Annotated in this window: 109 protein-coding genes, 2 tRNA genes and 1 other RNA gene (2 of these 112 only partly in view); 45 read left to right on the plus strand and 67 right to left on the minus strand. The window is 62.2% G+C overall.

The annotated features are described in order from the left end of the window. Positions 1 to 1,100, minus strand: partial view of a glutathione-disulfide reductase gene (gene gor, locus I6A82_RS10100; protein WP_198094766.1) — the 5' portion only. 250 nt of this gene lie to the left of the window's left edge; the window shows 1,100 of its 1,350 coding nt (coding positions 1–1,100); it begins with the start codon at positions 1,098 to 1,100; the stop codon falls past the left edge of the window. A 62-nt stretch (positions 1,101 to 1,162) separates the two neighbouring features. Then, the gene (pgi, locus tag I6A82_RS10105; protein ID WP_198094767.1) at positions 1,163 to 2,668 is read right to left on the minus strand and encodes a glucose-6-phosphate isomerase; all 1,506 of its coding nucleotides are present in this window, start codon (positions 2,666 to 2,668) and stop codon (positions 1,163 to 1,165) included. Positions 2,669 to 2,765: 97 nt separating this feature from the next. Here pgi and lepB point away from each other — a divergent pair, with 97 nt between their 5' ends. The 3 genes from lepB to era are packed head-to-tail and all read left to right on the plus strand — an operon-like array spanning position 2,766 to position 5,259. Then, entirely contained in the window at positions 2,766 to 3,677 is a 912-nt protein-coding gene (gene lepB, locus I6A82_RS10110; protein ID WP_198094768.1) for a signal peptidase I, read from the plus strand. Then, positions 3,674 to 4,336 (plus strand): ribonuclease III, encoded by a 663-nt coding sequence (gene rnc, locus I6A82_RS10115; protein ID WP_232343398.1) that lies wholly within the window; start codon positions 3,674 to 3,676, stop codon positions 4,334 to 4,336. The genes lepB and rnc overlap by 4 nt, the downstream gene beginning before the upstream one ends. Further along, the gene (gene era / locus I6A82_RS10120; protein ID WP_198094770.1) at positions 4,333 to 5,259 is read left to right on the plus strand and encodes a GTPase Era; all 927 of its coding nucleotides are present in this window, start codon (positions 4,333 to 4,335) and stop codon (positions 5,257 to 5,259) included. Before rnc ends, era begins: the two co-directional genes overlap by 4 nt. Before the next feature lie 342 nt (positions 5,260 to 5,601). Here the strand turns inward: era and I6A82_RS10125 are convergent, their stop codons facing one another. The 5 genes from I6A82_RS10125 to plsY all read right to left on the minus strand — a co-directional run bounded on the left by I6A82_RS10125 (position 5,602) and on the right by plsY (position 12,176). Continuing rightward, positions 5,602 to 7,041, minus strand: a complete 1,440-nt coding sequence (locus I6A82_RS10125; RefSeq protein WP_198094771.1) for an MFS transporter — start codon at positions 7,039 to 7,041, stop codon at positions 5,602 to 5,604. A gap of 168 nt (positions 7,042 to 7,209) precedes the next feature. Continuing rightward, on the minus strand, positions 7,210 to 9,804 hold the full coding sequence (gene topA / locus I6A82_RS10130) for a type I DNA topoisomerase (protein WP_198094772.1): 2,595 nt from the start codon (positions 9,802 to 9,804) through the stop codon (positions 7,210 to 7,212). 140 nt (positions 9,805 to 9,944) lie between these two features. Continuing rightward, entirely contained in the window at positions 9,945 to 10,487 is a 543-nt protein-coding gene (locus I6A82_RS10135; RefSeq protein WP_198094773.1) for a hypothetical protein, read from the minus strand. Next, positions 10,484 to 11,557, minus strand: coding sequence for a DNA-processing protein DprA (gene dprA, locus I6A82_RS10140; protein WP_198094774.1), 1,074 nt, complete (start codon positions 11,555 to 11,557; stop codon positions 10,484 to 10,486). The genes I6A82_RS10135 and dprA overlap by 4 nt, the downstream gene beginning before the upstream one ends. A gap of 28 nt (positions 11,558 to 11,585) precedes the next feature. Then, positions 11,586 to 12,176, minus strand: coding sequence for a glycerol-3-phosphate 1-O-acyltransferase PlsY (plsY, locus tag I6A82_RS10145; protein ID WP_198094775.1), 591 nt, complete (start codon positions 12,174 to 12,176; stop codon positions 11,586 to 11,588). Positions 12,177 to 12,301: 125 nt separating this feature from the next. On the opposite strand from plsY, the gene I6A82_RS10150 reads away from it, so the two are divergent. The 3 genes from I6A82_RS10150 to hemA all read left to right on the plus strand — a co-directional run bounded on the left by I6A82_RS10150 (position 12,302) and on the right by hemA (position 15,188). Beyond that, entirely contained in the window at positions 12,302 to 13,027 is a 726-nt protein-coding gene (locus I6A82_RS10150) for a LuxR C-terminal-related transcriptional regulator (RefSeq protein WP_198095582.1), read from the plus strand. Between the two features lie 50 nt (positions 13,028 to 13,077). Beyond that, a complete protein-coding gene (gene murI, locus I6A82_RS10155; RefSeq protein ID WP_198094776.1) occupies positions 13,078 to 13,872 on the plus strand; it encodes a glutamate racemase in 795 nt (264 codons plus the stop codon). A gap of 89 nt (positions 13,873 to 13,961) precedes the next feature. Next, positions 13,962 to 15,188, plus strand: a complete 1,227-nt coding sequence (hemA, locus tag I6A82_RS10160) for a 5-aminolevulinate synthase (RefSeq protein WP_198094777.1) — start codon at positions 13,962 to 13,964, stop codon at positions 15,186 to 15,188. An 82-nt stretch (positions 15,189 to 15,270) separates the two neighbouring features. Here hemA and I6A82_RS10165 read toward each other — a convergent pair whose 3' ends face one another. Continuing rightward, entirely contained in the window at positions 15,271 to 15,555 is a 285-nt protein-coding gene (locus tag I6A82_RS10165) for a hypothetical protein (RefSeq protein ID WP_198094778.1), read from the minus strand. Between the two features lie 214 nt (positions 15,556 to 15,769). On the opposite strand from I6A82_RS10165, the gene I6A82_RS10170 reads away from it, so the two are divergent. Further along, on the plus strand, positions 15,770 to 16,153 hold the full coding sequence (locus tag I6A82_RS10170; protein WP_198094779.1) for a hypothetical protein: 384 nt from the start codon (positions 15,770 to 15,772) through the stop codon (positions 16,151 to 16,153). Positions 16,154 to 16,231: 78 nt separating this feature from the next. Here I6A82_RS10170 and I6A82_RS10175 read toward each other — a convergent pair whose 3' ends face one another. Beyond that, positions 16,232 to 17,200: a PAS domain-containing protein gene (locus tag I6A82_RS10175; protein ID WP_198094780.1), complete on the minus strand. Its 969-nt coding sequence runs from the start codon at positions 17,198 to 17,200 to the stop codon at positions 16,232 to 16,234. Positions 17,201 to 17,748: 548 nt separating this feature from the next. Here I6A82_RS10175 and I6A82_RS10180 point away from each other — a divergent pair. From I6A82_RS10180 to I6A82_RS10190, 3 genes are all read left to right on the plus strand, one after another. Continuing rightward, complete coding sequence (locus I6A82_RS10180) at positions 17,749 to 18,750, plus strand: ligase-associated DNA damage response exonuclease (protein ID WP_198094781.1); 1,002 nt, start codon at positions 17,749 to 17,751, stop codon at positions 18,748 to 18,750. 68 nt (positions 18,751 to 18,818) lie between these two features. Further along, entirely contained in the window at positions 18,819 to 19,838 is a 1,020-nt protein-coding gene (locus tag I6A82_RS10185) for a sensor histidine kinase (protein ID WP_198094782.1), read from the plus strand. Between the two features lie 34 nt (positions 19,839 to 19,872). Then, complete coding sequence (locus I6A82_RS10190; protein ID WP_198094783.1) at positions 19,873 to 21,450, plus strand: cisplatin damage response ATP-dependent DNA ligase; 1,578 nt, start codon at positions 19,873 to 19,875, stop codon at positions 21,448 to 21,450. Here the strand turns inward: I6A82_RS10190 and I6A82_RS10195 are convergent. From I6A82_RS10195 to I6A82_RS10205, 3 genes are all read right to left on the minus strand, one after another. Then, complete coding sequence (locus tag I6A82_RS10195) at positions 21,447 to 22,088, minus strand: class I SAM-dependent methyltransferase (RefSeq protein WP_198094784.1); 642 nt, start codon at positions 22,086 to 22,088, stop codon at positions 21,447 to 21,449. The genes I6A82_RS10190 and I6A82_RS10195 overlap by 4 nt on opposite strands. Positions 22,089 to 22,139: 51 nt before the next feature. Then, entirely contained in the window at positions 22,140 to 23,345 is a 1,206-nt protein-coding gene (locus tag I6A82_RS10200; protein ID WP_198094785.1) for a DUF3419 family protein, read from the minus strand. A gap of 117 nt (positions 23,346 to 23,462) precedes the next feature. Continuing rightward, on the minus strand, positions 23,463 to 24,446 hold the full coding sequence (locus tag I6A82_RS10205) for a threonine ammonia-lyase (protein WP_198094786.1): 984 nt from the start codon (positions 24,444 to 24,446) through the stop codon (positions 23,463 to 23,465). A 61-nt stretch (positions 24,447 to 24,507) separates the two neighbouring features. On the opposite strand from I6A82_RS10205, the gene I6A82_RS10210 reads away from it, so the two are divergent. Beyond that, entirely contained in the window at positions 24,508 to 25,716 is a 1,209-nt protein-coding gene (locus I6A82_RS10210; RefSeq protein WP_198094787.1) for a saccharopine dehydrogenase family protein, read from the plus strand. A gap of 110 nt (positions 25,717 to 25,826) precedes the next feature. Here I6A82_RS10210 and I6A82_RS10215 read toward each other — a convergent pair whose 3' ends face one another. Continuing rightward, a complete protein-coding gene (locus I6A82_RS10215; RefSeq protein WP_232343402.1) occupies positions 25,827 to 27,017 on the minus strand; it encodes an MFS transporter in 1,191 nt (396 codons plus the stop codon). Positions 27,018 to 27,082: 65 nt separating this feature from the next. On the opposite strand from I6A82_RS10215, the gene I6A82_RS10220 reads away from it, so the two are divergent. The 3 genes from I6A82_RS10220 to I6A82_RS10230 all read left to right on the plus strand — a co-directional run bounded on the left by I6A82_RS10220 (position 27,083) and on the right by I6A82_RS10230 (position 30,218). After that, the gene (locus I6A82_RS10220) at positions 27,083 to 28,255 is read left to right on the plus strand and encodes a carboxynorspermidine decarboxylase (RefSeq protein WP_198095584.1); all 1,173 of its coding nucleotides are present in this window, start codon (positions 27,083 to 27,085) and stop codon (positions 28,253 to 28,255) included. Between the two features lie 214 nt (positions 28,256 to 28,469). Further along, entirely contained in the window at positions 28,470 to 29,666 is a 1,197-nt protein-coding gene (locus tag I6A82_RS10225; protein ID WP_198094788.1) for a type III PLP-dependent enzyme, read from the plus strand. A gap of 123 nt (positions 29,667 to 29,789) precedes the next feature. After that, positions 29,790 to 30,218 carry an MAPEG family protein gene (locus I6A82_RS10230; RefSeq protein ID WP_198094789.1) on the plus strand — a complete coding sequence of 143 codons (429 nt, stop codon included), beginning with the start codon at positions 29,790 to 29,792 and terminating at the stop codon, positions 30,216 to 30,218. Here I6A82_RS10230 and I6A82_RS10235 read toward each other — a convergent pair. From I6A82_RS10235 to I6A82_RS10250, 4 genes are read right to left on the minus strand one after another with little or no spacing between them, the layout of a single operon-like run. Next, positions 30,215 to 31,417, minus strand: a complete 1,203-nt coding sequence (locus I6A82_RS10235) for a class I SAM-dependent RNA methyltransferase (RefSeq protein ID WP_198094790.1) — start codon at positions 31,415 to 31,417, stop codon at positions 30,215 to 30,217. The two genes, I6A82_RS10230 and I6A82_RS10235, sit on opposite strands and share 4 nt — an antisense overlap. Next, positions 31,414 to 31,818 (minus strand): hypothetical protein, encoded by a 405-nt coding sequence (locus I6A82_RS10240; RefSeq protein WP_198094791.1) that lies wholly within the window; start codon positions 31,816 to 31,818, stop codon positions 31,414 to 31,416. The genes I6A82_RS10235 and I6A82_RS10240 overlap by 4 nt, the downstream gene beginning before the upstream one ends. Beyond that, positions 31,815 to 32,714: a 4-(cytidine 5'-diphospho)-2-C-methyl-D-erythritol kinase gene (locus I6A82_RS10245; protein WP_332310960.1), complete on the minus strand. Its 900-nt coding sequence runs from the start codon at positions 32,712 to 32,714 to the stop codon at positions 31,815 to 31,817. Before I6A82_RS10245 ends, I6A82_RS10240 begins: the two co-directional genes overlap by 4 nt. 15 nt (positions 32,715 to 32,729) lie before the next feature. Beyond that, on the minus strand, positions 32,730 to 34,379 hold the full coding sequence (locus I6A82_RS10250) for an electron transfer flavoprotein-ubiquinone oxidoreductase (RefSeq protein WP_198094792.1): 1,650 nt from the start codon (positions 34,377 to 34,379) through the stop codon (positions 32,730 to 32,732). A gap of 142 nt (positions 34,380 to 34,521) precedes the next feature. Here I6A82_RS10250 and I6A82_RS10255 point away from each other — a divergent pair, with 142 nt between their 5' ends. The 4 genes from I6A82_RS10255 (at position 34,522) to I6A82_RS10270 (ending at position 38,794) form a co-directional block, all read left to right on the plus strand. Further along, positions 34,522 to 35,319 (plus strand): uracil-DNA glycosylase family protein, encoded by a 798-nt coding sequence (locus tag I6A82_RS10255; RefSeq protein WP_198094793.1) that lies wholly within the window; start codon positions 34,522 to 34,524, stop codon positions 35,317 to 35,319. Then, positions 35,316 to 37,100 (plus strand): lytic transglycosylase domain-containing protein, encoded by a 1,785-nt coding sequence (locus I6A82_RS14695; RefSeq protein WP_332310961.1) that lies wholly within the window; start codon positions 35,316 to 35,318, stop codon positions 37,098 to 37,100. The genes I6A82_RS10255 and I6A82_RS14695 overlap by 4 nt, the downstream gene beginning before the upstream one ends. Beyond that, complete coding sequence (gene moaB, locus I6A82_RS10265; protein WP_187336217.1) at positions 37,100 to 37,609, plus strand: molybdenum cofactor biosynthesis protein B; 510 nt, start codon at positions 37,100 to 37,102, stop codon at positions 37,607 to 37,609. Before I6A82_RS14695 ends, moaB begins: the two co-directional genes overlap by 1 nt. Before the next feature lie 96 nt (positions 37,610 to 37,705). Beyond that, positions 37,706 to 38,794: a PA0069 family radical SAM protein gene (locus I6A82_RS10270; protein WP_198094794.1), complete on the plus strand. Its 1,089-nt coding sequence runs from the start codon at positions 37,706 to 37,708 to the stop codon at positions 38,792 to 38,794. A 34-nt stretch (positions 38,795 to 38,828) separates the two neighbouring features. Here I6A82_RS10270 and I6A82_RS10275 read toward each other — a convergent pair whose 3' ends face one another. From I6A82_RS10275 to dnaE, 3 genes are read right to left on the minus strand one after another with little or no spacing between them, the layout of a single operon-like run. Further along, complete coding sequence (locus I6A82_RS10275; protein ID WP_198094795.1) at positions 38,829 to 39,263, minus strand: DUF1330 domain-containing protein; 435 nt, start codon at positions 39,261 to 39,263, stop codon at positions 38,829 to 38,831. After that, complete coding sequence (locus I6A82_RS10280; protein WP_198094796.1) at positions 39,256 to 40,866, minus strand: long-chain fatty acid--CoA ligase; 1,611 nt, start codon at positions 40,864 to 40,866, stop codon at positions 39,256 to 39,258. The genes I6A82_RS10275 and I6A82_RS10280 overlap by 8 nt, the downstream gene beginning before the upstream one ends. Before the next feature lie 38 nt (positions 40,867 to 40,904). Next, the gene (gene dnaE, locus I6A82_RS10285) at positions 40,905 to 44,396 is read right to left on the minus strand and encodes a DNA polymerase III subunit alpha (RefSeq protein WP_198094797.1); all 3,492 of its coding nucleotides are present in this window, start codon (positions 44,394 to 44,396) and stop codon (positions 40,905 to 40,907) included. A 90-nt stretch (positions 44,397 to 44,486) separates the two neighbouring features. On the opposite strand from dnaE, the gene I6A82_RS10290 reads away from it, so the two are divergent. Beyond that, the gene (locus I6A82_RS10290; RefSeq protein WP_198094798.1) at positions 44,487 to 44,813 is read left to right on the plus strand and encodes a hypothetical protein; all 327 of its coding nucleotides are present in this window, start codon (positions 44,487 to 44,489) and stop codon (positions 44,811 to 44,813) included. Between the two features lie 5 nt (positions 44,814 to 44,818). Here I6A82_RS10290 and I6A82_RS10295 read toward each other — a convergent pair whose 3' ends face one another. After that, positions 44,819 to 45,490, minus strand: coding sequence for an ABC transporter ATP-binding protein (locus I6A82_RS10295; protein ID WP_198094799.1), 672 nt, complete (start codon positions 45,488 to 45,490; stop codon positions 44,819 to 44,821). Next, complete coding sequence (locus tag I6A82_RS10300; protein ID WP_187336226.1) at positions 45,483 to 46,733, minus strand: lipoprotein-releasing ABC transporter permease subunit; 1,251 nt, start codon at positions 46,731 to 46,733, stop codon at positions 45,483 to 45,485. The genes I6A82_RS10295 and I6A82_RS10300 overlap by 8 nt, the downstream gene beginning before the upstream one ends. A gap of 510 nt (positions 46,734 to 47,243) precedes the next feature. On the opposite strand from I6A82_RS10300, the gene I6A82_RS10305 reads away from it, so the two are divergent. Beyond that, positions 47,244 to 47,735 carry an Hsp20 family protein gene (locus I6A82_RS10305; protein ID WP_198094800.1) on the plus strand — a complete coding sequence of 164 codons (492 nt, stop codon included), beginning with the start codon at positions 47,244 to 47,246 and terminating at the stop codon, positions 47,733 to 47,735. A gap of 64 nt (positions 47,736 to 47,799) precedes the next feature. Here I6A82_RS10305 and I6A82_RS10310 read toward each other — a convergent pair whose 3' ends face one another. The 3 genes from I6A82_RS10310 to tpiA all read right to left on the minus strand — a co-directional run bounded on the left by I6A82_RS10310 (position 47,800) and on the right by tpiA (position 50,780). Beyond that, entirely contained in the window at positions 47,800 to 49,434 is a 1,635-nt protein-coding gene (locus tag I6A82_RS10310) for a CTP synthase (RefSeq protein ID WP_198094801.1), read from the minus strand. A 72-nt stretch (positions 49,435 to 49,506) separates the two neighbouring features. Then, complete coding sequence (secG, locus tag I6A82_RS10315) at positions 49,507 to 49,917, minus strand: preprotein translocase subunit SecG (protein ID WP_198094802.1); 411 nt, start codon at positions 49,915 to 49,917, stop codon at positions 49,507 to 49,509. Between the two features lie 110 nt (positions 49,918 to 50,027). Further along, on the minus strand, positions 50,028 to 50,780 hold the full coding sequence (gene tpiA, locus I6A82_RS10320; RefSeq protein WP_198094803.1) for a triose-phosphate isomerase: 753 nt from the start codon (positions 50,778 to 50,780) through the stop codon (positions 50,028 to 50,030). A gap of 148 nt (positions 50,781 to 50,928) precedes the next feature. Between tpiA and I6A82_RS10325 the strand changes: the two genes are divergently transcribed. The 3 genes from I6A82_RS10325 to I6A82_RS10335 are packed head-to-tail and all read left to right on the plus strand — an operon-like array spanning position 50,929 to position 55,197. Further along, complete coding sequence (locus I6A82_RS10325) at positions 50,929 to 52,866, plus strand: SurA N-terminal domain-containing protein (RefSeq protein ID WP_198094804.1); 1,938 nt, start codon at positions 50,929 to 50,931, stop codon at positions 52,864 to 52,866. A gap of 4 nt (positions 52,867 to 52,870) precedes the next feature. Further along, positions 52,871 to 54,418, plus strand: a complete 1,548-nt coding sequence (trpE, locus tag I6A82_RS10330; protein ID WP_198094805.1) for an anthranilate synthase component I — start codon at positions 52,871 to 52,873, stop codon at positions 54,416 to 54,418. Beyond that, entirely contained in the window at positions 54,415 to 55,197 is a 783-nt protein-coding gene (locus I6A82_RS10335; RefSeq protein ID WP_198094806.1) for a phosphodiester glycosidase family protein, read from the plus strand. Before trpE ends, I6A82_RS10335 begins: the two co-directional genes overlap by 4 nt. A 5-nt stretch (positions 55,198 to 55,202) precedes the next feature. Here the strand turns inward: I6A82_RS10335 and I6A82_RS10340 are convergent, their stop codons facing one another. Beyond that, positions 55,203 to 55,514 (minus strand): polyhydroxyalkanoic acid system family protein, encoded by a 312-nt coding sequence (locus I6A82_RS10340; RefSeq protein WP_232343404.1) that lies wholly within the window; start codon positions 55,512 to 55,514, stop codon positions 55,203 to 55,205. A gap of 68 nt (positions 55,515 to 55,582) precedes the next feature. On the opposite strand from I6A82_RS10340, the gene I6A82_RS10345 reads away from it, so the two are divergent. From I6A82_RS10345 to lexA, 6 genes are all read left to right on the plus strand, one after another. Next, positions 55,583 to 56,176, plus strand: coding sequence for an anthranilate synthase component II (locus I6A82_RS10345; RefSeq protein WP_198094807.1), 594 nt, complete (start codon positions 55,583 to 55,585; stop codon positions 56,174 to 56,176). Between the two features lie 43 nt (positions 56,177 to 56,219). After that, entirely contained in the window at positions 56,220 to 57,209 is a 990-nt protein-coding gene (gene trpD, locus I6A82_RS10350; protein ID WP_198094808.1) for an anthranilate phosphoribosyltransferase, read from the plus strand. A gap of 8 nt (positions 57,210 to 57,217) precedes the next feature. Next, positions 57,218 to 58,006, plus strand: a complete 789-nt coding sequence (gene trpC, locus I6A82_RS10355) for an indole-3-glycerol phosphate synthase TrpC (RefSeq protein WP_198094809.1) — start codon at positions 57,218 to 57,220, stop codon at positions 58,004 to 58,006. Beyond that, positions 57,999 to 58,469, plus strand: a complete 471-nt coding sequence (gene moaC, locus I6A82_RS10360; protein ID WP_198094810.1) for a cyclic pyranopterin monophosphate synthase MoaC — start codon at positions 57,999 to 58,001, stop codon at positions 58,467 to 58,469. Before trpC ends, moaC begins: the two co-directional genes overlap by 8 nt. Further along, positions 58,469 to 59,647 (plus strand): molybdopterin molybdotransferase MoeA, encoded by a 1,179-nt coding sequence (locus tag I6A82_RS10365; RefSeq protein ID WP_198094811.1) that lies wholly within the window; start codon positions 58,469 to 58,471, stop codon positions 59,645 to 59,647. The genes moaC and I6A82_RS10365 overlap by 1 nt, the downstream gene beginning before the upstream one ends. Positions 59,648 to 59,717: 70 nt before the next feature. Next, the gene (lexA, locus tag I6A82_RS10370; RefSeq protein ID WP_187336240.1) at positions 59,718 to 60,404 is read left to right on the plus strand and encodes a transcriptional repressor LexA; all 687 of its coding nucleotides are present in this window, start codon (positions 59,718 to 59,720) and stop codon (positions 60,402 to 60,404) included. A 22-nt stretch (positions 60,405 to 60,426) separates the two neighbouring features. On the opposite strand, the gene I6A82_RS10375 is transcribed toward lexA, so the two are convergent. Further along, entirely contained in the window at positions 60,427 to 62,541 is a 2,115-nt protein-coding gene (locus tag I6A82_RS10375) for a ComEC/Rec2 family competence protein (RefSeq protein WP_232343405.1), read from the minus strand. 299 nt (positions 62,542 to 62,840) lie between these two features. Here I6A82_RS10375 and I6A82_RS10380 point away from each other — a divergent pair, with 299 nt between their 5' ends. After that, entirely contained in the window at positions 62,841 to 64,127 is a 1,287-nt protein-coding gene (locus I6A82_RS10380; RefSeq protein ID WP_198094813.1) for a citrate synthase, read from the plus strand. A gap of 23 nt (positions 64,128 to 64,150) precedes the next feature. Here the strand turns inward: I6A82_RS10380 and I6A82_RS10385 are convergent, their stop codons facing one another. From I6A82_RS10385 to I6A82_RS10400, 4 genes are all read right to left on the minus strand, one after another. Then, positions 64,151 to 65,488, minus strand: a complete 1,338-nt coding sequence (locus tag I6A82_RS10385) for a sensor histidine kinase (RefSeq protein ID WP_198094814.1) — start codon at positions 65,486 to 65,488, stop codon at positions 64,151 to 64,153. Next, a complete protein-coding gene (locus I6A82_RS10390; protein ID WP_198094815.1) occupies positions 65,481 to 66,404 on the minus strand; it encodes a hypothetical protein in 924 nt (307 codons plus the stop codon). Before I6A82_RS10390 ends, I6A82_RS10385 begins: the two co-directional genes overlap by 8 nt. A gap of 47 nt (positions 66,405 to 66,451) precedes the next feature. Further along, positions 66,452 to 67,597, minus strand: coding sequence for a hypothetical protein (locus I6A82_RS10395; protein ID WP_198094816.1), 1,146 nt, complete (start codon positions 67,595 to 67,597; stop codon positions 66,452 to 66,454). Positions 67,598 to 67,673: 76 nt separating this feature from the next. Next, a complete protein-coding gene (locus I6A82_RS10400) occupies positions 67,674 to 67,964 on the minus strand; it encodes an Hpt domain-containing protein (RefSeq protein ID WP_187336246.1) in 291 nt (96 codons plus the stop codon). 54 nt (positions 67,965 to 68,018) lie between these two features. Between I6A82_RS10400 and I6A82_RS10405 the strand changes: the two genes are divergently transcribed. After that, positions 68,019 to 70,295 (plus strand): hypothetical protein, encoded by a 2,277-nt coding sequence (locus I6A82_RS10405; RefSeq protein ID WP_198094817.1) that lies wholly within the window; start codon positions 68,019 to 68,021, stop codon positions 70,293 to 70,295. Positions 70,296 to 70,302: 7 nt separating this feature from the next. Here I6A82_RS10405 and I6A82_RS10410 read toward each other — a convergent pair whose 3' ends face one another. The 30 genes from I6A82_RS10410 to tkt form a co-directional block, all read right to left on the minus strand. Further along, the gene (locus I6A82_RS10410) at positions 70,303 to 70,578 is read right to left on the minus strand and encodes a DUF1467 family protein (RefSeq protein ID WP_187336248.1); all 276 of its coding nucleotides are present in this window, start codon (positions 70,576 to 70,578) and stop codon (positions 70,303 to 70,305) included. Positions 70,579 to 70,585: 7 nt separating this feature from the next. Continuing rightward, complete coding sequence (locus tag I6A82_RS10415) at positions 70,586 to 72,223, minus strand: ribonuclease J (RefSeq protein ID WP_198094818.1); 1,638 nt, start codon at positions 72,221 to 72,223, stop codon at positions 70,586 to 70,588. Next, positions 72,220 to 73,002, minus strand: coding sequence for a type III pantothenate kinase (locus I6A82_RS10420; RefSeq protein ID WP_187336250.1), 783 nt, complete (start codon positions 73,000 to 73,002; stop codon positions 72,220 to 72,222). Before I6A82_RS10420 ends, I6A82_RS10415 begins: the two co-directional genes overlap by 4 nt. A gap of 5 nt (positions 73,003 to 73,007) precedes the next feature. Then, the gene (locus I6A82_RS10425; protein WP_332310962.1) at positions 73,008 to 73,772 is read right to left on the minus strand and encodes a biotin--[acetyl-CoA-carboxylase] ligase; all 765 of its coding nucleotides are present in this window, start codon (positions 73,770 to 73,772) and stop codon (positions 73,008 to 73,010) included. Continuing rightward, positions 73,727 to 75,157, minus strand: coding sequence for an NADH-quinone oxidoreductase subunit NuoN (gene nuoN, locus I6A82_RS10430; protein WP_198094820.1), 1,431 nt, complete (start codon positions 75,155 to 75,157; stop codon positions 73,727 to 73,729). Before nuoN ends, I6A82_RS10425 begins: the two co-directional genes overlap by 46 nt. After that, on the minus strand, positions 75,157 to 76,725 hold the full coding sequence (locus I6A82_RS10435; RefSeq protein WP_198094821.1) for an NADH-quinone oxidoreductase subunit M: 1,569 nt from the start codon (positions 76,723 to 76,725) through the stop codon (positions 75,157 to 75,159). Before I6A82_RS10435 ends, nuoN begins: the two co-directional genes overlap by 1 nt. Position 76,726: 1 nt before the next feature. Continuing rightward, the gene (gene nuoL, locus I6A82_RS10440; protein WP_198094822.1) at positions 76,727 to 78,823 is read right to left on the minus strand and encodes an NADH-quinone oxidoreductase subunit L; all 2,097 of its coding nucleotides are present in this window, start codon (positions 78,821 to 78,823) and stop codon (positions 76,727 to 76,729) included. Between the two features lie 8 nt (positions 78,824 to 78,831). Next, entirely contained in the window at positions 78,832 to 79,137 is a 306-nt protein-coding gene (gene nuoK / locus I6A82_RS10445) for an NADH-quinone oxidoreductase subunit NuoK (protein WP_022672406.1), read from the minus strand. Then, positions 79,134 to 79,748 (minus strand): NADH-quinone oxidoreductase subunit J, encoded by a 615-nt coding sequence (locus I6A82_RS10450; RefSeq protein ID WP_198094823.1) that lies wholly within the window; start codon positions 79,746 to 79,748, stop codon positions 79,134 to 79,136. Before I6A82_RS10450 ends, nuoK begins: the two co-directional genes overlap by 4 nt. 133 nt (positions 79,749 to 79,881) lie before the next feature. Beyond that, entirely contained in the window at positions 79,882 to 80,367 is a 486-nt protein-coding gene (gene nuoI / locus I6A82_RS10455) for an NADH-quinone oxidoreductase subunit NuoI (protein WP_187336256.1), read from the minus strand. Beyond that, positions 80,364 to 81,416 (minus strand): NADH-quinone oxidoreductase subunit NuoH, encoded by a 1,053-nt coding sequence (gene nuoH / locus I6A82_RS10460; protein ID WP_198094824.1) that lies wholly within the window; start codon positions 81,414 to 81,416, stop codon positions 80,364 to 80,366. Before nuoH ends, nuoI begins: the two co-directional genes overlap by 4 nt. Before the next feature lie 226 nt (positions 81,417 to 81,642). Beyond that, positions 81,643 to 83,649 carry an NADH-quinone oxidoreductase subunit NuoG gene (gene nuoG, locus I6A82_RS10465; RefSeq protein WP_198094825.1) on the minus strand — a complete coding sequence of 669 codons (2,007 nt, stop codon included), beginning with the start codon at positions 83,647 to 83,649 and terminating at the stop codon, positions 81,643 to 81,645. After that, positions 83,649 to 84,959, minus strand: coding sequence for an NADH-quinone oxidoreductase subunit NuoF (gene nuoF, locus I6A82_RS10470; protein ID WP_198094826.1), 1,311 nt, complete (start codon positions 84,957 to 84,959; stop codon positions 83,649 to 83,651). The genes nuoG and nuoF overlap by 1 nt, the downstream gene beginning before the upstream one ends. After that, positions 84,956 to 85,102, minus strand: a complete 147-nt coding sequence (locus tag I6A82_RS10475) for a hypothetical protein (RefSeq protein ID WP_187336260.1) — start codon at positions 85,100 to 85,102, stop codon at positions 84,956 to 84,958. The genes nuoF and I6A82_RS10475 overlap by 4 nt, the downstream gene beginning before the upstream one ends. Then, a complete protein-coding gene (locus tag I6A82_RS10480; RefSeq protein ID WP_332310985.1) occupies positions 85,102 to 85,755 on the minus strand; it encodes a complex I 24 kDa subunit family protein in 654 nt (217 codons plus the stop codon). Before I6A82_RS10480 ends, I6A82_RS10475 begins: the two co-directional genes overlap by 1 nt. Before the next feature lie 29 nt (positions 85,756 to 85,784). Next, entirely contained in the window at positions 85,785 to 87,020 is a 1,236-nt protein-coding gene (locus I6A82_RS10485; RefSeq protein WP_187336261.1) for an NADH-quinone oxidoreductase subunit D, read from the minus strand. Then, a complete protein-coding gene (locus I6A82_RS10490; protein WP_198094827.1) occupies positions 87,020 to 87,871 on the minus strand; it encodes an NADH-quinone oxidoreductase subunit C in 852 nt (283 codons plus the stop codon). The genes I6A82_RS10485 and I6A82_RS10490 overlap by 1 nt, the downstream gene beginning before the upstream one ends. 1 nt (position 87,872) lies before the next feature. Then, on the minus strand, positions 87,873 to 88,442 hold the full coding sequence (locus I6A82_RS10495; RefSeq protein WP_232343409.1) for a NuoB/complex I 20 kDa subunit family protein: 570 nt from the start codon (positions 88,440 to 88,442) through the stop codon (positions 87,873 to 87,875). Then, positions 88,439 to 88,813 (minus strand): NADH-quinone oxidoreductase subunit A, encoded by a 375-nt coding sequence (ndhC, locus tag I6A82_RS10500; protein ID WP_187336966.1) that lies wholly within the window; start codon positions 88,811 to 88,813, stop codon positions 88,439 to 88,441. Before ndhC ends, I6A82_RS10495 begins: the two co-directional genes overlap by 4 nt. A gap of 121 nt (positions 88,814 to 88,934) precedes the next feature. Next, entirely contained in the window at positions 88,935 to 89,768 is an 834-nt protein-coding gene (locus I6A82_RS10505; RefSeq protein WP_198094828.1) for an inositol monophosphatase family protein, read from the minus strand. After that, positions 89,768 to 90,154 carry a hypothetical protein gene (locus tag I6A82_RS10510; RefSeq protein ID WP_198094829.1) on the minus strand — a complete coding sequence of 129 codons (387 nt, stop codon included), beginning with the start codon at positions 90,152 to 90,154 and terminating at the stop codon, positions 89,768 to 89,770. The genes I6A82_RS10505 and I6A82_RS10510 overlap by 1 nt, the downstream gene beginning before the upstream one ends. 2 nt (positions 90,155 to 90,156) lie before the next feature. Then, a complete protein-coding gene (efp, locus tag I6A82_RS10515; protein ID WP_187336266.1) occupies positions 90,157 to 90,720 on the minus strand; it encodes an elongation factor P in 564 nt (187 codons plus the stop codon). A 157-nt stretch (positions 90,721 to 90,877) separates the two neighbouring features. Next, complete coding sequence (locus tag I6A82_RS10520) at positions 90,878 to 91,561, minus strand: M23 family metallopeptidase (protein WP_232343413.1); 684 nt, start codon at positions 91,559 to 91,561, stop codon at positions 90,878 to 90,880. 15 nt (positions 91,562 to 91,576) lie between these two features. Further along, positions 91,577 to 92,845, minus strand: coding sequence for a L,D-transpeptidase family protein (locus I6A82_RS10525; protein WP_232343414.1), 1,269 nt, complete (start codon positions 92,843 to 92,845; stop codon positions 91,577 to 91,579). Positions 92,846 to 92,901: 56 nt separating this feature from the next. Then, positions 92,902 to 93,525: a thiamine phosphate synthase gene (thiE, locus tag I6A82_RS10530; protein WP_198094830.1), complete on the minus strand. Its 624-nt coding sequence runs from the start codon at positions 93,523 to 93,525 to the stop codon at positions 92,902 to 92,904. 11 nt (positions 93,526 to 93,536) lie between these two features. Continuing rightward, a complete protein-coding gene (locus I6A82_RS10535) occupies positions 93,537 to 94,454 on the minus strand; it encodes a class I fructose-bisphosphate aldolase (RefSeq protein WP_187336269.1) in 918 nt (305 codons plus the stop codon). A 75-nt stretch (positions 94,455 to 94,529) separates the two neighbouring features. Next, positions 94,530 to 95,054, minus strand: coding sequence for a GNAT family N-acetyltransferase (locus I6A82_RS10540; RefSeq protein WP_198094831.1), 525 nt, complete (start codon positions 95,052 to 95,054; stop codon positions 94,530 to 94,532). Further along, on the minus strand, positions 95,047 to 96,246 hold the full coding sequence (locus I6A82_RS10545) for a phosphoglycerate kinase (protein WP_198094832.1): 1,200 nt from the start codon (positions 96,244 to 96,246) through the stop codon (positions 95,047 to 95,049). The genes I6A82_RS10540 and I6A82_RS10545 overlap by 8 nt, the downstream gene beginning before the upstream one ends. Positions 96,247 to 96,361: 115 nt before the next feature. Further along, complete coding sequence (gene gap / locus I6A82_RS10550) at positions 96,362 to 97,369, minus strand: type I glyceraldehyde-3-phosphate dehydrogenase (protein WP_198094833.1); 1,008 nt, start codon at positions 97,367 to 97,369, stop codon at positions 96,362 to 96,364. A gap of 76 nt (positions 97,370 to 97,445) precedes the next feature. After that, positions 97,446 to 99,425, minus strand: coding sequence for a transketolase (gene tkt, locus I6A82_RS10555; RefSeq protein ID WP_198094834.1), 1,980 nt, complete (start codon positions 99,423 to 99,425; stop codon positions 97,446 to 97,448). A gap of 206 nt (positions 99,426 to 99,631) precedes the next feature. Between tkt and I6A82_RS10560 the strand changes: the two genes are divergently transcribed. The 5 genes from I6A82_RS10560 to I6A82_RS10580 all read left to right on the plus strand — a co-directional run bounded on the left by I6A82_RS10560 (position 99,632) and on the right by I6A82_RS10580 (position 101,163). Beyond that, positions 99,632 to 99,832, plus strand: coding sequence for a hypothetical protein (locus tag I6A82_RS10560; RefSeq protein WP_198094835.1), 201 nt, complete (start codon positions 99,632 to 99,634; stop codon positions 99,830 to 99,832). After that, on the plus strand, positions 99,832 to 100,155 hold the full coding sequence (gene zapA / locus I6A82_RS10565; RefSeq protein WP_198094836.1) for a cell division protein ZapA: 324 nt from the start codon (positions 99,832 to 99,834) through the stop codon (positions 100,153 to 100,155). Before I6A82_RS10560 ends, zapA begins: the two co-directional genes overlap by 1 nt. Before the next feature lie 11 nt (positions 100,156 to 100,166). Then, a non-coding RNA gene (gene ssrS / locus I6A82_RS10570) (6S RNA) lies at positions 100,167 to 100,324 on the plus strand. 31 nt (positions 100,325 to 100,355) lie between these two features. After that, on the plus strand, positions 100,356 to 100,916 hold the full coding sequence (locus I6A82_RS10575) for a 5-formyltetrahydrofolate cyclo-ligase (RefSeq protein ID WP_198094837.1): 561 nt from the start codon (positions 100,356 to 100,358) through the stop codon (positions 100,914 to 100,916). 1 nt (position 100,917) lies between these two features. Beyond that, the gene (locus tag I6A82_RS10580; RefSeq protein ID WP_198094838.1) at positions 100,918 to 101,163 is read left to right on the plus strand and encodes a DUF2842 domain-containing protein; all 246 of its coding nucleotides are present in this window, start codon (positions 100,918 to 100,920) and stop codon (positions 101,161 to 101,163) included. Between the two features lie 69 nt (positions 101,164 to 101,232). Here I6A82_RS10580 and I6A82_RS10585 read toward each other — a convergent pair. Next, positions 101,233 to 101,309, minus strand: a tRNA-Asp gene (locus I6A82_RS10585). Between the two features lie 218 nt (positions 101,310 to 101,527). On the opposite strand from I6A82_RS10585, the gene I6A82_RS10590 reads away from it, so the two are divergent. Next, positions 101,528 to 102,016 carry a hypothetical protein gene (locus I6A82_RS10590; RefSeq protein WP_198094839.1) on the plus strand — a complete coding sequence of 163 codons (489 nt, stop codon included), beginning with the start codon at positions 101,528 to 101,530 and terminating at the stop codon, positions 102,014 to 102,016. A 4-nt stretch (positions 102,017 to 102,020) separates the two neighbouring features. Here the strand turns inward: I6A82_RS10590 and I6A82_RS10595 are convergent, their stop codons facing one another. The 5 genes from I6A82_RS10595 to I6A82_RS10615 form a co-directional block, all read right to left on the minus strand. Further along, a complete protein-coding gene (locus I6A82_RS10595) occupies positions 102,021 to 102,389 on the minus strand; it encodes a hypothetical protein (protein ID WP_198094840.1) in 369 nt (122 codons plus the stop codon). A gap of 49 nt (positions 102,390 to 102,438) precedes the next feature. Continuing rightward, positions 102,439 to 103,830, minus strand: a complete 1,392-nt coding sequence (locus I6A82_RS10600; RefSeq protein ID WP_198094841.1) for a dihydrolipoamide acetyltransferase family protein — start codon at positions 103,828 to 103,830, stop codon at positions 102,439 to 102,441. Between the two features lie 4 nt (positions 103,831 to 103,834). Continuing rightward, positions 103,835 to 104,839, minus strand: coding sequence for an alpha-ketoacid dehydrogenase subunit beta (locus I6A82_RS10605; RefSeq protein ID WP_198095592.1), 1,005 nt, complete (start codon positions 104,837 to 104,839; stop codon positions 103,835 to 103,837). Between the two features lie 8 nt (positions 104,840 to 104,847). Next, positions 104,848 to 106,140, minus strand: coding sequence for a 3-methyl-2-oxobutanoate dehydrogenase (2-methylpropanoyl-transferring) subunit alpha (locus I6A82_RS10610; RefSeq protein ID WP_187336280.1), 1,293 nt, complete (start codon positions 106,138 to 106,140; stop codon positions 104,848 to 104,850). Positions 106,141 to 106,261: 121 nt separating this feature from the next. Further along, positions 106,262 to 107,188 carry a thymidylate synthase gene (locus I6A82_RS10615; RefSeq protein ID WP_198094842.1) on the minus strand — a complete coding sequence of 309 codons (927 nt, stop codon included), beginning with the start codon at positions 107,186 to 107,188 and terminating at the stop codon, positions 106,262 to 106,264. A gap of 132 nt (positions 107,189 to 107,320) precedes the next feature. Between I6A82_RS10615 and I6A82_RS10620 the strand changes: the two genes are divergently transcribed. The 8 genes from I6A82_RS10620 to I6A82_RS10655 all read left to right on the plus strand — a co-directional run. Then, a tRNA-Pro gene (locus tag I6A82_RS10620) sits at positions 107,321 to 107,397 on the plus strand. A gap of 109 nt (positions 107,398 to 107,506) precedes the next feature. Beyond that, positions 107,507 to 109,570 carry a hypothetical protein gene (locus I6A82_RS10625; RefSeq protein WP_198094843.1) on the plus strand — a complete coding sequence of 688 codons (2,064 nt, stop codon included), beginning with the start codon at positions 107,507 to 107,509 and terminating at the stop codon, positions 109,568 to 109,570. A 97-nt stretch (positions 109,571 to 109,667) separates the two neighbouring features. Beyond that, entirely contained in the window at positions 109,668 to 110,015 is a 348-nt protein-coding gene (locus tag I6A82_RS10630; protein WP_198094844.1) for a hypothetical protein, read from the plus strand. A 32-nt stretch (positions 110,016 to 110,047) separates the two neighbouring features. After that, on the plus strand, positions 110,048 to 110,356 hold the full coding sequence (locus I6A82_RS10635; RefSeq protein ID WP_198094845.1) for a hypothetical protein: 309 nt from the start codon (positions 110,048 to 110,050) through the stop codon (positions 110,354 to 110,356). Positions 110,357 to 110,860: 504 nt separating this feature from the next. Beyond that, entirely contained in the window at positions 110,861 to 111,139 is a 279-nt protein-coding gene (locus tag I6A82_RS10640; protein WP_198094846.1) for a hypothetical protein, read from the plus strand. A gap of 244 nt (positions 111,140 to 111,383) precedes the next feature. Further along, positions 111,384 to 112,163, plus strand: coding sequence for a Crp/Fnr family transcriptional regulator (locus I6A82_RS10645; protein ID WP_198094847.1), 780 nt, complete (start codon positions 111,384 to 111,386; stop codon positions 112,161 to 112,163). 180 nt (positions 112,164 to 112,343) lie between these two features. Further along, positions 112,344 to 112,865 (plus strand): hypothetical protein, encoded by a 522-nt coding sequence (locus I6A82_RS10650; RefSeq protein ID WP_198094848.1) that lies wholly within the window; start codon positions 112,344 to 112,346, stop codon positions 112,863 to 112,865. Between the two features lie 42 nt (positions 112,866 to 112,907). Next, a protein-coding gene (locus I6A82_RS10655) for a YsnF/AvaK domain-containing protein (RefSeq protein WP_198094849.1) crosses the window boundary here: on the plus strand, positions 112,908 to 113,306 show its 5' portion. 294 nt of this gene lie beyond the right edge of the window; 399 of the gene's 693 nt are visible here — the first part of the coding sequence; it begins with the start codon at positions 112,908 to 112,910; its stop codon lies off the right edge, out of view.

Here is a 113,306-nt window from a genome sequence, read left to right on the forward strand (position 1 = left end):
ACCGATCCCAGCGTTTCCTTGGCTTCGCTCTCGGTCATGCCGACACCCGCCATGGGCGGGTGGCTGAACACCGCGGAGGGGACGTTTTCATAATCCACCTGGTGTGGATTGTCCCCGAACAGCGTGTCGGCAAAGGCCTGCCCCTCGCGGATCGCGACGGGCGTCAGCTGCATGCGGTTGGTCACGTCGCCCACGGCATAGATGCTGGGCACATTGGTCTTGGACCATTCATCGACGCGAACCGCGCCCTTTTCGTCATAGTCCACGCCCGCCGCTTCCAGCCCCAGACCGCCCGTATTGGGCACGCGCCCGGTGGCGAACAGCACGCAATCCACCTCGATATCCTCATGATTGGTCATCGAGACGTTGAGGCAGCCATTCTCGGTCTTCTCGATCCCGCGGAACTCCGCATGAAAGCGGAAATCGATGCCCTTCATCATGGATATCTGCAGCAGTCGGTCGCGGATCTGATGATCATATTGCCGCAGGATCACGTCGGTGCGGTTGATCAGCGTCACCTTGGCGCCGAATTCATGGAAGATGCCCGCAAACTCGTTGGCGATATAGCCCGCACCCGCAATCAGGATGCGCTTCGGCACGGCGTCCAGATGGAAGGCTTCGTTCGACGTGATACCGAGTTCATGGCCCGGGCAGTCGGGCACATGCGGCGTCGCGCCGGTGGCGATCAGGATGTGCTTGGCGCTCACCGTCCTGCCGCTTGCCAGCTTCACCTCGTTCGGGCCGACCAGTTCGGCGCGTTCGTCGATGATCTCGGCGCCGTGATTGGTCAGCGTCTCGCGATAGACCGAATTGATCCGGTCCACTTCCTTCATCACATTGTCGCGCAGCCGCTGCCAATCGAAATTGCACTCGTCCGGCACATCCCAGCCGAAGCACCGCGCATCCTTCAGATCCTCGGCGAAATGCGCGCCGTAGACGAGCAGCTTCTTGGGCACGCAGCCGCGGATGACGCAGGTGCCGCCGACGCGGTGTTCTTCGGCAATCGCCACCTTTGCGCCGTGGCTCGCGGCCACGCGGCTCGCGCGCACCCCGCCCGATCCCGCGCCGATGGTGAAGAGGTCGTAATCATATTGGGCCATGGGATGCTTTCATCGGAGAAAAAGGAGGATCGGCTTTCAATCTAGGGCGGTGCGGCCCGGCCTCAAGCCGGATCGCCCAGCGCGGCTTCCATCAGCGCCTTGGTGCTCGCATCGAAATCGTCCATGCCGCCTTCCTCGATGGCGCGGGCCATGTCCTTGCCCAGCTCGACGCCGAACTGGTCGAACGGATTGATGCCGAGCAGTACCGCATTCACGAAGGTGCGGTGCTCGTAGAAGGCGATGAGTGCGCCCAGAATCGCGGGCGTGACATCCTCGATCAGCAAGGTTGTGGACGGCCGGTCTCCCGGATAGCTGCGCGCCAGATCGTCCGCCTGCTTGCCCGCCATCAGCGCGGCGCCTTGCGCGAAGCAGTTGGCGAGCAGCGCCTCATGATGCGCATCGTCGAAATCATGGCCCGGCTCTTTCGACGCAATGAACTCCACCGGCACCAGTACCGTGCCCTGATGGAGCAGCTGGAACACGGCATGCTGCGCGTCGGTGCCGACCCCGCCCCATGTGATCGGCGCCGTCGGCCAGTCCACGGGCTCGCCGTCCGCGGTCACCGACTTGCCGTTCGATTCCATCTCCAGCTGCTGCAGATAGCTCGGCAACAGCCGCAGGCGTTCGTCATAGGCGAAGATCGCGCGCGTCTCCGCGCCGCGGGCTTGCGTGTAATAAAGGTCCGCGAAGGCCGCCATGACGGGCGCGTTTTCGCGCCAATCGGCATGGGCGAAGTGGCGGTCCATCGCGCCTGCCCCTTCCAGCATTTCCTCATAGGCCGCCCAGCCGAGACCGAGCGCGGCGGGAAAGCCGATGGAACTCCACAGCGAATAGCGCCCGCCGACGCTTTCCGAAAAGGGCAGGATGCGCGTTTCGTCGACGCCCCATTCCACTGCCTTGTCCGGATTGGCGGTGAGCGCAACCACGCGGCCATAGGGATCGTCCACCCCGCCCTCGCGCAGCCACTGCATCGCGCTTTCCAGATTGAGCAGCGTTTCGGCGGTGGTAAACGTCTTGGATGCGGCGGCCAGCAGCGTGGTCTGCGGATCGATGTCCTTCACCGCCTCGGCCATCGCTGCGCCGTCGACATTGGAGACGACGCGCACTTCGATGCCGCCGCTGTTGCGGCCCAGCGCGTCGATCAGCAGCTTGGGCCCCAGCGCGCTGCCGCCGATGCCGATATGGATCAGCGTTTCGATTTTGCCGAAGGCGCCCGCCTCGATCACCTCGACCAGCCCGCGCATCCGCGCATGGAACTGGCGTGCCAGCTCCACCGATTCCGGCGCGCCCGTACCGCGCTCGGCGGTATGTTCGGCGGCGCGGCCTTCGGTGGGGTTCACCACCTCGCCGCTCAGCAGTTTCTGGCGCTGATCGGCGAGGCCCGCCTCTTCGGCCGCGGTTACGAAGTTATCGACCAGCGCGTCCGTCAGATGCGTCTTGGACAGATCGAACCGGATGCCCGCCTCTTCGATGGTGAGGCGCTTCACCCGCCCCTGCGGATCGTCCGCAAACAGATCGGTCAGTGCCGGGCTCTCGTCTTCGTCCAGAAACTGCCACTCACCGCTCATAATCTCATGCCTTCTCGCTGCCGGGTTGAAGCTGGTCTTTAGTCGCGAGCGCGCTTATGGGGCCAGCCTTGTCTGTTCCTATCGCCCGGCCCCTCTTATGATCAACAGCGCGCGCGACGACGAAGCGGGCGAACCGCTCGATACGGCCGGATCGCAAGACAAGGCGCGGCGCGCTTCCAAAAGCGGCGGCTCGGGGCGCTCCGAATGGATCGATCTTGGCCTTTATCTCCTGAAAGTCCTGCTGATCGTCCTGGTGATCCGCAGCTTCATCGTCGCCCCGTTCAATATTCCGTCCGAATCGATGCAGCCGCGGCTTCTGGTGGGCGATTATCTGCTCGTGGCGAAATGGCCTTACGGCTATTCGCGTTACAGCCTGCCGGGCGATGTGCCGCTGATCCCGGGCCGCATCTTCGCGCATCAGCCCGAACGCGGCGACGTGGTCGTGTTCAAGGCGCCGCCGGATGAGCGCACCGATTATATCAAGCGCGTCATCGGCCTGCCCGGCGATACGGTGCGCGTGCAGGAAGGCGTGGTCTATCTGAACGGCAAGGCGCTGCCCAAACAGCGGATCGCGGACCTGCTGCTGCCCGTCACGCCGAACATGGTGAGCGCGGCCGCGACGGCGGGATCGCCTTTTCCCTGCTATTCGCCGCAATTCGCGGAGACCATCGATGGCAAGGATTTTTGCCGCTATCCGCGCTACCGCGAAACATTGCCGTCGGGCAAAAGCTATGAAATCCTCGATCTGGTGCAGGGCAGCATGGGCGACGATACGATGACGTTCACCGTACCCGAAGGATCGCTCTTCCTGATGGGCGACAACCGGGATCGCAGCGCGGACAGCCGGTTTCCCGCCGAAGTGGGCGGCGCGATCGGCATCGTGCCGCAATCGGATTTGATCGGACGCGCGCTCGTCACCATCTTCTCCACCGATGGGTCGGCCGAATGGTGGGAGCCGTGGACCTGGATTTCCGCCACGCGCTGGGACCGGATCGGAGAAGGATTTTGAGCCAGTTTCCCGCATGGCTGGCCGGAATCGGCATCGAGCCGACCGGCGATCTTGCGCTGTACGAACAGGCGATGACGCATGGCAGCACCGGGCGGCCCGATTATCAGCGGCTGGAATTTCTGGGCGACCGGGTGCTGGGCCTTGCCGTCGCCGAAATGCTGTATGATCGCTTTCCGGACGAGAGCGAGGGCAAGCTCTCGCACCGCCTCAACGCGCTGGTGTCCGGTGCCACCTGCGCCGTCGTGGCCCGCTCGCTCGCGGCGGGGCCGCTCATCATGCTGGGCAAGCAGGCGCGCAGCGACGGCGCGGCGGAGAGCGACAATGTGCTGGGCGATGTCATGGAATCGCTGATCGGCGCGCTGTTCGTCGATCGTGGGATCGATGCGGCGCGTGCCTTCGTGCAGCGCCACTGGTCCGATATGGTGGACGGGGCCGCCAAGGCGCCGCGCCACCCCAAATCCGTGCTGCAGGAATGGGCGGCCAGCACCAACCGCCGCCCGCCCGTCTACACCGTCGTCAAGAAAAGCGGCCCGCCGCATGCGCGTGTCTTCAAAGTGGAGGTGGGCATCAAGGGCCTCGACCCCGTCACCGCCGAAGCGCCCAGCAAACAGGAAGCGGAAACCCGCGCCGCCCGCGAATTTCTGGAGAAATATAAGTGAACGATCAAACCGATCCGGTTAAGGATGCGTCCGCCACCCGCTGCGGCGTCGCCGCGCTGCTGGGTGCGCCCAATGCCGGCAAGTCCACGCTCACCAACGCGCTCGTGGGGCAGAAGGTGGCGATTACCAGCGCCAAGCCGCAAACCTCGCGCACCCGGCTGATCGGCGTTGCGCTGGAGGGGCCCGCGCAGATCATGCTGGTGGACACGCCCGGCATCTTCGCCCCGCGCCGCCGCCTGGATCGTGCGATGGTCAGCGCGGCCTGGGAAGGCGCGAGCGATGCCGATGTGCTGCTGTTCGTGGTCGATGCGAAAGCCGGCGCGGGGCCGAAGCTGGAACCGCTGATCGAGGCGCTGAAGGACCGTCCGGGCCGCAAATGGCTGGTCATGAACAAGGTGGACATCGCGGCCAAGGACAAGCTCCTCGTCCTTACCGAGAAGTTGAACGGCGCGGTGACGTTCGAACACACATGGTTCGTCAGCGCGGAAACCGGCGACGGCCTGCCCGACCTGAAGACCGCGCTCGCCGAAGCGATGCCGGAAGGGCCCTGGCACTTTCCGGAGGATCAGGTCTCCGACGTCTCGCAGCGCCTCCTAGCCACCGAAATCACGCGCGAGCAGATCTACCGCCAGCTCCATGCCGAGCTGCCCTATGCCAGCGCGGTGGACAGCGAACAGTATAAGGAACGGCCCGACGGATCGGTGGAAATCCACCAGCAAATCCTGGTGGCTCGGGACAGCCAGAAGGCCATCATGCTGGGCAAGCAGGGCACCCGTATCAAGGCCATCGGCGAGGCTTCGCGCAAGGAGCTTTCCAAGCTGCTCGGCGTGCCCGTGCACCTCTACCTCCACGTAAAGGTGAAGGAAAACTGGGACGACAGCCGCGAACTGTTCGAGAATATCGGCCTCGACTGGGTGGATTAACGAAGCGCCTTCTTCCTTTGTCCCCGACTTCATTCCCACAACCCCATCCCCCAATCTGTAGCCCTGATCCTGTCGAAGGGCGCCCATCGGGACAGCGCAAAGCCCCGAGGAAAAACGTCCTTCGAGAGGCTCAGGACTTACGGCTGTTGGGGCAGTTTTGGTCTCGGAAGGGCAAAGGGTGAAACCTACGGTCGGACATCAGCATCCAACCATCGCCCCGACCCGTAGCCCTGAGCTTGTCGAAGGGCGCCTATCGGGATAGAACCGCACCTCGGCGAGGAACGTCCTTCGACAGGCTCAGGACTTACGGTTTCGGGCCGGGTTCGGCTGTCTGAAGCCGCCCTAGCCCGCACGCTTGCGCATCAGGTTCGAACCCGTCACCCGGAACCGGTAAGCGCTGCCGATCATCGCCAGCAGTGCAAAGCCCGCGGCCACGAAGGCGGGCGCCACGCCCAGCCCCAGGTTCATCGCCAGCAGCACGCCAACGATGGACGCGCCCAGCGTCTGGCCGAGCAGGCGCGAGGTGGAAAGGAGGCCGCCCGCCGCCGCCGAGCGCTCCTTGGGCGCGCTGCCGATCAGCAGCCGCGAATTGGGTGCGAAGAACAGACCGAAGCCCAGCGCGCAGAGGCTGAGCCGCCAGGCGATGGCAAAGGGGTGCGCGTTGCCGGGGATCAGCCCGATCAGGATCAGTCCGCCGATGGCAATCACCATCCCGACGCAGCCCATGACGGACGGCGAGACGCGATCCGATAGCCAACCCGCAGCAGGCGCCACGAACAGCAGCGTCAGCGGAAAAGGCGCGATCAGCAGGCCCACCTCGTCCGGGGCATAGCCGAGGCCCTGTTCCAGCTTGAACGGGAGTGCCACGATCAACAGCGCCGATCCGATGAAGCCCGCCACCGCTGCCATCGCGGAGAGGCCGAGCGCGGGCCGCTTCAGCAGGTCGACCGGCAGGATCGGCCGCTCCTGCCCCAGCGATCGGCGCACCCACAGCACCGCCAGCAGGGCGCCGAGCGCGATCGCGCCGAACCCGAACCAGCTGCGATCATGCGTGGCCACCTGCACACCGCCGATCATGAGCGCAAGCACGGCGGCGCTCAACAGGCCGCCGATCCAGTCGAACCGCCGATGCTCCTTCACCGGATCGGGCAGCGAGCGGCCGATGATGAGGGAGATCACGGCAAGCGGCGCGGCGGCGAAGAACACCCATCGCCAGTCGAGCTGCGAGACAAGAAATCCGCCTAAAGTCGGCGCGATGGCATTGGAGCTGGCCACGATCACGCTATTGATGCCGAGCCCGCTGCCAAGGCTGCGTTCGGGATAAATGCTGCGCAGCATGGCCGCAGAAACGCTGAGCGCCATGCCCGCGCCCAGCGCCTGGCCGGCGCGCAGGACGAGCAATCCCGGCAGGCTGTCCACGAAGAAACTCATCGCCGAGGCGGCCAGGAACACGCACTGGCCGAGCTGATACAGATTGCGGTGCCCCAGCCGGTCGGCCAGCGTGGAGAAGGGCAAGAGCACCATCACCATGACGAGCTGATAGATGGTGACCACATTGGTCACGACGCCGTCCGCCACGTTCAGATCGCGCGCGATGGTGGGCAGCGCCACATTGGCGACGGTGCCGTCGATCACGAACAGGGCGCTGCCGAAGGAGATCGCCGCGATGGCCCAAAGCCGCCGCGGCATCGGCAATCCGTCGCCATCGCCGCCCGCATCCCGCGGGCCGACCGGCCCCGCATCGCGGTTTGCGCGACCGAACATGTTCAGAAAAAATGGCATTACGCGCTCAACGTTCGGGTGCGGCGAATGTGCCGCGTGGCAAATTCATTCAACCGTCCCCTCATCCGTAGCCCTGAGCCAGTCGAAGGGCGTCTCTCCGGCTGGCGCTGCACCTTAGCGAGAAACGTCCTTCGACAGGCTCAGGACTTACGGTTATTCGGGCACAGCTCAGCTTTCGCTCGCTGCCTTCTTCGCCGCGGGCTTCTTTGCTGCCGGCTTCTTCGCCGGCGCCTTCTTCGCGGGCGCTTTCTTCGCAGCAGGCTTTTTCGCGGCCGCCTTCTTCTTTGGTGCGGCCTTTTTCTTTTTCTTCGGTGGGGCCTTGGCGGCGCGTTCGTCGATCAGCTGGGCGGCTTCTTCCAGCGTCAGCGCGTCCTTGTCGACCGTCTTGGGGATCGTCGCATTGGTACTGCCGTCGGTGACATAGGGGCCGTAGCGCCCGTCCATCAGCTTGATCTCTTCCTCGGTCCGCGGATGCTTGCCGAGCACTTTCAGCGGCTCGCGCGCGCCGCGGCCCTTGCCCTTGTTGGCAGCGGCTTTGGCGAGCTTCGTGACGGCAGCGTTCATGCCGATTTCGAACACTTCGGCCGTGTTCTCCAGCTTCGCATATTTCTTGTCGTGTCGCAGGAAGGGGCCGTAGCGGCCAATGCCCGCCTCGATATCCTGCCCCGTTTCCGGATGCGGACCGACGACGCGCGGCAGCGAAAGCAGCTTCAGCGCCATCTCCAGATCCAGCTCGCCCGGCAAATCCTTGGGGATGGAGGCACGGCGCGCCTCCTTGCCTTCGCCGGACTGGATATAGGGGCCGAAGCGCCCGGTCTTGGTCTCCACTGTCTCGCCGGTCGCCGGGTCCACGCCCAGCTCCTCCGGTTCGACATCGGCCTGGTCCTTGCCCCCTCCTTGCGCGAACTGGCGCGTATATTTGCACTCCGGATAGTTGGAGCAGGCGACGAACGCTCCGAAGCGGCCGCCGCGCAAGCTGAGCTTGCCGTCGCCGCAACGCGGGCAGACGCGCGGATCGGTGCCGTCCTCGGTTTCCGGGAACAGATAAGGCGCCAAGAACTGGTCGAGCTCCGCCGTGATATCGCTCGGCTTCTGTTCCATCACTTCTTCGGTCTTGGGCTTAAAGTCGCGCCAGAAGGCGGCGAGCACCTTTTGCCAATCCGCCCGGCCGCCGGACACTTCGTCGAGCTCATCCTCCAGCCCGGCGGTATAGTCATAGGCGACATAGCGCTCAAAGAACCGTTCCAGAAAACCAGTCAGCAGACGCCCGGTCTCTTCCGCCCAGAAGCGGTTGCCCTCGGTGCGGACATAGCCGCGATCCTTCAGCACCTGAATGATCGAAGCGTAGGTAGACGGTCGCCCGATGCCCAGCTCTTCCATCCGCTTGACCAGGCTGGCCTCCGAATAGCGCGGCGGCGGCTGGGTGAAATGCTGCTCGGCATCGACGGCGTTGACCGCGGGCCGATCGCCCTCGCGCATCATCGGCAGCAGCTTGCCGTCGTCGTCGTCCTTATCGTCGCGGCCTTCCTGATAGACCGCGAGGAAGCCGGGGAATTTTACCACCTGGCCGTTGGCGCGCAGCACGATCTGGCCGGTGCCGTCCGCGAAATCCACCGCGGTGCGCTCCATCTGCGCGGGTGCCATCTGGCTGGCCATCGCGCGCTTGTAGACGAGGTCGTAGAGCTTGGCGTGATCGCCCGAACCGGCCCGGTCCTTGCGGAAATCCGTGGGCCGGATGGCTTCGTGTGCCTCCTGCGCGTTCTTCGCCTTGGTCGAATAGAAATTCGGCTTTTCGGGAAGATAGCCGCCGTCGAACTTGTCCGCGATGGCCTTGCGCGCGTCCGAAATGGCGCTGCCGTCCATCTGCACGCCGTCGGTACGCATATAGGTGATCGCGCCGTCTTCGTAGAGCTGCTGCGCAATCCGCATGGTGTGGCTGGCGGAGAAGCCAAGCTTGCGTGCGGCCTCCTGCTGCAGCGTGGAGGTAGTGAACGGCGGCGCGGGACGGCGCGTGACCGGCTTGGTCTCGACCTTGGAAACGATCAGGCTGGCCGCTTCCACCGCGGCTTTGGCCTTCATGGCCGTGCCTTCATTGCCGAGCGCCAGTTTGTCCAGCTTCTCACCGTCGAATTGCGTCAGGCGCGCATCGAACGCCTGCCCGTCATGCTGCATCCGCGCGGTGACGGACCAGTATTCCTGCGGTTTGAACGCCTCGATCTCCCGCTCGCGCTCGGCAATCAGGCGCAGCGCGACCGACTGGACTCGGCCCGCCGATTTCGCGCCCGGCAGCTTGCGCCACAGCACCGGCGAAAGCGTGAAGCCGACGAGATAATCGAGCGCCCGGCGCGCGCGGTAGGCATCGATCAGATCGGTATCGAGCCCGCGCGGCGCGGCCATCGCGTCGGTCACCGCCTTCTTGGTGATGGCGTTGAAGGTGACGCGGCTAACATCCTTCGGCAGCGCCTTTTTCTGCGCGAGCAGTTCCTGCACATGCCAGCTGATCGCCTCCCCTTCGCGGTCAGGGTCGGTCGCCAGGATCAGTCGGTCCGCCTTCTTGGCGTTGTCGGCGATCTCCTTGATGCGCTTGGACTTGTCGGCATAGGCCTGCCAGGTCATCGCGAAATCGCTGTCCGGATCCACCGAGCCATCCTTGGGCGGCAGATCGCGGATGTGCCCGTAGCTCGCCAGGACCTTGAAGTCCTTGCCCAGATATTTCTCGATCGTCTTCGCCTTGGCCGGCGATTCCACGATGACTAATTGCATGAGGTGATTTGCTTTTCTGTTGGGTCTCGTATGTGCACGCGAGGCTGGTGGCGAACCGGCCCGCCCGTCAAGCCGGATTTTCGGGCGCGGTCAAGATGGGTGGGCGGAACGAATTTGGAACAGGGGGAGCTGCCCGGTCCTCATCCGAAAATACAAAACCAATCGCGAGCATTCATTCGCTCACAGCTTCTGATGTTACCGCCGACAAGTTGATAGCTTGTATTCCCATCGAAACTCTCTGGATCGCGCCCCGGTGAGCGGATGATTGCCGTGCCGCCGTCGGGAATGCCTTGCGAATAAATGGCGGCTTTCGGCGGCGGTCCCTCAAGCACGTGGTTGTTGGCCTCGGCAAAGGAAAGCCGTGCGCGGTCGGAAATCAGGCTTGAGATTCCCCACAGCAGCAGTGCGGTTCCCATCAGGGACAGCAAGGGAAGCGATCGGCTCAGCCAGCGCCGCTGTGCCTGTGCAGGTCGTGCATCGCCCAGTACCAACGCCGCGATCGCAACGATAGCGCCGCATAGCCATGCGAAAGCCCAGAAGAGCGAAAACAGCAGTTGGATCAACAAGTCGCGGCCGTAAAACCAGTCGAGAACCGCAGCACTGCCAAACCATCCGAGGCCGAAGAACGCGAACATGCAGAGTGCAAGCCGGTCGTTATAATACATTTCAGACCAGGATTTCATGCCAAGCGCACCCGTCCTCCGGCGCCGCGCTCCAGCCTTCCGGCCAGTTCCAGTTCCAGCAGCACCGTCTGCACCGCGCCGGGTGGCTCGCCGGACTGGCGGACCAGTTCGTCGACGCTGACGAAATCATGGCTGAGGAGGTCCTGCACCCTCTGCCGGGTGCCGTCTTCGGTATCGATCGGCTGCGGTGCGAAGGGCTGCGAAGGCGCGCGGACGGCGCGGGCGTCGATGGGGCCGAGCTGTTCGGCGATGTCGGCGGCGGACTGCACCAGGATCGCGCCGTCGCGGATCAGCTGGTTGCAGCCCCGCGAACGGGGATCGAGCGGGCTTCCGGGAATCGCCATCACCTCCCGCCCCGCCTCGCCTGCCAGTCTTGCGGTGATGAGCGAGCCGGAGCGCGGGGCCGCCTCCAACACCACGGTACCGAGTGCGAGCCCGGCAATAATGCGATTGCGAAACGGAAAATGGCGTGCCCGCGGCTCGGTGCCGGGCGGCTGTTCGGCGATCAGCAGGCCCTGGGCGGCGATCGCTTCCTGGAGGTCGCGGTTTTCGGGCGGATAGTGGATATCGATGCCGCCCGCGACAATGCCGATCGTGCCGTCCTCGATCGATCCGGCATGGGCCGCGGTGTCGATGCCGCGGGCGAGGCCGGAGACCACGGCAAAGCCCTCGCGGCCCAGCTCCGCCGCCAGCCCGCGCGCGAACCGGCAAGCCGAGGCGCTGGCGTTGCGCGCTCCAACCATCGCGACGACGCGCGCCTCCATCAGGGCGCGCCGTCCGCGGTAGCTAAGCACCGGCGGCGGGTTATCGATCTGGGCCAGCAGCGCGGGATAGTCCGGACTGCCGAGGAACAGCAGCTGCGCGCCGAGTGCCTCCACCCGCCGCAGTTCCGCCTCGATCGCACCGGCATCGGCAAGCCGGGGCGCCCTGCCCCCGCCGCGCCGCGCCAGATCGGGCAGCGCCGCGATCGCCGCGCCCGCGCTGCCAAAACGCGCCAGCAACTGCACGAAGCCCACCGGCCCGACATTGGCCGAACGGATCAGCCGCAGCCGATCGAATGCATCTTCCATGATCCCTCCCCCCGGAGATTATATCCGTCTAGTGCTGCCCCACCTTTGGCTCCTGCCCCTTCAGCAACCGCGCAACATTCTCCTTATGCTTCCAGATCGTGAGCACGAGGAAGGCGATCAGCAGCGGAACCAGCTCGGCATGGCCGAAGATCAGCGCGGCGATCGGCGCGGAAGCAGCGGCCAGCAGCCCGGCGAGCGAGCTGATGCGCAGCAGCGCCAGCGAGCCCAGCCAGATCACGGCATAGACCAACCCGCCCTCCCACAAGAGACCGAACATGATGCCGCCCAAGGTGGCGATGCCCTTGCCGCCGTCAAAGCGCAGCCAGACGGGGTAAAGGTGCCCTATGAACGCGCCCGCCGCCGCAGCCTGCGCAGCATAGTCCGCCCCTTCGGCATAGATCGCGCGGGCGATCAGCACGGCGGCAAGGCCCTTCAGCAGATCGAGCAGCAGCGTCGCCGCCGCCAGACCCTTGCGGCCCGTGCGCAGCACATTGGTCGCGCCGATATTGCCCGAACCGATAGAGCGCAAATCGCCCGCCCCGAACATCCGCGTCAGCAGAATGCCGAAGGGAATGGAGCCGAGCAGATAGCCGATTGCCGCCGCGAGGTAGATAGCCATGCCATCGTCATAGACCGGCCTTCTCCCTTGGCGAAACCCCTCCTGGCGTAGGTGACGCATTTTCCCACGAGTACCAGTTGACCGTACCTTGCCTCCCCGCTGCCTCACGCTAGGCTCGGCCCTTCATGAGATGCCCGCAAACCGAAACAGATACGGCTGCGCAGCGCGCCGCCGTTGCGCGTCTTTCAGCGAAGGAGCGCGAATGCCTGGACCGCTGGCTGGGCCATGCCACGGCCAAGGAGATCGCGCGTGACCTCGGCATCACGCATCACGCGGTCGAGAAGCGGCTGAAGTCGGCGCGGTCCAAGCTGGGCGCACAAAGCTCGCTCGAAGCGGCGCGGATCCTCGCGCGAGTAGAGGGTTACGGCGGGGCCGTATCCGGTGTGCCGGAGCTGCCCGCCGCCCCCGCCGACGCTTATCCCGGATCGCACGCCGTGCCCCGAACAGGAACCTCAGGGACATGGCGGCGACTTGCTACGGTTCCCGGAGTAATTCTTATGAGCATCATGATTGCCGCACTGATATTCTCGGTTGCGGGCGGACCGGTAGGTGCGCCGCAGATTCCAGCCACGGAACAGCGCTCGACCCTTTCCCTTTTCGGTAGCGCACTGCTGGATATACCCTTTGAGGAACGCACCTTCGCCAATCTCGACGTCGATTCGTCAGGTTATGTCGAACGCTCGGAGATAGAAGGAGCGACGGTTACGGTGCGTAAGAGCGACAGCTCCTCCACCGCTCCGCAAAAAGTCCGCAAGCCCTCTCTTGCCTTAGCTGATGCCGATCGGGACGGTCGGATCAGCTTCGACGAATATCGACGCTGGCTAGATGAGATCAGGGACTCCCTGAGTTGAACCCGGCTACCGATTGACCGGGGCGGTCGTTCCCTCCATGCGAACTGCGCATGGATGAAGCCGCCCCTATCCTCCTGTTCGATTCCGGTGTGGGCGGGCTTTCAATCCTGCGCGCACTGCAAGGCGCCGCGCCGGCTGCGCCGATAGTCTATGCCGCCGATTTTGCCGGACTCCCTTATGGCGAGAAGACGGAAAGCGAGATCGCGGCGCGCGTGCCGGCGCTGCTCGGGCGGCTGGTGGAGCGATATCGCCCGCGGCTTGTCACCATCGCGTGCAATACGGCCTCCACCATCGCGCTGCCCGCGGTGCGCGCGGCGCTCGATATTCCGGTGGTGGGCACGGTGCCCGCGGTGAAGCCTGCCGCGCTGGCAACGAAGAGTGGGGTCATCGGCCTGATCGGCACCGCCGCCACCATCCGCCAGCCGTATGTCGACAATCTGCTGACCGAACATGGCAATGGCGCAACGCTGATCCGCGTCGCCGCACCCGAACTGGTAGCCGCCGCCGAGCGCAAGCTGCGCGGTGAGGATAATGATCCGGCGATTTTCGAAGGCGTGATCGAGCACCTGACCGCCCGCGCCGAAGCCGCCGGGATGGACGTCGCCGTGCTCGCCTGCACGCATTTCCCACTGGTGGAAGAAGAACTCACCGCCGCTTCCACGGGTCTGCGCTTCATCGACGGCGCGGCGGGGATCGCCCGGCGCATTCTCTATCTTGCCGAAACCGATTTCGCGGACGCCGCCGCCACGCCCGGCCTGTTCGTTTCCACCGGTCCGGCAGCGCTGGCCGAAGGTTATAAACCGGCGCTGGCCGAATATGGTCTGACCAGTTTCGAAACTCTCTAGGAGCTTATTGCAACCCGTTCGCGCTGGATTTCCGCGACTTGCGGTCCTATGTCCACCGGGAACCGACAGCGATTGGCGGCACGAATTTCATGAGCCTTAATTACGACCACATCTTCTCTCAGGCCATCGACCGGCTGCACGAGGAGGGGCGGTACCGCGTTTTTATCGACATCCTGCGCAACAAGGGTGCCTATCCCAACGCCCGCTGTTTCGCCCATCATAACGGGCCGCAGCCGATCACCGTCTGGTGTTCGAACGACTATCTCGGCATGGGCCAGCACCCCAAGGTGGTTGCGGCGATGGAAGAGGCGCTGCACGATGTGGGCGCAGGCTCCGGCGGCACGCGCAATATCGGCGGCAACACGCATTATCATGTCGATCTGGAGCATGAGCTGGCAGACCTTCACGACAAGGAAGGCGCGCTGCTGTTCACCTCCGGCTATGTCTCGAATGAGGCGACGCTCAGCACGCTGGCCAAGATTTTGCCCGGCTGCGTGATCTTTTCGGATGAACTCAACCACGCCTCGATGATCGCGGGCATCCGCAATTCGGGCTGCGAGAAGCGCGTCTGGCGGCATAACGATCTCGTGCATCTGGAGGAGCTGCTGGCCGAAACCGATCCGGAAGTACCCAAGCTCATCGCGTTCGAGAGCGTCTATTCGATGGACGGGGATGTCGCGCCGATCCACGCGATCTGCGACCTTGCCGACAAATATAACGCCCTCACCTATTGCGACGAAGTGCACGCCGTCGGCATGTACGGCGCGCGCGGCGGCGGCATTACCGAGCGGGACGAGGCGGCAAGCCGCGTCACCATCATCGAAGGGACGCTGGGCAAGGCGTTCGGCGTGATGGGCGGCTATATCGCGGCGGACAAGACCATCATCGACGTAATTCGCAGCTATGCGCCCGGCTTCATCTTCACCACCTCGCTCAGCCCCGTCTTGGTTGCAGGCGTGCTCGCCTCGGTCCGCCATCTGAAGGCCAGCTGCGAGGAACGCGCCGCGCAGCAGCGCCATGCGCGCATGCTGAAGGACATGTTCCTGGACGCCGGCCTGCCGCTTCTGGAAAGCGAAACGCATATCGTGCCGCTGATCGTGGGCGATCCAGTAAAGGCCAAGCGGATCAGCGACATCCTGCTCGCCGAATATGGCATCTATGTGCAGCCGATAAACTTCCCCACCGTGCCCCGCGGCACAGAACGCCTACGTTTCACCCCCGGCCCGGACCATGACGAGGCAATGATGCGCGGCCTGACCGATGCGCTGTCCGAAATCTGGGGCCGACTGGAAATGGAAACGGTGCAGGCGGCTTGATTCGCACAGGAAGGCTCGCCTATGCCTAGGCGAACCTTCCCATTTCGATCGAAAGAACGCTAAACGCTGCGTTCCATCACCCTCATGGCAGAATTTCGGGATAACCGCCGCGGCGGCAGATTCCCAAGACTTGTTCGCGATAATAAGGGGTTTGCTCGCCCGAGACACTCACACCGCCCCGGCAATCTCCGACGCCGAAGCCGACCAATTCGACCTTGGCCGAAGTGGCATAATAGTCATATTGGTAGAAGTAGTAGTCGCCCGGACCGAGATCGCTGGTGTTCTGTGCGAGTGCATCGGACGCATTGGTGGAAAATGCTACCGCTGCAATAGACAAAGCGGCTGCCGCAAATAATTTATGCCTCATAGTTCCTCTCCTTTTGGAAGTAGGGGGCTATGAAGCGATCATCTGCGTAGCAACGGTATTTGTATCGGGTTTGGCATGCTTTCTAGAACCGATTCCGACCGGTTCCGAAAAAAAGGGCGAGCATGAAGCCAGAAACCGGCAAGAACGTCGTTTTTAATAGCTGTTAAGTCTATCCGCTAAATCTCCGGCAACGACGCGCTCGTACTATCCGTGGATGTACGAAATCCGGTTCGACGCGCATGAGCGCATCCTGCACCTGCAGCTCAGCGGCTACTGGGGGCAGGACCTGCTGACGCGGTTCGCCCCGGACTTCACGGCCAAGGCAAAGGCTGCGAAGGCAGTGTGCCCCTATTTCGTTATCTTCTCGGATTGCACCGAACTGTCCGTCCAGAGTGCCGAGACAGCGCAGGTCTTCGTAGGCTTCATGACGGATTTACGGCAGTGTACGACAGCACCGCTGGCGATCCTGGTCAGTTCGGTGTTGAACAAGCTTCAGGCCAAACGCAGCCTTGGCGGGCCGGGCGTCGAAGTGTTTCTCGACGTGGATGCGGCGGACAGCTGGATGGCCAAGCAGCTGTCGGAACATTCCCAAGACTGATAAGTGGCGTAAACGCTGGACCTGCGCCGGGTCCGTTGTCGGTCGCGAATAGGACGCAGGAGTACATCCCGCGCCGCGTCAGCCCATCGCTTCCATCGGCACCGCAAGCGTGACGCGCATGCCTTCGTCGGAGCTGTCCACCTGCAAATCCCCCTTCAACCGGGCGGATAGATCGCGCACGATCCGCGCACCCAGATTGCCCTCTTCGGGCCAGGTGCTGCCGTCTGGCAGCCCGACCCCATCATCCTTTACTTCCAGACAGAGGCTATCGCCGTCCGCGATCCACAGCCTCGCCTCCACGCAGCCGCCCTCCTGATCGGGATAGCCGTGTTGCATTGCGTTGGTGAGGAGTTCGGACAATAAGAGGCTGAGCTGCGACGCCGCCTCGATATTCGCCTCGAACCGCTCGGTATCGACGTTGAGGACGACGTTGCGCTGCCCATCCAGCATGTTGATGGCCGAGCATATGCGAGGAATATAGGCTCCCAGAGCGATGGTGGAGCAGTTCTTCGGCTCGTGCGAGAACTCTTCGTACAGCAAGCTGAGCGATTCGACGCGGTTGGCGAGCACCTCGAACGCCTTGTGCGCATCGCCGCCATGGCTGGCTTCCAGCCGGATCAGCGAGAGCAACATTGCCATATGGTTCTTCACCCGGTGCTGAACTTCGCGCAGCGACTCGTCGAGCATCATAGCGCGCTCGACATAGGAGAGATCATCGGTACGCTCGCTCTGAATGCCTAGGAAATGAGTCAATTTTCCGGATTCATCGTGCAACGGTGCAATCATCAGGCGATTGAGGAAGCGTTCGCCATTGGCCCGATAATTCACGATATCGAGCGTGATGTCCTCTTCGCGTTCCAGCGCTTCGCGAATTGCATCGCTGTGCTCGGTTTCGGTTCTTTCTCCCTGCAGGAACCGGCAATTGCGGCCCAACGCCATCTCCTTGCTGTAGCCGGTCAGTTTCACGAACGCCCGGTTGACGTAGATGATCGGCTGATCGGGCGCGGTGGCATCGGTCAGAACCAGCGCGAACGGAAGTTCGAGCATGGATCGACGAGCGATACCTTCCGGTATTTCCGGTGCCTCCGACCGGTCGATTTCGGACATTGTTCGCCACCCCACGTTGGAACAAGCCGCTTTACTATCGCACATTATCGTTATTTCTCAATAACCTATATCACCCAGCATGATAGCTCGCCGTCTCCCGCCTGCTCGTTGACGGGGGATGAGTGTGATGCTGCCGCTTGCTGCTGGGGTTCGACGGCGGGGCCGATCTCTCCGCCTCACGCACCCCATTTCGGCGGCAGCGCAATTGCGTGGCCCCGCCGCGCCCGAGCTGTTCGTATCTTGGCTTCCCACCCTGCCACCGCTCGAGAGGGAAGCATGACTCAGCGCTCCGCCTTCGAACCTTTTCGCTGTCCTACATCATTCCCCATGCACCAGAGAATGGTCGATGCGCGCCACCACGCCCCTTCCGATTCCCGCGGCAAGCCGCCTGTTTTTGTTCCCGCCCTGCATTCGCGAAATTCCCGCTCTGGATAGTGTGAAGCAGTGTGAAGCTGGCGTCGGACGCGCGGGCTCCCCATATCGCAGCGATGCCTGCCCAAGACTGGATCGAACCGCACCCCACCGGCATCTATGTGAAGCCCTGCGACGCCTGGATCGACCCGTCGGTCGCCCGGCCCCGCGCGCTCGTGACCCATGGCCATGCCGACCATGCGCGCGGCGGGCATGGAGCGGTGTGGGCGACGCCCCAGACGCTGTCGATCATGGGCCTGCGCTACGGCGTGGAGGCGGAGGGCAATGCCGTGCCCTATGGCGAGGAGCTGGATCTCGGCTGCGGTGTCACCATCAGCTTCCACCCGGCGGGCCATGTGCTCGGCAGCGCGCAGATCCTGCTGCAGTATCAGGGCGAACGGGTGGTGGTGACGGGCGATTACAAGCGCCGGCCGGACCCCACCTGCCCGCCTTTCGAAGTCGTACCGTGCGACGTGTTCATCACCGAAGCGACCTTCGGTCTTCCGGTGTTCACGCACCCCGATACACGGGAGGAAGTGGCCAAGCTGCTGGAGGCGCGCGCGGCTAACCCCGAACGCTGCATCCTGGTGGGCGCCTATGCGCTGGGCAAGGCACAGCGTGTGATCGGCGAACTGCGCGATGCAGGGTATGAAGAGACGATCTACCTCCACGGTGCGCTGGAGAAGATGTGCCGCCTCTACGAGGAGCTGGGCGTGAACCTGGGCTCGCTCGAGCTGGTAGGCGATCGGCCCAAGGAAGAGCTGAAGGGCGCCATCGTGCTCGCCCCGCCCGGCGCGATGAACGACCGCTGGAGCCGCCGTCTGCCCGATCCGATCACCGCCATGGCATCGGGCTGGATGCGTGTGCGCCAGCGCGCCCGGCAACGCAATGTGGAACTGCCGCTCGTCATCTCAGACCATGCCGACTGGAACGAGCTGACCCGCACGATTGAGGAGGTCTCGCCCAAAGAGGTGTGGGTTACGCACGGGCGCGAAGATGCGCTCGTCCACTGGTGCACGATGCGTCAACGCAAGGCGCGCGCGCTGGCGATGGTGGGCCGGGAGGATGAAGACGACTGACCGGCATCGTCAGATCGTTGCCGAAGCGTACGGATTGACTGGCCAGTGGATGCCTTTAGGCTTCACCCATGCCCAACCGCCTTGCAGAGCTGGATTTTCCGGACCGGGTAGGATCGCGCCTGCCGCTTCCGGTCAGCCAGGCGTTGGTTGGGATCGGCTGTACGGCGGCAAGCTTCGGAACGCGCGCCTTGCTCGATCTGCTTCTGCCGGGGGCGGGGCCGTTTGCGCTGATCTTCCCGTTCGTTCTGATCGCGACGCTGGTGGGCCGGTGGCAGGCGGGCGTGCTGACCATGATTCTGTCCGCGCTGTTCGCGTGGTATTTCGTCCTACCTGTCCACGGCAGCTTCCGCCTCATCGTCGATGGCGACGGGCCACGCGTGATTGTGAATGTGCTTTCCGGCTTCGCCATTGTGGCGCTGGCCGAGATCTTCCGCCGGGCGGTGCGCCGTGCCGTCGAGCAGCGGGAAGCCGATGTGGCAGAGCGGGACCTGTATTTGCGCGAATTCGACCACCGCGTGCGCAACAACTTCGCGCAGGTCACCGCGATGCTGGACATGCAGCGACGGCAGATGGAGCCTGGCCCTGCGCAAGAAGCCCTGTCAGAGGCGCTGGGACGGGTCGATTCCATTGCCCGCGCGCACCGGGCGCTCTACCGCGGGGACGGAACGCCGGGCCGGGTAGAGATGGCGGACTATTTGAACGAGCTGTGCGAGGCGCTGCGCACCGGCCTCTTGGAAAGACGCTCGATCGAACTGCTGCTAACGGTGGAGCCCATGCGTCTGGAGCGCGACCGCGCCGTGGCGCTGGGGCTGCTCGTTAATGAGCTGGTTACCAATGCGGCCAAGCACGCGTTCCCCGGACGCGAGAGCGGCAAGGTTCAGGTGGAGCTGACACGCACGAAGGATGCGCTCTGCCTGACTGTACAAGATGATGGCGTGGGCCTTCCGGCCGAGCAGCCGAAACCGTCCAGCTTGGGCCAGCGCCTGATCCGCGCTTTTGCCGCTCAGGCGGGCGGAACGCTTGAAAGTAAAAGCACCAGCGGCGGTGCATGCTTCCTGTGTACGCTGGAGCGGCGCGACGACGAGTGAACCGATCTGCCTGGCGCGGGTTGAAGGGGCGGACATGCAAGCCTTTGCCGAACTCATTGATCGCCTGATCTACACCCGCTCGCGCAATGCGAAGCTGACCCTTATCGCGGACTATCTGGTGGCAACGCCCGATCCGGATCGCGGATGGGCATTGGCCGCGCTGACCGGCGACCTCGATCTCAAGGCGGTGAAAAGTTCGCAAATCCGGGCCATGGCAGACGGTCGCTTCGATCCGCTCCTATTCCGCATGAGCCGCGATTATGTCGGTGACACTGCCGAAACCGTCGCGCTGATGTGGCCGGAGGCAGAAGGCGGCATGCGCGAACAGGACAACCTGTCGATCTCAGCCGTGGTGGATCAGCTGGGAGCGACCACGCGCGCCAAGGCACCGGAACTGCTTGCCTCGATGATGGACAGGCTGGATGCGAACGGCCGTTATGCACTGCTGAAGCTGGCGAGCGGTGGCATGCGCGTGGGTGTCTCGGCCCGGCTCGCCAAAACCGCGGTGGCGCAAGGCTTCGGGCTGGATGTCGACGATGTAGAAGAAGTGTGGCACGCGCTCTCCCCGCCTTATGCCGAGCTGTTTGCCTGGGGCGAAGGCAAGGCCGAGCGCCCCGATCCCGAAGGCACACCCTATTTCCGCCCCTTCATGCTGGCCCATCCGCTCGAGGACATGCGCGTCGATTTGGCTGTCTATGCCGCCGAATGGAAGTGGGACGGTATCCGCGTGCAGATCGTCGGGACCGGAGGCGCGGTAAAGCTCTACAGCCGTGGCGGCGAAGAGATCAGCGACGCCTTTCCGGATATTGCCGGCGCGTTCGATGCCGATGCGGTGGTGGATGGAGAGCTGCTCGTGCGCGGCGATGTGCAGGGCGGCCAGGCGGCCAGTTTCAACGCCCTGCAACAGCGCCTCGGCCGCAAGACGGTGACAGCGAAGATGCTGCGCGATGCGCCCGCTTTCGTGCGGCTGTACGATATTCTGATCGAGGGCGACGACGATTTGCGCCCGCTAACCTGGAGCGAGCGGCGCAAGCGGTTGGAAGCGTTCGTTCCGAAACTGGACCAGAGCCGTTTCGACATCAGCCAGCTGATCCCCTCGGACAGCTACGATGACCTGGCAGAGGTCCGCGAAGGCGCGCGCGACGCCGCGATCGAGGGCGTGATGCTGAAGCGCAAGGACAGCCCCTATATCGCGGGGCGCAAGACCGGGCTGTGGTACAAGTGGAAGCGCGATCCGCTCGTCGCCGATTGCGTGATGATGTACGCTCAGCGCGGCTCGGGCAAGCGCAGCTCTTTCTACTCCGACTACACCTTCGGTTGCTGGACGGAAGATGAGGAACTGCTGCCTGTCGGCAAGGCCTATTCGGGCTTCACCGACGAGGAGCTGAAGATGCTGGACCGCTTCGTGCGCCAGAACACGGTCAACCGCTTCGGGCCGGTACGCGAGGTGGAGAAGACGCTGGTGCTGGAGGTGGCGTTCGATTCGATCCATGACAGCAAGCGGCACAAGTCCGGCCTTGCCATGCGATTCCCGCGCATATCGCGGATCCGGAAGGACAAGCCAGCCGATGAGGCGGATCGGATCGCCACGCTGAAGGCGATGATCACCTAAGCGGCAGCGATTTCCGCCGCCCAGGCATAGCCGCCATAGAGACGGGTGAAAGCGACGTCATGACCGTCCCGATAGTAACGATCGACCAGCTCCGGTAGCTCGGCACGTGGCGCCACATGGAAGCGCGCGAGCCACGCATGCAGCCCGCTACGAAACAGCTTCGGCAGGCGCTCCTGCTGTCCGAAATCGACGACATGAAGGCATCCGTCAGGGCTCAGCACATCGACGCCCTGACCGATGGCGGCGCGCCAGTCCGGGATCATCGAGAGGGCGTAGCTGATATATGCGCGGTCCATCTTTGCGACGCCGAACAATGCCTGCGCATCAAATGCGGTGGCATCGGCACGCGCGAGTGTTACCCGGTGGTCCAATCCCGCCCGGCTAACCGCTGCGCGGGCGCTGATAAGCATCTCCTCGCTGATATCGAGGCCAAAGAAATGCACGTCGGGATAGGCCCGCGCGGCGGCCACCAGATTGCGTCCCGTCCCGCACGCGATCTCCAGCACGCTGCCGCCGCGCGGGGGTTGCAGACGCTCGATTAAACGATCGCGACCTAGGAGGTAGTACTTCCTGGTCAGGTCATAAATGTGGCGCTGGACCTTATAGATCGCGTCCATCTGCTCAGCATGGGTGGTCATAAAGGCGGGCCTGTCGGTTGAATGTGGCGCACGTCTAAAAGGCGCTGACTTTCACTTCAGCACGTAGAGGTGCACACCTCCGTAGATCGAGCTGCGGTCCCACTTCGTGAAGTCCTTCGAGGCTTCTTCGCGATAGTCCCAGTTCGACAACAAAGCGTCCGGCAAACGTCCCGGCAGCAAGCTCTCTTCCGCCGCCGTGCGAAACAGCACGCGCGCGCCAGGCCGTGCGGTCCGCGTGATCTCCGTCCATAGTTCGGTCAGCTGCGTGTCGCTCATCCAATCCTGCGCGTCGAGCAGGATGTAACGGTCATGGCTCTCATCATCGGATGACGCCAGATGTTCGGTCATGCTGATGTGGCGCACGGTAACGCGATCGGCGCGCCCGCGGACCGCCTCGAAATTCGTTTCCTGCAAATAGGGTGGCAATGGTGCGTCGTCAGCCTTGCCATAACCCCGGCCGAAGGCTTGCCAGGCGAAGTAGTTGTCCTCCAGCGCGAAATCGCAGGCCAGCTTTTCGAGCCGCGCGCGCAGCACATCGGACATCTTGGCGTCGCCCGCCAGCGCTTCGAACTGCGCCGGGGGGATGCCGAGCCCGAAGAGGGAAGCCGGTTGATCGGTCAGCCAGCGAATGAAGCGTTTGTCGAAAATCGGGGCCAGGCGCTTCTCGAAGATTGCGCGCTGCTCCTCGATGTCCTTCGCATCCAGCAGTTCTTTGGGATCGATCCGGTAAAGCTTGGCGACGAGGTGTGCCATGCCGATGAACCCGCCCAGCAAGCCGCGCTTATAGACGCCGCGCGCGAAGCCGCGAATGCGGCGACGCCCGGTTAGATCGCGCCCTTCCCAATAAGCCCGGCTGGTTTCGTCCAAATACGGGCGAACATGAGCCTCGTATGCCGCAATATTTTCCTTGCGATCAGCCTCCGCGAAAAAGCGCCGGAAGGCGGCGTAATCGGGCAAGTGCTGTGCGGCTGCGAGCTTCAGCCGCCCCAGCGCAACATGGGCCGTGTTGAGATCAACCGCGTCGATCGCCGCCGGATCTGCGGTGAGATAGGACAAGACATTGCAGCCGCCGCTGGCGATAGTGGCGACGCGGTGACCAGGCTTGATCGCCAGGGCGTCCATGTCGACCACCGGGTCTTCCCAGATCTGTGCGTAGACAAGGCCCTTGAACGCAAAGGCGAAGGCGCGATCCCACAGCTTGCCGCCCCCGTCATGCCCTAGAACAGCCTGCTCGATCTTGCGATTTTTCTCGGCCATTCGATTTTCCGTTCAGGAGTTTAGCGATCGAAGATAAGATATCTTAAAAAGATTGAGTGAGGGCCCTCAATCCGCCAGGGACGCGCGATCGCGCATTATGGCGCTAGGATTACGCGATCATGACGCCGGCAGGCCGGTCATGCGCGAAAAAATCGCTGGATCGACATTCCCACCGGATAAGGTGACTGCGGTTCGATCCGTCGGCGCAACCTTGCCAGACAGCACCGACGCCAATGCCACCGCACCGCCCGGTTCCAATCGCCTGCCCAGCTTTTCAAATGCCAGCTTCATGGCGGCAGCCACTTCCCCCTCGCTCACCGCCACACCGACGGCACCGCGATCGCGAAGAATATCGAAGGTGATCGGTGAGACCTTGAGCGTTTGCAGCGCGTCGCAAGCGGTGGGCGGCGGGTTGGGCCCGACCGGCTCGATGACGCCATGGCGCAACGACGCCCCCATATCATCCCAGCCCACCGGCTCCACGATGACGATGCGCGCATCCGGATTGGCGAGCGTGATCCCCGCAGACAGTCCGCCGCCGCCGCAGCAGATGACGATCTGATCCGGTGCGTAGCCCGCCAAATCCAGCAATTGTTGCCGCATCTCGTGCCCGCAACTGCCTTGCCCCTCAACGATCCAGGGATCGGCGAAACTCGGGATCAGCACGGCACCGGACTCAGCCGCGATTTCGGCCGCAATTTCTTCACGCGATTCGGTCGAACGGTCGTAAAAGATAATCTCGGCGCCCAGCTTCCGTGTGCCGTTCACCTTGGCGGCTGGCGCATCGGACGGCATGACGATGGTGGCGGAAACGCCGCGTTTGCGGGCCGCCCAAGCTATCCCTTGCGCGTGATTTCCGCTGGAGAAGGCCACGACGCCTCGCGCCGCCTGCTGCTCCGTCAGATCGGCGAGACGGTGAATGCCGCCGCGGATTTTGAACGCGCCTACAGGCTGATCGCACTCTGCCTTGCACCAGATCGTGATCCCGTCGATCTCCAGCGGAAGGAGCGGCGTCGCAGGTAGCAGCGTCGCCACGCGCTCAGCGGCCAGCGCCACGCCTTCGGAACTGGGCTTGCGGTCGGGATCGTCTTGTCCGGTCATGGACACGGGCTATATGCGATGCCCAATCCTTCCCCAACCACAATCGCGGAGAGCAATCGGCATGAGCACAGTTCTGGTAATCGGCGCGGGCGGCGTCGGCTCGGTCGCGGTCCACAAGATGGCGATGAACAGCGACATCTTTTCCAAGATCGCTCTGGCCAGCCGCACGAAGTCCAAATGCGACGCGATCGCGACTTCGGTGAAGGAGCGGACCGGCGTCGACATTGCGACCTACCAGATCGATGCGGACGACGTGCCCGCCACCGCCGCGCTAATCCGCGAAGTGCAGCCCAAGCTGGTCGTCAATCTCGCGCTCCCTTATCAGGATCTCAACATCATGGACGCGTGCCTGGAAACCGGCGTGCACTATATGGACACGGCGAATTACGAACCGCGCGATCAGGCGAAGTTCGAATATCACTGGCAGTGGGCTTATCAGGACCGGTTCAAAGACGCAGGGCTGATGGCGCTGCTCGGCTCCGGCTTCGATCCGGGCGTGACCAGCGTATTCGCGGCGTGGCTGAAGAAGCACAAACTCGACACGATCGAGCAGCTCGACATCCTGGATTGCAATGGCGGCGACCATGGCCAGGCTTTCGCCACCAACTTCAATCCGGAAATCAATATTCGTGAGGTGACCGCACCCGCCCGCCATTGGGAAAATGGTGAATTCGTCGAGACACCTGCAATGCAGGTCTCGCAGAAGTTCGAGTTCGAGGGCGTTGGCGAAAAGACCATGTACATGATGTATCATGAGGAGCTGGAAAGCCTCGCCAAGTTTCTGCCCGAACTGAAGCGCGCGCGCTTCTGGATGACCTTCGGCGAGGAGTATATCAAGCATCTCACCGTTCTTCAGAATGTCGGCATGACGCGGATCGATCCGGTCATGTACGAGGGCAAGGAGATCGTGCCGCTGCAGTTCCTGAAGGCCGTTCTGCCCGAACCGTCCAGTCTGGGCGAGACCACCAAGGGAAAAACCAATATCGGCGATATCGCGACCGGCATGGCGAAGGACGGCGAACGGCGCACCTTTTACATCAACAATATCTGCGATCATGAAGACGCCTATGCCGAGACCGGCAATCAAGCAGTGAGCTACACCACCGGCGTACCGGCCATGATCGGCGCGGCCATGATCCTGACCGGCAAATGGTCCGGCGACGGTGTGTTCAACATGGAAGAGTTCGATCCCGATCCCTTCATGGACATGCTGAACGAGCATGGTTTGCCCTGGCAGGTGAAGGAACTGGACGGCCCGGTAGAATTCTAAGCGCCGGGCAAACTCACAGCCATTCTAGGTCGCTCTTAGGGCAACAAAACAGTTCGGAGCCGTCCGGTCGCTCCGGACTGTTTTGCGCGTGATAGCACTGACAAGTGGCGTTAATGCCCCGCCTTCGGCACCCGTCGCGCATAGGCAGAAGCCGCCGTCACGCCGAGCGATAATGTCAGCACGAAAAAGCAGCTTCCGGTCCATCCGGCGAATTCGTAAGCCGCGGTCCCTGCCCAGCTGCCGATACCGCCACCGATGAACATCAGCATGATGTAGATCGTCATCAACCGCGTGCGGATCGACGGTTCCTCGATCAGGAACGTCGCCCGTCCGCAGATGTCGATGATCGGACCGGCGCCTGTCATAACCAGCAAGGGAATGGCGAGTAGGAACAGGTTGCCGCCGCCCAGAAACAGCAACCCGACCGCGCAAAGCTGCACAACCGCGACGATGAGACGCGCTTTTCGCGGCCCCACCCGGTCCGTCCATTTGCCCAAGGGCGGTGTGATCGCGAGATTGACGATCGAAATACCGGCAAGATAACCAACAATATCGACGCCATAGCCTATGTCTGGAAGATAAAGACCGATCGCAAGCCAGACCGCGAGAAATATACCGAAATTCATTCCTTGGATCGCGCCGGACAGGAGAACGTGCGGATGCCCGCGCATGAGTTTCAGCGTCGAACCGAGGAGGGCCGCATAAGTCACCTCGTCTTCCGCGGCGCGCAGCGGCTTCGGCTCGCGCATCAGCCAGGGTAGTGCAACCGAAGTGATCGCGAGCAATCCCGCTGCAATCCAGTAGACCGGCCGCCAGCCCCAATATTCGCCGATCAACCCCGCGCCCACGCGGGCAAGCAGGATGCCGAAGACGACGCCTGTCGTGACGATCGCGACCGCGTGGCCGAGCTGCGCAGGATCGACGCGCTTCGAAACATAAGCAGGGATAAGATAGGGGGTGATGGTGAACAGCCCCAGGATCGTGGAAGCCGCGGTAAACAGCGCAAAATCCTTGGCCAGTGCCATACAGGCGATCGCGGCGAACTGGCCGACGGTAAATACGGCTGCCAGGCGCGAGTTGCGCACCCGGTCGCCGAGCGGCAGAAACAGGAAGATACCGATGGCCAGCGCGATCTGGTTAAGCGCCGGTACGGCGCCGATCATCGCATGGCTCACCCCGAAACTGTCCGCCACCGGCGCCACGATCGGGTGAATGTAATAGGCGTTCGCCACCACCACCGCGGTCGCCAGCGACAGCGCATAGAGTTGCGGGCGCGTCAGATAGTCGGCCTGGTCTGGCAAGTCGGGTTTCCTTTGGCGTGAACGGCTCGAGACGTTTATGAGACCGCCCTATGGAGCCCAAGATGATGAACACGCAAGCCGGCGACCCCGGCGCCTTCGCCCGTTTTGATCTGGCGCGCGTACCGTCCCCCGCTTTCGTGGTGGATGCGGCCAAGCTGCGCGCGAACCTGGAAATTCTCGCCGACGTCAAACAGCGTTCGGGGGCAAAAATCCTGTCCGCGCTGAAGGCCTTTTCGATGTGGGAAGTCGCCCCGCTGATCGGCGAATATCTGGACGGCGTCGCCACCAGCGGCCTTTGGGAAGCGCGCCTCGCTTTCGACAAATATGAAGGTGAGATCGCGACCTATTCGCCCGCCTTCAAGGCCGAAGACCTTGCCGAAATCGCGGCGATGAGCGACCATATCATCTTCAACTCGCCGTCCCAGATCGCCCGCCATTCCAAGGCGATCATCGGTCTGCGCGACGGCGGCGAGCAGTTCGATATCGGTCTGCGCATCAATCCGATGCACCGGGAGGGCGAAGTCGAGAAATATGATCCTTGCCAGCCGCATAGCCGCCTCGGCTTACCGGTCGATCAGCTGACCGAGGCCCATCTGGAGCCGGTCGACGGCCTTCATTTCCACAGCCTGTGCGAACAGGGATTTGAACCGCTCTATCGTACCTGGGAAGCGATCGTTCCCTATATCGAACCGTTCATCGACGACCTCAAATGGCTGAATTTCGGCGGTGGACATCATATCACCCGCGACGATTACGACCGGGAAGAGCTGATCGCTTTCCTCGATGATGTCGCCGAAACCACCGGCTGTGAGGTTTATCTGGAGCCCGGCGAAACCATCGCACTCGATGCCGGCATCCTGGTGGGCGAACTGCTCGATGTGATCGACAACGGCATGCCCGTCGGCATCACCGATATCAGCGCAACCTGCCACATGCCCGATGTGATCGAGGCGCCTTATCGGCCCGCTATGCTCGGCGAACCGCGCGAGGGACCGGTCATCCGCCTGGGAGGCCCCTCTTGCCTCGCCGGAGACATTATCGGCGATTATCGCCTTCCCGGGCCGATGGAGCCCGGCATGCGCTTCGCTTTCCTGGACCAGGCCCATTATTCGATGGTTAAAACCACTACGTTCAACGGCGTGCCGCTGCCATCGATCTGGCTGTGGGATAGCGAAACCGACGAGCTGCGTGAGGTGCGCCGGTTTGACTGGACCACCTTCCGCGACCGCCTGAGTTGACGGGGCATTCTTCCGTAGAAGGCCTTCCTTCCCCGACGAATGTCGGAACGATCGGTCCGGCGCGTCCGTTCACTTCGGGCTATGGCGTTTATCCATACCGAAACCACTTTACAGCGCCCCGGCGCGTCCATATATCGCGCCTCCGCTGCCCCATGGGACCTTCCATACCGCAAGGCAGCTCCGACTGAATCTAATCCTTTGGGGGTCCCTTGAATTGCACGAATTTCCTGACGCTCTCGCTGTAGTCCAGGCCACCGCGCCCGACGAACCCGTGACGCTGGTCCGCCCCCATGCGGCGGAGCGCGCCGCGCGTTTCTTCACGGAAAACTTCCGTGGCAAGACGCTCTATGCGGTGAAGGCCAATCCTTCGCCGGCCTTGCTGCGCACGCTGTGGCGCGCGGGCGTGACCCATTATGACGTTGCATCGATCGCGGAAGTGCGCGCCGCGCGTTCGGCGTTGCCGCAGGCGAAACTGTGCTTCATGCACCCGGTCAAGGCGGAGAGCGCAATCCGCGAAGCTTATGAGCGCCACGCTGTGCGCACCTTCTCGCTCGACAGCCATGAAGAGCTGGAAAAGATCCTGCGCGCGACGGACAACGCCGCTGATTTGGACTTGTTCGTGCGCATCCGCGTTCCCAGCGATCATGCCCAGTTGAGCCTCGCTGCGAAATTCGGCGCGCAACCGCATGAAACTGCGAAGCTTCTGATGGCCACGCGCCAGGCCGCGGACGGTTTGGGCATTTGCTTCCACGTCGGCAGTCAGGCGATGACGCCGCATGCCTATGTGACGGCTCTGGAGCGCGTGCGCGCCGCGATCGTCGAGGCTTCGGTGCTGGTAGATTACATCGATGTTGGCGGCGGTTTCCCGTCGATCTATCCGGGGCTCGAGCCTCCGGCCATGGAGCAATATTTCGAGACGATCTATCGCGCCTATTGGGATCTTCCGATCAGCTACTCGGCCGAACTTTGGTGCGAACCGGGCCGGGCTTTGTGTGCCGAGTATAACTCACTGATCGTGAAGGTGGAACGCCGCCGCGGCCAGGAACTCTACATCAACGACGGTGCCTATGGCGCGCTGTTCGACGCCGCGCATATCGGCTGGCGTTTCCCGGTGCAGTTGCTGCGCCAGGGCGGCGAAGAGGCACCGCTGGCAGAATACAGCTTCTACGGCCCGACCTGTGATGATCTGGACCATATGACCGGCCCCTTCCTTCTGCCGGAAGACGTGAAGGTAGGCGATTATATCGAAATCGGCATGCTGGGCGCCTATGGCTCGGCCATGAGGACGCAGTTCAACGGCTTCGGCACGAGCGGATGCCATGTGGTAACCGACGAACCGATGGCTAGCCTGTACACTGGCCAAAAGTCGCCCGAACCCGCCGACAACGTCTTCGCTATCGGCAAACGCTAGCCATTTGTCCTTCCCCGTTCTTAACGGGGAAGGACCTATCGTGATTTGAGTGCCACGCTCATCCGCGATTGACGCTGTTGCGTCCCTCGCGCAGTCTCCCCTGCGCGAAACAGGGAGAAAAACATGCTCGATACCGCCATTCTTGCGCCTGGCGCGGTGCTCATCTGCTGGACGCTGGTGATGCTGCTCTGGATGGTCGCCACGCGGTTTCCCGCCATGGCGAAAGCTAAGATCGATCTCTCAGCCCGCGCGGGCGGCCGTGGGCAGGATCTGGACGGCGTCATCGATGATCGCTCGCAATGGAAGGCGCATAATTACAATCACCTTCTGGAACAGCCTGTACTCTTCTATGCGGTGATTGTGATCCTCAGCCTTGCCGGAGGCGTGAATGATCTCAGCGTCGGGCTGGCCTGGGGGTATGTTGGCCTGCGCGTCCTGCACAGTGTTTGGCAGGCGACGGTCAACAAGGTGCCGGTGCGTTTCGTGCTGTTCTTTCTTTCGACCCTCTGCCTGATCGGCCTGGCCATTATCGCGCTACTCCAGACGATCTAGCGCTCGAAAGTCCCGACCAGCTCGACATGGGTGGACCAGCGAAACTGGCCCACCGGCGTCACCTTGCGCAGCCGATAGCCCCCGGCGACGAGCCGCGCAGCATCTTTCGCAAAACTTGCCGGATTGCAGCTGACATAGGCGATATGCGGGGTCTTCGCCTCGGCGAGACGGATAGATTGTTCCCGCGCACCGGCCCGCGGCGGATCGAGGATCACCGCTTCGAACCGGTCCAGTTCCGCGGTCTCCAGCGGACGGCGAAACAGATCGCGATGTTCGCACACGGCGTGAAGCCGCGCTGCATTTGCACCGGCCTTCAGGCTTTCCACCAGGGCACGCTCGCCCTCTGCGGCGTACACGCGCCTTCCCTGCCCCAGCGATAGCGCAAAGGTGCCCAGCCCGGCGAAAAGATCGGCGATTGTTGCAGCATCGCTTATGCCTGCCCGCGCAGCTTCGATCAGCGCGGCCTCACCATCTGCCGTTGCCTGCAAGAAAGCGCCCGGCGGCAACGGTACCGCGATACCACCGAAGCTGATCGTAACCGGCCGCGGCTCCCAGCGCGGTTCGGGACCGTAGCCATCGTCCAGGCTGAGGCGTGCGAGACCATGCTGCTCGGCAAAATCGATGATGGCGTCATGGCCTTCAAGACCTTCGAACCGCGCGCCCTTGATCGCCACGTCGACGCCCTGATCGGCAATCGCCAGCGTTATTTCTGCCGCGCCACCCTTGGCCAATCGGTTACCGAGAAGGGCGCGGAGCGGGGCCACCATTGCGAACAGTCGCGGATCGAGGACATGGCATTCGAACATGTCGATCACATGGTGACTGCGTTCTTTCGTAAAGCCGATACGCGGCCCCTTGGGACCGTTGATGGCATGCAGCACTGCGCGGCGACGGCTCTGCGGTGGAGAAAGATGAACCGGCGCTACATCGTCCGGAACAATCTCATTGGCTTCCAGCGCGTTGAGAACGCGGTCTCTGACAAAGTCTGCGATTGTCGCATCATCCAGATGCTGCAGCTGACATCCCCCGCATTCGGGAAAATGCCGACACGGTGGCTCTTGATGGTGCGGACCGAAGTGGATCGTGCCGTCTGTATCGACGCGGTCTCCGGGTGCCGCCAGTGCCACATGGCGGCCGTCTTCGGTAAGCCCGTCGCCCAAAGCCGCGACGCGCAGAACGGGGCTGCCATCTACGCTCACTGGGCGTCGCTGGCGGCGGCGCCCGACTGGATCCGCGCAGGCAGTTTGTAACGATCTTCGCCGGCGGTCACCTCGATCTCGTCATTGTCGAGCAGCCGAATTTCCGTATCGTCGAACCCGTCAGCTGCGATCAGCCCGCGTCCGTCAGTCACGATTTCAAAGCGTTGAAACCCGCCATCCGGATGCTGGATAATCAGAAGTTCGCGATCCGGCCCGGAAATACGATCGGTCGTACACTCGCGCGAAAAGGTTTCGGCACCGTCCAGCGCACAATCGATCCGTCCATTGTCTGCCTGCATCGCGCCCTGCTCTGCCTCAGCCTTAGCCAAGGTTTCGTTGTCCGGCTGTCCACTGCAGGCGGCGAGCAGAAATATGGAAATGATGGCAAGGCGACGGGTCATGACGTCGCTCGCTCTGGCGCGGACGCGGCATCATCGCAAGCTTCGATGCGCGGTTGTGCCGTCATGGTCCAAAATCCCGGCCAATGGTCGCCGAATTGCGCGCGCAGATCGTCCCGCGCCGTCGCGGCCGCATCGGCGCTATCGAACAGGGCAAAGCAGGTCGCGCCCGAGCCCGACATCCGCGCAAAATCGCTGTGCCGACCCAAAGCGGACAGCAGCTCACCAATTTCGGGGACAAGCGCGACCGCAGCCTTCTCAAGATCGTTGCGCGCTGACTTTTGCAGCGAAGACAGCTTCAGCCCTGCAAGCGCGCCGCCATCCCGGCCATGCCATCTGCGAAAAATGTCGGCAGTCGAGACCGCCATGCCCGGATTGACGAGCAGCAGATGCCGACCTTCCAGACCATCGATCGAGACGAAGCGCAGATCATCACCCTTGCCCGTGCCAAAAGCGCTGCAACTGAAAAGGCAGGCCGGAACGTCCGCTCCCAATTCGCCTGCTATCGCCTCGAAATCGGAGAGCGGTCGTTCAAGCCGCCAGAGCCGGTTGAGCAGCCTGATCGCCGCGGCGGCATCGGCTGAGCCACCGCCGATACCCGACGCCACAGGCAAACGCTTGTCCAAGCGCAGCGACGCGCCGCGTTCCGGAGCAAACGCATCCGCTACCGCTCGGCCCGCGCGCAGGACGAGATTATCCTCATCCTCGCCTTCCAGCGCATCTTTGAACGGTCCCGTCACCGTCAAGGACAAGCTTCTTGCGTCGACACCGCTTAAACGGTCTCCGTCGTCACAGAACGCAAAAACCGTCTCAAGCGCATGATAGCCGCCAGCGATCCGGCCGCGCACATGCAGCGCCAGGTTGAGCTTGGCGTAAGCGATTTCCGTTTCAGAAGTCACATGAGCTTTCAGGGCTTACATATTGGGATAATTGGGGCCGCCCCCGCCTTCCGGCACCACCCAATTGATATTCTGATAAGGATCCTTGATGTCGCAGGTCTTGCAATGGACGCAATTCTGCGCGTTGATCTGGAAGCGCTCTTCGCCGCCTTCCTCCACAAACTCATAGACACCTGCAGGGCAATAGCGCTGCGACGGGCCGTCGAAGATAGGCAGGTTCTTTTCAACCGGCAGGCTTGGATCCTTGAGCTGAAGATGAACCGGTTGGTCTTCCTCATGATTGGTATTCGAAAGATAGACCGAAGATAGCCTGTCAAAGCTGATCACCCCATCGGGCTTGGGATATTCGATCTTCTTGCAAGCTTCGGCGGGCCATAGTTTGGTATAATCGGGCTCGTGCTTCATTGAGATAGGCAGGCCGATCTTCAGCGTGCGCATCCACATGTCTATGCCGCCCAGAAGCGTACCCCAGGTTCCACCGAACTTGTCGACGCAAGGCTCTGCATTCTGGACTTTTTTCAGCTCGGTCGCGATCCAGCTATGGTCGAGATTATGCTGGTAAGCAGACAGCTCATCCGCTTCGCGTCCCGCCTGGATCGCCTCGAACGCGGCTTCGGCAGCTAGCATGCCGCTCTTCATGGCGGTGTGCGTACCCTTGATGCGCGGCACGTTCACAAAACCCGCGGAACAGCCGATCAGCGCGCCGCCCGGAAATGCGAGTTTGGGCACGGACTGCCATCCGCCCTCGTTGATCGCCCGTGCGCCGTACGCCACGCGCTTGCCGCCCTCCAGATATTTGCGAATTTCGGGGTGGTGCTTCCAGCGCTGAAATTCCTGGAACGGCGACAGATGCGGGTTACGATAGCTCAGCGCCACCACGAAGCCGAGCGCAACCTGACCATCGGCCTGATGATACAGGAAGCCCCCGCCCCATGCCTCATCAAGCGGCCAGCCTTGCGTATGAACAACCTTGCCCGGCTCATGCTTGGCCGGATCGATGTCCCACAGTTCTTTCAGGCCAAGGCCGTAGACCTGCGGCTGACAATCCGCCTCCAGATTGAACTCAGCCTTCAGCCCCTTGGTCAGCCCGCCGCGCACGCCCTCCGCGAAGAAAGTGTATTTCGCGGTGAGTTCTACGCCCGGTTCATAATCCGGCTTATGCTCACCATCGCGGCCGATGCCCATGACGCCGGCGACGACGCCGCGCACTGATCCGTCTTCATTATAGAGAACCTCGGACGCTGCGAAGCCGGGGAAGATTTCCACACCCATGCCCTCGGCCTGCTCGCCAAGCCAGCGGCACATATTGCCGAGCGATCCGGTATAGCAGCCGTCATTGCCCATGAGCGGGGGCAGCGCGATCTCCGGAATGGAGAAGCAACTGTTTTTGGAGAGCACGAGATGCAGGTTTTCGGTGACGGGGGTCTGCGCCATCGGGCAGCCGTCTTCTTTCCAATTCGGCAGCAACTCGTCGAGCGCGCGCGGATCGACGGTGGCGCCCGACAGGATGTGGGCCCCGATTTCAGACCCTTTTTCGAGCACGCAGACGCTCAGATCAGCGCCTGCCTCATCCGCAAGTTGTTTGAAACGGATTGCAGCTGACAGGCCTGCAGGCCCCCCGCCTACAATCACAACGTCATATGGCATGGCTTCGCGTTCGCTCACCCGGCATCCCCTTATCTGGCGCCGCGCCTCATCCGGCGCGTCTCATTACATCCTACATTCAAGGCGTTTTGCAGGTTTTTCGTTCCGTGGCAATTGACGCGCGCCCCCTTGCTGTGGCTTCACGCGTCCGATGACGGGCGGGATGACAACACAAGAGGCGGCGGTCGAATCACAAGAGGCGGCGGTCGAATCGCTCATCAGCTGGTGGCAGCTGGCGGGTGTCGAGGATTGGTGCGCCCATCAGCCCGTAAATTGGCTGGAGGCGCCGCCCGCTGCGCCAAAGCTGGCACCGCGCGTGAAGCCGGCGCTCGCACCGGCGCATGCCCCCCAACCGGGGAACGCCCCCGCGCCCGGCCACACGCCCGCTGCAACGCCCGCGCCGCCGTTCCCGGCGACGCTGGAGGCATTGCATGAACGGCTGCGCCGCACGGACGATCTGCCAGGCACGCATTATGGGCAGATGCGCGCATTGCCGCATGGCGAATTGCAGGCGCCGCTCATGATCATATCCGACTGCCCGGACGAGGACGATCTTGCGTCCGGCACCATCCTTTCCGGCTCCACCGGAACGCTTCTACGCAACATGCTGTCGGCCATCGGGATTGATGTGGCTGCCTGCTACCGTGCCAGCCTGTCGGTCACGCGTCCGCCGAGCGGACGTTTGCCTGTCGGCGACCTGCCCCAGTTGGCCGATCTGATGCGCAGTCATATCGCGTTTGCGGCACCCGATAATCTCCTGATTCTGGGTACGGCTGCGAGCGAGGCGCTCGTTGCGCAGCCGATCGCCGGGGCCCGCGCGCATTTACACGAATTTAACCATGATGGCGGCAGAAAGGCGCTGGTAGCCACATACCATCCGCGCACGCTCCTGAGGCGTCCGCATTGCAAGCGGCCTGCCTGGGATGATCTGCAATTGCTGCTGAAAGAAGGTACCTGGTGAAAGCAAAGTTCCTCCCTTTCCTTATCGCGACAACCGCTCTTGCCGCGCCGGCCTTTGCAGGTAGCGACAACGCAGCGGCCAGCAATGCTGTACCCGCCGATCTGATTACGGGAATCGAGGCACCGGTCCCCGCTACGCCCGCCATCCAGGTTCCCGCTATCCGCAATGATGACGATTTCGCCCTCGTCTTCACCGCGATCCAGCAGCAGCGCTGGGCGGAGGCACAAGCCATGCTGGCCAATGCACCTGCGGGCCCGCTCGCCAACATGGCGCGCGCGGAGCTGTATCTTGCAGCAGGAAGCCCACGCGTCGAGCTGGGGCCGCTCCTTTCGCTGATCAACACCGCGCCCTATCTGCCGCAGGCCGAGCAGCTGAGCCGCCTGGCGCAAAAGCGCGGCGCACAGTTTCTTCCCGATACGCCGCAGGTTCGGCGCCTGGCCTATCTCGGCTCCAGCCCACGCCGTGCGGACCCCAGCGAGGTTTCCGATGCAGCCGCGACCGCAACCCGCAACGCGATTGTGGACCGGATCAAGGCAGACGATCCCGCTGGCGCGGAAACCGCGCTGCTTGCAGGCCTCGACGGTCTCTCGCCCTCCGCACTTACCGAAATGCAGCAGCGCGTGGCCTGGGGCTATTATATTGAAAATGATGACGCCAACGCGCGCCGCATGGCCGAGGTCGCGAGCACTGGAACCGGTGAGTGGGCTCCGCAGGCCGATTGGGTGCGCGGCCTTTCCAGTTGGCGCATGAAAAATTACGCCGATGCGGCACAGGCATTCGACCGGGTCGGCAAATTCGCCGCCAATGAAGAAACGCGCGCCGCTGGGTTTTACTGGAGCGCGCGCGCAAGCGTCGCCGCACGCCGCCCTGGGGAAGCGCAGCCGCGTTTGCAGACCGCCGCGCAATATGGCGAGACTTTTTACGGCATCCTCGCTCAGGAACAGCTCGGTATGACCCGCGCCGCGCCGAAGAACCGCGGTCAGGCGGTATCCGGCCGCATTGCGAGCAACGCCAATGTCCGCATTGCGACCGCGCTTGCCAGCTTCGGTGAAAGCGGCCTGGCGGATCAGGTCTTGCGGCATGAAGCGAAGATTGGCGGCGATGAGGAGCGCGCCGATCTGCTGGCGCTTGCGCACCAGCTCAGCCTGCCGTCCACGCAGCTTTATCTTGCGCATTATGGACCCAGCGGGTCGAGCGCTAATCCGTTCGATCGCTATCCCGCCCCCAAATGGGCGCCGAAAGAAGGCTGGCGGGTCGATCCCTGGCTGGTCTTTGCCCACACCTTGCAGGAATCGCGTTTTCAGGCCGACGCGGTAAGCCCGGCCGATGCACGCGGGCTGATGCAGGTGCGCCCTGGCACCGCGGCGGACATGGCGCGCGCACGCGGCAGCTATTTCTCCGCGGCCGATCTGAAGCGACCCGAAGTCAATCTGGAATATGGCCAAAGCTATCTGGAACAGCTTCGCGACATGGACCAGACCGAAGGACTGCTGCCGAAAGTCATTGCAGCGTTCAACGCAGGCCCCTCCCCGGTCGGCCGCTGGAAATATGACGTGCGTGATCAGGGTGATCCGCTGCTCTTCATCGAGTCGATCCCTTATTGGGAAACGCGCGCCTATGTCGGGATAATCCTGCGCAATTACTGGATGTATCAAACCATGGCGGGCGAAGAATCGAAGAGCCTGGAAGGGCTGTCACAGAATGCTTGGCCGCGCTTTCCGGGCATGAGCGGGCCCGCATGGGTGCGCAAGAATGATAGCCGCGCCATGGCGCAGCGCTGATGGCCGGCAAACCTGTCAACATCGCACTGCTGACGGTCTCCGACACCCGCACCGAAGCCGATGATACCTCCGGGGATATCCTGGCGGCGCGCATATCGGACGAGGGCCACAAGCTGGTGGCGCGCACCATCTGCCGCGACGACGCCGATGCACTCGTCTTAAAATTGGAAGAATGGATCGACGATCCGCAGATTGATTGTATCATTTCGACAGGTGGCACGGGACTGACCGGCCGCGATGTCACACCCGAGGCGCTTGAGCGGGTGAAATCAAAGGACATCCCAGGTTTTGGCGAACTGTTCCGCTGGCTCAGCTTCAAGACCATCGGTACGTCCACCATCCAGTCGCGCGCCTGCGCGGTACTCGCCAAGACGACCTACATCTTCGCCCTGCCCGGCTCCAACGGCGCGGTAAAGGATGGCTGGGACGGCATTCTACGCGATCAGCTCGACAGTACGAACAAGCCCTGCAACTTCGTGGAGTTGATGCCGCGTCTTTCGGAGCGATAATGGCTTTCGTTTCGACTGAGTCCTGAATTCAGTCGAGCATCAAGACTGCTTTCTCGGCTTATTGTTCCCAATATGTTCTCGTGCTACTCCGCTTCCATGGCAGAGTCGGCGGATCGAAATATTGCCAAGGGGCGCGGGGCCACGCGCGCGGACGTCTCGCAGCGGTTCGGGCTGGCGGTGCGCGAGATGGACGGCGATTGGCGCGATGCCCGCTGCGCAATCGATGGCGAAGCACCCGCGTTGCGCACGCAGGTTACCGAAGAACACGCCAAAAGCATCCTCACCTTCAATCGCTCCCCCGATGTGCCCTTCGATCGATCCGTGAACGCCTATCGTGGCTGCGAGCATGGCTGTGTCTATTGCTTTGCACGGCCCAGCCACGCCTTTCACGATCTCTCGCCCGGCCTGGATTTCGAAACGAAGCTGTTTGCGAAGCCGCAGGCCGCGGAACTCCTGCGTGCGACGCTGGCCAAGCCGACTTATGCCGTCCGGCCTATCGCTATCGGCACGAACACCGATCCCTATCAACCGATTGAACGGCGCTATCGCATCAGCCGCGCCGTGCTCGAACTCATGGTGGAAACGCGGCATCCCATCTGCGTCACCACCAAATCGGACCGTGTGCTGGACGATCTCGATCTGCTCGTCGATCTGGCGCAGGACGGCCTGACGGCAGTGGCGATCTCCGTCACCACGCTCGATCCGGCGCTGGCTCGCATCATGGAGCCGCGTGCCGCGCATCCCTCTCGGCGACTGAAGGCGGTCGAGACGCTCGTGGCCAAGGGCGTACCGACCTATGTCAACATAGCGCCCATCATTCCTGCGATTACTGACCACGAAATCGAAGCCATTACGCAGGCTGCTGCCAGTGCCGGAGCGAAAGGCGTGTCCGCAATCCCGCTGCGCCTGCCGCACGAGCTTGCGCCGCTTTTCCGAGATTGGCTGGACGTGCATTATCCGGACCGCGCCGCCCGCGTCATGCGGATCGTGGGCGAGCTGCGCGGCGGCAAAGACAATGACCCTGCCTTCTTCGCCAGGATGCGCGGCAAAGGGCCATGGGCCGAGCTGCTTCGGACCCGAATGGATATAGCACGCCGCCGCCACGGCTTCGTGAAGGGCAAGTTCGATCTGCGCTGCGATCTTTTCCGCAGGCCGGAAACAGATGGTCAGCTACGGCTGATCTGATGATTTTCGCATCGTACGGCGGGCATTGGCTGGATCAGCCGAAGCCCTTGCCACCGTCTGCCGGCGAAAGGCGAACGAGCCGGCTGGTCTCGACCGCAGCCTGACGGTGAACCACCGCTTTGCGATAGTCCTCGTCGGTCACCATCTCCAGGAAAGCACCGGCATCCGGGTAACGTGCGATGAAGACGGCATCCCAGCGCTCGTCCGTTGGCCCTATCAGCACGGTCTCGAAACCGCCCCGATAGACGATCGTCCCGCCGACGCGCGAGAATATGGGGCCGCTCTCCTTGCCATAGTTGCGATAGGCATCGGCGCCCGAAAGTTTTTCACCCGCCAGCGCATGATCGGCCGGGTAGTCCGCTGCTTCCCGAAAGCGCACCAGGTTCAGCATTTCAATCGGTTGGTCGCGCGGCAGGCTTTTGAATATCTCGAACTGCTCGCGCTGCGGATCGATATGGGAATCACTCATCGATCGTCTCCAGCTTGTAGTCGGCATATTCGTCGCGAATTGCGCGCTTCAGGATCTTGCCCGTTGCGGTGTGCGGAAGCTCCTCGACGAACTTGATCTCATCGGGCAGCCACCACTTCGCGACGCGCCCCTGCAGATGATCGAGAATATCTTCCGGTCCGATGCCGGAACCGGGCTTGCGCACGATCAGAAGCAGCGGGCGCTCGTCCCATTTGGGATGGTGCACGCCCACCGCCGCCGCCTCCGCAACCCCGTCGCAACCCAGCGCTTCATTCTCCAGCTCGATCGAGCTGATCCACTCGCCGCCGGACTTGATAACGTCCTTGGCGCGATCGGTGATCTGCATGGTGCCGTCGGGATAGAGTACGGACACGTCGCCGGTATCGAACCAGCCGTCCGCATCCACGGTGTCCTCCTCGGCGCGGAAATACCGCCGCAGCACCCAGGGCCCGCGCACATGAAGCCGCCCGCTGCTCTCCCCGTCGCGCGGCAACTCCTGCCCATCCTCGTCCACGACGCGCAGCTCCACGCCGAAGGGCGGGCGGCCTTGCTTGGTGATGATGTCCACCTGCGCATCGAAATCAAGCTCGGCCCAGTTGTGGGGCCGCGCGCCGGTGGTGCCGATGGGCGAGGTTTCCGTCATGCCCCAGGCATGGGCAACCGTTATACCCGCCTTCTTGAGCCGCTCGATCATCGCGCGCGGGGCGGCCGATCCGCCGATGACCACGCGCTCGAGCGCCCCGTAGTCGCCGCCATTGGCGTCCATATCGGCAAACATGGCGAGCCAGACGGTCGGCACACCTGCGCTGAACGTGACTTTTTCTTCGCGGAAAAGCTTCCACAGGACGCCGCCGTCATTGGAGCAGGAACAAACCATCTTCGCGCCCACCGCGGCGGCCGCAAAGGGGATGCCCCAGGCGTTGGCGTGAAACATCGGCACGATCGGCAGCATCACGGAGCGGGAGGAAAGGTCCATCACCGCAGGTTGCAGCGCCGTCATGGCGTGCAGGACGTTGGAGCGATGCTCATACAGCACGCCCTTGGGATTGCCCGTGGTGCCAGAGGTATAGCACAGCCCCACCGGATCGCGCTCGTCCGCAGAAACCCAGGCGTAATCCCCGTCTTCGGCATCGATCAGCTCGCGATAGGTTTTGAGTTCGCCGCCGGGCTTGGCGTTATCGAACAGGATGACCTGTTCCACCGTCTCCAGCCGATCGCGGATCGCTTCGACCAGCGGCAGGAACATCGTATCCACGAACAACAGCCGGTCACCCGCATGGTTCAGGACATAGACCAGCTGATCGGCGTGAAGGCGCGGATTGATCGTATGGAGAATGCCGCCCATGCCCGCCGTGCCGTACCAGCTGGAAATGTGATGGGCATGGTTCATGGCGATGGTTGCCACGCGGTCACCGCGCTTCATGCCAAGACGCTCGAGCATCTGCGCAAACTTGCGCGCCTCCAAGGCAACTGTGGCCCAGTTGCTGCGGCTGAGCTCACCATCGGACCAATGGGTTACGATCTCCCGCGGGCCGTGCTCTCGCTCCGCATGATCGATCAGGTTGGTGACGAGCAGCGGGAAGTCCTGCATCGCTCCGAGCATATCTCTCTCCTATCGAACCGCCCTGTTCGGGCGCTTTTTCAGGAGACCAAGCGCAAAGGCGGCGGGCCGGCCGGCCTCAACTCCGCAACATGGCTGATCCCCTCCAGCGACATGAGCCGTTCGCGCAGGGCTTCGTCAACCCGGAATGTCCTTCCAAGCGAGATTCGCGTGCGCCCTCGTGGTCCCGGTACGTCGATGATCAACTCACTGCGCCCGCCCGAAAGCGGCAATGTTATGTTCGCCACCTCGCGCAGGGCAATTTCGCAATCGACCTGAAGTTCAAGGCACAGCCGCGCTTCGGCCAGTGATCCCGCACTGGCGGTGAGCGGTCTGGCGGCGCGCACGGTCAGGCGCGCATTGTCGTCGCCCGGCCGCATATCCAGCTCGACATCTAGGAGCAGGCACGCGCTCTCGTCAGCTGCCTGCGACAGCACTTTGCCGACGTCCTCTTCGAAGCAGCTCGCACTGAATTGCCCGCTGGTGTCCGACAGTTCGACCATACAGAAACGACTGCCGCGGCGGGATTCGCGCCACCGCACATTTTCCACCAGCGCCGCCATTTTCACCTGCCGCCGCTCGCCCTCGGCAATCGGTGGGAGGGCGGCGAGATCGGCCTGCGTCTTGACGCCGTTCGCCATCAGCTGCGCCCGATATTGCGTCACGGGGTGCGCCGAGAAATAGAAACCGAACGCATCTTTTTCGCGCGTCATGATCTCACCGGGAGACCATGGTTCTGCGGTTGGGAGACGCAGCGCCGGAATGTCGCTTTCTTCGCCGCCGAACAGACCGCCCTGCCCGCTATCGCGCATCGCTTTTGCCGATTGTGCGGCGGCAAGAATGGTTTCCGCCCCGGCTTGCACGGCGGCGCGATCCGGGTTCAGCGCATCAAAGGCACCGGCGGCGGCCAGCGTTTCGATGCTGCGCTTGTTGAGCAGGGTGGGATCGATCCGCCCAGTCAGATCGTCGAGCGACTTGAAGGCGCCCTTGGTGCGGCGTTCCGCGACCACCGTTTCCATCGCCTTTTCGCCTACATTCTTGAGGCCGGCGAGCGCATAGCGCACCGCACGGCCGCCCTCCTCCGTCGTCTCCACGGAGAACTCCGCCTCGCTCTCGTTAAGCGTCGGCGGCAAGCAGGCGATCTCCAGACGGCGCATGTCGTCCACAAAAATACCAAGCTTGTCGGTCTGGTGCATGTCGAAGCACATCGAGGCGGCGAAGAACTCTTCCGGATAATGCGCCTTCAGCCACGCCGTCTGATAGGCGAGCAGGGCATAGGCGGCGGCGTGGCTCTTGTTGAAGCCATAGCCTGCGAACTTGTCGATCAAATCGAACAGCTGGTTGGCCCGCGGCTCGTCAATGTCGTTGGCAGCGCAGCCTTCCACGAAGCGCGTGCGCTGCTTGTCCATTTCCGCCTGGATTTTCTTGCCCATCGCGCGGCGCAGCAGATCGGCCTCGCCAAGGCTATAGCCAGCCAGGATCTGCGCGGCCTGCATCACCTGTTCCTGATAGACGATGATGCCGTAGGTTTCCTTCAGGATCGGCTCCAGAAGGGGATGCGGATATTCGATCGTCTCTTCGCCATTCTTGCGGCGGCCGAACATCGGGATGTTGTCCATCGGCCCGGGCCGGTAGAGCGAGACGAGCGCGATGATGTCTTCGAACCCGGTTGGGCGAACGGCGGCTAGCGTGCGGCGCATCCCCTCCGATTCCAGCTGGAAGACGCCAACCGTCTCGCCGCGCTTCAGAAGCTCGAACACGCCCGGATCGTCCAGCGGCAGCGTGGAAAGGTCCACCGTCTCACCGCGCTCGGCAATGAACTGCACCGCTTTTTGCAGAACAGAAAGAGTCTTCAGGCCAAGGAAGTCGAATTTGACGAGGCCCGCCGTCTCCACGAACTTCATGTCGAATTGCGTCACCGGAATGTCCGAGCGCGGATCGCGGTAGAGCGGCACCAGCTTGGCCAGCGGACGATCCCCGATCACCACGCCCGCGGCATGGGTGGAGCTGTGGCGCGGCAAGCCTTCCAGCTTGCCGGCCAATTCGAACAGTTCGGCCACATTGCTGTCCCGTTCGATCTCCTGCCGCAATTCGGCAACGCCTTTGCGCGCCCGCGCCAGATCCCACGGATCGGTCGGGTGATTGGGGACAAGCTTGCAGAGGCGATCGACCTGCCCGTAGCTCATCTGCAGCACGCGGCCGGTATCGCGCAGCACGGCGCGCGCCTTCAGCTTTCCGAAGGTGATGATCTGCGCGACATGGTCCGAGCCGTATTTCTTCTGGACATAGCGGATCACCTCGCCGCGCCGCGTTTCGCAGAAGTCGATATCAAAGTCCGGCATCGACACGCGCTCCGGGTTCAGGAAGCGCTCGAACAGCAGCCCCAAGCGGATCGGATCGAGATCGGTGATGGTCAGCGCCCAGGCGACCACCGAGCCCGCGCCCGAGCCGCGCCCCGGCCCCACCGGAATGTCGTTCGCCTTGGCCCATTTGATGAAATCGGCAACGATCAGGAAATAGCCGGGAAATCCCATGCCAACGATAACCTTGATCTCGAAATCGAGCCGGTCGAAATAGCTCTGGCGTTGTTCGCTGCCCAGATCGTCGTAAAGCGCGAGGCGGGCCTCCAGACCGGCGCGTGCATCATCGGCAAGCTGCTTGGCCTCTCCGTCCAGATCGCCGGCAATGCTGGGCAGGATCGGTGGACGCTTGGGCGCGCCGATGCCGCAGCGCCTGGCCACTACCAAGGTGTTGTTGAGCGCTTCGGGCAAGTCCGAAAACAGCTCCTGCATCTGTACGGCGGGCTTCATCCAGCTCTCGCGGGGGCTTTTGCGGCGATTGTCATCGAGCACATATTGCCCGCCTGCGATACACAGCATCGCATCGTGGGCGCGGTGAAAGCTGGGTTCGGAAAAAAGCACCGGATTGGTGGCAACCAGCGGAATATCGCGATCATAAGCCAGATCGAGCAGACCGGCTTCGGCCGCCTTTTCCACCGGATCATCGCGCCGGCTGACTTCGATATAAAGGCGACCGGGGAAAAGCGCCTCCAGCTTCTCGCAATAAGCCGCCGCCTTATCCGGCTGGCGCTCTTCCAAATGACGGGCGAGCGCTCCTTCGCCGCCCGCCGTCAGCGCGATCAGCCCATCGGTGCGCCCCTCCAATGCCTCGAACGCAACATGGGGCGCCTGTTCCAGTGGGCGGTCCAGATGGGCCTGCGAAACGAGCGCGCACAAATTGTCGTATCCGCCTTCATCCTGCGCATAGAGCGCAAGCCAATCGATCTGCGGGCTCGCCGGATCGCCGCCTGGGCGTGACACGGCCAGCATCGCGCCGATGATGGGCTGCACGCCGACATCGCGGCATCCCTTTTCGAACGCCATGGCGCCGTAAAGACCGTTGCGATCGGCCACTGCGACCGCCGGAAATCCAAGGCCGCGCGCGCGTCCCCCAATCGCCTTCGCATCCGTTGCACCTTCCAGCATGGTGTAGGCGGAAAAGACGCGGAGTGGTACGAACGGGGCGTAAGACATATTTCGAACAGATAGCGAAGCTAGGCCGATTCGGCGAGGGGCGCGGCCCCTTATCTTGTGGATGAATGAGACGGTAAGGGACCAGCGGCGATGTGGCAGGACGTGCAGAACTGGTTCTATTCGCTCGGCGCGAATTACGGCGTCGATCCGCTGGTGTTTGGCGCCATCTATGTGGGCGCGATCCCGTTCTTTTTGCTCTCGATCGCCTGGCTCGTTCGCAACAAACGCGGCGGCAAACCGATCGTCCTCCCGGTGCTCAGCGCAGGCGTGTTCTTCGTTTCAGCCTATGTTTATCTGGCGATCGTCGGCCGCAACATCCCGATCTGGGTATGGTTCTTTCTCGCCGCGATGCTGGTTTACGGCGTCTGGTCGACGATGCGGGACATTCGCCAGAAGCTGGCCAAACCCGAAGGTTAAGGCCGCTATTCGATCACGCCTTCGTGAAGGCGCACGACCCGGTCCATCTTGCCCGCGAGACGCTCATTATGCGTCGCCACCAGCGCCGCGGAGCCTTCCTCCCGCACCAGCGAGAGAAATTCGGCCAGGACGACATCGGCGGTCTTCTCATCGAGATTGCCGGTGGGCTCGTCCGCCAGGATCAGCTTGGGCCGGTTGGCGAGACCGCGGGCAACCGCCACGCGCTGCTGCTCCCCGCCCGATAGCTTGGACGGGCGATGGTCAAGCCGCTTTTCCAGGCCCAGCTTGACGAGCAGCCGTTCGGCACGCTCCACCGCTTCGGCCTTCTGCGAACCCGCGATCAGCTGCGGCAGCACCACATTCTCGCGCGCATCGAAATCGGGGAGAAGGTGATGAAACTGATAAACGAAACCGATCTTCTCCCGCCGCAGCGTGGTGCGATCGTTGCTGTCGAGCGCGGACGCTTCGACGCCGTCGATGCGGATCGAACCCGAGAATCCGCCTTCCAGCAGGCCCACCGCCTGAAGCAGCGTCGATTTGCCCGATCCCGAGGGTCCGAGTAGGGCCACAATCTCACCCTCGGCGACATGAAGGTTCACGCCGCGCAGCACGTCGATTGTGACGCCGCCCTGCGAAAAGCTGCGGCGGACATCGGTCAGGCGGATCACGTCATTCATAGCGCAGAACCTCCACCGGATCGGTATTCGCCGCCTTGAACGCGGGATAAAGCGTTGCGAGCACGCTGAGCACGAAGGCGAGAACGCAAATCGCGGTCACTTCGAACGGGTCGGTCTTGGACGGTAGTTCGGTGAGAAAGCGCACCGAAGGGTCCCACAAGTTCTGGCCCGTAATCGCTTGGATCACGTTCACCACGCCCTGCCGGAAGAACAGGAAGACGAAGCCCAGAACCAGCCCGGCAAGAATACCGAGCGATCCGATTGTAATGCCCACCGTCATGAAGATTTTCAGCAGCGATTTTCGGGTCGCGCCCATGGTGCGCAGGATCGCGATGTCGCGGGTCTTACCGCGCACCATCATGATCAGCGAACTGAGAATGTTGAACACGGCGACCAGCACGATCATCGACAGCACGACGAACATCGCCACCCGCTCCACCGCCAGCGCCTCGAACAGCGAGCTGTTGAGCGTCTTCCAATCTGTGACGATCGCGCGGCCCGCGATCTTGGGCATGAGCGGCTGCAGGATTTCACCCACCCTGTCCGCATCGACCGTCTTCAGCTCGATCATGCCGACTTCGTCGCCCATCAGCATCAGCGTCTGCGCATCCTGAATCGGCATGACGATGTAGCTTTCGTCATAATCGTAGATGCCGACCTCGAAGATCGCGACGACTTCGTAGCTGATCTCTCGCGGCACAGTGCCGAACGGCGTTGCGCGACCTGCCGGGTTTATGATTGTGATGCGCGATCCGACCGTCGCGCCAAGGTTTTGGGCGAGCCGCGAGCCGATGGCGACGCGTTCCTGTCCCGGCTCCAGAGCGCGCAGATCGCCAGCGACCGTCTTACCCTCCAGCGTCGGGTTATCGAGGATGTTCTGCCGCAGCATCCCGCGTACGAGCACCGCCTCCACTCGGCCGTTGAAGCTGGTAAGAAGCGGCTGCTCGATCAGCGGCTGCGCTTCGGTGACGCCGGGGGTTTCCTCCACGTCCTTCAGAATTTCGCGCCAGTCGGGCAGGCGCCCGCCATAGCCCTGCACCACCGCATGGCCATTGAGTCCCACCGTCTTGTCGAACAGCTCCGCGCGAAAGCCGTTCATCACGCTCATCACGATGATCAGCGAGGCTACGCCCAACATCACCGCGATCAGGCTGATGCTGGCGACGAGGAACAAAAAGCCCTCCCCCTTGCCAGGCAGCAGGTAACGCTTGGCGACCATCCATTCGGAACGGGACAGGATCATGGGATTATGGAAGACCTCTATCGGCGAATGGCCGCCGCCTTAAGGGCGTGCAGCGATGGTGGCAAGCGATCGGCACAGGCCGCACCACTTGTTGCAGGATTGCAACGGGCGAGCCGAATTCCGTTCGCCTGAAGCCGGATTCATTTGAACGCCCCCTGAACTTGCGGCATCAAGACTACGCACTTCGAGCGCAGCCAGATAAGGCTGAGGTTCAGGGAGAAGGGCACGCGCAGGGCCTGGTCGGGGCAAAGGGGAGACCCGGTCCACCGCGCGACCGAAAAACAGGACGAACCATCGTCACGTGAAGACCCGGGCCTCGGCCCGGGTCTTTTCGTTTGGGCTTACGGTCTGCGTCAATTTCTTTGCCGGGCAGCCGCTCGACAGCCCTCTTGAAAACGGTGTCGTAACGACCATCTTGCTTCTCGTAGGTCGCCATTCGGGGCCTGCGAATTAACGGAGCGCGGACCTGTCCGGCTCCATCTTCTGAATTGCTCGATGGAGAATGAAGAAATGAACCGTAACGATTTCACCCCCTATCGCCGCACTACCGTCGGTTTTGACCGGCTGTTCGATCTGCTGGAAAATGCAGGCCGCACGATGCAGAGCGATAACTATCCCCCCTTCAATATCGAACGCATCGCCGATGATCGGTACATGATCACGGTCGCCGTGGCCGGTTTCGCACCGGACGAGATCGACATTACCGCGCAGCAGAATCAGCTGATCGTGCGCGGCGCGAAGGAAGAGGGCGAACAGAACCGCGAATTCCTGCACATGGGAATCGCCAACCGCAATTTCGAACGCCGCTTCCAGCTTGCCGACCATATCCGCGTGGAAAACGCGAATCTGGAGAACGGCCTGCTGACGGTCGAGCTGTTCCGCGAAGTGCCCGAGGCGCTGAAGCCCCGCAAGATTGCGGTCAACGGCGTCACGGCGAAGACGGTCGACGATGAGCCTGCCGAGGATGCGCGCGAAGAACAGCGCCATATCCGCGCGGCCTGATCGCAAACAACACTAGCAAGAATGAGGAGGCGGCCGAGCGATCGGCCGCCTTTTTCGTTTCGACCTAGACCAGTCGGCTCTGCTTCACCGCTGCTTCGATGAAGCTGGCGAAGAGTGGGTGCGGATCGAAAGGCTTGCTTTTCAGCTCCGGGTGGAACTGCACGCCGATGAACCAGGGATGGTCCGGCCGCTCGATAATCTCGGGCAGCGTGCCATCCGGACTCATGCCGGAAAAGACGAGACCGCCGTCTTCCAGCGACGGAACGTAATGGGTGTTCACCTCATACCGGTGGCGGTGGCGCTCTTGGATGGTCTCAGACCCGTAAATCCGGGCGACATGGCTATTGCCGTCGAGCTTCGCCTCGTAAGCGCCCAGACGCATGGTTCCGCCCAGATCGCCGCCCTCGCGGCGCTCCTCCAGGCCCTTTTCGCTCATCCACTCGGTGATCAGGCCGACGACGGGCTCATCGGTGGGCCCGAATTCAGTGGTCGAAGCGTCAGCCTTGCCAGCCAGATTGCGGACCCCCTCGATACAGGCCATCTGCATGCCGAGGCAAATGCCGAAGAACGGCACCTTGGTCTCGCGCGCAAAACGAATCGCGCCGATCTTGCCCTCGCTCCCGCGCTCGCCGAAACCGCCCGGCACGAGAATGCCGTGCATCGGCTCCAGCTTCGCAGCCAGATCGTCCGAATCCTCTTCGAACATCTCGGCATCGAGCCATTTCATGTTCACGCGAACACGGTTCGCCATGCCGCCATGAACCAGCGCCTCGCTAAGCGATTTATAGGCATCCGGCAGGCCGACATATTTGCCGACTACGCCGATCGTCACCTCCCCTTCGGGATGTTCGAAGCGATCGAGAATATCGTGCCAGCGCGACAGATCGGGCGTGCCTTCGTCCGGCAATCCGAAGGCGCGCAGCACTTCGGTATCGAGGCCCTCGGCATGATAGTTAAGCGGCACCTGGTAAATGCTCTTGGCATCCAGCGCCGGAATCACCGCCTCCTTGCGCACGTTACAGAACTGCGCGATCTTGCGCCGCTCGCTATCGGGCAGGGGGCGTTCACAGCGGCACAGCAGCAGGTCTGGCTGAATGCCAAGGCCTGCGAGCTCGCGGACGCTGTGCTGTGTAGGCTTGGTCTTCAGTTCGCCCGCGGCGGCAATGAACGGCACCAGCGTAACGTGAATCGCGACAGACTGTTCTGGCTCCAGCTCGTTGCGCAGCTGGCGAATCGCCTCGATGAACGGCAGCGATTCGATATCGCCAACGGTGCCGCCGATCTCGCACAGCACGAAATCCAGCCCCTCGGTATCGGCGAGTGCGAATTCCTTGATGGCGTCGGTCACGTGCGGGACCACCTGCACGGTAGCGCCCAGATAATCGCCCCGCCGTTCCTTGGCGATGATGTCCCGGTACACACGGCCCGACGTGACATTGTCGCTCTGATGGGCCGAGACGCCGGTAAAGCGCTCATAATGGCCAAGGTCGAGATCGGTCTCCGCCCCGTCGTCGGTGACGTAAACTTCGCCATGTTGATAGGGACTCATCGTCCCCGGATCGACGTTCAGATAAGGATCGAACTTGCGAATGCGGACGGTGTAGCCACGCGCCTGGAGAAGGGCGGCAAGCGATGCCGCCATGAGACCTTTTCCGAGCGAGGAGACCACGCCGCCGGTGATGAAAATATACCGCGCCATGGGAGGAGAGCCTTAGGGATCGAAACGCCGGGATGTCCAGCGCTCGATCGGCCTTATCCCCGCTTTATTGAATTATTTGTCGAGCGGGACTGCGTTACCCGCCGGGGCGTCCTGCCCCGGAGCGGTATCGGTCGCGCCCGGAGGCGCGCTCGCGGGAACCGGATCGCCCGGAACCGTGCCAACCGGGAGTTCGCCCGATCCATCCGCTGCCGGTGCGCGGCGTTCGAAGCTGGTATCGATTTCGCTCGGTGCGCCGGATTTGGCGGCAACCACGGCAAGCGCGATCGACAGCGTGACGAACAGGATGGCCAGCACCGTTGTACCGCGCGTCAGGAAGTTCGCCGCGCCGCGCGCCGACATCAGGCCGGACGGGCTGCCGCCCATGCCAAGGCCCCCGCCCTCGCTCTGCTGCATAAGGATAATGCCGACAAGCGCCGCGCCGACGATGGCTTGCACCACGATAAGGAAATGAAAGAGCGTCATGAATTCACGGGGTCCCTTGGAAGGGGGCGCACATAGCGATGTGCCGCCGCTTTCGCAAGCGATGGCGGCACATCGGATGCTTGCGCTAGTCTGAGGTTCAGGCGCGCCGTTCAACCAGCCTTTGCCGCCGCCTCGATGATGGGCACGAACTTGTCCGCGCTGAGACTAGCGCCGCCGACGAGGCCGCCATCAACGTCGCCCACCGCCAGCAACTCCGCAGCATTGCCACCGTTCATGGATCCGCCATAGAGAATGCGAATGCCTTCCGCCTCATCACCGATCAGGTCGCGCAGTTTTGCGCGGATCGCGCTGTGCATCTCGGCGACGTCATCGGTTCCCGGAACCCGCCCGGTGCCGATCGCCCAGATCGGTTCATAAGCGATCGTGAGCCAGTCTGCCGCCGCACCGTCCGGCATGGAAGCGGCGATCTGATCGGTGACGCGGGAAACAGCCTGCCCGGCGTCCCGTTCCGCCTCGGTTTCTCCGCAGCACAAAATGACCGACAGGCCAGCCGCGCGGGCTGCTTCGGCCTTGGCCTTGATATCGGCATCGCTCTCATGCTGGTCCTGCCGGCGTTCGCTATGGCCTACGATCGTGAGGCTTGCCCCCACTTCGGCCAACATGGCGGCGGAGATGCAGCCGGTGTGCGCCCCCGCATCCTCCTGATGGCAATCCTGCGCCCCGATGGAGAGCGTAGGCGCGGCCTTCGCGGCGCGGTGGATCAATGTGGCGGGCACGCATAGCGCGACATCGACGCCATCCAGTGCATCGGCAGCTGCCGCGATCGGGCCGATTTCGCTCACGCTCGATCCCAGCCCGTGCATCTTCCAGTTACCTGCGATAAATTTGCGGCGTTCAGCCATGGCTCATCCCCTGTTGCTTTGTTATCGCCCGTGCCCCTAGCGGCTGAAGGCCGCAGGTGCCAGACGCCCCGTCTTGTGGAGTTCGTCCCGCCCGCCTAAGGACGCCGGACTTATATCCACCTCCATTGCAAGAAGCCCGCACGACCCCATGATCAGCTTCATCCGCAGAATGTTCGAGAGCAAAATCGGCGCCATCCTCGCGATTGCCTTTGTCGCGGTGATCGGACTGGCCTTTGCTCTAGGCGACGTTTCCAGCAGCATCTCCGGATCGGGCGTCAGCGGCGGCAACGTCGCCAAGGTAGGTTCGCAGGATATCGGCGTGGCCGAGCTGAACGACGCGATGAACAACGCCTTCAAACAGGTGCAGCAGGAAAATCCCGGCCTGACCATGGCGGCTTTCATTGAGCAGGGCGGGCTCGAAGATGTCTACGCCAGCCTGGTCAACCGCGTGACGGTGGCGGAATATGCCAGGAAGCACGGCATCACCGTCAGCAAGGCGATGGTCGATGGGGAAATCCGCGACATATCGGCATTTCAGGGGCTCGATGGACAGTTCAATCAGGAGACCTTCCTGAATGTGCTCCGCCAGAACAACCTCACCGAAGAGCAGTTTCGTACCGACGTACGCCGGGGCCTGTATCTCGAACAAATCCTCAGCGCCGCGGGAGTGGGCGCCAAAGCTGGCAACAGCATGACCGTGCCCTATGCTTCGCTGATTCTGGAGGAGCGCAAGGGTGAGCTCGGCATCATTCCCTCGGAAGCTTTTGTGCCCAAGCGGGAACCGAGCGAAAAGGAGCTTGCCGCATTCTATCAGGCCAATCGCGCAACCTTCGTGGTGCCGGAACGCCGCTCGATCCGGTACGTCGAATTCGGCGCGGACAGCATGGCGAACAAGGTGCAGGTGAGCGATTCCGAGGTCGCTCAATATTATAACGCCAACAAGGCCGATTACGCTGCGAGCGAAGAGCGCACGATCAGCCAGATCATCGTGCCGACCGAGGCCGCCGCCAAAGCGGTGCAGCAGCGCGCAAGCAAGGGCGAAAGCCTCTCCGCGATCGCATCCGACATCGGCGTCGCAGTCTCCACCGCCGATAAGGTGAGCCGTGCCGGTTATGCAGCGCAGACTTCGGACGCCGTGGCCGCCGCCGCCTTTGGCACGCCCATCGGAAATGTCGCGCCGCCTGCGAAGGGTGATCTGGGCTGGTATGTGGTGAAGCCGGAAAGCGAGCGCTCGATCGCAGCCAAGCCGCTTAGCGCGGTTTCCGCCGATATTCGTCAGGAACTGCTTACCCAGCGGCGCCAGGAAGCGCTGGACGAGATGACCGGCGATATCGAGGACCGGCTATCCAACGGCGCGACGGTTGCTGAAATCGCGAAATCGGTTGGCGCGACCGTGCAGACGACCCCGCCGCTGTTCGCGGAGGGCGGCTCGCCGGACAATCCGAACTTCAAATTGGCCGAGGATCTGGCGCCAATCCGCGAGGCAGCATTTCAGATGGATGCTGGCAGCGATCCGCAACTGATTCAGCTGGGCCAGGAGCAGCGCTTTGCGGTTGTCGGCATCGCGAAAACTGATGCCGCCGCGCCCCCGCCGCTTGCCAAGATCAAGCCGGCGGTGGTGAATGCCTGGAAGCGTTCAGAGGCGGCCAAGGCCGCCCGCGCCCTTGCCGTGAAGGTGCGGGACAGCGTCAATAAGGACACGTCGCTGGCACAGGCGCTTGCCGCGAACGATGCACCGGTCCGGCAGGTCGAAAAAATCTCCGGCACGCGACAGGAACTCACCCAGAACCAGGGCCAGATTCCCCCGCCGCTGCAGATGCTGTTCTCCATGTCGCCTGGCAGCACCAAGCTGCTGCCCGCGCCGCAGCAGGCCGGTTTCTTCCTGGTCCATCTGGAAGAGTTGATCCCGCACAGCGCGAAGGACAACAAGCCGCTGCTTGCAGCGACCAACCAGCAGCTGAGCCAGGCTCTGGGCCAGGAATATTCCGAAGCCTTTATCGCTGCCATGCGTGATGAAGTCGGGGTGAAGCGTAACCAGAAGGCTTTCGATCAGCTTCGCGCGCAGTTGACCGGCCAGGGCAACTGACGCCTTGGCCAACGACGGTAAAGATGCAAAGCCGGCAAGTGCTTCGCTCCACGGTGAAGAGGCGGCACTCGCCGCGCTGACGGAAGGGCGCCCTGCTTTGCTCTGGCGGCGCAGGATTGCCGACACCGAAACGCCGGTCTCTGCGGCCCTGAAGCTTTGCGAAAAGGGCCGCGGTGATTTCCTTCTCGAATCGGTGGAGGGCGGCAATGTCCGCGGTCGGCACAGTCTGATCGGCATCGATCCCGATCTTATCATTCGCGCGCATGGCCGATCCGCGGAGATTAATCGGCATTGGCGCAAGGATCGCAGCGACTTTCAGCCGCTCGGCGGCGATCCCCTGGCTGAGCTTCGGGCGCTCGTGGCAGAGTGCGCGATGGACGTGCCGGAGCAGCTGCCGCGCGCGCTTTCCTGTCTGGTCGGCTATTTCGGCTACGAAACGGTTGGCCTCGTAGAGAAACTGCCGCGTCCGGCGGACAATCCGCTCGACCTGCCGGACCTTCTGTTTGTCCGTCCCAGCGTGATCGCGATATTCGACCGCCTGAGCGACGAGATGTTCCTGATTGCGCCTGTCTGGCCGAATGCCGACCGGAACGCAGATGATATCATCACGGCGGCGAAAGATGCACTGTATGAGGCGGAACGCAAACTGACCGCGCCGTTGCACAAGCCCGCTTATCGTTACGAGACGATCCCCCATCCCGAGTTCGAGCCCCAGCTGCCGCCGGGCGACTATGCCGAGATGGTCCGCGCCGCGAAGGACTATATCGAGGCGGGGGACATTTTTCAGGTGGTGCTCGCCCAGCGCTTCACCGCTGCCTTCCCGCTGCCCCCGTTTGAACTTTACCGGGCGCTGAGGCGGGTGAACCCCTCGCCTTTTCTCTATTATCTCGACCTGCCCGATTTCGCCCTGATCGGCTCCTCGCCCGAGATTCTCGTGCGCGCACGCGACGGCGAGGTTACGATCCGGCCGATCGCCGGTACGCGACCGCGTGGAAAGACGGCTGCCGAAGATCAGTCGAACAAGGCAAGTCTTCTGGCAGACGCCAAGGAATTGGCCGAACATCTCATGCTGCTCGATCTAGGCCGCAATGATGTTGGCCGCGTTGCCGCCAAGGGATCCGTCACTGTCACCGACAGTCATTTCGTGGAATTCTACAGCCATGTGATGCACATCGTCTCCAATGTCACAGGTGAGCTGGCGGCCGGCAAGGACGCGCTGGACGCGCTGTTTGCAGGCTTTCCGGCCGGCACGGTATCCGGTGCGCCCAAGGTACGCGCCTGCGAGATCATTGCCGAACTCGAGCCGGAAACGCGCGGGGCCTATGCCGGCGGCGTGGGCTATTTCTCCCCTGACGGATCGATGGACAGCTGCATCGTCCTGCGCACGGCAGTGGTGAAGGACGGCTTGATGCATGTGCAGGCAGGCGCCGGCATCGTGGCGGACAGCGATCCGGCCTATGAACAACGCGAGTGCGAGGCAAAGGCCAGCGCGCTACTTGCCGCGGCACGGGAGGCGGTGCGCGTCGCGGGCGAGCCCGATTTCGGCCAGTGAAGCGCTGGACATTCGCGGCGCTGACGCTGCTGCTTGCCGCCTGCGGATCGCAAGAAGGAACGCGCGACGCCGCCGCTACGGCAGCCGATTTCGGCCGCCCCGTCTGTGACAGCGTAAGCTTTGAAGGTGACGACTTCACAGTCTGCACCGCCAATCCCTCACAAGCGCGCATCGCCATGTTCGATGCGGACCCGGACGGCGTGCCTTATCGCAGCTTCTCCAGCCTTGAAATTGCCTTAGCTTCCCGAGCGAAATCTCTGCTTTTTGCGGTCAATGGCGGCATGTTCGATGAAAGCGGACTGCCGATCGGCTATTATGTCGAAGACGGCAAACGCATGCAGACGCTGAACCGGGCTGCGGGGCCGGGCAATTTCCATCTGCTTCCCAATGGCGTGTTCTTTGGATCGAACGGCGCGTGGCGTATCCTGACGACCGATGGATTTGCCGAGCAGGTGAAAACGCGGCCCGACTTCGCGACCCAATCCGGCCCGATGCTGCTGATCGACGGCCAGCTCCATCCGAAGATCGCGCCAAACGGGCAGTCCCACCACATCCGCAACGCCGTCGGCATCGACGCGAAGGGCCGCGCGGTATTTGTGATCAGCAACAGCGCGGTATCGTTCGGCCGCCTGGCGAGGCTCTATCGCGACAGGCTTGACTGCCGCAACGCGCTCTATCTCGATGGATCGGTATCGAGCCTGTGGTTCCCCGAAGGCGACCGAATGGATCAGCGCGCCCCCCTCGGCCCGATCATAGCGGTGTTCGCAAAGGACCGCTGAAACCTCTATTGCAGTAGCTTAGGCCCGGAACGTTCCAGTTTCTCGCGGATCTTGCCGGCAAACATCGCGAGCATCGGCGGCAGATCGAGTTCCACCGCGACAACGTCCTCGCGCACATCGCATTTGGCAGCAATCGTCTGGCCCATGGCTTGTGCGGTAAAGAACAGCCGGTCGCCTTCCCAGTGATGCGACGTCACATCGCCTCCGGGGATCATTTCGCTGAGTTTGCCCATGCCGCTTTCCAGCCGCTTTTTCGCGTCTGCTTTGCCGAGCTGGTGGGGAATGTTTGCGTGCACCGGTTTCATGCGCGTCTCCATAAGGCAGCAAGGCCTCCGGTGCCAGTTTTGCTTTGGCGCGCGTCGTGCTGGCGGCTAAAGCACCTGCCATGATCCTCGTCATCGACAATTACGACAGCTTCACCTTCAATCTGGTCCACTATCTGATGGAGCTGGGAGCCGATGTGCACGTGGAGCGCAACGACGCTTTGACGGTGGAAGAGGCCATGGCGAGCGGTGCGGACGCTTTCCTGATATCGCCGGGACCGAAGATGCCGGATCAAGCGGGGATTTCGCTTGGCCTGGTCGCTGCCTGCGCTGACGCAAAACGCCCTCTCCTCGGCGTCTGCCTCGGACATCAGGCGATCGGCCAGCACTTTGGCGGTAAGGTAGTGCGGGGCGGGTTGATGCACGGCAAGACATCGCCGGTCACGCATGACGGCAGCGGAGTATTCGAGGAGCTGCCCTCCCCCTTCACGGCAACACGCTACCATTCGCTCATCGTGCCCGAAGAGGGCCTGCCGGATACGCTGCGCGTCAATGCGCGCGGACCGGACGGCACGGTGATGGGCTTCCGCCATGCCGAGCTTCCCATCCATGGCGTCCAGTTCCACCCTGAAAGCGTGGCGACGGAACATGGCCATGCGCTTCTCGCCAATTTCATGGCGCTAGCCGGATTGCGCCCGGCAGCTCCGACCCAATAGCACGCTGGCATTTGGCGGGCGCCTGTGCTTTGCCACTGATCCGATGACATCTCTCCCCGATCCCGCACGTCCGCTTTCGCAGGACGAGGCCTCCGCCGCCTTCGCCTCCATCCTCGATGGGAAGCATGGCGAAGCCGCGATCACCGATTTCCTGATCGGTATGGCCGTGCGCGGCGAAACCGCGGACGAGATTGCCGGAGCGGCCCGTGAAATGCGCACCCGCATGACGCCGGTCGCCGCGCCGCTTGGCGCGATCGACGTCTGCGGCACCGGCGGAGACGGGGCGAATAGCGTCAACATCTCCACCGCCGTCGCGATCGTCGTTGCCGCTTGCGGTGTTCCGGTCGCCAAGCATGGCAGCCGCGCTGCAACCAGCCGTACAGGGGCTGCCGACACGCTTGAGGAAATCGGTGTGAACCTATCGATCACGCCCGAAGAAGCACAGCAATCGCTGGAAGAACTCGGCCTCGCTTTCTTCTTTGCGCCGACGCATCATCCGGCGCTGGCAGCGCTCGCCCCCATACGCAAACGGATCGGCCGGCGTACGATCTTCAATATGCTGGGTCCGCTCGCCAATCCGGCCCGCATCCGCAACCATCTGATCGGTGTAGCGCGGCCCGATCTGGCGGCGACCTATGCTGATGCGGCATCGCGCCTCGGCTATGAACATGCAATGATCGTTTCGGGCGATGAGGGGCTGGACGAACTCTCCATTTCCGGCAGCAGCACGATCTTCCATGTCCGCGGCGACACGGTGACAAAGGCAGCCGTTCATCCTGAAGACGCCGGCCTTCCCACGCACAAGCTGGAGGCGCTGAAGGGTGGAGATGCCCATGAGAACGCTTCGGCCCTGCGCCGACTACTCCAGGGCAATCGCGGCGCATATCGCGATGCAGTGCTGCTCAACAGCGCCGCGGCACTGATGGTCGCCGGCGAGGTCGAAAACTGGAAGGACGGCGTGGAAGAAGCGGCGGAAGCGATCGACAAGGGCCTTGCCAATGCGCTGCTCGACTGCTGGATCGCACGGCAATGAGGAATTCGATGAGCGATAAACTGGCCGAGATCATAGCGCATAAGCGCAAGGAAGTGGCCGCGCGCAAGACGGTGCGGATTGCCCGCGAACTGGCTTTGATCGCGCGTGAAACTCCGCAGCCGCGTGGCTTTGCACGCGCGCTCGATGCCGCTACCGAAAACGGGTTCGCCCTGATTGCGGAAGTGAAGAAGGCCTCCCCTTCGAAGGGCGTCATTCGTGAGGACTTTCATCCGCGCGGCGCGGCCGAAGCCTATGCACAGGCGGGCGCCGCCTGCCTCTCCGTGCTGACAGACGAGCGCTTCTTCCAGGGGCATGACGATTATCTGCGCATCGCACGAGACGCCGCATCGCTTCCGGCGCTGCGCAAGGATTTTACGATCGATCCCTGGCAAGTTGCTGAAGCCCGCGCGATCGGCGCGGATGCGGTGCTGCTGATCATGGCGGCCGTCGATGACGACATGGCCCGGCGGATCGAGGACGAAGCTCTCGACTTCGGGCTCGATCTGATCATCGAAGTTCATGACGAGGCCGAGCTCGAACGCGCGCTGGAGCTGAAGTCACCGCTGATCGGCATCAACAACCGTAACCTAAAAACATTCGAAACCGATCTCGCCACCAGCGAGAGGCTCGCCGCGCAAGTACCGGAAGGGCGCGTGGTGATCGCTGAAAGCGGTATCAATACGCATGCCGATCTGGAACGGCTCAGCCGCAGCGGGATCCTTCGGTTCCTGGTTGGCGAATCGCTGATGCGGCATGATGATATCGCGGCCGCCACCCATGCGCTGCTTCATGGCTGAGCTGACCCATCTCGATGCTGCGGGAAGGGCGCGCATGGTCGACGTGTCCGACAAGGACGTGACCGTGCGGCAGGCAACCGCGGAAGGGCGGATCGTGATGAGCGCTGAGGCGCTGGCGGCCATCCGCAATGGCGCCGCGCCCAAGGGTGACGTGCTCGCGGCAGCGCGGATCGCGGGCATCATGGCGGCAAAGAAGACGGCTGAGATCATCCCGCTCTGCCATCCACTGCAGCTTAGCGGCTGCACCGTCGATTTCGCCTTGGAAGACGATGCCGTTCGGGCAAGCGCCACCGTCAAGATCGGCGGACAGACGGGCGTCGAGATGGAAGCGCTGACCGCGGTCAGTGCGGCGCTTCTCACGATCTACGACATGGTGAAGGCGATCGACAAGGGCATGAATATCGAGGGAGTGCGCCTGCTCGCCAAGTCGGGGGGCCGGTCGGGCGACTGGCACGCCGCCTGATGCTGACGGTGGAAGAGGCCCAGCGGCGTGTTCTGTCACTTGGGAAACCACTGGGTGAGGAGAAACTGGCGGTTGCGGCCGCGGCGGGGCGTTATCTCGCAGCGCCGGTCGCTGCACGGCGCGATCAGCCCCCTGCCGACAACAGTGCGATGGACGGCTATGCCATTCGCTTTGCCGATCTGTCCGGGCCGCTGGATATCATCGGAGAATCGCGGGCCGGATCACCGTTCGACGGCACTATCGGTGCCTCCCAAGCCGTCGCCATCTCCACCGGCGCTCTTATTCCGGCAGGTGCGGATACCGTGCTCGTGCGAGAGGATACCGAGCGCGATGGCGACAAGCTTCATCTGACGGGCGAGGGCCCCGGCGAACAGGGCCGTCACATCCGGCGCACCGGCGGAGATTTCAGGTCAGCTGAAACCCTTCTGAAAGCGGGCGATCTGTTGACCCCCGGCGCACTGGCTCTGGCGATCAGCGCAGGCATAGGCTCGGTGATCGTGGGAAAACGTCCTTCACTCGTCATTCTCTCGACCGGCGATGAACTGGCCGAGCCCGGCAGCGATGCGGCGGCAGAACAGATTTACAACAGCAATGGCCCGATGCTGTCCGCGATGGTCGATAGGCTATGCGCCGATATTCGGATGATCCACGCCGTTGCCGACAGCGAAGAGGCGGTCCGCGCCGCTATCCGGGGAGCAGAAGATGCAGACGTGCTCGTCACCGTCGGCGGCGCATCGGTGGGGGAGCATGACCATGTCAAACCCGCGTTGATCGCCGAAGGGGCCGACATCGAATTCTGGAAAGTGGCGATGAAGCCGGGCAAACCGCTTTTGGCGGGCCGGAAAAAACGGCAGGTCGTGCTTGGCCTTCCAGGAAATCCCGGCTCGGCTTTCGTTACTGCAACGCTGTTTCTGCTCCCGCTGCTGCGTCATCTGGGCGGGGCGGCAAGTCCCCTGCCCCGCACCGGCAGCGCACGTCTCCTCGGCGCGATCGCAGACGGGGGAACACGGACCGAATTTCTGCGCGCCCGTCTCACCCGGGATGGTATCATGCCACTCGCGAAGCAATCGAGTGGCCTGATCAGCTCGCTTGCCATCGCTGACGCTCTGATCGAATGGCCGGTAGGTGCGAAGGCAAAGCCGGTCGGCGAAATCGTGGATTACATTGCGATAGGATAATGAATTGCTTGACGGGCGCCAGTTGGTTTCCTAAACGTTCCGCATATGTTCGGAAATGGGAGATTGATCGATGCTCACCGCCAAGCAGCATGAGCTGCTGACCTTCATCCATCAGCGTCTCGAAGAGGGCGGGATTTCACCCTCCTTTGAGGAAATGAAGGAAGCCCTCGATCTCAAGAGTAAGTCGGGCGTGCATCGCCTCATCAGCGCCTTGGAAGAGCGCGGATTTATCCGCCGCCTGCCGAACCGCGCGCGCGCGCTCGAGGTGCTGAAAATTCCGGAGCGCGGTAATGCAGCGCCGGTGCAGCTGAGCGGTGCCTCGCCTTTGGCCAAATCGAGCCGCCCTGCTGGCGCGATTCCGGTGGCGGCCAACGATGTCGTCGAGATTCCGCTTCACGGCCGCATTGCAGCGGGTGTGCCGATCGAGGCGATGGAAGGGCAAAGCTCGCTCTCCGTACCCCTCGCACTGCTCGGCACTGGCGAACATTATGCGCTTGAAGTCTCGGGCGATTCCATGGTCGAGGCGGGCATTTTCGATGGCGATTATGCGCTGATCCAACGCACGCAGACTGCGCGCGACGGCGATATCGTAGTCGCGCTGGTGCGAGGTGAGGACGCGACGCTCAAATATCTGCAGCATGATGGCGGTCGCATCCGGCTGGATCCCGCCAACAGCAGCTACGAACCGCAATATTATCGTGATGACGAGGTCGAGATTCAGGGCAAGCTGGCGGGGCTTCTGCGGCGCTACCACTGATCAACACGTTTTGGGACGTGGCTCAATTTCTGATCGACGGTGCGGCCGGCAGATTTGCCGGCCGTATTCGTGCCGAGGTTCCGCTTTTGAGCGTGCTCCACGGCAGATGAGCGGTCCGCTCGGCCACCGTTTGGATAGCCGGGCGGGATAGATCGATCGACAATCCGCCCGTCTTCGCCAAGCTCGTGCGATCTATCTTCAGAAACGACGGCCGGCAATTATAGGGCAATCGCCGATCGCTGATCATGATATCGACGCGCCTGCAAAAGGCGGCCAATTCCATCGAAGGCACCAAGTAACCGCTGCGGGTCGCCCCGACCGTCCACAAACGTCCTCTCCGCCGCAGCTGCACGACGCAGATGTCTTCCGAACAGCGCGCATTCCTAGCGTCCACGACGGCAGAAGCCTCCCGGTCCGATCCGGCATTTTCTCTGAGCAGCCCGCGCACATATTCCCCCGCGCTTCCGCGCAGCAGCGCGATGCCGCCCTGTCCATCCGAGAATGCCACATGTCGTCCGTCCCCGGTAATCAAAAGATCGGGCATCGGCGTCGTGAGGGCCATTACAGCTCCCACAGCAATTGGGAAAATCCCGAATATCCTGAGCTGGGTTTTCAACAGAAAGAGGATCAAGCCACCGGCGATCATGAGCCCGAACGCTGACGGTGCCATCGACGGCAATGTCGCGACCGATCCAGGCTGGTTCGCCGTGACATGAGCAATGCCGAGCAGCAGTTGGAGCGCCCGTTCACATAAGTACCAGACCGGGGCGCCCAATCCGGCGATATCCAGAAACAGGGCCAACGCTTCCAGCGGCATCACCACGAAGGTGGTGAGCGGGATCGCCAGAACATTGGCAAATGGCCCGTAGAGCCCCGCTTTGTGAAAATGATACATCGCGATCGGCATCAAGACGATTTCGACAACAAGTCCCGTTACGAACAATGCGGCCACGAACCGTACGGCGCGCGACAAGCGCCCGCGATCGCCGCGGGCCACGAAGCGCTTCATCACCAGCCATTCGTGCAGCGCAACAATGGCGGTCACCGCTGCAAAACTCAGCTGGAAGCTTGGACCCGTCAGCGATTCCGGCCAAAGGCACAGCACGAGAAGCGCGCCCGCCGCAACCATGCGCAGGCTGATCGGCTGTCGGCCCAGGGCCATAGCGATCAGGACGAGCAAAGTGGCCACGCAGGCGCGGATCGTGGGCACTTCCGCCCCGGTCAGCAGCGTATAGCCGATCGCTGCCACTGCAGCCGCGCCTGCCGCGACGAGCGGCACCGGAATCCGAAGCGCAAGCGGCGCAATGAGGGCCAGCAAACGGCTCACGATCAGATAGATTGCGCCGACCACGGCGGTCACGTGCAAGCCGCTGATCGAAAGCAGGTGCGCCATTCCGCTCCGTCGCATCGCCTCCGCATCGGTTTCATCGATGGCGCCCCGGTCGCCCGTGGCGAGCGTTGCGCCGAGGGCGCCCGCCCCGCCCGCCATCTGCCGACGCACATGGCGCGCCAGCGCGGAGCGCCACTGCGCAAGCACCCCCTGCTTTGCGCCGCCCTTCAGAATGTCGATGTCGCTGATGACGCTGCCAGTGGCGCCCAGACCATCGAACCAGGCGCGCTCTGCGAAGTCGTAAGCGCCGGGAATGGCAGGGCCGGCTGGCGGCATCAGGCGCGCTTTCGCCCGGACGATCGCCCCCTCCCGCACCCCCTCATTTTCAAGCGTCGCCGGCGCGTTCAGCCTGATCTGGGACGGCAATCCGGTTGGTTGGGTAGGTCGGATCGTCCAGCGCACGATTTGCCGCGCCGGCAATTGTTCTGCCTCGATCACCTCTCCCATGATCGGTCCGAAAAAAGGTTTGGCCAACGGCTCCGGATCTGCCGTTCGGGCCTGCCAGGCGATATCGGCCGCGCCGAGGCTCAGGCACAAGCCGATGATGGCCATTGCGGCGCCGATCCGGCTGTCGAGACCGAAGCCGTATCCCCATAGAAAAAGTGCAGCGCCCGCCAGCAGCATCGGTGCCAGCACGGCGTCTCCAAAGGCAAACCACGCCACAATGCCCGCGCCGAAAGCGACCACTACCCATAGCGGCAGCTGCTCGCGCTCCGCTTCGAGCAGCCTTTCGACGCGCGCTCGCAACGCGCGCGGCCATGAAGGCAATCCGAATGGCCGCCGGTTTTCATGCTGTCTGACTGCGTCCCCCATCGCCCGGTCATGCTATCACGAAGCATCAACGGCGCGCAGCGCTAATTCCCGGCGGAATTGTGCGGCGCATCACTCTTGACCTGATGCCCCGCAAGCTTCATTTCCCTTGGCAAGCGAAACGCCTTTCAGGCGCGCGGTATGGCCGATCGAATGACACCAATGCGCCTCTGCTGCGTTCGCACATTCATGAAGGGACCTTTTGGCCCCAAATCATATCATTAACGGAGAACCGCATGACCGACGATGTCGCCAAACTGGACCTGAAAGGCGAAACGCAGGAGTTCCCCGTGCTTCATGGCACCGAAGGACCCAGCGTTTTCGACATCCGTTCGCTGTACGGCAAGACGGACATGTTTACGTTCGATCCCGGTTTCAAATCGACTGCAAGCTGTGAATCCGGACTGACCTTCATCGATGGCGAGGAGGGCGTCCTCCTCCACCGCGGTTATCCGATCGGCCAGTTGGCTGAGCATTCCAACTTCATGGAAGTCTGTTACCTTCTGTTGAACGGCGAACTTCCGCAGAGCGACGAGCTGGACAAGTTCTCCTGGACGATCACGCGCCACACCATGCTGCATGAGCAGCTGCGCCAGCTTTTCAGCGGCTTCCGACGCGACGCGCACCCGATGGCGGTGATGTGCGGTGTCGTCGGTGCCCTCAGCGCATTCTATCATGACAGCACGGACATCCACGATCCGCAGCATCGGATGATCTCCAGTCATCGCCTGATCGCCAAGATGCCGACGATCGCAGCTTGGGCGTACAAATATTCGATCGGTCAGCCCTTCGTCTATCCCGACAACAGCCTGTCCTACACCGGCAACTTCCTGCGCATGACGTTCGGCGTTCCAGCCGAGCCCTATGAGGTCGATCCGGTGATCGAGCGCGCCATGGACCGTATCTTCATCCTGCATGCGGACCATGAGCAGAACGCTTCGACTTCCACGGTGCGGCTGGCCGGTTCTTCAGGCGCCAATCCGTTTGCCTGCATCGCGGCGGGAATCGCTTGTCTGTGGGGTCCGGCGCATGGCGGCGCGAACGAGGCAGCGCTTAACATGCTGCATGAGATCGGTACGCCGGATCGCATCCCGGAATTCATCGAGCGCGCGAAGGACAAGAACGACCCCTTCCGCCTGATGGGCTTCGGCCATCGCGTCTACAAGAATTACGATCCACGCGCGACGGTGATGCAGAAGACCGTGCGCGAGGTTTTCCACGCCATGAATGTCAGCGATCCGGTGTTCGAGACTGCGTTGCAGCTTGAGGAAATGGCGCTGAACGACGATTATTTCAAAGAGAAGAAGCTGTTCCCGAACGTCGATTTCTATTCGGGCATCATCCTCTCGGCGATCGGATTCCCGACCAGCATGTTTACCGCGCTCTTCGCCCTGGCCCGTACGGTCGGCTGGGTGGCGCAGTGGAACGAGATGATCTCCGATCCCGGCCAGACTATCGGTCGTCCGCGCCAGCTGTATACCGGCCCGGCACAGCGCAACTATGTGATGATGGGAGAGCGCTGAGGCGCTTTCCCCCTGCCCCCGGTTCAGGCCGGGGGCAAATTCAGCACGAAGCGGGCGCCTTCCTCCGCTTCGATTGCCTTCAGATCCCCGCCCATGGCACGTGCTAGGCGGCGCGAGATGTAAAGCCCGAGGCCACTGCCTCCATCACCTGAGCGCCCGAGACGCTCAAACTTCTCGAACACCTTTGTGCGCTGTTCGTCGGTCAGGCCGCTGCCTTGATCGGCAACCGCGATGCAAGGGATGCCGCTTTCTGAAGTCTCGGTTTCTACCGTCACTCGCGTGCCGTCGGGCGCATAGCGCACGGCGTTGCCGATAAGATTAACGAGGATTTGCAGCACGCGGCGATATTCGCCCGTGGCTTGCAAACTGTCGGACTCTGCCGGCGCATGGATGGTGATATTATGATCGGCGGCGCGAACGGAGAGCAATCCGGCAGCGCGCCGGGCGAGTTCACTGCAGTCGATGCGTTCGCACTCCAGCGTGAACTGCGCGTTTTCCACCGCCTCAAGATCGCCAAAGTCGCCAACCAGCCCTTTGAGATGGCTGGCAGCTGACGCGATATCACGCGCATAGCCCGCATAGTTGGCGCGAATCGGGCCTTCGATCTGCGCATGAATGGTCTCGGCATTGGCGACGATGCGGTCGAGCGGACGTTGCAGCTTTGGACCGACCAGCTGCGCCGGAAAAGGGGCCAGCGATGGCCGTTCTTCGTCTTGGGCTTCCGCGGCAAGCAATTCCAGCGTGCAGACATAGCCTGCAAATTCACCATTTGCGGCAAGCATCGGATGGCCTGATAGCTGCACCGTGCGATCAGCAATCTTCGCCCGCTGCCCGCGAAACGCCTGCCGCTCGGCCACCGCCGCAAGCATCGGCATCCGGCTTGCTTGATCGGGAAGCAGAGTAAGCCAATCGGTCAACGCGCTACCGATTTCGGGCGAAGGCAGCTCTTCTACAGCTCCTAAATCGCAGGAGATTAGATTGAGACCGGAATCGAGCTGGAAGCCGACTTCATGGTTCGCAGGCGATAGTGCGAAGCGCGGCGCGGCGTCCGGTCTTTGATCACGTGCTGCTTCGGACCAGGAAAGGATGCAGAAGTCCACACTCCCGCCATCTCCCGGCGCGGTTTCGACGAGAAAGCGATAATCATTGTCCGCATCGCTCGCCTCGATCCGCCGGGCGAGCTTCATGCCCAGACGCGTGGCTTCACGGCACAGCGCGAGGAGACCGGGCAAGGCGATCGTTCCACCGTCGTCCCCGCCGGCGCGCAACTGCAAGCGGCGCAGCGGAAGATCCGCCGACAGCAGCTCGCCGTCCGGGCCGCAGGTACCGCAAATCGGTTCGTGCAGCGCGAGACTACGCATGCGCCTGCTCCGGCGCAGAATTGCGTGCAAAAAGCACGCGGCGAGCCGCCTGCCGATCAATCTCAGCATAAGAGCGCAGCGCGCGCGCGTTATCGGGGTCGCCCAATTGGTCGATCAGCGCTCCCGCCTCGTCCAGCCCGAAGCCGGCAGCGCGAAGCAAGAGCATGAGCCGGACGCCGCCTTCGCCCAGAATGCGGACCACGTCATACCAGCCAGCATCCAGTTCTGTGGCGAGCCATCCTGCAAAAAGGTCCATTCCAGCCTTCTCGGGCTGTCGCAATTCGGACGTGTTTCCGGCTGAAGCGAGTTGGCCGGCCAAGCGCACGGCAAGATACGGCAAGCCATCGGCCTCATTGTAGCCCGCGATCAGATCCGCGGCGTTTGATGGCTTGGCACTGCCCGACTCCAGTGTCAGGGCGGCGTCGACTTGCTTGACCAGCTGTCGGAAAAGTGGCGCGGGAAGATCGCGGTAACCGGACAATCGTTCCGGTGCCGGACGGCTGCGCGCCGAGAGCAGATCGAGTGCGCTCCGGCCGAGCATCCCGTCATCTTCCGCCGCAAGGCCCGCCAACCAGATATTCGACCGCTGCGCCGCACCGCCGCCAACACGCTGTACAAGCCGCAGCCAGCTTGCATGGGCGAGGAGAAAAGCGAGCAACGCGCTATCCTGCGGCAGTCCGCTGCGTTCGATTACCGGCCAAGCGATATTTCGCTCCTGACCAATCAATTCGGCCTCAATCCGGCCGACCAGCGTGAACAGGATGGCACGCGCCGAGGCAATAGTCGCTTCGTCGAGCACAATTTGTGAACGGGGAAACAGGCGCGCGCCAAGGTCCGCGAGCAAGGCCGGCTGCTCGCGATCGATGCGCTCCGCTTCCTGAAGCGGCGTAATTGATGGCACTCGATCGTTCGCCAAATTCGTATCGCCCTTATGGTACCGGCTCCGGACCTAGGGACTTTGCGTTAATTTCGCTTTAAGGCTGTTCGCCGCGCACGAAAACTTGCCCAGCGCTCTGCCGTTAGCGTCGCCAGGCAGGCGAGCACGGTATAATCGATCGCCATCGGTCCAAGTGCCAGACTGAGCACCAGCAGGATCAGAGCCGTAACAGGCAGGTTCGGCACGATCGCGCGCCATCGATCATCGAGATCGGCAGTCGCGCAGACCGCGGCAGACAGCAGCAGCGCCGCGCACGGTATCCATCCGATATCCCCACGTCGCGACAGCAGAAGTAGCGATGCCCCCACCAGCGCAAAGGTGAAACCGCTGCGCCATTCAGCGGCTTCGCCCGGATGCCAATCCGGATCGATCCGCCGTAGCGCCCGCTCCAGGACCAGCGCAGCAAGCGCTGCAGCGCCTACGCCCGCGACCGCACCGAGATATCCCGCGATGGTGCCCAGAAGGCCGACGGCGACCGGCAACCATCCCAGTGGCTTACGCCACCGTATCTGTTTCCTGACGAAGCCGAGAAGGCCCGACGCGATCGGGTGGGTAACGAAGCGGTCCAGCCAATGCGGCGCTTCATTCCGGCTAAGCGCCATGCGCTCGGTGCGCCGGGCGATCTCTTCCGAATCGACGCGGACAGGCGCTGGCAGCTTGTCGTCGGTATCCACATCAATCCGCCGCGCGCCATCCTGAGCGAGCTGGCGCAACAGGGTCGAAACGATATCCCAGCCATCCGGCAGATCGGCACCGGCGGAGACTCCGCGTCGACCGCACACTGCGGCACCTGCCCAGAAATGGTCCCGATCAATCCGCTCCCAGCCACGCCCTTCGGTCACCAACACTGCCTTGTCGTACTGCAGAAGTTCCCCGAACGCCTCCGGCGCGATCCATGCGTCGCCAGCGACGAGGACGAGGCGCGCTTCCGCCGGGAGGACGGCATCGAGTTCGCCTAGCGACCGATGAAAGGATGCGCCCAAGCCCTTCGCCTTGATCCGGTCCACCAACCGGGCGGCCTCCGTAGCCGGCACGTCTCCGGTCAACAGGAACCGGCGCACACCGCTGCGTTCCAGCCCGAATATCAGATGATCGATCAATGAGCGCCCGAACATCGTAGCGCGCGCGTTCGCCTGATCCGCGACGAGCGACAGGATTGCGAATTTTTCCAATATCGGCCTCCGACCGCGGCTCTAGATGCCGCGCGGCTGCCTTGCAATGTGCGAGCGGCCCGAACGGGGCACCGTATCAGCTTTCGATGGTATCACGAAGCTCGCGCAGCACCACGGGATCGCCAGGCGCTCCCTCGGCTGCTTCCTCGGCAAGCCGCTGCACCTCGCTGGCACCGAAACTCGCAGCGATGCCCTTCAGTCTGAGCGCAGCGTAAATCCAGTTGGCATCACAGCGCGCGCGGGACATCAGGTCGATCTGCCGCCGCGTACTCTCCTCGAAAGCGCGGCGCAGCTCCCCCATCAGATCCGGGTCGTTGCCGGCTGCCTGCGACAGCGCGGCATCCAATGCTCCATTGTCATAGGACATAGGAACGATCCTAGACGTGGGAGGGTTAACTTTGCGTTTCGATGGCGAGAGACTATGATCGCCCCCGGTTTATGGGTGGGGCAAAAGCACATGCAAGTCGGCGAGCGTGACGAGTATTTCGCGGATCAGGAGGCGGAAGCTGCCCCGGCAACCGATTCGCAGCCGGCCCATCCAGAAGAGCAGTGGGGGGACGAACCGGAGGGTGAGCGCCCGACACCGATTGTACCGATCCTGCTGATCGTCCTCTCAGTTGCGTGGACCGGATTTTTCCTGTTCGCCCATTGGCCCGAGCTAACCAACCTGCCCGCCCCGGCCCGTGTCGGTGAGCTGATCACGGGCTGGACAGTGCCGCTGCTGCTGATCGGCCTGATCTGGCTTCTCGTGCTGCGCACCAGCCATCGTGAGGCAAAGCGATTCGTAGATGTATCCACGGCGATGCATCGCTCGGGCAATGCACTTCAAAACCGGGTTCAGGCGATCAACAATGAAATCAGCCTTGCGCGCGAGTTCCTTGCCGAACAAGCGCGCGAGCTCGACATGCTGGGCCGCACCCGGGCACGCGATATTCGCGAGGCGGCGGAGACGCTGCAATCGGCCTTTGGGGAAAGCGTTCGTCAGGCAGAAGCGCTCGACGCGGTCAGCAACAACGCCAATGGGAATCTGGAGCGCCTGCGCAATCATCTGCCCGTCGTCACCAGCACCGCCAAGGATGTCACGAACCAAATCGCGGCAGCCGGATCCGCCGCCCATCAGCAGGTGGAAGAATTGCTCCGGCGGTCTGCCGAGGTGGAGGAAGCAAGCGCGCGGCTTGGTGAGGCGATCGATATGCTGGCGCAGCGCTCCGAAGAGGCGCATGAGGCGATCGGCGAGCATGGCACGTCGAGCGAGCAGCGAATCGAATCTTTCCTGCGAACCGCGGAAGACGCCGGCAGCAATCTGAAAGCGGCCATGCAATCGGCCATCGCAGATCTGCTCGCGAGCCTGGACGACAGCGCGGACCGGCAGCGGCGGCTCGCTATCGAGACAGCAGACAGCCTGCGCACACAGCTTGGGAAACTGGACGATGCGATCGTCGATGTCGGTCAACGCGGCGGCGAGCAAGGCGATCGGATTTCACGGCTCGCAATGGAAATCGACGAAAGCGCGGAGAAAGCACGCGCTCGGATCGCAGAGCTGGACAAGACCGGCAGCGATGCCACGGCGCGGATCGCTTTTGCGATCTCGGCGGCGCTGGAAAATAGCGATGCGCTGAGCAATCGCATCATGCAGAATGACGGCGCGCTGAGCGGCCTCGGCGACCATATGGAGCGGCTGAAAACGCTTCTGGATGGCGTCGTGCGGCAGAGCGAAAATGCGCTGCACCCGAGTGTCGAGCGGCTTAATCTGCGCATAGAAGAAACCCGGCAAAGCGCGCAGGACCTCTCGGGAACCGTAGACGGTATCGATGGCACGAGCCGCGAGCTTGCAGAGCGGACCGCGGCATTTGGTTCGCTTCTGACCGAGCACCGGAAGGAAATCGAACAGCTTCTTGCAGACAGCGGCGCAGCCTTTGCCGAGCGGCGCGCAGACGGGAAAGCTCTGGAACGCGCGCTGATGGAGGCGCGCGGCGCTCTGCAACGTTTGGCCGAGGATGTTGAAACGCGGCTTTCCCAATCGGTCGAGCAGGTTCGCGATCGCTCGATCGAAGCGGCGGACCATGCGCGCGGCGCGCTTGATGGTGTTGTTGAGCAGTCCGCCGAAACCCTACGTCTGCGGACCGGCGAAACGCTGTCTGCGGCGGTAGAAGAGGAAATGGCGGACGGCGCGGCGCAGTGGGACGCGTTGGTCCGCGCCGCTCTGGAGCGATCGGACGAGACGACCCAGCTTTTACAGACGCGACTGGCCAAGCTGGAACAGATGACATCGAACTTGGAGGTGCGGCTGGAGCGGGCGCATGAGCAGTTCGACGGTATCGATGACGATGCCTTTGCACGGCGCATGCTGCTGCTGACCGAATCGCTTAATTCGACCTCCATCGATGTGGCCAAATTGCTTTCGAATGAAGTGACGGACACGGCCTGGGCGGCTTATCTCAAGGGCGATCGCGGCGTGTTCACCCGGCGCGCGGTGCGCCTGCTGGACGCCGGCGAAGTGCGCGTAGTCGCCCAGCATTATGAGGAAGATGCCGAATTCCGCAGCCAGGTGAACCGCTATATCCACGATTTCGAGAGCATCATGCGCAGCCTCATGAGCACGCGCGACGGCAGCGCCATCAGCGTGACGCTGCTAAGCTCCGATGTCGGCAAGCTTTATGTGGCGCTGGCGCAGGCGATTGAACGGCTGCGTACCTGAAGCCCTATCAGCCTTCACGCAGCGGGGCGAAGAAGTCCATGTCCTTCGCCTCGATCCACCCGTACACATAATTCAGGTAAAACAGACCGAACAACAGTCCGGCCACCACGGTTGTGCGCAGGATGATCTTCCAGGCAGAGGCATTGGCGGGTGCGCTATCCGCCTGTCCGGGCACCTTTTCATGCCCCAGTTCGTCATGCGTGCGCAGCCCGAACGGCAGCACCACGAACAGGGTCAGGCACCAGAACAGAACATAGATTGCAATGACCGAGGTCAGTTGCATGGCGTGTTCAGGCCTCCACCACCAGGACGTCGACGATCGGCTTCTTGCCGGTCCATTCACGCGCCATCCGGCGCACGGCAAGCCGAACATTCTCACGAAGCTTCTCGATATCGCCGTCGAACTTCTTGGTCGCCTTACGCGCGGCGTCGATAGCATCGTCGAAAAACTCGTCGCGTTCGTCCTCGATCGGCACACCCTGCGTCTGCATCACCGGATCGCCGGCAATGTTGCCGCCGGCGTCGATCGCCACCGCGACCGAAATCTGGCCGTTGTTCGAGATACGGCGACGCTCGTTCATGGTCGCGCCGTCCGCGGCGATGATGATATCGCCATCGACGATCAAACGCCCTGCCCGCTCACGGCCGATGATCTTCGGCTCACCCGGAGCAAGGCGGACGACATCGCCGTTTTTCTGCACCACCGCGCGCGGAATGCCGTGCGCCAGACCCAGACGGGCTTGTTCCTTCATGTGGCGCATTTCGCCATGCACCGGCATCAGGATATCGGGCCGGATCCAGTCATACATCGCCTTCAGTTCCGGGCGGCCGGGATGGCCGGAGACGTGGATGTCAGCCTGCCGCTCGGTCACCATCGTCACGTCCATCTCGGCGAGCTTGTTCTGAATGATACCGATCGCAATTTCGTTGCCGGGTATCTGCTTGGAAGAGAACAGGACGACGTCTCCGGTCTCCAGCGAAAGCTTGTGGTTTCCTTCAGCCACGCGGGCCAAGGCTGCACGGGGTTCGCCCTGCCCGCCGGTGGCTACGATCAGCACCTTGCTACGCGGCAGTTGCATCGCCTCATCGAAGCGAACGACATCGGGAAAGTTCTTCAGATAGCCGGTCGCCTTCGCGTTTTCGATCATCCGGTCCAGCGATCGCCCTGCGACGCACAGTTCGCGGCCCGTGGCTTTGGCAACTTCGCCGAGCGTTTGAAGCCGGGCAAGATTGGAGGCGAAAGTCGTCACCATGATGCGCGTGTCGATCGCGCGGCATGCTTCCATCAACGATTCTCGGACCATTGCTTCCGAACCGGACGCGCTTTCGTTGAACACATTGGTGGAATCGCAAACGAGCGCAAGAACGCCCTCATCGCCGATCGCCGTCAATTCCTCGGCAGTGGACGGCGTGCCGATCTGCGGCTCCTCGTCGATTTTCCAGTCACCGGTGTGGAAAACATTACCATAAGGCGTCTCGATCAGCAGCGCATTGCCTTCCGCGATGCTGTGGGCGAGCGGGACATAGCGGATGCCAAAATCGCCCAGCTGAAACTGGCCGTCATCTTCGATGACATTAAGCTCGATGTCCTTTTCCAGCCCATGCTCGCGCAGTTTGTAACCGATCAGGCCCGCGGTGAACTTGGTAGCGTAAAGCGGCACACCCAGTTCTTCGGCGAGCCACGGAATGGCACCGATATGATCCTCATGACCGTGGGTCAGCACGATACCCAGCAGATCGTCCGCATTGCGTTCGATAAATTCCAGGTCAGGCAGAACAAGGTCGGTGCCGGGATAGTAAGGATCGGAAAAGCTGATCCCGAGATCGACCATGATCCACTTGCCGTTACAACCGTAAAGGTTGACGTTCATGCCAATCTCGCCCGAGCCACCCAGGGCCAGGAAGAGAAGTTCTTTTTTCGGTTTCATAATGTGCTTTCAGCGCGGGCGGCGATCAGCGCCAGTCCCTTTAATGTAAGGTCCGGTTCGACGGCGTCGAACAGGTCGGTATGCTTATCGAAGAGCTGGGCAAGGCCACCGGTCGCGATGACGCGCGCCGGGCGGCCGATCTCTGTCCGCATTCGCTGGACGATCCCTTCCATCATGGAAACATAGCCCCAATAGACGCCGATATGCATCTGATCTTCGGTATTACGCCCGATCACGCTGTCCGTGGCGGGCGCTTCGATCGCTATATTGGGAAGCTTGGCCGCCGCCGCAACCAACGCGTCGAGCGAAAGGTTGATGCCCGGCGCGATGATGCCGCCCTTATAGGCACCGGTATAATCGATATGATCGAACGTGGTGGCCGTGCCGAAGTCGATGACGATCAGATCGCCGTCATGCGCTGCATGGGCGGCAACTGCGTTAACCGCGCGATCTGCGCCCAACGAGCGCGGCTCCTCCACATCAACGACGAGACCGTAATCCGCCGCCCCGCGCCCAGCCACCAGAGCCTCGCACCCGAGATATTTGTCGGCAAGAAGCGTCAGATTGTGAAGCGCGCGCGGTACCACGGTCGAAACGATGACGGCGTCGATGCTTGACGGATCGATTCCCGCCAGCTCCATCAGCTGGCGCAACCAAACGGCATATTCGTCCGCCGTGCGACGCGGATCCGTGGCGATGCGCCAGCGCGCCTTGACCTCGCCCGCTTTCATAGCGGCAAAGACGATATTGGTATTACCGGCATCGATGGCGAGCAGCATGGCCTTCAGCTCCGTTCCCTGACGATCTCAACATCGGCAGCCCGAATTTCCCGCAAGCTGCCGTCTGCCAATTCCAACAACAGAGCGCCGTCGGCGGCAAGGCCCCCGAAGCGTCCGACAAGTTTTTCGTCTGGCCCGAGCGATACCGATAGTTCTGCGCCGCGCGAATGAGCGCGCACTTCCCATTGCTTCAATATGGCGGGGAGCCCATCAGCTCGCCAGCATTCCAGCATCGCGGCGAACGCGGAGGCCAGCTCAGGCATCAGGGCGGCGGGCTCGACGACCGTTCCAACGTCCGCGAAGCTGGCAGTCTTGCGACAGGGAATGTCCGGCGCATGGGCAAGGTTTACGCCCATGCCAAGGACCACCACATCGCTCTCCCGTTCCAAGAGGATGCCGGTGCATTTGCCTCCGTCCAGCAGAAGGTCATTCGGCCATTTCAGTTGAAGAGCGCGCTCTCCGGCAAGCGGCAGCAGCACCTTATGTGCAGCAACCGCTGCGACAAAGGCGAGGCTGGGCGCTGGCGGATCATCTGGACGCAGCCGGATGAGCGTGCTGGCATAAAGGTTGCCGACGGGGCTCTGCCAGTTCCGTCCAAGCCGGCCGCGGCCGCCGCTCTGCCGATCGGCGCGCAGCCAGTAGCCTTCTTCCGCGCCCGAACGGGCCATTGCCGCCACGTCGTCATTGGTCGACGCGGTGCTGGAAACGCTGTCGATGCGCGAGATCAGAACAGGGCCGAAGAGGCGTTGCTGGCAAAGGTGCCAAGCCACGGAATCGCGAAATACCCCACAGGCGATACGAGCAGCGCGAGCACCGCACCGGTCCATGCCAGAGCACGGCTATCACCGCGCGCCAGCTCGCTCGTCGCGTCATCGAAATACATCAGCTTCACGATCTTGATGTAATAGAACGCGCCGATCACCGAAGCGGCAATGCCGATCACCGCGAGCGGCAGCAAACCGGCTGCGATAGCCGCGTTGAACACGACGACCTTGCCCCAGAAACCGAACAGCGGAGGAATACCGGCGAGCGAGAACATGAAAATCGCCAGCGCAAAGGCAAGGCCCTTATTGGTCTGCGACAGGCCCGCGATATCCTTCAGCTCCTCCCGCGGCGAACCATCGGGGCCGCGAAGCTGCATGATGCAGACAAAGCTGCCCAGCGTCATCGCCACATAAATCGTGAGATAGACGAGCACGGCGGAAACACCCTCTGCGGTTCCTGCCGCCAGGCCAATGAGCATGAATCCGATATTGTTGATCGAGCTGTAGGCAAGCAGCCGCTTCAAATTGGTCTGCCCGATCGCCGCGACGGCACCGAGGATGATCGAGGCGAGCGCCACGAAAATGATGATCTGCTGCCAAGCGAGCGTCTGCGCCCCGAATGCATCGACTGCGACGCGGACGGTGAGCGCGGTTGCCGCTACTTTAGGGGCGCTAGCGAAAAAGGCGGTGACGGGCGTCGGCGCGCCTTCATAGACGTCGGGCGTCCACATGTGGAACGGCACGGCGCTGATCTTGAAAGCGAGGCCTGCCAGCACGAACACGATGCCGAACAATGCGCCCGTTTCCATTCCGCCGTCCAACGAGGCGAAAACTGCAGCAAAGCTGGTCGATCCGGTGAAGCCGTACACCAGCGACATACCGAACAGCAGGATGCCGCTGGCAAGAGCGCCGAGTACGAAATATTTGAGGCCTGCCTCAGCCGAACGCTCGTTCGTGCGCAGGAAGCTGGCGAGCACATAGGCAGCAAGGCTGTTGAGTTCCAGCCCGATATAGAGCGTCAGGAAGTCCGTGGCGGAAACCATCATGCCCATGCCGACACAGGCGTAAATCACCAGCACCGGATATTCGGCACGCGCCAGCCCCTGACGGTTAAAGAATTTCGGCGCGATCATCAGGGAAATGGCCGCCGCGATATAGATCAGAACATGCGCAAAATCAGAGAACTGATCGCCGCTGTAGAGCCCGCCGAATGCATCGCCAGTGAAACCGAGCGCCGCGAAACCAGCGCCGACCAGTAGGGCAACCGCGGCAATACTCGCGCCGCGCATGGCCTTCGCACCGGACCATGCCGACCACAACAGGAGTACCAGGCCACCGACGCTGAGGATAAGCTCAGGTAGCGTGATGAGGAGGGAACGACCGTAATCCATCAGTGCGCCTCCCCGGCGGCAGGTGCTTCTTCGTGGGAAACTTCGCCCGCAACGCGGTAGCGCTGCGTCCACGGAGCATTTTCGATAATGTTGCTGTCACTCGCAGGCTTGGCGCTGTCGAGACGCTCGACCAGGACGGAGACGTCCTTCCGGATCGGTGCCAGGAAGCTTTCCGGATAGACGCCCATCCAGAGAGCCACGCCGGCGAGCGGTGCCAACAGCCACAGTTCGCGCTTGTCGACATCGCTCATCGCGGCAGCGTCCGCATTGATCTGATCACCGAACGCAACCCGGCGATAGAGGTACAACATGTAAGCCGCGCCCAAGATGATGCCGGTGGTGCAGATCAGGGCAGCCCAGGTCGATGCCTGATAGGTGCCGGCGAGCGCCAGGAATTCTCCGACGAAGCCGCTGGTGCCCGGCAGGCCGATCGAGGCCATCGTGAACAGCAGGAAGAATACCGAATAAGTCGGCATGTTGATCGCAAGCCCACCGTAGCGGCTGATTTCGCGGGTGTGCAGGCGATCGTAAATCACACCGACGCACAGGAACAGCGCGCCCGAGACGATACCGTGGCTCAGCATCAGCACGATCGAGCCTTCAAGCCCCTGCTGGTTGAAAGCGAACAGGCCAACGGTGACGATCGCCATATGCGCAACCGAACTGTAGGCGATCAGCTTCTTCATGTCCTGCTGCACCAGCGCAATCAGCGACGTGTAGACGACGGCCACCATGGACAAACCGAATACCAGCCACATCAGCTCCGCCGACGCCTGCGGGAACATCGGCAGCGAGAAGCGGAGCATACCGTATCCGCCCAGCTTCAGCAGCACACCGGCCAGGATGACGGAGCCGGCGGTTGGTGCCTGAACGTGCGCGTCGGGCAACCATGTATGGACCGGCCACATCGGCATCTTGACCGCAAAGCTGGCGAAGAAGGCAAGCCAGAGCCAGGTCTGCGCCTGAACCGGGAAGTCCGTCACCATCAGCTCGGGGATCATCGCCGTGCCTGCCTGCTGCACCATCCAAAGGATCGCAATCAGCATCAGCACCGAGCCGAGAAGCGTATAGAGGAAGAACTTATATGCCGCGTAAATTCGATCTGCGCCGCCCCAGATGCCGATGATCAGATACATCGGGATGAGGCCCGCTTCGAAGAAAATGTAAAACAGGAAGATGTCCTGCGCGGCGAATACGCCGATGATCAGCGTTTCCATGAACAGGAACGCCGCCATATATTCCGGCACCCGCTTGGCGATCGCATTCCAGCTGGCGCCGATACAGATCGGCATCAGGAAGACGGTAAGCACGATCAGCATCAGTGCGATGCCATCGATCCCCAGCGCCCAGGAGAACGGCCCGAACAGATCGGCACGCTCGACAAACTGCCACTGCGCGCCCGCGGGATCGTAGAGCGCCCAAAGGATGATGCCGATGACGAAGTTCAGCAGCGTCGCACCCAGTGCAATCGCGCGCGCACCGCTGGCGCCGACAAACAGGCAGACAATCGCCGCGACGAACGGAATCGCAAGAAGCAGCGAGAGAATGGGAAAACCGATATCGCTCATGTCAGCGCACCATCACCCAGGTGACGAGGCCGACGAGGCCGAGCAGCATCACCAGCGCGTAAGAATAAAGATAGCCCGACTGGAAGCGGACCGCGAAACCCGAGCCCGACCGCACAAGCGTGGCAATCCCATCCGGGCCAAACCGGTCGATCAGACCCTTGTCGCCGCCCTTCCAGAAAATCCGCCCCAGCCAGAATGAAGGCCGCACGAAGATCAGGTTATAGAGCTCATCAAAATACCATTTGTTGAGCAGGAAACGGTAGAGCGGGCGCAGATTGCCAGCGAACGCCTTGGGCGCATCGCTTTCGCGCAGGTACATCAGCGCGGCGGTGATCAAACCGATCAGCATGGCCACGGTCGAGCCGAGCTTCACCCAAAGCGGCACTTCGTGCATCGCGTGCATCAGATGCTCGTTGAACGCGAGGCTGCCCTTCCAGAATTCACCCGCCGTTTCCGGCTCGACGAAGAAGTTGTGGAACAGGAAGCCGGCAAAAACCGCGCCAAAAGAAAGGATGACTAGCGGCAACAGCATGACCCACGGGCTCTCATGCGGATGATAGCCCGCGGTGCCCGGCGGAAGATCTTCCGCATCGGCGCCATGCGGATCGGGCGCGTAACCGGAATCTTCCTGCGCCGGCGGATTATCGGCATCCGATTCCTCATGCGCATGGGTGGAATGCTCAGCGTCGTCATGATGTCCGTGCATCGCATGGCGAATATGCTCGCTGTCGGCCCAGCGGGGTTTACCCCAGAAGGTGAGGAACATCAGGCGCCAGCTGTAGAAGCTGGTGAGGAGCGCGGCGGCCACGCCCATGAACCAGGCATAGCCGGAATAGGGCCCCGTCGCGGCGTAAGCCACTTCGATGATCGCATCCTTGGAATAAAAGCCTGCAAAACCGCCGAGACCCAAGATACCCACGCCCGTAATGGCGAGCGTGCCGGCCATCATGCCCCAGAAGGTAATCGGGATTTTCTTCCGCAGCCCCCCATAAAAGCGCATGTCCTGCTCGTGATGCATGGAGTGGATCACACTGCCCGCGCCCAAGAACAATAGTGCCTTGAAGAATGCGTGCGTAAATAGGTGGAACATCGCTGCGCCATAGGCACCCACACCGACGGCGAAGAACATGTAGCCGAGCTGCGAGCAGGTGGAATAGGCGATCACGCGCTTGATGTCGGTCTGCACCAAGGCAACGGTCGCGGCGAACATCGCGGTAGTTGCTCCGATGATCGTGATGAAGTTCAGCGCAAACTGGCTGGTTTCGAACAGCGGCGACAGACGGCAGACCATGAAGACGCCCGCAGTGACCATCGTGGCGGCATGGATCAGCGCGGAAACCGGCGTCGGGCCTTCCATTGCGTCCGGAAGCCATGTGTGCAGGCCGAGCTGGGCTGATTTGCCCATCGCACCAATGAAAAGAAGGATGCAGAGCAGGCTCATCGTATCGACGCGAAGGCCCGCAAAACCGATGCTGGAGCCTGCCTGTGCGGGGGCGGCCGCAAGGATTTCCGGGATCGAAACGGTTCCGAACACCAGGAACACTCCGAAAATGCCCATCATGAAGCCGAGATCGCCGACGCGGTTGACCACGAAGGCCTTGATCGCGGCTGCATTGGCGCTCGGCTTGCGGAACCAGAACCCGATGAGGAGATAGGAGGCAAGGCCCACCCCTTCCCAACCGAAGAACATCTGGACGAGGTTATCGGCGGTTACCAGCATGAGCATGGCGAAGGTGAAGAGAGAGAGATAGGCGAAGAAGCGCGGCTGATCCGGATCCTCGTCCATATATCCCCAGCTGTAGAGATGAACGAGCGCCGAGACGCTGGTAATCACAACCAGCATCACCGCGGTCAGCGTGTCGACGCGCAAGGCCCAATCGAAATCGAACCCGCCCGAGCGGACCCAGGTCATGACCGGCGCGACATAAGCTTCGCTCGCGCCTGAAAGGAAACCGGTGAAAATCACCCAGCTCAGCGCGCAGGAAACGAACAGCGCGCCCGTCGTAAGCAATTTGGCCGGCACATTACCGATCGTGCGGTTCGAGAGGCCCGCAACGATCGCCGCGAGCAGCGGCAGAAGAACGATGATCTGGATCACGGCGCGCGTCAGCCCTTCATCCGGTTGACGTCATCGACCGCGATGGTGCCGCGGCCACGGAAATAGATAACCAGAATGGCGAGCCCGATCGCCGCCTCGCCCGCGGCGACGGTCAGCACGAACATGGCGAAAATCTGGCCGGTCAGGTCCTGCAAGGCGCTGGAGAAAGCCACCAGGTTGATGTTCACTGCAAGCAGGATCAGCTCGATAGCCATCAGAATGATGATCACATTCTTCCGGTTCAAAAAGATTCCGAGCACGCCCATCACAAACAGGATCGAGCTGACGACGAGATAATGTTCGATGCCGATCACAGTTCGACCCCCTGCCCCACTTCGGGGTTCAGATTTCGGACCGCTTCGCCAGGACGGCGGCGGACCTGCTTCTTGATGTTCTGCGGGCGGGTGCCGCGGCGCTGGCGGTGCGTCAGCACGATTGCGCCGATCATGGCAACCAGCAGGATGAGGCCCGCAGCTTCGAAAAGGAAGACGTACTTGGTGTAGAGCAGCGCACCGATCGCCTCGATGTTCGAAACGCTCATATCGATGGGCGCGCTCGTTTCCGTGCCGAGTTTAATCGCACCGGCACGGAACGCCTCCAGCCCCAGCACCAGCTCGATCGCGAGAAACGCGGCGAGGATGATGCCGAAGAACAGATATTTTGCAAAGCCTGCGCGCAGCTCCGCGAAATCGATGTCCAGCATCATCACCACGAACAGGAACAGCACCGCAACCGCGCCGACATAGACGATGACGAGCAGCATCGCGATGAACTCCGCGCCCGCAAGCACCATCAGCCCCGCCGCGTTGAAAAAGGCGAGGATGAGCCACAGTACGCTATGCACCGGGTTCTTCGCGAAAATCGTGAACGCCCCGGAAAGGAGCACGATTGTCGCAAACAGATAAAAGGCGAGTGTCTGCATCAAGAGCTTCGATGGTCCCCTGTGTCGTCAGCCCTTACACCCTAGGGGGTGCCTGTCGGATATATCGGCTTCGCAACGCTCGGCCCTGACGGATCTGGATCGGTTTGTTCTGTTATTGAATCGTTATGGCCGCGGCTTAGCGATAGGGCGCATCGGCGGCAAGGTTCGCGGCAATCGCGCGCTCCCATTTATCGCCATTTTCGAGAAGCTTCGATTTGTCGTAGATCAGCTCCTCGCGCGTTTCCGTCGAATATTCGAAGTTCGGCCCCTCGACGATCGCATCTACCGGGCAGGCTTCCTGACAGAAACCGCAATAGATGCACTTGGTCATGTCGATATCGTAGCGCGTGGTACGGCGGCTCCCATCATCGCGCGGCTCGGCCTCGATTGTGATCGCCTGTGCCGGGCACACCGCCTCGCACAGCTTGCACGCGATGCAGCGCTCTTCCCCATTGGGATAGCGGCGCAGAGCATGCTCCCCGCGGAAACGCGGGGAAAGCGGGTTCTTCTCATACGGATAGTTGATCGTCGCTTTGGGCTTGAAGAAATATTTCAAGGTCAGCCAATGCGCCTTCACGAACTCCGAAAGAGTGTAGGCTTTGACGGTATCAGCGAAGCTCATGAGAGCACTCCGTAACGGGTAATCATCAGATAGCCGGAGACCAGGAACACCCAGAACAGGCTGATCGGGAGGAACACTTTCCAGCCCAGACGCATCAGCTGATCATAGCGATAACGCGGGACGGTGGCCTTTACCCAGCTGAACATGAAGAAGAAAACGAGAATTTTCAGGAAGAACCAGATGATGCCGGGCACGTAGTAAAGCGGAGCCCAATCGATCGGCGGCAGCCATCCGCCCCAGAACAGCAGCGCATTGAGCGCGCACATCAGGATGACATTGGCATATTCGCCTAGCCAGAACAGCGCGAACGCCATCGAGCTATATTCGGTCTGGTAACCGGCGACGAGCTCCGACTCTGCCTCGGTCAAGTCGAACGGCGCGCGCGCCGTTTCCGCAAGCGAGGAGATGAAGAACAGTACCGCGATCGGGAAGAGCAGCGGGTTGAGGCCGTTGAAGCTGACGATGCCGAGGATCGTGCCGCGCTGCGCATCGATGATGCCGCCGAGGTTCGACGTACCGGCCCAGAGAATGACGCTGATCAGGATGAAGCCGATGGAAACTTCGTAGCTGATCATCTGCGCGGCGGCGCGCATCGCCGAGAAAAACGGATATTTGGAATTGGACGCCCAGCCCGAAATCACGACGCCGTAAACGCCGAGCGAACTGATCGCGAGAACGTAGAGCAGGCCGACATTGATGTCCGCCAGCACCATGCCCGGCCCGAACGGAATCACTGCCCAGGCAAGCAGCGCCACCGTAAAGGTGATGATCGGTGCGATAAGGAAGAGCCCGCGGTTCGCCGCAGACGGAATGATGGTCTCCTGGAGGAAAACCTTGAGACCATCGGCGAAGCTTTGCAGCAGGCCGAAAGGCCCCACCACATTGGGCCCCTTGCGCAGCGCCATCGCCGCCCAGATCTTGCGATCGGCATAAATAATCAGCGCGACCGCCAGCATCAGCGGCAAGGCAATGAGCAGGATGCCAGCGATGGTCGCTGTGAACCACGCCCAGGCGGGGTCCATGCCCCACGAAATAAATTGCGCGGTCATGGACGGTCTCCCCGCTCAAAAAGCCAGATGTCCAGACGCCAGATGATCGCCGCACCAATGAACGGCGGTATCGCCGCATTAAACGCTCCGACTACTCCGGCAACCAATACCCCAGGCTCTCCCGTCCGACTGCCGACGAACAAGGTTAAAGATAGGGTGGCAATCGAAACAACGACAGCGACCACGAACAGGATTTTCGCGGCGCTCCGCATCAAGCCAGGATATCTCATTCCGCGGCCTCCAGCATGTCGATGCCGTGAACCAGTTCGGCCGAACAGCGGTTCATCGTCTCGCTCGCGCGGCAGATGGCGTTGGTCAGATAATAATCACGGATCGGATAGGACACCGTACCGCCCGCCTTGTCGGCAAGCTGAGGCGGCGACCAATTATAAGCGATCAATCCCTCTGCGGCCAAAGCGGGCACATCGGCGTACATCGCGGCGCGGAGGCCATCGAAATCGTCGAACGGCAGGGTGTGACCCAGCACCTCCGACAGCGCGCGGAAAATCGCCCAATCCTCGCGCGCGTCGCCCGGGGCGAACACGGCTTTCGCGCTGCGCTGCACGCGGCCTTCGATATTCACATAAGTGCCGGCTTTTTCCGGATAAGCCGCGGCCGGCAGGATCACGTCCGCTGCATGGGCACCGGCATCGCCATGATGGCCGACATACACCTTGAACGTGCCGTCGAATTTCGCGAAGTCGACCTCGTCCGCGCCGAGGAAGAAAGCAAGCTTCGGCTTTGCGTCTACGATATCGCCGATACCGCCAGCCTGCGCGTAACCGAGCAGAAGCCCGCCCATCCGCGCGGCGGCGGTGTGCAGAACGTTGAAGCCGTTCCAACTATCGCGAACGATCTTATGCTCGGCTGCCAGCTTGAGTGCGGCACCATGCGCACCTTCGCTCGCCAAAGCCGCAGGACCGACGATGACAACCGGCTTCTCGGCATTCTTGAGGGCTTCGACCAGCGCTTCCGGCAAATTGCCGAGGCCGCCCAAATCCTCACCGAGCCATTCGGCCTTGTAAGTAAGGTTCGTCTTGGGTCCGAAGGCGTAAACCTTTGCGCCACGCTTGATCGCCTTGCGGATGCGGGTGTTGACCAGCGGCGCTTCGTGGCGGGGATTGCTCCCAACGAGCACCACCAGATCGGCATGTTCCAGATCGGCGAGCGGCGTGTTGAACCGCACGGCGTCATAGCTGGTCACGTCATAGTCGAGACCGGTCTGGCGCCCTTCGAGATGGTCCGAGCCCATTGCAGACAGAAGCGCTTTTGCGGCGTACATCGTCTCGCAATCGACCAGGTCGCCCGCAACAGCCGCAACCGAAGAACCGGCGTTGACATCGGCGATCGCTTGGAACGCTTCCTTCCAGCTCGCCACCTGCAATTTGCCGTCGCGGCGCACATAGGGCTTGTCGAGCCGGCGATGCATCAAGCCGTCGATGGCGTAGCGCGCCTTATCGGTCGCCCATTCCTCGTTTACATCGTCGTTCACGCGCGGCAGCACGCGCAACACTTCGCGGCCGCGCGCATCGAAGCGGATATTGGTACCAACCGCGTCCATCACATCGATGCCAAGCGTCTTCTTCAGCTCCCACGGCCGCGCTTCGAACGCATAAGGCTTGGAGGTCAGCGCGCCGACCGGACACAGATCGACCACATTGCCCGAAAGTTCGCTGTTCACGGCCTCTTCGAGATAGGACGTGATCTGCATATTCTCGCCGCGACCGATCGCGCCGATTTCCTCGACCCCGGCCACTTCCTCGGCAAAGCGCACGCAGCGGGTGCAATGGATGCAACGGGTCATGATCGTCTTGACGATCGGGCCCATATATTTCTCGGTTACCGCGCGCTTGTTCAGCTCGTAGCGGCTCTTGCCCTTGCCGTAGGCCATGGCCTGATCCTGCAGATCGCACTCGCCGCCCTGATCGCAGATCGGGCAATCGAGCGGATGATTGATCAGCAAGAATTCCATCACGCCTTCGCGGGCATGCTTGACCATCTCGCTATCGGTGCGGATTTCCTGACCTTCCGTCGCAGGCAGCGCGCAGCTTGCCTGAGGCTTCGGCGGTCCGGGCTTCACTTCCACCAGACACATCCGGCAATTGCCGGCGATCGACAGCCGTTCATGATAGCAGAAGCGCGGGATCTCCTTGCCGGCCAACTCACAGGCCTGCAACACGGTCGCGCCGTCCGGAACCTCGAGTTCCTGTCCGTCTACGGTGACCTTTGGCATTATTCCGCTGCCTCCATCATCGGCGCGCGGCCGTTCTTCTCTTGGATCCGCCGCTCTATTTCCGGGCGGAAGTGGCGGATGAGGCCCTGGATCGGCCAGGCGGCCGCATCACCAAGGGCGCAGATGGTGTGGCCTTCGATCTGTTTCGTCACCTGCTGCAACATGTCGATATCCGCGATGTCGGCATCGCCGGTGCGTAGTTTTTCCATCACGCGCCACATCCAGCCCGTGCCTTCGCGGCAGGGCGTGCACTGGCCGCAGCTTTCATGCTTGTAGAAATAACTGATCCGGCTGATCGCCTGAACGATGTCGGTCGAGCGGTCCATTACGATGACCGCTGCCGTGCCAAGGCCGGAGCCGACTTCCTTCAGCCCGTCGAAGTCCATCGGGGCGTCCATGATCTGCTCGGCAGGCACGAGCGGAACGGAAGATCCGCCCGGGATCACCGCGAGCAGATTGTCCCACCCGCCGCGCACGCCGCCGCAATGCTTTTCGATCAGGTCGCGGAAGGGGATGCTCATCGCTTCCTCAACCACGCAGGGCCGCTCGACATGGCCGCTGATCTGATAGAGCTTGGTGCCGTGGTTGTTCTCGCGGCCGAAGCTGCTGAACCAGCTCGCCCCGCGCCGCAGGATGGTCGGCACCACGGCAATGCTCTCGACATTGTTCACCGTCGTCGGGCACCCGTAAAGGCCCGCACCTGCCGGGAACGGCGGCTTCAGGCGCGGTTGGCCCTTCTTGCCCTCCAGACTTTCGATCATCGCGGTTTCTTCGCCGCAGATATAGGCGCCCGCACCGCGATGCAGGTAAACGTCGAAGTCGTAGCCGGATTTCGCGGCGTTCTTGCCAAGCAGGCCAGCGTCATAGGCCTGCTGGATCGCGGCCTCCATCACCTCGGCCTCACGGATATATTCGCCGCGAATGTAGATATAGGCAGCGCGCGCGCGCATCGCGAAACCGGCAATCAGCGCGCCTTCGATCAGCTTGTGCGGATCGTGGCGCAGAATCTCGCGATCCTTGCAGCTGCCTGGCTCGGATTCGTCGGCATTGATGACGAGGAAACTTGGGCGACCGTCTTTCGATTCCTTCGGCATGAAGGACCATTTGAGGCCCGTCGGGAACCCCGCGCCGCCGCGGCCGCGCAGGCCCGACGCCTTCATCTCCTCGATGATCTTGTCCTGACCGCGTGCGATCAGCGCCTTGGTATCATCCCAGTCACCGCGCGCTTCGGCCGCCTTCAGGCCCCAGTCCTGATAGCCGTATACATTGGTGAAGATCCGATCCTTGTCGGCGAGAAAATCGAAACTCATGCCCCGCCTCCCATGGCGAAATACAGGCCCGCGGCAATCGCGATGGCAATGACAATACCGAACGTCTTCACAACGCCCTTCAGCAACTTAAGGGCGATAAACAGGACGATCAGTCCGATAATGATCGGGACGACCAGCTCCATCACCATTCGCCCCGATAATCGTGATTTTCATCAACCATAGCCTTCAGCGTGGTCGGCCCGCCTACAGGTTCTGACGTGTGACGTCCCTCGATCTGCGTACCGGTTTTCGGACTTTCGCCATTTGCCAGCGCATCGAGGATCTGCACGGTCTTATCATAATCGAGATCTTCGTAATTGTCGTCGTTGATCTGGACCATCGGCGCGGTGGCGCAATTGCCCATGCATTCGACTTCCGTCAGCGTGAACATGCCGTCCGGCGTGGTCTTGCCCTTCACCATGCCCTTGTTCTTGCAGGCGGCCATAACGTCGTCCGAACCGCGCAGCATGCACGGCGTGGTGCCGCAGACCTGCACGTGGAAACGGCCGACCGGCTCCAGATTGTACATGGTGTAAAAGGTCGCGACCTCATAGGCGCGGATGTACGGCATATCGAGCTGCGCCGCGACATATTCGATCACCGGAACCGGCAGCCAGCCTTGCGTTTGCGTCTGCGCACCGATCTGGCGCTGCGCGAGATCGAGCAGCGGCATGACCGCGCTGCGCTGGCGCCCTTCGGGATAGCGCGCGATATACATCTTTGCCTTTTCCGCATTTTCCGCGGTCCAGGCGAAATCCGCGAAAGGCCGCTCATCGGCAGCCTCAGGCTCCGCGATCTGCTTTTCGTTGGCGTAAGTGGGGCCGGTCAACGGTCGCTCTCCCCGAAAACGACGTCGATCGCGCCAAGAATGGCGGTCGCGTCGGGCAGCATGTGTCCCTTCGTCATAAAATCCATTGCCTGCAGATGGCTGAAGGCGGTCGGGCGGATCTTGCAGCGATAGGGTTTGTTCGAACCATCGCTCACCAGATACACGCCAAACTCCCCCTTGGGGCTTTCGGTCGCCACATAAACCTCACCCTCGGGCACGTGGAAGCCCTCGGTGTAGAGCTTGAAGTGATGGATCAGTGCTTCCATCGTCTGCTTCATCTCGGCGCGCTTGGGCGGCACCACCTTGCGGTCGTCGCTCGCGATCGGCCCTTCGGGCATCTCGGCAAGGCACTGCTTCATGATCCGCGCGGACTGACGGCACTCCTCGACGCGCACCATCATCCGATCATAGCAATCACCATTGGTGCCGACGGGTACGTCGAACTCCATCCGGTCATACACGTCATAAGGCTGCGATTTGCGCAGATCCCACGGAATACCGGAACCACGAATCATCGGGCCGGAGAAGCCGCGCGCAATCGCCTCATCGCGCGATACGACAGCGATATCGACATTGCGCTGCTTGAAGATGCGGTTGTCGGCCACCAGGCTGATGGCATCCTCGAATAGGCGTGGAAACCGCGTGTCGAGCCAATCACCGATATCGGTCAGCAGCTTCAGCGGAACGTCCTGATGAACGCCGCCGGGGCGAAAATAGGCGCTGTGCATGCGCGCACCAGAGGCGCGCTCGAAGAACTGCAGGCAATCCTCACGGATTTCGAACAGCCAGAGGTTCGGCGTCATCGCGCCTACGTCCATGACATGGCTGCCAAGGTTCAGCAGATGGTTCGAAATGCGCGTCAGCTCGGCAAAGAACACCCGCAGATATTGTGCGCGAAGTGGAACTTCGAGGTTCAGCAGCTTCTCGATGGCCAGCACATAGCTATGCTCCATGCACAGCGGAGAGCAGTAATCGAGCCGGTCGAAATAAGGCAGCGCCTGAAGGTATGTCTTATATTCGATCAGCTTCTCGGTGCCGCGGTGAAGCAGGCCGACATGCGGATCGACGCGCTCCACAATTTCGCCGTCCAGTTCCATCACCATGCGCAGCACGCCGTGCGCTGCGGGATGCTGTGGACCGAAATTGATCGTGTAGTTCTGGATATCGAGATCGCCGGTCGTTGGATCGGCGGCGTCCGCATCGTGACGCATCTCTTCAAGGAAATCAGCCATCAGTCCTTGCCCCCGGCCTTCTCCTGGCCGTCCTTATCGACCGTCTTTTCGGCCCCATGCTCCTTGGCGTTCCCGCCTTCGGTCTGGTCGGGCGCATCGGGCTTTTTCTTGCCACTATCCTTCACAGCCGGGCTGCCTTCGGACTTCGCTTCGGCAGCCTTCTTGTCCGCCTTGGCACCGGCACCGGTATCGCTCTTTTTCTCCGTCACCTGCGGATCGTCGATGTCAGCGCCGGTGGTGCGCTTCTCATCGCCGGGCAGCACATAGTCCGCGCCTTCCCAGGGGCTCATGAAGTCGAAGCTGCGGAAATCCTGCGCCAGCTCAACGGGTTCGTAAACCACGCGCTGCTGCTCTTCGGAATAGCGCATCTCGACATAGCCGGTAAGCGGGAAGTCCTTGCGGAAAGGATGACCGCGAAAGCCGTAATCCGTCAGGATGCGGCGCAGGTCCGGATGACCGGAGAACAATACGCCGTACATGTCGAAAACCTCACGCTCCAACCAGTCGGCGTTCGGCCAGACCGCCGTCGCGGTCGGCACAGGATGATCCTCATCCGTCGTCACCTTCACGCGGATGCGATGGTTTTTGGTAAGGCTCAACAGATGATAGCAGACCTCGAACCGCTCCGGACGATCAGGATAGTCGACGCCGGCAATCTCGGCGAGCATTTGATAATCATGCTCATCGCGGAGCAGACGAAGCGCATCGGCAACGCTGTCACGCGCGACCGTGATGCTGATTTCACCATGGCTTTCCTTGGCCTCGACAAACATGTTGCCGAGCGCGCCGGTCAGGGCGTCCAGGATGCCATCATTGGAGGCGTGACGAGGTGCAGAGTGAAGCACAGCCATATCAGCGCTCAATCGTTCCGACGCGGCGGATCTTCCGCTGCAGCTGCATCACACCGTAAAGCAAGGCTTCGGCAGTCGGCGGGCAGCCGGGCACATAGATATCGACCGGTACGATCCGGTCGCATCCGCGCACCACGGAATAGCTGTAATGATAGTAGCCGCCGCCATTGGCGCAGCTGCCCATCGAGATCACATATTTGGGATCGGACATCTGATCGTACACCGTGCGCAGGGCCGGTGCCATCTTGTTGCACAGCGTTCCCGCAACAATCATGACGTCACTCTGACGCGGAGAAGCACGCGGCGCAGCGCCGAAACGCTCCATGTCATAACGCGGCATGTTTACGTGGATCATCTCCACCGCGCAGCAGGCGAGACCGAACGTCATCCACCACAGCGAGCCAGTGCGGGCCCACTGGAACAGCTCCTCGGTCGAGGTGACGAGGAAGCCCTTGTCCTGCACTTCGCTGTTCAGCGAGTTATAGAAATCCTGATCGGGCGGCGTCACTTCGCCCTGCCCGCGCGGACCCCAATTCTGACCCTCGGTGGCCTGCGTGGTATCGGCGCTCATTCCCATTCCAGTGCTCCCACTTTCCAGGCGTAGACAAAGCCGATCACCAGTTCGAACAGGAAGACCATCATGGTCGCCCAACCCGCAAAGCCGATTTCCTCAAGGCTCACCGCCCAGGGGAAGAGGAAGGCTGCTTCCAGATCGAAGATGATGAAGAGGATCGCTACCAGATAGAAGCGCACGTCGAACTGGCTGCGCGAATCCTCGAACGCGGGGAAGCCGCACTCATATTCGGCCAGCTTCGCCGCCGTCGGCTTGTGCGCGCCGGTCAGGCGGGCAACGCCCATCGGCAGGAACACGAACACGCAGGAAATTGCGAGCGCGACGCCGAGAAACAGAAGGATCGGCAGATATTGGGAGAGATCGACCACTGGGGCTTTGTCCATTATCAGTTATGCCCGCGCTTCTAAGCAGCTTGCCCGCGCCCCGCAAGGGTGCGGGGGCGGAAAACATCGTGACGAAATCGCAACCAGTCGGGCGGGAATGGGCGGCTCAGGCCGCCTCGCGCTTTTCCTTGAGCGCCTGCGCCAGGAGCTTATGCAGCTTGCTGTGCAAGGCGTCATTGGCGGCAAGTACCTGGGCATCGGCGATAGCCGGGCTGCGCCCGCGCCAATCGGTCACGAAACCGCCCGCCTCGCGGACCATCAGGCAGCCCGCAGCAGTATCCCAAGGCGAAAGGCCGCTTTCCCAGAAACCGTCATAACGTCCAGCAGCCAGCCAAGCGAGATCGAGCGAGGCAGCACCGAAGCGGCGGATACCGGCCACCTGCGGGCCGATCTTGCCGAAAATCGCTTCCCACTCCGCCATGTCGCCATGGCCCTGGAACGGAACGCCGGTGGCTATCAGGGATTCGGAAAGATCACGGCGCGCCGATACGCGCAGCCGGCGATCGTGCAGCCACGCGCCGCGGCTGCGTTCGGCCCAGAAGCTCTCGTCTGTCAGCGGCTGATAAATCAGGCAGGCGAACACCTCGCCCCAGCCGCCGTCCGGCTTGGCTTCCTGCGCCGCAATGGAAATTGCGAAATGCGGGATCGAGTGGAGGAAATTGGACGTGCCGTCGAGCGGATCGATCACGAAGCGCGGTTCGCCCGCCTCGCCCTCGATCGTTCCGCCCTCTTCCAGTTCGAAACCCCAGCCCGGCCGCGCCTTGGTAAGCTCATCATAGAGCGTGCGTTCGGACTTCTGATCCGCTTTGGACACGAAGTCCGAAGGTCCCTTCTTGGAGACCTGCAGATGCTCGACTTCGGAAAAGTCGCGCCGAAGACGCGTGCCGGCCTTGCGGGCGGCACGCTCCATTACCGTAACGAGGCCGGACTTGGCTGGCATCAGCGGCTCTGCGGAGCCGGCGTGGCGGGGGCCGCCGCGCTATCGTCTGCCGTCTTAGCCTTACGCGCGCCGCAAACCACCGCAGCCACGTTGAACACGTTCTCCGGCTTGGTCGCATCGATCTGCGGATTGGCCGCGAGCACCTTACCGGTCTGCTCGGCGATCGCCTTGATCGAATTGTCGTACATGCAGCCGAACAGCGCGTTCTTTTCCTGCTCGGTGATCTGGTCGGAACGCACGGCCTGGCTGAACGAACCGAAGATGATGCCGCCGCGATCGATATCGGCCTGCTCGCTCGCGCTCGGCGCAGCTGGAGCAGCGTCCTGCGCGAAAGCGGGGACGGCGACGGCCAGCGTGGCGGCGGCGAAAAGGATGGTCTTGCGCATAGTTACTCTGCCTTCTTCACATATTCCTTGGCGTACACATCGACAATGATGCGCGTGCCCGCCGCGATATGCGGCGGCACCATCACGCGCACGCCATTGTCGAGCACGGCCGGCTTGTAGCTGGAGGAAGCTGTCTGTCCCTTGACTACGGCATCGGCCTCGACGATTTCCGCTTCCACCTGATCGGGCAGCTGCACCGAAATCGGCCGCTCCTCATACAGTTCCAGCGTTACGTCCATCCCGTCCGTCAGGAACGGGGCTTCGTCGCCGAGCATGTCAGCGTCGAGATTGATCTGTTCGTAGGTGTCCTTGTCCATGAACACCAGATGCCCGCCATCTGCGTAGAGATACTGGAATTCCTTGGTATCGAGGCGCACCTTTTCCACCGTATCGGCGGAGCGGAAACGTACGTTCGTCTTCCGCCCATCAATCAGGTTCTTCATTTCCACCTGCATATAGGCGCCGCCCTTGCCGGGCTGGGTGTGCTGGATCTTGGCGACCTTCCAGAGGCCTTTTTCATATTCCAGGATATTGCCGGGACGGATGTCGACGCCGCTGATCTTCATGGGGAAGCGCTACCTTGACTGGCGGTGGAAAGAGCGGGACGGGCAAGCCCATCCGCGAGATGGCGCGCTTTAACGATCAAGGCGCACAAGGGCAATGCCTGTAGCGTTCTGCCCATCCCCCCTTTCCTGTCATCATCCTCCGCAGTGGTGCACCGCCTCAGCGGGAGAGGAGCGGATAGGGATTGATCGGTGTGCCCTCACTCCAGTTCGCTTCCGGCGTGGTATTGAGCACCGAGAAATGGAGATGCGGCGCGGCGGGATCGGCATTGCCGGAAGAGCCTACGGTCCCGAGAGGCTCACCTGCACGGACCTGCTGCCCCTCTTTCAGCCCGTTCCGATAGGCGTCGAGATGGGCATAGTAATAGATCGTTCGCTCGTCGGGAGAGCGGACATAGATCGTATTGCCGCCAAGATCGCTCCAGAACAGCTTCTCGACCGTGCCAGGTGCGGCGGCAAAGACAGGCGTGCCGGTATCCGCCATGATGTCGATCGCCTCATGGGTCCGCGTGCCGCCACCGCGATCATCGGTATAGCTATCCACGAGGTCCGATTTGCGCACCCCGGCCACCGGGATGAACAGCTTGCCCTGATCGGGCGAACCGTTTTGCGGGCTCATGGCGACACGCTTGCCGCGCGGCTGCGTTCCCCGCGGCTCGGCCACCGGATCGATTTGGGTGCCCTCTCCCCCCTGCCCCGCCACCGGCCCGCCACCGGCCAGTTCGGCAGGCGACGGAGCTGTGGGCAGGCGGTCGCCAAACAGATAGAATAGCACCAGCCAGACGGCCGAGGTGATCACGACGGCCTGCGCGACCAGTCTGACGTCCCTCCAGCGGCTCTTCATCGTCAGCGCCGCTCCTCAGGCTTGGAAATGCGCTTCGGTGCCGCTGTGCACCATTTGCGCGAGACGCGCTGCATCCCAGTTCGTCAGGCGGATGCAGCCATGGCTCTGCGCGCGGCCGATGGTCTGCGGCTCAGGCGTGCCATGAATGCCGTAATGCTCCTTGCTCAGATCGATCCAGACCACGCCCACCGGGCCATTGGGGCCGGGCGGCAGCTGCAGCTTGGGATTGCTGTCGTTCGCATCCCAGAACAGCTCCGGATTGTAAGAAAAAGGCGGATTGTGCGCGACGCCAAGAACCTTCCAGTCGCCCAGCGGCAGTGGATCATGGCTCGATCCCATGGTTGCGGTAAACTGCGCCACCAGCTTCCCATTGCCGTCGAACGCTTTCAACGTGCCGTCGGACTTGTCCACCACGACCTTGTCGACCTTCGGTTGCTCGCTGCCAACGCCCAGGCTCTGCAGCGTCTGCTGCCAGCCCCGATCATCGATCGAGCCCGGCGCGATGCTGTCACCGCCCACATTCGGCACCACCAATTTCTGGTTAGCGGAGAAATTACGGTTCCCGCCATTAAGCGCAGCCAGCGTGTCTGGCGTGGTATGGAAGCGCTCCCCCAATTTCTCGATCAAATCATTATAGCCCAGGCGCTTCATTTTCGATTGCGCTTCGGGCGAATCGGGCACCTTCGTAAAGCTCATGTCAGCGATGTCCGCCGGCAGCGTCACCGTGCGTGTGGCGGCAATGTTGCGATAGGGGGCAAGCTTGCGCCGCGTGGCTTCATCCAGCTCACCCGTTACCTGAAGATCGTTCGCTTCCTGATATCCGGAAATTGCGTTTTTGGTGGACATGCCCATCTTGCCGTCGACAACGCCGGGCGTGAAGCCAAGCCGATCGAGCACGACCTGCGCCTGCATCATCGGAAACTCGTTCGCGATTTTTTCGGCGGAAAGGCTCATCGTACCGCTGCCCTTGGCGGTGGGAGTTTGCTGCGCCTGCGGAGTGGCCCCGCTCATCGACGTTGCCGATGCCATCTGGAGGCCGCGCTCCCCACCGTTCGATGCCATGGCGTCACCCGCGGGCGTGCCGGGCGCCGGGAACATGGCATTACCGTCATTCGCAAGCGGTTGGGGGTCGTTAGACGCCATGCTGTCGGCCAAGTTCCGGTCCGGTGCTGGCGCTGCCTGCGCGCTTTCGGGAGACTCGGCCCGCTGCTCCTGAGAGCCACTGTCGGCGAAATTACAGCCCATCAGGGCCAAAGTGGCGACTGCCGTGAACGCTACTCGCATGTCGTATCCTCGCAATTGTGTCGGAGGCAAAACGACTTCAGATGCGATTGGCTCCCCTAGCGCGTGTGCAAGAGCTTCCCGAATTCACTCACCGCTGCACCCGGCCCGTCGGGATGGCCCCAAACCGCGCCGCTGACGGCCAGAAAATCCGCGCCTGCCTCGATCAGCGGCGCGGCGTTTTGCGCGGTAATCCCCCCGATCGCGACGCATGGGATTTCCATGATCGCGGACCACCAGCGCAAGACCTCCGGCTCGGCGCGGTGCGATGCTTCCTTGGTTGCACTTCCGAAAAAGGCACCGAAGGCGACATAATCCGCGCCCTTTTCGCCGGCTTCCATCGCGAGATGGCGGCTGTTGTGGCAGGTGACGCCGATCTGTGCGTCCGCGCCCAGCTCCGCCCGGGCCTCCCGCGGATCACCGTCGGTCTGCCCCAGATGCACGCCGTCGGCTTTCAACCGCTTGGCCATCGCGATGTCATCGTTCACGATGAAGGCAACATCGCGCGCACGGCAGAGATCAAGCAGCGGCTGGGCAAGGGCGGCCAGCTCATGGCTCGCCTTGTGCTTCACGCGCAGCTGAAACGCCGCAACGGGACCGCCATCCAGCGCCGCCGCCAGCCGATCGGGAAAATCGCCACCCACATCGAGCGGGCTGATCAGATAGAGCTGGCAGGCGGTCATGGCGTAAAGACTCAGCCTTCCTCGTTCTTGTAGATCGCGATCAACTTACCGAGCATGTCCAGTGCGTCTTCGCGGCTGCGCTGGAAGCTGTTGCGGCCGATGATCGAACCGTTACCACCGCCGTCGCGAATGTCACGGGCGTCCTGATAGACCTGGTCCGCACCCTTCTTGGCCCCGCCGGAGAAGACAACAATGCGGCGGCCGTTGAAGCAGCTTTTCACGACATGCTCGACACGGTCCGACTGGGCGGAGAAATCCATGCCCTCATAAGCGGACTTGGCATCTTCCTGCTCGATATGATCGCTCGGCAGCTTCACCTTGATGATGTGCGCGCCCGCCAGAGCGGCCATGTGGGCGGCATAGGCGCCGACGTCGAGCGCAAGCTCGCCCGACTTGGGCAAATTGCCGCCGCGCGGATAGGACCAGATCACGGTGGGGATGCCGACCGCCGCCGCTTCGGCGCGCAGCTCCCGAATTTCCTCGACCATTTCAAAGAAATCGTCGGAACCGGGATAGATGGTGAAGCCGATGGCGGCGCAGCCCAGACGCAGCGCATCGTCCACGCTTGCGGTTACGGCGCTGTCGCGCGCGGACGCCCAGCTATTGGCGTTGTTGCACTTCAGGATCGTAGGAATCTGGCCGGCAAAGGTATCCGCGCCCGCTTCCAGCGCGCCCAGCGGCGCGGCATAGGCATTCAGGCCTGCATCGATCGCCAGTTGATAGTGATAATGGGGATCATAGCCCTCCGCGTTGGGCGCGAAGCTGCGCGCGGGACCATGTTCGAAACCCTGATCGACCGGCAGAATGATCATTTTGCCCGTACCGCCGAGCTTGCCTTGCATCAGGATGCGATAGAGATTGGCCTTCACGCCGGGACTGTCGGACTCGTAACAATCCAGGATCTTTTTCACTTCCGGCGTGATCGACATAAATACCCCTATTTGATGGCAGAATGCATACGAATGCGCGGGCCATAGGCAAGCCGCCGCACGATGGCAATTGCGCTAAGTTTGATCCGATGCGACCGCTGATAATAAGGTGAGATCGGCCCAGCGGATACGTTCGTGCGGGACGTCGTGGCCGAGAAGCGGTTTGTTCTCGAAGCCGGCCGATTCGCCGCCGAGTGCGCCATAGAGCTTCCGGGCGCGATCGTTCGAGGTGACGACATGCAAATCGGCTGCGGAATGGCCCTGGGCCATCAACCGCCGTGCCGTTTCGGCCAAGAGAGCGCGGCCGACGCCGCCCGATCGCTTGCCGGAGCGGACGTGCAAATTGTCGATATAGGCACAATCGCCGCACCAGGTTGCGGCGAAACCGATCGCCTCGCCTTCCCGCTCCGCCATCAGCAGCACATCACCTTCGCTGAAGGGCTGGTCTTGCCAATGCCGCTCCATCGCGCCTTCGATTTCCCGATCGAGAAAATCGCTCGGCAGTACGTCGCGATATTGCTCCTGCCAACTGGCCGCATGGATCGCGGCGATGACGGAGCGGTCCGCGTCGGTTGCCGCGCGAATGGTGAAGTCAGGCATCAGAAAGCGCGGCGACGCCGGGCAGGTCCTTACCTTCCATCCATTCGAGGAATGCGCCGCCAGCCGTTGAGATATAGGAAAAGTCTTCGGTGACGCCGGCATGAGCCAACGCGGCAACCGTATCGCCGCCGCCTGCCACCGAGGTGAGCGAGCCGTCCTTGCTCAAAGCCGCGGCGGTCTTAGCGAGAGCCACCGTGGCCTCATCGAAGGGCGGCGTTTCGAACGCGCCGAGCGGGCCGTTCCACACCAGCGTCCTGCAGGTCTTCAGAACATCGCCCAGCGCCTCGGCCGCCGATGCCCCAAGATCCAGGATCATGTCGTCCGCTTCGACTTCGTGCACGTTGACGGTGCGCGAAGGGGCGTTCGCCTCGAACTTCTTCGCGACGACCACGTCATAAGGCAGATGCACCGTGCAGCCGGATGCATCGGCGCGTTCCATGATGTCGTTCGCGGTATCGGTCAGCTCATGCTCGCACAGCGACTTGCCGACATCGATGCCCCGCGCCGCCAGAAAAGTGTTGGCCATGCCGCCGCCGATGATGAGATGATCGACCTTGCTCACCAGATGGGTCAGAACGTCCAGCTTCGATGACACCTTGGCACCGCCCACGACGGCAGCAACCGGGTGTTCGGGATTGTCGAGCGCGCTTGCGAGCGCCTTCAGCTCCGCTTCCATCGCGCGGCCCGCATAGGCCGGGAGCAGATGGGCAAGCCCCTCGGTCGTCGCATGGGCGCGATGCGCCGCGGAAAAGGCATCGTTCACGTAGAAATCGCCGTTGGCGGCAATAGCCTTGGCGAATTCGGCGTCGTTCGCTTCCTCACCGGGATAGAAGCGGCTGTTCTCCAGAATGGCCACTTCGCCATTGCGCATGATGCCGATCGACTGCGCAACGATATCGCCCGCAATTTCCGTCACGAACATGATTTCCCGCCCGAGCACTTCCTCGACTTCGCCGACGACCATGGAAAGCGACTGGGTCGAACTTTTCTGGCCCTTGGGGCGGCCAAAATGCGCGAGGAGCAGCACCTTCGCACCTTTTTCGCAGAGCGTTTCGACGGTCGGTAGGAAGGCGCGGATACGCGTATCGTCGGTAACGTCTCCGTCGCGCATCGGCACGTTCAGGTCGACGCGAACCAACGCCACCTTTCCGGTGACGTCACCGAGATCGTCGAGCGTTTTGAACTGGGTCATCTCATATTCTCCGTTCGTCCTGAGCCTGTCGAAGGGTCGTCTTGTAGCTGTAGACGCCGAAAGATAAAAAGCAGGCCTCGACAAGCTCAGCCCGAACGGATGATGGCGCTTTAGCCTAGAGGAGCTTCGCCATGACGCCCGCGGTGTCGAGCATGCGGTTGGAGAAGCCCCATTCATTGTCGTACCAGCTGACCACGCGGGCCAACTTGCCTTCGAGCACGGCGGTTTCCAGGCTGTCGACCGTGGAACTGGCCGGCTGATGGTTGAAATCGCTGCTCACCAGCGGCTGGTCGGTGAAGGCGAGCACGCCCTTCATGGCGCCTTCCGAAGCTTCCTTCAGCGCGGCGTTGAGCTCTTCCGCCGTGGTGTCGCGGCCCGGCGTGAACACCAGATCGATCAGCGAAACGTTCGGGGTCGGCACACGCACCGAGCTGCCGTCCAGCTTGCCGTTCAGTTCGGGCAGGACGAGGCCGACCGCGCGGGCGGCACCCGTGGTGGTCGGGATCATGTTCTGCGCCCCGCCGCGGGCACGGCGCATGTCGCTGTGCATCTGATCGAGCATGCGCTGATCATTGGTGTAGCTGTGGATCGTGGTCATGAAACCACGCTCGATGCCGACGGTGTCGTTCAGCACCTTGGCCACCGGCGCCAGGCAGTTGGTGGTGCAGCTGGCGTTGGAGACGATCACGTCGTCCGCGGTCAGGCTGTCCTGGTTCACACCGAACACGATGGTCTTGCTGACATTTTTGGCAGGCGCAGAAATGAGCACGCGCTTGGCACCGGCGTCGAGATGCGGACGGGCTGCCCCGTCGCTCTGGAAGAAACCGGTGCATTCCAGCACGATGTCGATGCCCATGTCCTTGTGCGGCAACTTGCCGGGGTCACGCTCGGACGTCACGGCGATCTTGTGGCCGTTGACGGTGATCGAGTCGTCGCTGGCGGTCACGTCGCCAGGAAAGCGGCCGTGGGTGGAATCATATTGGAAGAGCAGCGCGTTCGCCTTGGCGTCGGCAAGGTCGTTGATCGCCACCAGCTCCAGATTTGTGTCCTGCCGTTCCAGCATGGCGCGCGCCACGAGGCGGCCGATGCGTCCGAAACCGTTGATCGCTACTTTGACCGTCATAGGGATTTGCTCCTGTGTGTTTCGGCGCAGCAGCGCCATATTTTTGGCTCAGCGATTGAGCGCTCGGGTTTTTAGCTCAGCGATTAAGCGCTTCGAGAATTTTCGGCGCGATGGCATCGGCGGTCAGGCCGAATTTTTCAAACAGATCCTCCGCCGGGGCCGAGGCGCCGAAGCGGTCGAGCCCGAAATTCAGGCCGTTCGCCATCGTGTAACGCTCCCAACCGAAGGTCGTGCCCGCCTCGATCGAAACGCGCAGAATATGCGAAGGATCGACGTTTGGAAGGATATCCGCGCGATAGTCGGCGTCCTGCGCATCGAACAGCTCTGTGCAAGGCATCGAAACCACGTCCGCACCCACGCCCTCGCGCTCCAGCTTCTCAGCGACTTCAAGCGCGAGCGAGACTTCGGAACCCGTGGCAAGTAGGATAACCTTGCGGTCCGCTTCGGCGGCCTTCAGCCGGTAGGCGCCACGCGCGCAGCCTTGCTCGGTCGCATCGGTGGCGATGGCGGGCAGGTTCTGGCGGCTCAGCGCCATCAGCGACGGCCCCTCCGCATTTTGCAATGCGAGCTGCCAACACCAGGCGGTTTCGGCGGCGTCCGCCGGGCGGAAGACGTGCAGGTTCGGGATCGTACGCAGGCTCTGCAGCTGCTCCACAGGCTGATGCGTGGGCCCGTCTTCGCCCAAACCGATGCTGTCATGTGTCATCACATGCACGACGCGCGCCTGCTGCAGCGCGCCGAGGCGGATGGCCGGACGGCTGTAATCGGAAAAGATCAGGAAGGTGCCGCCATAAGGAATGACGCCGCCGTGCAGCGCCATGCCGTTCATGGCCGCAGCCATGCCGAATTCGCGGATGCCGTAATAGACGTAGCGGCTGCCGTAACTATCGGCCGTAAGCGGTTCGATATCCGGTGTTTTCGTGTTGTTCGATCCGGTGAGATCCGCGCTGCCGCCGATCGTTTCGGGCAGCATGCGATTGACCGCTTCCAGCGCCCATTCGGATGCCTTGCGCGTCGCCACCTTCTTTGGATCGCTCATCAAATTGCCGACATGCTCGGCCACCGAGAAGTCCTGCGGCAGTTCGCCGGACATACGGCGCTGAAACTCGGCCTTGTCGGAATGGTTGGCAAGGCGCTCTTTCCAGCGGCCGTGCTCTTCCGCGCCGCGTTTGCCAATGTCTTCCCACGCCGATTTGATCTCAGCCGGAATGACGAACGGATCATGGCTCCAGTCCAGTTCCTTGCGCGCCGCGGCGATCTCGTCCGGGCCCAGCGGCGAGCCGTGCGTTGCCGCCGTCCCTTGCTTGTTCGGCGCGCCGAAACCGATGGTGGTGCGGCAGGCGATCAGGCTGGGTCGCGGATCGTCCTTCGCTTCGGATAGCGCGCGGCGGATATCGTCATGATCGTGCCCGTCGCAGGACACGACATGCCAACCGCTGGCCCGATAGCGCGCCGGAATGTCCTCGCTGGTCGAAAGCTCGGTCGAGCCGTCGATCGTGATTCGGTTGTCGTCCCACAGAACGTTGAGATGACCGAGCTTCCAGTGCCCCGCCAGGCCCACCGCCTCATGGTTCACGCCTTCCATCAGGCAGCCGTCACCCGCGATCACCCAGGTACGATGATTCACCAGCCCATCGCCGTAGATCGCATTCAGATGACGCTCGGCAAGCGCGAAGCCCACCGACATGGCAAAGCCCTGCCCCAGCGGCCCGGTGGTGCATTCCACGCCGTCGAGAAGGAAGTTCTCCGGATGGCCGGCGCAAGGGCTGCCGAGCTGGCGGAAATTGCGGATATCCTCGATCGTCGGCTTGGCGTAGCCGCTGAGGTGCAGCAGCGAATAGATCAGCATCGATCCATGGCCGGCCGAAAGGATGAACCGGTCCCGGTCCGCCCAGTGCGGATCGGCCGCGTCGAACTTCAGGAAATCCTTGAACAGGACGGTCGCAGCGTCTGCCATGCCCATCGGCATGCCGGGGTGGCCGCTATTGGCCGCCTGCACCGCGTCCATCGATAACGCCCGGATGGCATTTGCCAGTTCGCGTTCAGAAACGGCCATCGGGTTCTCCGCATTAGGATCGAGTGAATGCCGCCCCGTGGCGGCGAGTCGATTGATGCGGCTTCCTTTGGGAACTGGAGCGGGCAGCGTCAACCCGCCCCTCTCCCCGCGCGACCCCAACTCCGCTCACTCCCGTCCTCCCCGCCACCGCCGGACTCGCCCGCCATCCTGTTGACAGGCGGAGCGGCTCCGTAGCAGATGACGCCATGACCGAAGAAAGCGCCGAAACACGCATCATCATGGCCATCGGCCGGATCGAACGGGCGCTAGCACGCGTCGAAACCGCGACGGCCGCGCGCCCGGCAGCGTCGCAGCCTTCCGACCTTGCGCGCAAACATGAGGCGCTGCGCGCGGAGACGCGGCAGGCCATCGGTCAGATCGATGATCTTCTGAAAGGTTTGGGCTGATGGCACAGGTATCTCTGGCGATCGGCGGGCGCGATTATGTGGTGAGCTGCGCCGATGGCGAGGAAAAGCGACTCGAATCGCTGGGAGTGCTCATCGACGAAAGTCTGCGCGAAGGAGCCGATCCCGGCGCGCTGAGCGAAACGCGCGCCTTGCTGTATGCCGCATTGTTTCTGGCGGACAAGCTGAAGGACATTGGCGAAGCACCTGCGCCCGAAGCACCGACCGCTGAAGGCGACGAACGGTCGGCTAAAGCGCTCGAGAATCTCGCCGAGCGGGTGGAAGCGTTCGCGACGCGCCTTGAGAAAGAATCGGCGAGCTCCTAAATCCAGAACTGGCGGGACTGCCCGGCACGAGCTCGAGCAAATATCCCTGAGGCGATACAACATCCTAGGGAGCCGTCCCTGGCGGGGTCCTGGCCCTGCACATATGGCGCCCACCTGACGTTACTGGCGTCAGAGGATATTTCAGCAAACGACCCATGGTGGTTCCGCCAACCGCCGCGCCATGGCAGGACATGCCTCCCATGACCGACAAACCCAGCCTACGCCGACATTTTCGCGAGAAGCGCCGCGCCTATTGCGATGCGATGCGCCTGGCTGACCGTGCGCGGGCATTTTCCGTTCCGCCCAGCGTCATGACGCCACTTCTGAGCGATCAGCCGGTGGTGGCCGGTTATTGTGCCATTGGCGGGGAAGCGGATCCTGTGCGCCTGCTTGAGGCAGCACGGGCACGCAATTGCCCGATCGCCCTGCCCTGGTTCGCCGATCGCGAGGCACCGATGCTGTTTCGCCAATGGAAAGGCGGGGAACCGCTGCATGAGGCACCTTTCGGGGGCGGACAACCTGCCGCCGATTCGCCCGAGCTGACGCCGTCCGTGCTGATTCTCCCGCTTGTCGCCTTCGACCGCAGCGGGACGCGGCTTGGCCAGGGCGGCGGGCATTATGATCGGGCTCTCGAAGGCTTGCCGGACGCCGTCACCATTGGCCTCGCCTGGTCTGCGCAGGAGGCCGCAGAGTTGCCGCGCGAGCCCTGGGACATCCCCCTCACCCATATCCTCACCGAACGCGAATGGATCACCCCCTGATATGCGCAGCGACCCCAACCGCCCCCTGAGCCCCGAAGAGCAGCCCAGCTGGCGCAAGCCGGTGGGCGTCCTCGGCCTGCTCGTCTTCATCGGCCTGTGGGCCGCGCTCGTGCTCTCTCAGGTGGACCATATCGGCAGGCTGCCCTGGTGGGCGCAGCTTCCTGTCTATCTCGTGCTGGGGCTTGTCTGGATCCTGCCCCTCGGCCCGCTTCTGCGCTGGATGGAAACGGGGCGGTGGCGCGGCTGAGGCGAAACGCCCCTCGCCGACGGCAGACACAAAAAAGGCCCGGAAAACCGGGCCTTTATGTACCACGAATGGCGCGAGTGACGGGACTTGAACCCGCGACCTCCGGCGTGACAGGCCGGCGCTCTAACCAACTGAGCTACACCCGCTTGATCGTGGAGCAGCGCCACTAGGCGGGCTGCGCGAAACTGTCAACGCAAAGAGAGCAGAAAAATTGCGATCGCGCGCATTTTTACGAAAATCCGCCGTTTTTTTAGCCTGCCCGCTTGGCGCGCCTCGCTGCGATCTCGCAGACCGGGGCGCGATCGGTCCTCGGCCAACATGGTTTACCGAATCTTGACGCCTCGGCGCGTAGAGCCGCGCGGCTATGACGAACATCTTTCGCAGCCGCGTGAGCGGCGACATCGCCGGCTTCCTTCTCCGTCTCGCCATCCTCGGCGCCGTAGCACTCGTTCCCGCCACGGCCCGCGCCAACAGCCCGCAACCCGTCGCCAGCACGGTCTATGTCGAGCGACAGGCCCAGGAAGGCGATGGCAGCCGCAGGGTTCGGCTGGAGCCGGCGAGCCAAGTGCGCAGCGGCGACAGCCTGCTCTTTCGTGTAGATTATCGTAACGGCACCGCTAGCGGACAGAAGATGCTCACCAGCGCCGTTCCCGACAGCGTGGCGTTCATCGGGGGGGGCGACCTCGTTTCGGTCGATGGCGGACGCAATTGGGGGTGCCTCGACGATCTGACGGTCCCGACGGCAAATGGCGCCACGCGCCGCGCCGTGCCGGACGACGTCACCCATGTGCGCTGGGTGTTGACCGCACGCGCAAACACACCCGGCCTGCTCTTCCGTGGCCGGGTGCGTTGATCGATCAGAATAGCTCTAATTTCGGCCGTGCGGTGCGCACCATGACGGTGCCGTCTGCAAATTCGACGCGTCCATCTGCTTCCATCGAAGCAATGCGGCGCTCCAGATCGGGTGCCATCGCCAAGCAGCGATAGGCAGCCCGTTCGGGCGTCGGTGAACAGTAAACGAGTGTCCTTTTGCCTGGATTCTTGGGATCGCGGCTCCAGTGATTGCAGCCATCGCTTCCTGCGAGGGCCGCTGGCCCGCGCACCACTACATTGTAGTTTCCGCCACGAACGTCGCGCCCTGCAATCGAGACGAAACGCCACGTCCCCTCGCCGCGAGATGCGAAGGGATCATCGATTTGCGGCGTCAACAGCAGGATAGCGGGCACGCCAACGAGCCCGACAAGAACTGCCAGACCCGTTCGCGTTCCCAGCGGATCAGTCCGCGAACAGCAGGACCGGGGTCTCGACCAGTTTCTTGAGCGCCTGAACGAAGCTCGCCGCATCCCAGCCATCGACCACGCGGTGATCGCAGCTGATCGACAGGTTCATCAGCTTGCGCGCTTCCAGCTCTCCATCCACGATCACCGGACGCTCAACGATCTTGTTCGGGCCGATGATCGCCACTTCGGGCTTGTTGATCACCGGCGTCGTAGCAATGCCGCCGAGCGGCCCGAGCGAAGTAAGAGTCAGCGTCGCGCCCTGAAGCTCGTCCGCCTTGATACTGCCATCGCGCGCGGCATTAGCCAGGCGGTCGATCTCGCTCGCCAGCTGCCAGACATTACGATCCTGCGCATTGCGGATCACAGGCACCGTCAGGCCCTTGTCGGTCTGCGCGGCCATGCCGAGATGGATCGCGCCGTGACGGGTCACCACGCCTTCCTCGTCATCGTAGCGAGCGTTGATCATCGGGAAGTCCGGAATGGTCTTCGCGATCGCTACGATCAACAGCGGCAAGACGGTCAGCTTCGGCTTGCTGCCGCGAGTCGCGTTCAGCTCGGCCCGGACATGCTCCAGCTCGGTAACGTCGAGCTCTTCGACATAGGTGAAGTGCGGGATCGAGCGCTTGGAGGCGGCCATGTTCTGCGCGATCTTGCGGCGCATGCCGATAACCTTGATGGTCTCGTTCTCGCGCTTGGCGGAGGCGCCGGCGGGACGATAGCCCTGCCCCGAACCATAATTCAGATAGGCGTCGAGATCGCCGTGGCGGATATGTTCGCCCTGATGCTTCACATCGGCCAGATCGACGCCGAGCTCTTCGGCGCGCTTGCGCACGGCGGGAGAGGCGAGAACCTTCTTCTCGTCACCGTCGGTTCCGCGCGAAGTCTTAGCACCCTCGCCCTCCTTGGGCTCGGCTTCGGATTCGGAGGCCACGCCGTCTTCCTTGGCAGGAATGCTCGCGCCGTCCTTCGGCGAAACTTCAGTGCGCGGCGTATCGACCTGGTTGTCCTGCACACCGGGATCTTCGGCGGCGACAGTCTTCTCGTCCATGCCGGGGCCAGCGTCCGCCGCTTCGGCCACGCCTTCCTTGTCCGCGGGCTGATCGTCGGTCCGCTCGGCCGTGCCGTGGCCGTCATCCTCGACTTCGCCCTCGGTCTCGATCACCACCAGCATGGAGCCGATCGGGATGGTGTCGCCCGCCTCTCCGGCAACCTCCACGATCTTGCCGGCCACCGGCGCTTCCATCTCGACCGTCGCCTTGTCGGTCATCATGTCGGCGATCTGCTGGTCTTCCTCGACCATGTCGCCCACGGAGACGTGCCATTCGACGATTTCGGCCTCGGCAATGCCTTCACCGATATCGGGCAGGTTGAACGTATAGCGTCCCATCAATTCAGTCCTTCATGATCCGGTCGAGCGCGTTGCCGATACGGACCGGCCCCGGGAAATAGCCCCATTCCAGCGAGTGCGGATAGGGCGTGTCGAAGCCCGTCACGCGCTCGATCGGCGCTTCGAGATGATAGAAGCAGCGCTCCTGAACGAGCGCGCTGAGTTCGGCGCCGAACCCGGCGGTCCGCGTGGCCTCGTGCACAATCATGCAGCGGCCGGTCTTCTTCACCGACGCCTCGATCGTGTCGATATCCACCGGTACGATCGAGCGCAGGTCGATCACTTCAGCATCGATGCCATGCTCTTCCACCACGCCCAGCGCCACATGCACCATCGTGCCATAAGCCAGGATGGTGAGATCGGAGCCTTTGCGTACCACCTTCGCGGTGCCGAGCGGAATGCGATAATGATCCTCCGGCACCTCGGACGCGGGATGCTTGGACCAGGGCTTTACGGGCCGATCATAATAGCCGTCGAACGGGCCGTTATAGATGCGCTTCGGCTCGAAAAAGACGACAGGATCATTGTCCTCGATCGCTGCGATCAGCAGACCCTTGGCGTCATAGGGAGTGGACGGGATCACCGTTTTCAGGCCGGAGACATGCGCAAAAATGGCTTCGGGCGACTGGCTGTGCGTCTGCCCGCCGAAAATGCCGCCGCCGAAAGGCGAGCGAATCGTCATCGAACTGGTGAACTCACCCGCCGAGCGATAGCGCATGCGCGCCGCCTCGCTGATGATCTGGTCGAGCCCCGGATAGATGTAATCCGCGAACTGGATCTCGGGTACGGGCCGCATGCCGTAAGCGGCCATGCCTACGGCAACGCCGATGATGCCGCATTCGGAAATCGGCGTATCGAAGCAGCGCGTCTTCCCGTGCTTTTCCTGCAGACCCGCGGTGGCACGGAACACGCCGCCGAAATAGCCCACATCCTCGCCCATGATGACGACGTCGGGATCGGCGGTCATCGCGCAATCTAGCGCGCTGTTGATCGCCTGGATCATGTTCATCTTGGGCATCAGTCGTTCCCCCGCGGCAGGCCCTTGGGGAATTTCTCCTTACGCTCCGATATCGCCATTTCGGCCTGTTCCTTCAGATGCCAGGGCATTTCCTCGAACACGTCCTCGAACATGGTGCGGAACGGCTGGTGCATGCCGTGGCCGAGCACGCCGAGCTTTTCGGCTTCCTTGCCGGTCGCGCGCACGCTTTCGGCGAGTTCCTTGTCCTGCTCGGCGTGGCGTTCCTCGTCCCAGATGCCCTTCTTGATGCAATGCTGCTTCAGCCGGTTGATCGGATCGCCAAGCGGCCATTCCTCACGTTCCTGTGCGCTGCGATAGCCGGACGGATCGTCCGACGTGCTGTGCGCTTCGGACCGGTAGGTAAAATGCTCGATGATGGTGGGCCCGGCGTTCAGCCGCGCGCGGTTCGCCGCCCATTGCGTCGCGGCATAAACGGCGAGGGGATCATTGCCGTCGACGCGAAGCCCGGCAATTCCGTAGCCGACCGCGCGGGCCGCAAAGGTGGTGCGCTCTCCTCCGGCGAAACCAGAGAAGCTAGAGATAGCCCACTGATTGTTCACGATATTCAGAATTACGGGCGCGTTATAGACTGCAGCGAATGTTGCCGCCGAATGAAAATCGCCCTCGGCCGTCGATCCCTCGCCCGTCCAGGCGGCAGCGATGCGGGTGTCGCCCTTGGCGGCGCTCGCCATCGCCCAGCCCACGGCCTGCGGATATTGCGTGGCGAGATTGCCAGAGATGGTGAAGAAGCCGTCGTCTTTCGAACAATACATGATGGGCAGCTGACGGCCCTTCAGCTTGTCCCCGCTGTTCGAGAAGATCTGGTTCATCATCTCGATCATCGGATAGCCACGCGCAAACAGAATGCCCTGTTGGCGATAACTGGGAAAACACATGTCTTCCCGGTCGAGCGCAAAAGCGGCGGCAACCGACGTCGCCTCTTCGCCGGTGCACTTCATATAGAAACTGGTCTTGCCCTGCCGCTGCGCACGGAACATGCGCTCGTCGAAAGCGCGGGTGAGCGCCATGGTCCGCAGGATCTGAAGAAGCTGCTCATCGCTTAGCCGCGGGTCCCAGGGGCCAACCGCGTCGTGATCATCGTCAAGGACGCGAACCAGACCATAAGCCAGATCACGCATCCCATCGGGCGCGCCGGCTTCATCGGGGCGCGGCGTGGCGCCAGCGGCGGGAATCTCCAGCTCGCTAAAATCGGCTTTGTCGCCGGGACGGAATTTGGGTTCGGGAACGTGCAGCTTGAGCGGCGGCAGATTGGATTTGTCCGGCGGTGCCATCGTATCGAAGCTCTCTCCTCGGCGGCCGATCGGACTCGGCTGCTCCAATTGCAATATTGCTGTGCCCTATAATTTTATTGCCGCGAGTGCAAGATACCGAGCGGGCAGCCGCAGCACCCGCTCAGACAGCGACGGGCGCGCGGATATGTTCCTGCGGAGCGTAATCGCGCACCTCAAAATCCTCGATCCGATAACCGTAGATGCTGGCCGGTGTGCGGGCGATGTGCAGCGTCGGTGCACCCGATGGCTTTCGCGAAAGCTGCTCTTCCACCAGATCGCGATGGTTCAGATAGAGATGCACGTCCCCCCCGTTCCACACGATCTCACCGGGTGTCAGGCCGGTCTGCTGCGCCAGCATCCGCGTAAACAGCGCCAGCGAAAAAATGTTGAACGCAAAGCCAAGCCCCAGATCGCAGCTGCGCTGATAAAGAAGCCCCGACAGCTTCCCGTCGGCAACATAGAATTGATAGGTTTTGTGGCAGGGCGGCAGTGCCATCTGCCCGAGTTCGGCGACATTCCAGCCCTCGACGATATGACGGCGCGATCCGGGGTTGTTCTTCAAGCTGTCGACGATCTCGGCCACCTGATCATGCCCGCGCGCGCGGCGGCGATACAGCCCCTCGCCTGCTTCCTCATAGATCGGCCAGTCGGTCCACTGCTTACCGTAAACCGGGCCGAGATTGCCCCATTGTGCGGCGAATTCGGCATCCTCCACGATGCGCGCCTCAAACGCCTCCTGCGTTATCGCATCGCCCGTTTCGCGGCGATAGCGATCGAGCGGCCAGTCGGTCCAGATACGCACCTTCTGCTCCAGCAGCGGGCGGATATTGGTCTCGCCGGTTAGGAACCACAGAAATTCGCGCGCCGCGGTTTTCCAGTAGACGCGCTTGGTGGTGAGCAGCGGCACCGCATCGCTTTCCAGCGAAAACCGCATGGAAGCGCCGAATACCGCCCGGGTGCCGACGCCGGTGCGATCCACCCGCTCGTCCCCCGTCGTCCAGATGCGGCGCATCAGGTCCAGATATTGCTGTTCATAGTGCTCGGCCATGGCGCGCGAAGCTAGGGACAAGAGCCGGTCCGCTCAAGCAGCCAATCGTAATCGCGCTTTATGGTTGCAGCGTCCCGACACCGCCCCTATAGGGCACGCCTGCCTCGCGCCGGAGCCCGTCTCCGGCTCGGTCGGGGAGTAGCTCAGCCTGGTAGAGCACTGTCTTCGGGAGGCAGGGGCCGGAGGTTCGAATCCTCTCTCCCCGACCATTTTAGCGCGCTAAGCCGCAGATTTCCGCCTTTTAGCATTGGTTTCCGCCCCGTGTTGGTAATACGACCAACACACATAGCGGGAGCACATGCGGGAAGGCCGTTATCGATGAGCCGCATACCGTTCACCATCCGCATCGACGGGCGCTATTCGTTCCGCCGCCGGATTCATTTCCGAAATATTATCTCCAAGCCGCTAGCCTTGGCGTTGCAGACTGCCGATCCGGGCGCCGCGCGTGAGCGCGTGGCAATCCTCTCGGCGCGTTTCGTGATTGTAAGGGCGGAAGTGAAGACGATGCTGGAAGGCCAGCGCAACCTGACCGGCATTGAGATAGAAGCCATCTTTCGGCGAGAGCTTGAGCAGCAACTCGGATCTTGGCTAACGGCCGCTTACGAGAACGCTCCTTGGTCGTCCTCGGTCACGGAGGAAGCAGCACGCCACGGCGAAGCCTACAGGCAGCTTCGCCTACCTGACCCACGTTACGACATGGATCCCTTCGAGCGTCAAAAGCTCGACGCTGCAAGATTGCACGCAAAGAAAAGCACCCCGGCCTGGACGTGGCCCTTGGTCGATCAGCTACGTGACGAATTGTCCGATGAATACGTCAGCGCTGCCTTGGAAGCGATTGGAGCTACGCCCAGCGAATCTAACATCGCTGCCGCACGGACGCACATGATACGTGCCGGCGCCTCCGCCTGCGCGCGGGCGCAACGCGTATTTGACGAAGACGTCTTTGAAGCAGCTGATCCCATGCGAACGATGACCGCCGATCTGGGCGAGCTTTCTCCCGAGGTGAAAGCTCTTCTCTGCCGGGCCAACGCTGCGATAGCTCTGGCCGCAACGCCAGACCTACCCTCGCCATCACCATCGCCAACTACGGAATGCCCGTTCACAATCTACGATAGCCGCCGCTTCAGCGAAATCATCGAAGATACTCTCGCCACGCTGAAGCGAAAGAAGGTGTGGAAAGGGGACCTGAAACAGCAGCGGATGATCCTAGAATGCTTCGCCTGGATGACCGGCGACCGTGAACTTGGCTCTTACGATCATCGCGACGTAGAGACATATGTGCAGAGATTGCTACTCATCCCGGCAAGGGGTTTCAGGTTTGGGACGCTGAAGAAGGGCAACATGTCGCGACCCTTCGAAGAGGTTCAGGAGGAACTGCCGAAGTTGACCCCTGAGCTCGAGCGCAGCCTCAAAACGGTGAACCGCGATCTGAGCACAATGAGCACGGTAGCCAAGCACCTGGAGCGCTCGGCGTGGAAACCCAGAATTCCGGGTGCCGTTGTAATGAACTTCGCCGCAGCGACTATGGCTATCCCGCAGGAGGACACCAGTGACCTGCGGCCCCCTTGGGAGAAGGAACAGCTCGAATGCCTGTTCCGATCACCGCTCTATTGCGGCGGAGGCCCAGGAAAGAAGCGGCTAAAAACAGACAGTCTAAGCCCCCAAGTGTGGCACGATGCTGCTTATTGGGCGCCCCTGATATGGTATTACACCCACGCCTGCCGGGAGGAGGTTTGCGGCTTGGAGATCGCGGACGTGTTAGTCGATCATCCAGTCCCTCACATCCATATCAGGGACAACCTCACTCGAGGCAGGGACGGAGAAAAGGGCGGTGAGAAGAGGTTGGCACGTCGCCGCAAGATACCTCTCCACCCCGAACTCATTCGCCTCGGATTCCTAGACTACGTCGAAGCCATCCGCAGAGAAGGCCATGTCGCCCTCTTTCCTGAACTCTACCTCTTCGAGACTAAACGAGGCGGTGCCCAGTTTTACGATCGCGCATGGCGGTTCATGGTCCAGTGGATCTTCGATAGCATGGAGGTCAAAGTAAACAACAAGGGCAAAGGGCCTGATATCCACTCCATCCGGGCGCTAGGCTCTTCTTTCTATGAGGTGGATGGAGTCAACGAGATCATGCGAGCTGACATCATGGGACATGCCCGTTCCGGGACGAACGCCAAGCACTATTCGAAGCGCATCAAGACTGAGGGCCTCGACGTCGTGCTTCGCGAGCGGATGGAGTTTCTGAATCGATACGTGCCGGTAATTACCAACCACCTCGATCCCAGACCTATCCGGCTTCTTCCAATTGAGGCGCGCTCCCGCGTTGGTTCAGGTCGCCATCGGCGTCTCCGTTCTGATTCGGGCATCCTCAGAAAGTGATATTTAGTGCGTTCTGAGCGCGTCGTTTACGGTTAGCGCCGATTACCCCGCGTTTGACCCTTGCGGCCAATGTGCCTTTCTCAATGGGAGCTGGATCATGAACGACAAAAATTGGCACGAGTTGCCAAACACTGCCGACTTTTTCCGACTCGACCCCGCAGGCATGAAAGCATGGACAAGAGACCGCGAAAAAGGTTCTTCGGTCCTTTTAAGTCTTAGCGATCATGAAAGAATAGCATTGATTGCTTCTATTATCGACACGTGGCTTGAAGATGGCGATTTAAATAGAGCAATGGCAGGTGGCGCACTACGCCACCCTTGGGATAGCGAACCTTACGTCGGCGGCATCAGAATTGGTTCATTCATAGGCAGCTCCGTCTCATCACTTGAGGATGCCACGTTTTTCACGTTGGAAGAATTCATCGAAAATGGGGCGCACACTTGATGTCGTCAACGGAAGAGCGGGAGTTCAACACTATGAATTTCCCGCTGACCGTCTATCGTGGAGGAACGGGCGTAATTGACAAGGTCGCATCAGGCGTCAGTTGGACACTCAATCGTGAGGTCGCATCATTCTATGCACATGAGTGGCCACGACGCTGGGGCATCACAGCGGAACCAGTGATTTTGTCTGGCAGGGTCGATGAGAGTGAAGCGTTCGCCTTTCTTAATGGCCGGGGTGAAGCCGAGATATTGATCCCCTACCCCTCCGATCTCACTGCCCTGAAAATTTACCCATCTATCTCCGAAGCGCAGCTTGCTGAAAGGCATGATCGAGGCAGTTAAGCGCCCCAATCCCAGTCATTCGGCGACCTCGTCGGCAATCGCGAAAGCGGACGTTAATATGGTGCCAACTGAAAGAATGAGTTGTCGGACGATCCGAAAAGGCGGCTCATAATTTACGATTGTCTATAAGCTTCTGACCGGGAGAGCAGCGTTGGCGTCGGCTTCGTCGTTCAACCAGTAGCGCTTCATCGCGCGGCCCCGCCCGAAGCGCAGATCGCGCGGCGTGATGGTCAGGTCCGTGGGGTGGCGGGGCTCGGCATGGTCGGTCACTCCGTGGATACTGACAGAAATGTCAGCAATGCCGCTCCGCCTGTCGATTCGCCGTGTAAGACGGGGGCTTCATCCCGCCCATTCCTTCACGCAGCAACCTGTATGGGAAGGAGCCGATCGCAACGCGCGCCCGGCAACAAATGTTAAGGACTGCATGGCGACATTGCCAAACGCCCTTCGCTCGTGGATAATTAAGGCATTGTGATCGTCACAGCTAATCGAACAGGATATGATATGAAGAAAATGATTTTGGCCGCTGCGCTTCCCGCCCTGTTCACTCTCGCAGCCTGCGACAGCCCGGGTGAAGAAGTCGCCGAAGAGCAGGCCGACGTGACCGAGGCCCAGGGCGAAGTGATGGACGCGCAGGCCGGTGTTGCCGAAGCGCAGAGCGATCTGGCCGAAGAGAAGGCCGACCTTGCCACCGATCAGGTTGGCGCCGCGCAAATGGAGCAGAAGGCCGACATGAAGGAACAGCAGGCTGAGACGCTCGAGGATACCGCAGACGGTATCTGATGCTTTAAAGATCGAACCGGAGGGTGCTCCTAACGGGCATCCTCCATCAAAAGGCCCGCTCACTCCCTGCGGGCCTTTTTTTATGGAGCGTGGTCGATGAGCTTCGTCGGGATCGCGAACTGCGAACTTGCGGTCGATCCGAACGATCGTCGCGGCTCGGTTTTATTGCCATCGCATTCCTCCATCTTGAGATGGCCGGCGATGAAATTCATACCCCGATGGTCGAGGGTAATGGGGACGTATAATGGCCGAGATCATTCTAGCAGGAGAGCGGCGGCTTACGAACACGTTCGTCGAACGGCTGAGCCGTTGCGCTAGCTTGTCGGAGCGGGACGTGGCGGCGCTCGAGGGGATTTGCGCCAACACCCGCCGCTATCCCGCACAGCAGGACCTGATCCGCGAAGGGGATCCGCCGGGGCCGCTCTACGTCTTTCTCGAAGGGTGGGGCTGCCGCTACAAGATGCTGCCCGAGGGCGGGCGGCAGGTTCTGGCCGTAATGATGCCGGGCGACTTTTGCGACATGCACACCGGTCTGCTGAACGAGATGGATCACAGCATTGCCGCGGTGACCTTCTCGCAGGTGGCGATCATCGACCGCGTGGAGATGCAGGCGCTGATCGAAAGCCACCCCGCCATCGCCAAGGCATGCTGGCTCCAGCAGCTGATCGATCTAGGCGTCGCGCGCTCCTGGATCGCGAGCCTGGGCCGCCGCGACGCCACCGAGCGCCTGGCGCATCTGATGTGCGAGCTTTTCTTCCGCGCCTGCGGCAATAGCGAGGATGGCCAGTGGCAATGCCGAATGCCGCTGAGCCAGATCCTCCTGGCCGACGCGCTCGGCCTGACGCCGGCGCATGTCAGCCGGGTCCTGCGCAAGCTCCGATCGGCCGGCGTGATGGAGCTGATCGACGATGAACTGGTGATCGCGGACGTTGACAAGCTCATGGAAATAGCCGGATTCGATCATCATTACCTGCAGAGCAAGCTCAGACAGCTTCGACCCGAATTGCATAATTCGGTCGGCTAGGCGTCCAAGCGACGGGGCGGCGCGTATCGATGATAGGGCCGGGATCCGCGCAAGATTCGGCCAGCACCAGCCCATAATTAAATTTAATCGGTCGTGGAACCGGCAAGTCGATCCAGATCAACTGGTCGCGCTCCCAAAGACATTAACCTCCGATGACGATTACAAATTGGAGAATGTTATATGGCCGAAATACCAATCGAGAAGAAATCGGGTTTTCCGTGGTGGGGATGGCTTCTGGCTCTGCTGCTCCTGGCGTTGATCGCCTGGTTCATAATCGGCATGTTCGACAATGACGACAACGTCATTGCCGATCAGACCGTTGCCACCGAGCAGATGGCCGATCCCGTAGCCGACACCAGCACCGGCCCGATCACCACGATGGCGGCACTGCTCGGAACCGGCGGCCTCGTCGCGATGAACGGTCGCGAAGTCGCGCTGCAGGACGTGCCGGTCGAATCGCTGAGCGGCGACATGGCGTTCTTCGTCGGCGACAGTGCCGATAGCCGCGCGCTGGTCGTGTTCGACCAGGTTCAGACCCCGGGCACGCCCAAGGAAGGCGCGCTCGACGTCAATCCGGGTTCGCGGGTCAACGTCACCGGCACGGTGCGCGAAGCGGGCGATCTGCCGGAAGCTGCGACCGCCGAATTCCCCGCCGGAATCGACTCGTACATCTATGCGACGAATGTCGACGTGCTGAACTGATCGCCGGGAAATCCAACCAGAACCGATTCAAAGGACAATATCATGACCAACGAAACATTTCGGCATGAAGATCAATTCGCCCATCTCGACTCGCTGTCCGACTGGAAGCTCGAGAATAGCGAGCAGGACATTCGCGGACGGCCGCTCGTCACGCCCACCAATGTGAAGATCGGCGTGATCGACGACCTGCTCGTCGAAAAGGGTGCCGAGCGGGTTAGCGCTATCAAGCTCGAAGACGATCGCATCTGCGCCGTCGAACGGCTCGAGATCGAAGCCGACCGCGTGATCTATCACCCCAAGGGCGCCGGCGTGGTCGCCGGAACCGTCGCGGGCCATCATGGCGATGCGCGCCACAAGGAAAAGCGTATCCCCGTGGTCGAGGAGAAGGTCGCGATCGGCAAGCGCATGGTCGATGGCGGCGCGATCCGCGTCACCTCGAAC

Origin of the sequence: Novosphingopyxis sp. YJ-S2-01 (assembly GCF_016093175.1) — a bacterium.
GTDB lineage: Bacteria > Pseudomonadota > Alphaproteobacteria > Sphingomonadales > Sphingomonadaceae > Novosphingopyxis > Novosphingopyxis iocasae.

Excerpts from the sequence above, each read along its gene's own strand:
- trpC (WP_198094809.1), top strand. The coding sequence starts at position 57,218 with ATGAGCGATAAACTGGCCGAGATCATAGCGCATAAGCGCAAGGAAGTG.
- secG (WP_198094802.1), bottom strand. The coding sequence starts at position 49,917 with ATGACGCTCTTTCATTTCCTTATCGTGGTGCAAGCCATCGTCGGCGCG.
- nuoI (WP_187336256.1), bottom strand. The coding sequence starts at position 80,367 with ATGAGCTTCGCTGATACCGTCAAAGCCTACACTCTTTCGGAGTTCGTG.
- I6A82_RS10380 (WP_198094813.1), top strand. The coding sequence starts at position 62,841 with ATGACCGACGATGTCGCCAAACTGGACCTGAAAGGCGAAACGCAGGAG.
- moaC (WP_198094810.1), top strand. The coding sequence starts at position 57,999 with ATGGCTGAGCTGACCCATCTCGATGCTGCGGGAAGGGCGCGCATGGTC.
- I6A82_RS10205 (WP_198094786.1), bottom strand. The coding sequence starts at position 24,446 with ATGACCGGACAAGACGATCCCGACCGCAAGCCCAGTTCCGAAGGCGTG.
- I6A82_RS10590 (WP_198094839.1), top strand. The coding sequence starts at position 101,528 with ATGACGAACATCTTTCGCAGCCGCGTGAGCGGCGACATCGCCGGCTTC.
- trpD (WP_198094808.1), top strand. The coding sequence starts at position 56,220 with ATGACATCTCTCCCCGATCCCGCACGTCCGCTTTCGCAGGACGAGGCC.
- murI (WP_198094776.1), top strand. The coding sequence starts at position 13,078 with ATGGATGAAGCCGCCCCTATCCTCCTGTTCGATTCCGGTGTGGGCGGG.
- I6A82_RS10645 (WP_198094847.1), top strand. The coding sequence starts at position 111,384 with ATGGCCGAGATCATTCTAGCAGGAGAGCGGCGGCTTACGAACACGTTC.
- I6A82_RS10295 (WP_198094799.1), bottom strand. The coding sequence starts at position 45,490 with ATGAATGACGTGATCCGCCTGACCGATGTCCGCCGCAGCTTTTCGCAG.
- I6A82_RS10125 (WP_198094771.1), bottom strand. The coding sequence starts at position 7,041 with ATGCCATTTTTTCTGAACATGTTCGGTCGCGCAAACCGCGATGCGGGG.
- I6A82_RS10605 (WP_198095592.1), bottom strand. The coding sequence starts at position 104,839 with ATGAACATGATCCAGGCGATCAACAGCGCGCTAGATTGCGCGATGACC.
- I6A82_RS10340 (WP_232343404.1), bottom strand. The coding sequence starts at position 55,514 with ATGGAGACGCGCATGAAACCGGTGCACGCAAACATTCCCCACCAGCTC.
- zapA (WP_198094836.1), top strand. The coding sequence starts at position 99,832 with ATGGCACAGGTATCTCTGGCGATCGGCGGGCGCGATTATGTGGTGAGC.
- I6A82_RS10520 (WP_232343413.1), bottom strand. The coding sequence starts at position 91,561 with ATGAAGAGCCGCTGGAGGGACGTCAGACTGGTCGCGCAGGCCGTCGTG.
- I6A82_RS10165 (WP_198094778.1), bottom strand. The coding sequence starts at position 15,555 with ATGAGGCATAAATTATTTGCGGCAGCCGCTTTGTCTATTGCAGCGGTA.
- I6A82_RS10535 (WP_187336269.1), bottom strand. The coding sequence starts at position 94,454 with ATGTCGATCACGCCGGAAGTGAAAAAGATCCTGGATTGTTACGAGTCC.
- nuoG (WP_198094825.1), bottom strand. The coding sequence starts at position 83,649 with ATGCCAAAGGTCACCGTAGACGGACAGGAACTCGAGGTTCCGGACGGC.
- I6A82_RS10310 (WP_198094801.1), bottom strand. The coding sequence starts at position 49,434 with ATGGCGCGGTATATTTTCATCACCGGCGGCGTGGTCTCCTCGCTCGGA.
- pgi (WP_198094767.1), bottom strand. The coding sequence starts at position 2,668 with ATGAGCGGTGAGTGGCAGTTTCTGGACGAAGACGAGAGCCCGGCACTG.
- I6A82_RS10175 (WP_198094780.1), bottom strand. The coding sequence starts at position 17,200 with ATGCTCGAACTTCCGTTCGCGCTGGTTCTGACCGATGCCACCGCGCCC.
- hemA (WP_198094777.1), top strand. The coding sequence starts at position 13,962 with ATGAGCCTTAATTACGACCACATCTTCTCTCAGGCCATCGACCGGCTG.
- I6A82_RS10540 (WP_198094831.1), bottom strand. The coding sequence starts at position 95,054 with ATGCCTGACTTCACCATTCGCGCGGCAACCGACGCGGACCGCTCCGTC.
- I6A82_RS10615 (WP_198094842.1), bottom strand. The coding sequence starts at position 107,188 with ATGGCCGAGCACTATGAACAGCAATATCTGGACCTGATGCGCCGCATC.
- I6A82_RS10255 (WP_198094793.1), top strand. The coding sequence starts at position 34,522 with ATGACAACACAAGAGGCGGCGGTCGAATCACAAGAGGCGGCGGTCGAA.
- I6A82_RS10575 (WP_198094837.1), top strand. The coding sequence starts at position 100,356 with ATGACCGACAAACCCAGCCTACGCCGACATTTTCGCGAGAAGCGCCGC.
- I6A82_RS10435 (WP_198094821.1), bottom strand. The coding sequence starts at position 76,725 with ATGAGCGATATCGGTTTTCCCATTCTCTCGCTGCTTCTTGCGATTCCG.
- dnaE (WP_198094797.1), bottom strand. The coding sequence starts at position 44,396 with ATGTCTTACGCCCCGTTCGTACCACTCCGCGTCTTTTCCGCCTACACC.
- I6A82_RS10150 (WP_198095582.1), top strand. The coding sequence starts at position 12,302 with ATGAGATGCCCGCAAACCGAAACAGATACGGCTGCGCAGCGCGCCGCC.
- I6A82_RS10135 (WP_198094773.1), bottom strand. The coding sequence starts at position 10,487 with ATGAAATCCTGGTCTGAAATGTATTATAACGACCGGCTTGCACTCTGC.
- I6A82_RS10365 (WP_198094811.1), top strand. The coding sequence starts at position 58,469 with ATGCTGACGGTGGAAGAGGCCCAGCGGCGTGTTCTGTCACTTGGGAAA.
- topA (WP_198094772.1), bottom strand. The coding sequence starts at position 9,804 with ATGCAATTAGTCATCGTGGAATCGCCGGCCAAGGCGAAGACGATCGAG.
- I6A82_RS10640 (WP_198094846.1), top strand. The coding sequence starts at position 110,861 with ATGAAGAAAATGATTTTGGCCGCTGCGCTTCCCGCCCTGTTCACTCTC.
- I6A82_RS10195 (WP_198094784.1), bottom strand. The coding sequence starts at position 22,088 with ATGACCACCCATGCTGAGCAGATGGACGCGATCTATAAGGTCCAGCGC.
- tpiA (WP_198094803.1), bottom strand. The coding sequence starts at position 50,780 with ATGGCTGAACGCCGCAAATTTATCGCAGGTAACTGGAAGATGCACGGG.
- I6A82_RS10230 (WP_198094789.1), top strand. The coding sequence starts at position 29,790 with ATGCTCGATACCGCCATTCTTGCGCCTGGCGCGGTGCTCATCTGCTGG.
- I6A82_RS10495 (WP_232343409.1), bottom strand. The coding sequence starts at position 88,442 with ATGAGCGCCGATACCACGCAGGCCACCGAGGGTCAGAATTGGGGTCCG.
- I6A82_RS10475 (WP_187336260.1), bottom strand. The coding sequence starts at position 85,102 with ATGGAGCTGGTCGTCCCGATCATTATCGGACTGATCGTCCTGTTTATC.
- lepB (WP_198094768.1), top strand. The coding sequence starts at position 2,766 with ATGATCAACAGCGCGCGCGACGACGAAGCGGGCGAACCGCTCGATACG.
- tkt (WP_198094834.1), bottom strand. The coding sequence starts at position 99,425 with ATGGCCGTTTCTGAACGCGAACTGGCAAATGCCATCCGGGCGTTATCG.
- efp (WP_187336266.1), bottom strand. The coding sequence starts at position 90,720 with ATGAAGATCAGCGGCGTCGACATCCGTCCCGGCAATATCCTGGAATAT.
- I6A82_RS10305 (WP_198094800.1), top strand. The coding sequence starts at position 47,244 with ATGAACCGTAACGATTTCACCCCCTATCGCCGCACTACCGTCGGTTTT.
- I6A82_RS10610 (WP_187336280.1), bottom strand. The coding sequence starts at position 106,140 with ATGGCACCGCCGGACAAATCCAATCTGCCGCCGCTCAAGCTGCACGTT.
- I6A82_RS10190 (WP_198094783.1), top strand. The coding sequence starts at position 19,873 with ATGCAAGCCTTTGCCGAACTCATTGATCGCCTGATCTACACCCGCTCG.
- I6A82_RS10240 (WP_198094791.1), bottom strand. The coding sequence starts at position 31,818 with ATGACCCGTCGCCTTGCCATCATTTCCATATTTCTGCTCGCCGCCTGC.
- I6A82_RS10625 (WP_198094843.1), top strand. The coding sequence starts at position 107,507 with ATGAGCCGCATACCGTTCACCATCCGCATCGACGGGCGCTATTCGTTC.
- moaB (WP_187336217.1), top strand. The coding sequence starts at position 37,100 with ATGGCCGGCAAACCTGTCAACATCGCACTGCTGACGGTCTCCGACACC.
- I6A82_RS10345 (WP_198094807.1), top strand. The coding sequence starts at position 55,583 with ATGATCCTCGTCATCGACAATTACGACAGCTTCACCTTCAATCTGGTC.
- I6A82_RS10170 (WP_198094779.1), top strand. The coding sequence starts at position 15,770 with ATGTACGAAATCCGGTTCGACGCGCATGAGCGCATCCTGCACCTGCAG.
- I6A82_RS10525 (WP_232343414.1), bottom strand. The coding sequence starts at position 92,845 with ATGCGAGTAGCGTTCACGGCAGTCGCCACTTTGGCCCTGATGGGCTGT.
- I6A82_RS10420 (WP_187336250.1), bottom strand. The coding sequence starts at position 73,002 with ATGCTGCTCGCCATCGATGCCGGTAATACCAATATCGTCTTTGCCGCT.
- I6A82_RS10325 (WP_198094804.1), top strand. The coding sequence starts at position 50,929 with ATGATCAGCTTCATCCGCAGAATGTTCGAGAGCAAAATCGGCGCCATC.
- plsY (WP_198094775.1), bottom strand. The coding sequence starts at position 12,176 with ATGGCTATCTACCTCGCGGCGGCAATCGGCTATCTGCTCGGCTCCATT.
- gap (WP_198094833.1), bottom strand. The coding sequence starts at position 97,369 with ATGACGGTCAAAGTAGCGATCAACGGTTTCGGACGCATCGGCCGCCTC.
- I6A82_RS10490 (WP_198094827.1), bottom strand. The coding sequence starts at position 87,871 with ATGGCTGTGCTTCACTCTGCACCTCGTCACGCCTCCAATGATGGCATC.
- I6A82_RS10220 (WP_198095584.1), top strand. The coding sequence starts at position 27,083 with ATGAACACGCAAGCCGGCGACCCCGGCGCCTTCGCCCGTTTTGATCTG.
- nuoF (WP_198094826.1), bottom strand. The coding sequence starts at position 84,959 with ATGAGTTTCGATTTTCTCGCCGACAAGGATCGGATCTTCACCAATGTA.
- I6A82_RS10280 (WP_198094796.1), bottom strand. The coding sequence starts at position 40,866 with ATGCTCGGAGCGATGCAGGACTTCCCGCTGCTCGTCACCAACCTGATC.
- I6A82_RS10600 (WP_198094841.1), bottom strand. The coding sequence starts at position 103,830 with ATGGGACGCTATACGTTCAACCTGCCCGATATCGGTGAAGGCATTGCC.
- I6A82_RS10510 (WP_198094829.1), bottom strand. The coding sequence starts at position 90,154 with ATGCGCAAGACCATCCTTTTCGCCGCCGCCACGCTGGCCGTCGCCGTC.
- I6A82_RS10560 (WP_198094835.1), top strand. The coding sequence starts at position 99,632 with ATGACCGAAGAAAGCGCCGAAACACGCATCATCATGGCCATCGGCCGG.
- I6A82_RS10210 (WP_198094787.1), top strand. The coding sequence starts at position 24,508 with ATGAGCACAGTTCTGGTAATCGGCGCGGGCGGCGTCGGCTCGGTCGCG.
- I6A82_RS10185 (WP_198094782.1), top strand. The coding sequence starts at position 18,819 with ATGCCCAACCGCCTTGCAGAGCTGGATTTTCCGGACCGGGTAGGATCG.
- I6A82_RS10580 (WP_198094838.1), top strand. The coding sequence starts at position 100,918 with ATGCGCAGCGACCCCAACCGCCCCCTGAGCCCCGAAGAGCAGCCCAGC.
- lexA (WP_187336240.1), top strand. The coding sequence starts at position 59,718 with ATGCTCACCGCCAAGCAGCATGAGCTGCTGACCTTCATCCATCAGCGT.
- dprA (WP_198094774.1), bottom strand. The coding sequence starts at position 11,557 with ATGGAAGATGCATTCGATCGGCTGCGGCTGATCCGTTCGGCCAATGTC.
- I6A82_RS10415 (WP_198094818.1), bottom strand. The coding sequence starts at position 72,223 with ATGAAACCGAAAAAAGAACTTCTCTTCCTGGCCCTGGGTGGCTCGGGC.
- I6A82_RS10270 (WP_198094794.1), top strand. The coding sequence starts at position 37,706 with ATGGCAGAGTCGGCGGATCGAAATATTGCCAAGGGGCGCGGGGCCACG.
- I6A82_RS10275 (WP_198094795.1), bottom strand. The coding sequence starts at position 39,263 with ATGAGTGATTCCCATATCGATCCGCAGCGCGAGCAGTTCGAGATATTC.
- I6A82_RS10630 (WP_198094844.1), top strand. The coding sequence starts at position 109,668 with ATGAACGACAAAAATTGGCACGAGTTGCCAAACACTGCCGACTTTTTC.
- nuoH (WP_198094824.1), bottom strand. The coding sequence starts at position 81,416 with ATGACCGCGCAATTTATTTCGTGGGGCATGGACCCCGCCTGGGCGTGG.
- I6A82_RS10405 (WP_198094817.1), top strand. The coding sequence starts at position 68,019 with ATGATCGCCCCCGGTTTATGGGTGGGGCAAAAGCACATGCAAGTCGGC.
- I6A82_RS10485 (WP_187336261.1), bottom strand. The coding sequence starts at position 87,020 with ATGGCTGATTTCCTTGAAGAGATGCGTCACGATGCGGACGCCGCCGAT.
- thiE (WP_198094830.1), bottom strand. The coding sequence starts at position 93,525 with ATGACCGCCTGCCAGCTCTATCTGATCAGCCCGCTCGATGTGGGTGGC.
- I6A82_RS10300 (WP_187336226.1), bottom strand. The coding sequence starts at position 46,733 with ATGATCCTGTCCCGTTCCGAATGGATGGTCGCCAAGCGTTACCTGCTG.
- I6A82_RS10545 (WP_198094832.1), bottom strand. The coding sequence starts at position 96,246 with ATGACCCAGTTCAAAACGCTCGACGATCTCGGTGACGTCACCGGAAAG.
- I6A82_RS10635 (WP_198094845.1), top strand. The coding sequence starts at position 110,048 with ATGAATTTCCCGCTGACCGTCTATCGTGGAGGAACGGGCGTAATTGAC.
- I6A82_RS10290 (WP_198094798.1), top strand. The coding sequence starts at position 44,487 with ATGTGGCAGGACGTGCAGAACTGGTTCTATTCGCTCGGCGCGAATTAC.
- I6A82_RS10410 (WP_187336248.1), bottom strand. The coding sequence starts at position 70,578 with ATGCAACTGACCTCGGTCATTGCAATCTATGTTCTGTTCTGGTGCCTG.
- I6A82_RS10650 (WP_198094848.1), top strand. The coding sequence starts at position 112,344 with ATGGCCGAAATACCAATCGAGAAGAAATCGGGTTTTCCGTGGTGGGGA.
- I6A82_RS10180 (WP_198094781.1), top strand. The coding sequence starts at position 17,749 with ATGCCTGCCCAAGACTGGATCGAACCGCACCCCACCGGCATCTATGTG.
- I6A82_RS10505 (WP_198094828.1), bottom strand. The coding sequence starts at position 89,768 with ATGCCAGCCAAGTCCGGCCTCGTTACGGTAATGGAGCGTGCCGCCCGC.
- I6A82_RS10200 (WP_198094785.1), bottom strand. The coding sequence starts at position 23,345 with ATGGCCGAGAAAAATCGCAAGATCGAGCAGGCTGTTCTAGGGCATGAC.
- nuoN (WP_198094820.1), bottom strand. The coding sequence starts at position 75,157 with ATGGATTACGGTCGTTCCCTCCTCATCACGCTACCTGAGCTTATCCTC.
- I6A82_RS10385 (WP_198094814.1), bottom strand. The coding sequence starts at position 65,488 with ATGCGTAGTCTCGCGCTGCACGAACCGATTTGCGGTACCTGCGGCCCG.
- I6A82_RS10400 (WP_187336246.1), bottom strand. The coding sequence starts at position 67,964 with ATGTCCTATGACAATGGAGCATTGGATGCCGCGCTGTCGCAGGCAGCC.